The organism is Mycobacterium sp. NGS57, assembly GCF_059812405.1.
Window position 1 is genome coordinate 1 of sequence record NZ_JCALCP010000001.1, and the last position, 114,089, is coordinate 114,089.

Sequence of the window (114,089 nt, forward strand, 5' to 3'; positions counted from 1 at the left end):
CCTCGCGACCGTCACTAGGTCGGATGGTGACGGCCCGCAGCGCCCGGCTTCGCCGCGCTCGCGACCGTCACTAGGCTCAAACGAATGCGCCTCGGTCGAATCGCCAGCCCGGACGGTGTCGCCTTCGTCAGCATCGAGGGCGAACTCGACGAACCCGCCGCGCTGATCGCCAGGGAGATCGCCGAGCACCCGTTCGGCACCCCGACGTTCACCGGTCGCTCCTGGCCGCTCGCCGATGTCCGGTTGCTGGCGCCGATGCTGGCCGGCAAGGTGGTCTGCGTCGGCAAGAACTACGCCGACCACATCGCGGAAATGGGCGCGACGACCGGGCCCGCACCGGCTGATCCGGTGATATTCCTCAAACCCAACACCGCGATCATCGGGCCGAACGTACCGATCCGGTTGCCGGCCAACGCATCACCGGTGCACTTCGAAGGCGAGCTGGCGGTCGTCATCGGCCGCGCCTGCAAGGACGTCCCCGCCGCCTGCGTCGCCGAGAACATCCTCGGCTACACGATCGGCAACGACGTCTCGGCGCGCGACCAGCAACAGGCCGACGGTCAATGGACCCGCGCCAAAGGCCACGACAGCTTCTGCCCGGTGGGGCCGTGGATCGTCACCGATGTCGACCCGGCCGATCTCGAACTGCGCACCGAGGTCAACGGCGAGGTGAAGCAGCACAGCCGCACCTCGCTGATGATCCACGACGTCGGCGCCATCGTGGAGTGGATCTCGGCCGTGATGACCCTGCTGCCCGGCGATCTCATCCTCACCGGCACACCGGCGGGCGTCGGCCCCATCGAGGACGGGGACACCGTCTCCATCACCGTCGAGGGAATCGGCAGCCTCACCAACCCCGTTGTCCGCAAAGGAAATTCGTGACCGCAACAACCCCTGTCCGGGTCCGGTTCTGTCCGTCGCCCACCGGCACCCCGCACGTCGGGATGGTTCGCACCGCCCTGTTCAATTGGGCCTACGCCCGACACACCGGCGGCACCTTCGTCTTTCGCATCGAGGACACCGACGCCCAGCGCGACACCGAGGAAAGCTATCTGGCACTGCTCGACGCGCTGCGCTGGCTCGGCCTCGACTGGGACGAGGGACCCGAGGTCGGCGGGCCCTGCGGCCCGTACCGCCAGTCGAAGCGCGGCGAGATCTACGCCGACGTGGTCGCCAAGCTGCTCGAGGCCGGGGAGGCCTACTACGCGTTCTCGACGCCGGAGGAGGTCGAGGCGCGCCACGTCGCCGCCGGCCGCAATCCCAAGCTGGGCTACGACAACTTCGACCGGCAGCTGACCGATTCCCAGCGCGCGGCGTTCCTGGCCGAGGGCCGCAACCCCGTCGTGCGGCTGCGCATGCCCGACGAGGACCTCGGCTGGGACGACCTGGTGCGCGGGACCACCACCTTCGCGGCGGGCAGCGTGCCCGATTTCGCGCTGACCCGCGCGAGCGGAGATCCGTTGTACACCTTGGTGAACCCGGTCGACGACGCGCTGATGAGAATCACCCACGTGCTGCGCGGCGAGGACCTGCTGCCGTCGACCCCGCGCCAGCTCGCGCTGTATCAGTCGCTGATCCGGATCGGGGTCGCCGAGCGCACGCCGCAATTCGCCCACCTCCCAACGGTGTTGGGGGAGGGAACCAAGAAGCTCTCCAAGCGCGATCCGCAGTCGAACCTGTTCGCCCACCGCGACCGGGGCTTCATCCCCGAGGGATTGCTGAATTACCTTGCGTTGCTGGGCTGGGCGATCGCCGACGATCGCGACCTGTTCAGCCTTGACGAAATGGTGGCCGCGTTCGACGTCGCCGACGTCAATTCCAACCCCGCGCGCTTCGACCAGAAGAAGGCCGACGCGCTCAACGCCGAGCACATCCGGATGCTGGACGCCGACGACTTCACCGCGCGGCTGCGTGACTATTTCGGCGCGCACGGGCATCAGCCCGGACTGGACGATGCCGCGTTCGCCGTCGCCGCGGAGCTCGTGCAGACCCGCATCGTGGTTCTCGGCGACGCGTGGGAGCTGCTGAAGTTCCTCGACGACGGCGCCTACGCGATCGATCCCAAGGCCGCGGCCAAGGAGCTCGGACCCGACGGTATCGCGGTCGTCGACGCGGCGCTGGCCGCGCTGGAGTCGGTCACGGACTGGACCGCCGAGCCGATCGAGGCCGCGCTCAAGTCCGCGCTCATCGACGGCCTGGGGCTCAAACCACGCAAGGCGTTCGGCCCGATCCGCGTCGCCGCGACGGGAACGACCGTCAGCCCGCCGCTGTTCGAATCGCTGGAGCTGCTGGGCCGCGAGCGCAGCCTGGGGCGGTTGCGGGCCGCGCGCGACGGCACCTGACCGACGCCGCCCGAATCTTTGGTAGTCTGCACTGCGGTTTTCACAACGGCCCACAACGGCCGGCGGCGTCGTTCGCGGAACGCGCTGACCAGCGGTTTTAGGCAGCCAATGGGGTATGGTGTAATTGGCAACACAGCTGATTCTGGTTCAGCCATTCTAGGTTCGAGTCCTGGTACCCCAGCAAAGTCGCAGCACCGCTTGCGATTAGGAGCGTCATCGCCGGTGAGCTATGCTGGCAGCTCGGATCGGTTCTGGCCCCGTCGTCTAGCGGCCTAGGACGCCGCCCTCTCACGGCGGTAGCGTGGGTTCGAATCCCATCGGGGCTACACAATTTACTGGCCGGTCCCCAGCACGGCCGGTGCGGTCGACCCGCCGACCGGCATGGGCGGCATCCCCAGCTTGCGGTGATCCCACGAACGCGTGCGCCGCGCCACGATGCGCACGCAGACCCGCTTGTTCATCATCTGCTCGACGAACGGCTTCATGTCGTCGCTGTAGGGCCCGGTGTAGCGCTCCCACACGCTGACCCCGACGCGATGCGCGACGTCGGGATCGTCGACGATTTCGGCGACGCCCTCGAAGGACACCCCGCGCAACGTGTCGTAGGTGTGGCCGCCCTCGATCAAGAACGTCACCCGCGGATCCCGGTTGAGGTTGACGGCCTTCTGCGACTTCGCCTTGGTCTCCAGCCAGATCTCGTCATCGACCACCGCGTACCACATCGCCGTCAGGTGCGGTTGCCCGTCGGCCCCGACGGTGGCCAGCGTGCCGGTGCGGCTGGCGGTGACGAAGTCGGCGATTTCGGCTTCCGACATGACGATGTCGGCGCGTTGATTGGTTCCCATGGCGGTCAGTGTGTCAGGTCTGGTGCAGCGTCCCGCGAGCAGACGCAGAAGTTAGAGCCGGCGGGACAACGCATCGGCGGCCGAAAGCAGATCGGCGGCCCAGCGCACCCCCGGGCGCCGGCCGATTCGGTCGACGGGCCCGGACACCGAGATTGCCGCCACGACGGCCCCCCGGCCGTCACGCACCGGCGCCGACACGCTGGCCACTCCGGCCTCGCGCTCGGCCACGCTCTGCGCCCAGCCGCGGCGGCGAACGTCGGCCAGCGCGCGGTCGGTGAACTTCGCCGACGGCAGCACGGCTTTCTGGACCGCGGCGTCGGCGTAGGCGAGAAGCACCTTGGCGCCCGAGCCCGCCGTCATCGGCAGCCGCGCCCCGACCGGGACCGTATCGCGAAGACCCGCAGCCGGTTCCACGGCGGCCACGCAGACCCGCGACGTGCCCTCGCGGCGATACAACTGCACGCTCTCGCCGGTGGTCTCACGCAGCGCCGGCAGCACAGCCGCGCTCGCCGCCAGCAGCGGATCGTTGACACGCGCGGACAGTTCGGTGATCGCCGGGCCCAGCCGCCAGCGCCCTTCGTCGTCGCGGGCCGCCAGCCGATGAACTTCGAGGGCGGCCGCCAGCCGGTACGCGGTGGCCCTGGGCAACTCGGTTCGATCGCACAGTTCGGCCAGGCCGCACGGGGATTCCGCGATCGTGCGCAACACCACCACCGCTTTGTCGAGGACGCCGATGCCGCTATGCTGTCTCATATCAAGATACTAACGTCTCATAATGTGAGATCAAGCCGAACGAGAGAAGCACATGTCCAACCCGCGCACGCTGGCCGAAAAGGTCTGGGACGATCACGTTGTGGCATCCGGGGGTTCCGACGCGCCGGACCTGATCTACATCGACCTGCACCTGGTGCACGAGGTCACCAGCCCGCAGGCCTTCGACGGCCTGCGCCTGGCCGGCCGGCCGGTGCGGCGGCCCGACCTGACGCTGGCCACCGAGGATCACAACGTGCCCACCATCGACATCGACAAGCCGATCGCCGACCCGGTGTCGCGCACGCAGGTCGAAACACTGCGGCGCAACTGCGAGGAATTCGGCGTCCGGCTTTATCCGATGGGCAACATCGAGCAGGGCATCGTGCACGTCGTCGGCCCCCAATTGGGGCTCACCCAACCGGGAATGACGATCGTCTGTGGTGACAGTCACACGTCCACGCACGGTGCGTTCGGCGCGCTGGCGATGGGGATCGGCACCTCGGAGGTCGAGCACGTGCTGGCCACCCAGACCTTGCCGCTGCGACCGTTCAAGACGATGGCGGTCAATGTCGACGGGCCACTGCCCGCCGGCGTGACGGCCAAGGACATCATCCTCGCGCTGATCGCCAAGATCGGCACCGGCGGCGGGCAGGGGCATGTCATCGAATACCGCGGCAGCGCCATCGAATCGCTGTCGATGGAAGGCCGGATGACGGTCTGCAACATGAGCATCGAGGCCGGCGCGCGCGCGGGCATGGTGGCGCCCGACGAGACGACGTATGAGTTTCTGCGTGCCCGCCCGCACGCGCCGACGGGCGGGCAATGGGACGCGGCGGTGTCCTACTGGCAGCAGTTGCGCACCGATCCCGGCGCGGTCTTCGACACCGAGGTCTATCTCGATGCGGCCTCGCTGAGCCCGTTCGTCACCTGGGGGACCAATCCCGGCCAGGGCGTTCCGCTGGGCGCCGCCGTCCCGGACCCCGAACTGATCCCCGACGACGGCGAGCGCCAGGCCGCCGAGAAAGCATTGGCGTACATGGACCTTCGGCCGGGAACGCCGATGCGCGACGTCCGCGTCGACGCGGTGTTCGTCGGCTCCTGCACCAACGGGCGCATCGAAGACCTGCGCGTCGTGGCCGACGTGTTGCGTGGCCGCAAGGTCGCCGACGGGGTCCGCATGCTCGTCGTGCCGGGCTCCATGCGGGTGCGCGCGCAGGCCGAAGCCGAAGGGCTGGGCGAGGTTTTCACCGCCGCTGGCGCCGAATGGCGCCAGGCCGGATGCTCGATGTGCCTGGGCATGAACCCCGATCAGCTCGCGCCGGGGGAGCGGTGCGCGGCGACGTCCAACCGGAACTTCGAAGGGCGGCAGGGCAAAGGCGGGCGCACCCATCTGGTGTCGCCGGCCGTCGCCGCGGCAACGGCGGTGCGGGGCACGCTGTCCGCGCCGGCCGACTTGAACTCCAACTGAGTTGAAACGAGGACGAAAATGCAAGCCTTTCGCATCCACACCGGCATCGGGGTGCCGTTGCGCCGATCAAATGTCGACACCGACCAGATCATTCCCGCGGTGTTTTTGAAGCGAGTCACCCGAACCGGTTTCGAGGACGGCCTGTTCGCCACGTGGCGCTCGGATCCCTCATTCGTGCTCAATCTCAGTCCCTTTGACCGCGGCTCGGTTCTGGTGGCGGGGCCCGATTTCGGCACCGGCTCGTCGCGCGAGCACGCGGTGTGGGCGCTCATGGACTACGGCTTCCGGGTGGTCATCTCATCTCGATTCGGTGACATTTTCCGGGGCAACGCCGGGAAGGCGGGGCTGTTGGCGGCCGAAGTTTCGCAAGACGGCGTCGAACTACTTTGGAAGCTGATCGAGCAGAACCCGGGCTTGGAAATCACTGCCAATCTTCAAGATCGAAATATCACCGCGGGAACGACGGTGCTGCCGTTCAAGATTGACGACCACACGGCCTACCGGCTTCTCGAAGGTCTCGACGACATAGCCCTTACGCTGCGGAAACTCGACGAGATTGAGGCATTCGAAGGCGCGCGTCCCCAGTGGAAGCCGCGCACGCTGCCCACCTCCTGATGGGCCCGAGGAGCGGATTTTCTTCTCGCTGAGCTAAGTAAACCCGGCCGATTTCCACTTCCGCCACCGGTCAAGGGCGGCAACCGGATTGCGAAAAACCTCGTTCGACCGGTCCTGAAATTGCGCGTGGCTCTTGGAAATTTGTCGGGTGAGGGTTTACCGTGTCCACTAGTCGGTTCCCAAAACGAGGACCACTAGCTTCGGAGGGTTTGGATGAACAAAGCAGAGCTCATTGACGTGCTCACACAGAAATTGGGCTCGGACCGTCGGCAGGCGACTGCTGCCGTCGAGAATGTCGTCGACACCATTGTGCGCGCGGTGCACAAGGGCGACAGTGTCACCATTACCGGGTTCGGCGTGTTCGAACAGCGCAAGCGCGCGGCGCGGGTTGCCCGCAATCCGCGCACTGGCGAAACGGTGAAGGTGAGGCCGACATCGGTCCCCGCGTTCCGGCCCGGTGCCCAATTTAAAGCGGTTGTCTCTGGCGCACAGCGCCTCCCGTCGGAAGGACCAGCAGTGAAACGTGGTGTTGTATCGGGCGGTGCGGCCAAGAAGGCGGCGAAGAAGGCACCGGCCAAGAAGGCGGCGGCCAAGAAGACCGCGGCCAAGAAGGCGGCGAAGAAGGCTCCGGCTAAGAAAGCCGCGGCCAAGAAGACCGCCACCAAGAGGGCGCCGGCCAAGAAGGCTGCGGCCAAGAAGTCGCCGGCCAAGAAGGCCGCGACCAAGAGGGCTACGAAGTCAGTGGCCAAGAAGGCTGCGGCCAAGAAGTCGCCGGCAAAGAAGGCCGCGACCAAGCGGGCGCCGGCCAAGAAGGCGGCATCAAAGAGCCCGGCCCGCAAGGCTCCTGCCAAGAAGGCGGCCTCGCGGCGCGGCCGCCGGTAAGAGGTTCCACGCGCGAATGCCCTTCGGGGTGGCAGCGATGCCACCCCGGGGGCATTCGCCGTTAGGCCCGCACGTTGGCGGCCAGTGCGCCGCCGATGTGGTCGGCCGCCACGAGTCGGCCCGCTGACAACGACAGCACCCACGTGCTGCCTTTGTGGTTGCGGGACTTGTCGGGACGCACCCCGTCGCGTTCGGACCACCAGGTGATGAGGTCCGGAATCACCTTGCCCTGTGTGCAAATCACCGGGGTGCCGTCCTCCTCGGCGATGGCCAGCATGCGGCGGCGCGCGCGTTTGGGGTTCTTCGCGTAGGACTCCTCGGTCAGGGTGGGCTCGTTGTGCACGGCGACACCGAGTGCGTCGGCGAGCGGTTCGACGGTCTGGTGGCAGCGCAGCCGGTCCGCCGCATACACGTCGGAGGCGCCGAATGCCAGCAGCTGCGGAACGAGCGCCTGCGCCTGGGCGCGGCCCCGCTTGTCCAGCGGTCGTTTGGTGTCGTCGCCGGAGAACCGCGACTTGCGGCCCGCGGTGGCGTGCCGCACCACCAGTACGGTGTGTGTGTTCGCTGGCCGCTTTCCGAAGCGGCGCAACGTCTTTCGATCCTGTGTGTAGTCGAGTCGCTTCATCGCGTCGGCGACCGGTAGCCAGACGAGGTGGTCGACCTCGTCGTTGGGCGTGAATTCGCCGTCGGCGCAGCGCGCCGCCCAGTACTGGACTTTCTTGATGCCCTGGTCGATCGGGTAACTCACGTTGTTCAGCCGCCTGCCCAAAACGGCGTGGTGACCGGTCTCCTCGAAGATTTCCCGCACGGCCGCTGCCGGCGCTGTTTCGCCGGGATCCACTTTGCCCTTCGGCAGCGACCAGTCGTCGTAGCGCGGCCGGTGGATCACCGCGACCTCGAGTGCCGCCGCGTCGGGGCCGGCCGTTCGCCACAGCACCGCACCCGCGGCGTACACGACCCGGCTCCCCGAGGAGCTCTCGTTCGACACCTAAACTCCTGCAGGTCAATTCGGCAAGGGGCGCGCGAGCTGGAAAGCTACCACACGGTGGTTACGGGCTGCGGTGGCGCTCCATCAGGGACACCTGATGGTCGCGCACGGTGTGGCCCTCCTGGGGCGACGCGGTCCACTGCCCGTCGGAACCCAGCTCCCAGCACCGGGTCGACGGGTCGAGCGCGGATTCGAACAACTCGTCGAGCTGCGCGGTCAGCTTGGGGTCCTTGACCTGAACCAGTACCTCGATGCGGCGGTCGAGATTGCGGTGCATCATGTCGGCGCTGCCGATCCAGAATTCGTTGATGGCGTGGAAGTGCATGATGCGCGAGTGCTCCAGGAAACGGCCCAGAATCGAGCGGACCGAGATGTTTTCGGAGAAGCCTTCGGTGCCGGGGCGCAGCGCGCAGATGCCGCGCACCACGACCTCGACGCGCACCCCGGCCTGCGACGCGTGGTAGAGCGCATCGATGACCTGCTCGTCGACCAGGGCGTTCATCTTGAGCCGGATCCGCCCGTCACCGCGTTCGCGGTGCGCGGCGACCTCGCGCTCGACGCGTTCGATGATCCCCGCGCGGATGCCCTGCGGGGCGACCAACAGGTTGCGGTAGGAGACCTTGCGGGAGTACCCGGTAAGCGAATTGAACAAGTCGGTGAGGTCGGCGCCGATGTCGGGGGCGGCGGTGAGCAGCCCGACGTCCTCGTACAGCCGCGCCGTCTTGCTGTTGTAGTTGCCGGTCCCGATGTGGCAGTAGCGCCGGATCGTCGAGCCTTCGCGGCGCACCACCAAGCAGGTCTTGCAGTGTGTCTTCAGCCCGACGAGCCCGTACACCACGTGCACGCCCGCTTGCTCGAGCGCGCGCGCCCACTGGATGTTGGCCTGCTCGTCGAAGCGCGCCTTGATCTCGACGAGTGCGACCGCCTGCTTGCCCGCCTCGGCGGCTTCGATGAGCGCGCGGACGATCGGCGAATCACCGGAGGTGCGGTACAGCGTCTGCTTGATCGCCAGCACGTTGGGGTCGGCGGCGGCCTGCTGGATGAATCGCTGCACGCTGGTGGAGAACGAGTCGTACGGATGGTGCACCAGCACATCGCCTTCGCGCAGGGTCGCGAAGATGCTCTTGGGTGTTTCGCGGTCGGCGAAGGCGGGGTGGGTGTCGGGAACGAACGCCGGGTCTTTGAGCGCCGGCCGGTCCAGCCCGTAGATCTGCCACAGCGACGCGAGGTCGAGCAGTCCGGGCACCTCGATGACGTCGCCGGGATCCACGTCGAGTTCGCGCAGCAGCAACTCCAGCATGCCTTCGGTCATGTCGTCGGCGATCTCAAGGCGCACCGGCGGCCCGAAGCGCCGCCGCGCCAATTCCCGTTCCAGCGCCTGCAACAGGTCCTCGTCGCGGTCTTCCTCGACCTCCATGTCGGCGTTGCGGGTGATCCGGAACGCGTGATGCTCGACGATCTCCATGCCCGGGAAGAGCACCGGAAGGAAGGCCGCGATCAGTTCTTCCATCGGCAGGTACCGGATGCCCTGACCCTCACCCGTCTCGCCGCCGCCGCGGTCGGCCAATTCGACGAAGCGGTCGACGTTGTTGGGCACCTTCACGCGGGCGAAGTGCTGGCCGCCGTCCTCGGGTTGGCGCACGGTGACCGCCAGGTTCAGGCTCAGGCTGCTGACGAACGGGAACGGGTGCGCGGGGTCCACCGCCAACGGCGTGAGGACGGGGAAGACCTGCTCGTTGAAATAGGTCGACAGTTGGTCGCGCTCAGCCTGATCCAGATCGGCCCACGTGACGATGTGGATGCCTTCCTCGGCGAGCGCGGGCCGCACCGAGTCGAGGAACACCCGCGCGTGCCTGGTGGCGATCCGCTGGGTCTGCTCGCCGATGCGTGCCAGCTGCTCGCGCGGGGTCAGGCCGTCGGCGGAGCGGACCGAGAGCCCCATCTCGTCGCGGCGCTTGAGGCCGGCCACCCGCACCATGTAGAACTCGTCGAGGTTGGAGGCGAAGATGGCCAGGAATTTCGCTCGCTCCAGCAGCGGCAGCGAGTTGTCGGCGGCCAGGGCCAGCACGCGGGCGTTGAAGTCCAGCCAGCTCAGTTCCCGGTTGAGGTAACGGTCCTCGGGCAGCTCGTCGGCGATCGCGGCGGGGGTGGCCGCCGGCGGTGCCGTCACGCCGGATCCACCCGACTTCCACACCGTCTGGTCGGGCCGGGCCTCGGCTTCGGTTTCGGTCACTAAACGATCATTGCTCATCACCGGCCGCCGCTGCCACCGCTGAGTCCCCGGCGTTGAGTGTGAATTCTTGGCGTCGAGTGTGCGTCCCGGGCGGGAGATCCGCCCTCAGGGCCGCCCTGGGTTCACTGCCGGAGCCATGAGTTCACACCGGAAGCCCTGGGTTCACACCGCAACGGCTAGCGCTGCGCGACGGCCCGGGCCGTCGCCGCTCCGACCCCGAGCCGGCGGGCGGCCGTCAGGTCGGCGGGCGTGTCGACGTCGCAGCGCAGCCCGGGCCAAGCGCCGGTCAGCTCGATCGCGCCCGAACGGCGGTGCCGCGCGCACGAATCCGGCCCGAACTGCGGATCCAGTGCGGCGCCGAACGCGCAGAGCGCGGCGGTTCCCGTCGCCATCCGGTCGGCGACGAAGCTGCGCCGGTGCTGGCGCGCGGCCGAAATCGCCTCGGCCAGTTCCTGGGTCTGCAACGCCGGCAGATCACCTTGCAGCACAACGATATTCGAGAACGCACCGGATACCGCCCGCTCCGCGGCGGCGATCGCGTTGTTGAGCGGGTCGCCGTCGCCCTCGGGCGTCGGATCGGCCAGCACACCCGCCCCCAGCTCGGACGCGGCGGACGCGGCGGCGTCGTCGGGGGTGACGACGGTGATCGAGCCCAGCGCGGCCACGCCCGCGGCCGCGGTCAGGGTGTCGACCAGCATGGCCAGCACCACCTTTTCCCGGGTGCGTGCCGAGAACACCGGGGCCAGCCTGGTCTTGGCGGCGGCCAGCCGCTTGACGGCGATGATCAGCCCGACATCGCCGGCGCCGTCACTCGCGCCGTCGCCCCGCGTGCCGCTCATGGCTGCCATCCTGCCAGCGGCGCTACTGTGTAGCCGCCGCGGATTGCGCGGCGACGACGCGGATATCACGGACGGGGGTGTGGATGGCCGGCACGGAGGACGCCGTTGCGGTGATGGGCGCCGGCGCGTGGGGCACGGCGCTGGCCAAGGTGCTCGCCGAGGCCGGGGGACCCGACACCGAGGTGCGATTGTGGGCCCGGCGATCCGATGTCGCCGAGGAGATCAACGCCACCCGGTACAACTCCGGCTATCTGCCCGGCACGTTGCTGCCGGCGGGTGTGCGCGCCACCGTCGACGCCGGTGAGGCGCTGGCCGGAGTGACGACGGTGTTGCTGGCGGTGCCGGCGCAGACGATGCGCGGCAACCTCGAGCGGTGGGCGCCGCTGGTGGCCGGCGGCGCGACCCTGGTCAGCCTGGCCAAGGGCATCGAGTTGGGCAGCCTGATGCGGATGAGTCAGGTCATCGTGGCGGTGGCCGGCGTGGATCCGACGCAGGTCGCGGTGATCTCCGGGCCGAACCTGGCCAGCGAGATCGCCGAATCCCAGCCCGCCGCGACGGTCGTCGCGTGCAGCGATTCCGGGCGAGCCGTGGCCGTGCAGCGCATGCTGAACACCGGATACTTCCGCCCCTACACCAACAGCGACGTGGTCGGCACCGAGATCGGCGGGGCCTGTAAGAACGTCATCGCGCTCGCGTGCGGCATGGCGGTGGGCGTCGGGCTGGGCGAGAACACGGCGGCGGCGATCATCACCCGGGGTTTGGCGGAGATCATGCGGTTGGGAATTTCCCTGGGCGCCAAGGGCGCGACGCTGGCCGGGCTGGCCGGGGTGGGCGATCTGGTGGCCACCTGCACCTCGCCGGACTCGCGCAACCGTTCGTTCGGCGAACGTCTGGGCCGCGGCGGGTCCCTGGAGTCGGCGATGCAGGCCAGCGGCGGGCACGTCGTCGAGGGCGTGACGTCGTGCGAGGCGGTACTCGCGCTCGCGTCCAGCTACGACGTCGAAATGCCGCTGACCGACGCCGTGCACCGGGTGTGCCACAAGGGCCTGTCGGTGGACGAGGCGGTGGCGCTGCTGCTGGGCCGCAGCACCAAGCCCGAATGAGCCGTCCGGCCAACAAGGCCTTTTCACCCGGTAGCCTCTTTAGGTTGTGAGTGCCAGCGAGCGCGTGCGCGTCGCCGTCGTCTTCGGCGGGCGCAGCAACGAGCACGCCATCTCCTGCGTGTCGGCGGGCAGCATTCTGCGCAATCTCGACCCGCAACGCTTCGAGGTGATCGCGATCGGCATCACGCCGGGGGGGTCGTGGGTGCTCACCGACGGCGACCCGGACGCGCTGGCGATCACCAACCGGCAGCTACCGGAGGTGACCGCCGAATCGGGCACCGCGCTGGCGCTGCCGGCCGACCCGCAGCGCAGCGGCCAGTTGGTGTCGCTGCAGCACGGCGCGAGCGACATCCTGGCCTCGGTCGACGTGGTGTTCCCCGTGCTGCACGGCCCCTACGGCGAGGACGGCACGATCCAGGGGCTGCTCGAACTGGCCGGGGTGCCCTACGTCGGGGCCGGAGTGCTGGCCAGCGCCGCCGGCATGGACAAGGAGTTCACCAAGAAGCTCCTTGTCGCCGAAGGAATTCCGGTCGGCCCGCACGCGGTGCTGCGGCCGTCGCGTGCGGCGCTGGGCCTCGAGGAGTGCCGACGACTGGGTCTGCCGGTGTTCGTCAAGCCCGCTCGGGGTGGCTCCTCGATCGGCGTCAGCCGGGTGTCGAGCTGGGACGAGCTGCCCGCCGCCGTCGCCAACGCCCGCCGGCACGATCCCAAGGTGATCGTCGAGGCGGCGATCAGCGGGCGCGAGCTCGAGTGCGGCGTGCTCGAAATGCCCGACGGCACAGTGCAAGCCAGCACGCTGGGCGAGATCCGGGTGGCCGGGGTGCGCGGCCGCGAGGACTCCTTCTACGACTTCGCGACGAAATACCTCGACGACGCCGCCGAATTGGACGTGCCCGCGAAGGTGGACGACGAAATCGCCGACACGGTACGCCAATTGGCGGTGCGGGCGTTTCGGGCCATCGACTGCCAGGGGCTGGCCCGCGTCGACTTCTTCCTCACCGAGGACGGCCCGATCGTCAACGAGATCAACACGATGCCCGGGTTCACCACGATCTCGATGTACCCGAGGATGTGGGCCGCCAGCGGCGTCGATTACCCCACCCTGCTGGCCACGATGGTGGAGACGGCGCTGGCCCGCGGCGTGGGCCTGCGCTAGCTACCGCGCGGGCGCCGGGTCGATCGGCACGGCCGCCATGGAGTGGTCGATCACGTCGGAGAGTTGCTGGATGGGTGTCGGGCCCGTTCCCGCGGGCAGCGTCAGTGCCACGTACACCGGCCGGTCCACCGCGTACCAGGTGGAGCGGCCGGCGTCACCGGCGGATTGGCGGTCACCCGTGACCTGGAACCACTGCACGCGGTCGACGACCTGCAGCGGGGACCCGACCACGAATTCGCCGGGCCGGTCCAGCCCGCAGCGCAACACCACCGGCTCCCGGTCGGACCCGGCGCGCCAGGCCGCCGCCCCCTCGGGCGCCGGGTTGACCAACTGCGCACGTTGATAGTCGCCGAGGCGCTGCGGCAGCGCGCCGGTCAGCGCCCGGCACGCGGCGTCGGCCGCGTGGGGGGCCGGCGCGGCGGGCAGGGCGACGGGCGGCGGCGGCGCGTGGCGGGTGGCCGCGACGGCCAGGATCACACCGATGGCGACGACGGCAAGCGCGACCGCGGTGATCAGTACGGCGCGCGGCGGTCCGGCGTCCGGGGCGGTCGTCACCGCGCGCACCTCCTGTGTCCTAGACGGGCGCGGTCTGTCTCCTAGACTGGCGCGGTCCGAACTTACCGCAGGTCGAGCGCCGGAGGAGGTGGCGTGGTCGACGAAACGTCCGGGACGGGTGAACGCCCCACGCTGCAAGCGTTGGGCGAGTTCGCGGTCATCGACCGATTGGTGCGCGGCCGCCGGCAGCCCGACGCGGTCCTGCTCGGGCCCGGCGACGACGCGGCGCTGGTGTCGACGAGCGACGGCCGCACCGTGGTCTCCACCGATGTGCTGGTGCAGGGCCGGCACTTTCGGCTGGACTGGTCGTCACCGCACGACGTCGGCCGCAAGGCCATTGCCCAGAACGCCGCCGACATCGAGGCGATGGGCGCGCGACCCACGGCCTTCGTCGTCGGTTTCGGGGCGCCCGGTGACACGCCCGCGGCGCAGGCCGACGCGCTGGTCGACGGCCTGTGGGACGAGGCGACGCGGATCGGCGCCGGCATCGCCGGCGGCGATCTGGTCAGCTGCCCGCAGTGGGTGGTGTCGGTGACCGTGCTGGGCGACCTCGCCGGGCGCGCGCCGGTGTTGCGGTGCGGGGCTAAGGCGGGCGCCGTCGTCGCCGTCGCCGGCGAGTTGGGCCGCTCGGGCGCCGGATATGCGTTGTGGCACAACGGCATTAGCGGCTTCGACGACCTACGGCTGCGGCACCTGGTGCCGCAGCCGCCGTATGGCCGGGGAGCGGCGGCCGCGGCCGCGGACGCGCAGGCGATGATCGACGTCTCCGACGGGCTGGTCGCCGACCTGCGGCACGTCGCCGAGGCGTCCGGTGTCGGCATCGACCTGTCCACCGCGGCGCTGGGCGCCGACCGCGACGCGCTGGCCGAGGCCGCCGCCGCCGTCGGCGGCGATCCCTGGGCGTGGGTGCTGGGCGGCGGCGAGGACCACGCCCTGGTGGCGTGTTTCGCCGGCACGGTGCCGCCCGGGTGGCGCGTCATCGGCCGCGTGCTCGACGGCCCGGCGCGCGTGCTGGTCGAGGGCGCGGAGTGGGACGGTCATGCGGGCTGGACGTCGTACTAGTTATTGGGGTGGCTTAAATAGAAGCGTGACCGCGCGCCCGCTGAGCGAACTCGTCGATCCGGGCTGGGCGACCGCGCTGCAGCCGGTCACCGACCAGGTTGCCGCGATGGGGCAATTCCTGCGGGCCGAGATCGCGGCCGGCCGCAGGTACCTGCCCGCGGGGCCGAACGTGTTGCGCGCCTTCAGCTATCCATTCGACGACGTGCGGGTGCTCATCGTCGGCCAGGATCCCTACCCGACGCCCGGGCACGCCGTCGGCCTGAGCTTTTCGGTGGCCCCCGACGTGCGGCCGCTGCCCCGCAGCCTGGCCAACATCTTCGACGAGTACGCCAAGGACCTGGGCCATCCCGAACCGACGTGCGGCGATTTGACGCCGTGGGCGCAACGCGGCGTGCTGCTGCTCAACAGGGTGCTCACCGTGCGGCCCAACAACCCGGCGTCGCACCGTGGCAAGGGGTGGGAGGCGGTGACGGAGTGCGCGATACGCGCGCTGGCCGCACGGCGGCGACCGCTGGTGGCCATCCTGTGGGGCCGCGACGCGTCGACGCTCAAACCCGTTCTGGCCGAGGGTGACTGCGTGGCGATCGAATCGCCGCACCCCTCGCCGCTGTCGGCGTCTCGCGGGTTTTTCGGCTCGCGACCGTTCAGCCGCGCCAACGAGCTGCTGGCCGGCATGGGCGCCGAGCCGATCGACTGGCGGCTGCCCTGAGCGCTTAGGAGCCCGGGAAGTTGACGTCCTTCGTCACGCGCTCCCACTCGTCGATCGACGCCGACGTCGCGGCGAGCTTGTCCCGCATCGCCCTGAGCACGTCGCGGCCCAGCAGCAGCCGCAGGGGAGGCTCGTCGAGCTCGGTCACCATCAGCACCGCCTCGGCGACCTTGCGCGGGTCGCCGGGCAGGTGATCGGCGAATTGCTTGATCAGGTCCTTGCGCGCCGCGACGTCGGCGTAGTCGGCGATCGGGCCCGCCGACTCCTTCATCGACCGCGTCGCCCAGTCGGTGCGGAACGCGCCGGGCTGGATGGCGGTCACCTTGATCCCCAGCGGGCGCACCTCGGTGGCGAGCGCCTCGGTCACCGCCTCGAGCGCGAACTTGGTCGACGAGTAGTAGGCGTTGGGCGGGTTGGCCACCAGCCCGGTCATCGAGGAGATGTTGATGATGTGGCCCGAGCGGCGGGCGCGCATCGCCGGCAGCACCGCCTTGATCATGTCGACGGCGCCGAAGTAGTTGACGTCGAACAGCTTTCGGACCTCGGCGTCCTCACCTTCCTCGACGGCGGACAGGTAGCCGTGGCCGGCGTTGTTGACCAGTACGTCGATCCCGCCGAACGCCTCGTCGGCCGCGGCCAGTGCCGCCGCGATCTGGCCGGTGTCGGTCACGTCGAGCGCGACCGCCAGCGCCCGATCGCCGAACTCGTCGGCGAAGTCCCGCACGGCCTCGGCCCGCCGCGCGGTGACCACCACGCTGTGGCCGGCCGCCAAAGCGGCGCGCGCGATCTCGCGGCCGAAGCCGGTGGAGCATCCCGTGACCAGCCAGCGTCCCATGTCAGGCCGTCCCCTCCGGCAGCCGGCGCAGATAGGCCGCGCGGCGGTCGGCGAGTTGGGCGGCGCGCTGCTGCGGGCTCACCCGGGGTAGGTGGGCGAGCTCGGAGTCGAGCCGGTCGAGGCCGACGACCCGCCCGCGGGCGCCGAGGTTTTCGCGCGGGCCCGCCTCGCCGAACTCCGCCATCCGCAGCGTCAGGATGCCCTCGCGCAGTCCGTCGGAGTCGATCCAGTTCGCCATGCCGGGATCGGTCGGCGAGATCACGTAGGTGTAGCCGCCGTCGTCGTTGGGCAGCGACTGCGCCTTGTTGAGGCTGCCGGTGCGGTCGACGATGTCGAGCGTGGTGCCCCACATGTTGCTCAGCGGCACCGTGAAGTATTCGGCGCCACCGTCGTTGACGTCGACGACGAACGCCTCGTCGGGGGCCAGGTCGAAGCGGCCCATCACGTACACCTGGTTGCGCATCGCCCCGACCTTGTCGGCCGACCACGCCAGGTTGAACTGGTTGGGCGGCATCTTGTAGACGCCGTGGGCGAGCTTGCCGGAGAAGCCGGCGAAGTACGCCATCATGTCTGCGGTGGCCTCGGCCTGCTCGTCGAGGGTGCGCGCCGGCGTCACCGGCGCCCCGCCGAGCCGTCGCACCTCGAAGTGATTGGGGTCGTCGCGCCCCCAGTCCAGCAGGACGTCGCGGATGTAGAACTCGTGCGCCTCGGGGGTGGACCGCACGTGGTTGGGCCGCCCGCCCGCGGGTTGGGCGTCCACGGTGATGGTGAAGCTGCCGTCGGAGTCGACCTGCATGGTGCGCCCGTTGAGCACGTCGACGGTGCCCATGTGGGCGTCCCACAGCGTGAAGTAGTTCTCGGTCATCCGGTGCTCGCCGACGCGGCCGTGGATCTCGTAACGTTCGTCGCCGGAGATCGGGATGACCCGGTACACGCTGTCGGGATTATCGATGCCCCAACGTGACCCGGGGATGCGGCGACCGTCGACGGGGTGCGCGAGCCGGGTGATGCAGCAGACCTTCGGCCGCAGCTTGTCCTGATTGGACGACCACACCGCCGCGGAGAACATCACCTCGCTGAAGGCGTCGTCGAACCGTGCGCGCATCGCCTCGGATGGCTTGGCGCGGCCCAGCCAGGTCTCCGCCACGTTTTGGTAGGCGGCCTTGACGGCGGGGTGCTCGATCAGCTCGAGCGCCGCCAGCTCCTGTTCGTGCTGGGATGGCGTCGCGACGGGGTCGTCAGGCATGCGCTGGTCCTCCAATGTATTCTCGAAAACGTTTGTTGTACAACGTGAATCGTTCGTCGACCTGCTCGGGAAGCAAGCCGTAGTTCTCCAGCCCGTAGGGCGGGCGCGGGACCTCTCGGGGCCGGTGCGCCAGCCAGCGCCGCATGGCGTGCTCGGCAGCGGCGGTCAGCGGCACCCCGACCGCGTCGTAGACGCGGGCCACCTCGCCGATCGGGTCGGCCACGGCGTCGTCGAAGCCGATGTCGGTGACCCGATCGTCGGACCAGCCGTCGCGGGTGGCCATCGCCCGATCGTTGGTCCAGCCCATCCGCTCCAGCCACTGCGCGCCCACCCGGTGCGCATCGACGGTGTCGGCGTGCATCGCATGCAGGGTCGCGTTCAGGCTGGCCCCCGAGGCGATCGTGGTGCGCGGGTCGCGGTGCATGTGCACGACGTGCAGGTCCCCGAACTGCGCGCGCAGCAAGTCCAGATATCCCAGGTGCGCAGGGGATTTGAGCACCCAGCGCTCGTGCGGCAGGCTCCGCTCAGGAAAACTCTGCCGTTTCTGCCACTGCAAGAACTGCAGCATCCGGTGCAGGTAGGCGTAGGCGGGGGTGAAGTCCTGCTCGTCGAGCCAGGCGCGGTAGCGCGGCAGGTGCGCGCCCGACTCGGGCACGTGCGACAAGAACGCGTCGGCCAGAAAGACGATCTCCTCTTCGGCCTCCCGCGCGTACATCGGGTGGATCGCGAACAGCTCCGGCGCCAGTTCGCGCGACTTCGCTTCCCGCGCTTCGCTGATGGCGATCCGGGGGTCGACACCGTCGAACCGATAGTCCAGCCGCGGAGCGACCTCGACGACCTCCCAGCCGTAGGCGCAGACGAACCGCGGGTCGGCGGCCAGCAGCCGCTGCAACAGCGTGGTCCCGCTGCGCATCATCCCGACGACCACGATCGGCGCGGCTACCCGCTCGTCGAGGACCTCGGGGTGGCGGCGCATCCACTCCTGCGCGCGCAGCCGCATGCGCAGGCTGTGCACGAGGCCCGACCGCAAGACGTGCGTGCCGATCGCGTTGAGGTCGGCGCGCGCGTAGTCGTCCAGCAAAACCCGCAGCGGACGCTCGAATTCGCCGGGCCCCCAGTCGGAAAGCGCCTCCTTGCGCTGCGCGTCGGCCAGCACGCCGGCCGGGTCAAAGGGGTCCACGCGTCAGAACTTCAGATGGTGGCTGACGTCGCCGACCTGGTCGACGAACATGGTGCGGCTGTCGAAGCGCCAGACGCCGTCGAGCCGGTGGAAGGTGTCCTTGTAGTGGCCGGTGACGATCACCTGCAGCGGCAACTCGTCGGTGGCCTGGGTGACGCAGTAGTACGACGTGCTGAGCGCCGTGCCCGCGGCCTCGTCGATGTGCAGTTGCACGTTGGACGTGTTGTGTTTGGTCTTGGGGGTGCCGTCGTCGTAGATGCGGGTGGCCATCTCGTACATCTCCCGCACCCGGGCGGTGCCCTCGAACACCGTCTCGGGCGGGCCGTTCTCCACCCCGCAGATGCGGCCATGCTGGAACAGCCCGGCCACCGCGTCCAGGTCGCCGCCGTCGAGGAGCTCCGCGTAGCGGTAGATCAGGTTGGTGATTTCCGTTGCGCTGTCGCCCACGCCGATCATGTTGGCAGACCGGCGACCGTTTACATAGAACCCCCCACTATTCTTGGTCGCCGTGACATCACCGTGGACGCCGGACCGACTCGGCAACCTGACCGGCAAACGAGTCGTCGTGACCGGCGCGACCAACGGCGTCGGGCTGGGCACCGCCCGCGCGCTCGCCAAAGCCGGCGCCGACGTGATCCTGGCCGTGCGCAACACCGAACTCGGCAAGCAACGCGCCGCCGAAATTTCCGCGATCGGTGGCCCCGTCCCGTCGGTGGCCAGGCTCGACCTCTCCGACCTGGCGTCGGTGCGCGCGTTCCCGGGCCTGATCGACGGCGACATCGACATCCTGATCAACAACGCCGGCACCCTCACCGACCGCCGCACCGACACCGTCGACGGCTTCGAGGCGACGCTGGGCACCAACCTGCTCGGGCCGTTCGCGCTGACCAACCTGCTGCTGCCGCGGGTGCGCTCGCAGGTCATCAACGTCGGCTCCGACGCGCACCGCTCGGCCACGCTGCACCTCGACGACCTGCACCTGCGCCACCACAAGTGGACGCGGCTGGGCGCGTACGCGCAGTCGAAGCTCGCCGTCATGCTGTGGGGCCTGGAACTGGATCGCCGGCTGCGGGCCGGCGGGTCCGCGGTCGTCACCCAGCTCACCCACCCGGGCTGGGTGGCCTCGAACCTGTCGCAGATCGGCGACTCCCGGCTGATGGCGCTGGCCCACAAGGGGGTTCTGGCGGTGGCCCAACGGTTGGCCAACGACATCGACGAGGGCGCCGCGCCGACCCTGTACTGCATCAGCGAACCGATACCGCCGGGCAGCTACGTCGGGGTCAGCGGCCGCTTCGGCCTGCGCGGCGGCCCGGTGCTCATCGGCCGGACGCCGCTGGCCTGCGATTATCAGGCCGCGGCGCGGCTCGTGGCATTCGCCGAGCAGGAGACCGGCACCAGGCTGGAGGTCTAGCGATGGGCGAATTCGACGACAAGGTCGCGGTCATCACGGGCGCGGCGCGCGGGCAGGGCCGCAGCCACGCCCTCGCGCTGGCCGGGCAGGGCGCCGACGTCATCGCCGTCGACATCTGCGCCGACATCGACGCGATCCCGTACGCGCTGGGTACCGAAGCCGACCTCGCCGAGACCGTCAAGCTGGTCCGCGCCGCGGGCCGCAAGGCCGTGCCCGTCGTCGCCGACGTGCGCGACCTGGCGCAGCTGCAGGCCGGGGTGCGGACGGGGATCGACGAGCTCGGCGAGATCGACATCGTCATCGCCAACGCCGGGGTGGTCGCCATCGGCGACCCGGACACCGGCTCCCAACCGGTGTTCAACACCATCGTCGACACCAACCTCAAGGGCGTGTGGCACACGCTGCTGGCCACGGTGGATTCGATCGTCCGCAAGGGCCGCGGCGGCTCGGTGGTCCTGGTCAGCTCGTCGCAGGGGCTGACCGGCCGCGGCGGTGACGGCAGCGCCGCGATGTTCGCCTACGCCGCGTCCAAGCACGGGGTGGTGGGGCTGATGCGCTCGGCGGCCAATGCCTATGCGCCACACCAGATTCGGGTCAACTCGGTACATCCCAGCGGGGTGGCGACGCCGATGATCCTCAACGACTTCGTGGTGAACCGGATGATCGAGAACCCGAACCCGGCCATCTCACAGATGCTGCTGCCCGGGGTGCCGTTGGTCGAGGCGCAGGACGTCACCGAGGCGGTGTTGTGGCTGGCCGGTCCGCGGTCGCGCTACGTGACCGGCGTGTCGATACCCGTCGACGCCGGCCACACCGTGATGTAGGCGATCAGCCCCGGACGACCTTGCCGGCCTTGATGCAGGACGTGCAGACGTTCAGCCGCTGCTTGTTGCCGCCGGGACGGGCGACGACGTGCACGGTCTGGATGTTGGGGTCCCACCGGCGGCTGGTGCGGCGGTGGGAGTGCGACACCGACTTACCGAAGCCGGGGCCTTTCCCGCAGATATCGCACACAGCGGCCATGGTTCAAGCTCCTCAAATGTTCGGGGGTCCGGCACGCAGGACAGGCCTGGCGACTCGGGCCAGCCCAGGATACCGACTGACGTGGGCAACCACCAAAACGATCAACACCCGCCCGGCGGCATAGACCCGGCGCTGTCGCCCCGGGTGGTTAGGCTCAATGGGCGGGTTCATCCAGGCCAGCCGGGAGGCTTTCAGGAGAGGTGGGTCGCTTGGGCACGCCGGAGGGCACCATTCGAACGTCGCAGGGCGCGCTGCTGGACGCGGTGACCCTGCGCGACTGGGCGCACACCGCCGTCAGCGACCTGATCACCCACATCGACGAGATCAACCGGCTCAACGTCTTCCCCGTCGCCGACTCCGACACCGGCGCCAACATGCTGTTCACCATGCGCTCGGCGCTGGCCGAAGCCAACGCCGGCGCCAGTACCGATGGCTGTGTGGCCCGGGTGGCGGCGGCCCTGTCGGCCGGCGCGCTGAACGGTGCCCGCGGCAATTCCGGGGTGATCCTGTCGCAGATCCTGCGCGGCATCGCCGACGTCACCGGGACCGCGGCCGCGGACGCCGGCGGCGAGCTCTCCCACCTGGACGCCGCCCTGTTCGGGGCCTCCCTGAGGCGCGCCGTCGAACTGGTCATCGCGTCGATGGGCGGCGACGAGGTCCCGGGGACCATCGTGTCGGTGTTGCGGGCCGCCGCCGAAGCCGTCGAACAGTGCGCCGACGACGGGCTGGCCGCGGCGGTCAGCGCCGCCGGCGACGCGGCGGTGGTCGCGCTGGAAAAGACCCCCCAGCAGCTCGACGTGCTTGCCGACGCCGGCGCGGTGGACGCCGGCGGGCGTGGCCTGCTGGTGCTGCTGGACGCGCTGCGGCACACCATCACCGGGCAGGCGCCACCGCGCGCGGTGTACGAGCTGTCCCCGCGTGCGGCGCCGCCCGCAGCGGCCGCCGCGCCCCCCGCGCCGCAGTTCGAGGTGATGTACCGGCTGGACGGCTGCGATTCCGCGGCCGCCGACGCGCTGCGCGACCGGCTGCAGGAGCTGGGAGATTCGGTGGGCATCGCGCCGTCGACCGCCGGGGGCACCTACTCCGTGCACGTGCACACCGACGACGCCGGCGCCGCCATTCAAGCGGGAATAGCGGCCGGACAACTGAGCCGGATCGTCATCTCGGCGCTGAGCTCCGGCGCCGCCGGGTTGCCCGCGGGTGGCTGGACGCGGGAACGCGCGGTGCTGGCCGTCGTCGACGGCGACGGCGCCGCAAAGCTGTTCGCCGGCGAGGGCGCCTCCGTGCTGCGGCCCGACCGTGATACGGCGGGGGACATCAGCGCCCATCGGCTGGTGCGGGCCGTCGTGGACACCGGCGCCGCCCAGGTGATGGTGCTGCCCAACGGCTATGTGGCCGCGGAGGAACTGGTGGCCGGGTGCACCGCGGCTATCGGCTGGGGGATCGACGTGGTGCCGATCCCGACCGGGTCGATGGTGCAGGGGCTGGCCGCTCTGGCCGTGCACGAGGCCGACCGCCAAGCGGTCGACGACGGCTACACCATGGCCCGCGCCGCCGGCGCCGCGCGGCACGGGTCGGTGCGCATCGCGACCGAGAGCGCGCTGACCTGGGCCGGTCGCTGCCAGCCGGGTGACGGCCTGGGCATCGCGGGCGACGAGGTGCTGATCGTGGCCCCCGACCCGGCCGGCGCGGCGATCGGCCTGCTCGATCTGCTGCTGGCCTCCGGGGGCGACCTGGTGACCGTGCTGATCGGCGCCGGCATCGAGGACACGGCTGTGGGCAACGTCCTGAAGGACCACGTGCACGACCACCATCCGGGCACCGAGCTGATGAGCTACCGCACCGGCCACCGCGGCGACGTCCTGCTGATCGGGGTCGAGTAGCCGTGGCGACGCTGTCCGACCGGCTGGACTACGTCGTGGGCGGCAAGGCGGTGCCCCTCCTCGACGAGGTGTTCGGCATTCGCACCGTCGACGACCTGCTGCGCCACTACCCGCGCAGCTACACCGAGGGCGCGGCCCGCTGGGGGGCCGGCGGTGCTGATCAGGAACGGCCGGAAGAGGGCCAGCACATCACCATCGTCGACACGATCACCGACGCGGTGACGAAGTCGATGAACAGGGAGCCGAGGAAGAAGTACCACCGCATCACCGTCGGCTCCGGGCGCAACAAGCTCACCGCCACGTTTTTCAATGCGGGATGGATCAGTAAGGAGCTCACCAAAGACACCACCGTCATGCTGTCCGGCGAAGTCGGCTTCTACAAAGGCGCCATGCAGCTCACCCATCCCGCGTTTCTCATCCTCGATGGACGCAACCGTGGCACCAGGTCGCTGAAGAAGATCGCCGACGCTTCACACGCCGTCAGCAGCGAAGAGGTGACCTCGGCGTTCGAGGGCCGCTTCTTCCCGATCTATCCGGCCAGCGCGAAGCTGCAGAGCTGGGACATCTTCGCCTGCGTGCGCCAGGTGCTCGACGTCCTCGACCCGGTGCCCGACCCGCTGCCCGCGGGACTGCGCAGCGAGCTGGGGCTGATCTCCGAGGACGAGGCGCTGCGCGCGATCCATCTTTCCGAGGATGAGCGCGAACGACAAAGGGCCCGTGAACGATTGACGTTCGACGAGGCGGTCGGACTGCAATGGGCGCTGGTCGCCCGCCGCCACGGCGAGTTGTCCGAGTCGGGGCCGTCGGCACCGTCGCGGCCGGACGGTCTGAAAGCGGAGTTGTTGCGGCGGTTGCCCTTCGAGCTGACGGGGGGACAGCGCGAGGTGCTCGACGTGCTGGCCGACGGATTGGCGGCGACCCGCCCGATGAACCGCCTGCTGCAGGGTGAGGTCGGTTCGGGCAAGACGATCGTCGCGGTGCTGGCAATGCTGCAGATGGTCGACGCGGGCTACCAGTGCGCGTTGCTCGCCCCGACGGAAGTGCTTGCGGCGCAACATCTTCGCTCGATCACCGACGTGCTCGGCGAGTTGGCGATGGCGGGCCGGCTGGGCGGGGCGGAAAACGCGACCCGGGTGGCGCTGCTGACCGGCTCCATGAGCGCCGCCCAGAAAAAGCAGATCCGCGACGAGGTCGCCGGCGGTCAGGCCGGCATCGTCGTCGGCACCCACGCACTGTTGCAGGACGCGGTGGAGTTTCACAACCTCGGCATGGTGGTGGTCGACGAACAGCATCGATTCGGCGTCGAACAGCGAGATCAATTGCGCGCCAAGGCCCGCGCCGGTATCACGCCGCACCTGCTGGTGATGACCGCGACGCCGATACCGCGCACCGTCGCGCTCACCGTGTACGGCGACCTGGAGACCTCGACGCTGCGCGAACTTCCGCGGGGGCGCCAGCCGATCGCCAGCAACGTCATCTTCGTCGGCGACAAACCCACTTGGCTCGACCGCGCCTGGCACCGCATCATCGAGGAGGTCTCCGCGGGCCGCCAGGTTTATGTGGTGGCACCCCGCATCGACGAGACCGACGACACCGAAACAGATGAGGAGGGCCGCAGGCCTTCGACGACCGCGGTGGGACTCTTCGATCGATTGCGTTCCAGGGAGCTGGCGGACCTGCGGCTGGCGCTGATGCACGGCCGGTTGTCGGCCGACGAGAAGGACGAGGCGATGGCCGCCTTTCGCGCGGGCTCCGTCGACGTGCTGGTGTGCACCACGGTCATCGAGGTAGGCGTCGACGTCCCCAACGCCACCATCATGCTGGTGATGGACGCGGACCGGTTCGGGATCAGCCAGCTGCACCAGCTGCGCGGGCGCATCGGCCGCGGCCAGCATCCGAGCCTGTGCCTGCTGGTCAGCTGGGTCTCCCCGGCCTCGCAGGCCGGCCGGCGGCTGAAGGCCGTCGCCGGCACCTTGGACGGGTTCGCCCTGGCCGACCTGGACCTCAAGGAGCGGCGCGAGGGAGACGTGCTGGGCCGCAACCAATCCGGTCGGGCGGTGACCCTGCGGCTGCTGTCGCTGGCCGAGCACGCAACTTATATCGAGGCCGCCCGCGACTTCTGCGTTCAGACCTACGAACGGGACCCGTCGAGCGCCGAATTGGCTTTGCTTGCCGCGCGTTTCACCGACACCGATCGAATCGAGTACCTGGACAAAGCGTGAACCGGAAACTTCTGCTGTGGTTGGCGGCGGCCGCCGTGCTCGCCGTGCTGGTCGCCTACCAGACCCTGGGATCGACGGCCGCCAGGCATGCCGAGGTCGCCGCGCGCGCCGACGTGCCCACCGTGCAGCCCGGCACCGACGTCCTCGGCGGCGTTGCGCTGGTGCCGGAGCGCCTGCACCGCTACGACTACCGCCGCCCGGCCTTCGGCGACGCCTGGGACGACGACAACGACGCGCCCCTGGGGCACAACGGGTGTGACACCCGCGACGACATCCTCAACCGTGATCTCGTCGACAAGACGTACGTGTCGACCAAGCGCTGCCCGGACGCGGTGGCCACCGGCACCCTGCACGATCCGTACACCAACGTCACCATCGCGTTTCAGCGCGGCGCCAAGGTCGGCGAGGCGGTGCAGATCGACCACATCGTCCCGCTGGCCTACGCCTGGGACATGGGCGCCTACAACTGGCCGTTCCCGGAGCGGCTGCGTTTCGCCAACGATCCGGCCAACCTGCTGGCCGTGCAGGGGCAGGCCAATCAGGACAAGGGGGACTCGCCGCCGGGGCGGTGGATGCCGCCCAACGCCGCGTTCGCATGCCAATACGCCATGCAGTTCATCACCGTGCTGCGCGGCTATCAGCTATCGGTCGACGCGGCCTCGGCGGGCGTGCTGCGCCAGGCCGCCGAGACCTGTCCCAAAGGCTGAACGAGGCCGTCCTCTCGTTGACTCCGCGGCTATGGCGGGGGGCTCTCGCACTTTTGCGCCCTGGCCGGCTAGGCCCGGCCCGTCACGAACCTTCGTAGGTATTCGGGTCGGGGCGCAGCCGGGTGCCGTCGTTGAGACCGTTGATCGCGTCCATGTGCTCGCCGGCCAGCTCGAAATCGAAGATATCCAGGTTGCTGGCGATGTGCTCGGGCGTGCTCGACCGGAAAACGACCGAGTTGCCCAGTTGCACGTTCCACCGCAGCAGCACCTGCGCGGGCGTCTTGCCGTATTCGGCAGCGACCGAGCTCACCGTCGGGTTGTCCATCAACTTGCCCAGGACCAGCGGCGTGTAGGACTGCGTGACGACGTTGTGCTCCGCGTTCGCCTTGCGCAGATCGCCCTGGCTGAGCAGCGGGTGCAGCTCGATCTGGTTGACCGCGGGCGTGACGAACGTCAGGTCGATGACCATCGACAGGTGATCGTCGGTGAAGTTGGACACGCCGATCGAGCGGGCGTGGCCCTCACCGCGCGATTGGATCATGCCGCCGAAGGCGTCGACGTACTTGCCCTGCGCGGGGGCGGGCCAATGAATCAGATACAGGTCGACGTAGTCGAGTCCCAGCCGCTCCAGGCTCTGGATGCAGGCCGCCGGCGACTTGCTGAAACCGTGCTCCTCGGTGGCCAGCTTGGTGGTGACGAACAGCTCGGCACGGGGAATGCCCGACGCCGCGATCGCGCGGCCGACGCCGGCCTCGTTGCCATAGGCGGCGGCGGTGTCGATGAGCCGGCAGCCGATCTCCAGCGCGGCCGACACCGCGCGCTCGGCCTCGTCATCCGATAGGTCGGCGACGCCCAGGCCAAGCACCGGCATGGTGTTTTCGTCATTGAGAGCTATGGAGGGTATGGCGGCGCCCGACTCGCCAGTCAACGTTGTTCACCTACCTGTGCAATCGATAATTCGTGGATGCGGACCGGGCCGGCCCTCGCAATCCGTAAGGGGTGCACCGACTTGGGGAACGATCTTACCCAGCGGGATGTGCCTGGTAGCCAACACCTGCGTGCGCGTCGCCGCGGCACCGTATCGCCGCCGGCGCATCCAGCCCGGACGGCCGGCCCGATGTTCGCCGGGTGACCACGTAGAGTTTTGGTCGATCGGCGCCCGAATGCGGGTATCCCGTTTCCGTCGTTCACCGTGGGGCGGCATTTTTCGGGGATCAGGGGACCAGGGGAGCAGGAACAACGATGACCAGAAGCCTGCCGGGCGTGTCGGACGTCGACCTCGTGACCAAGCACGCGCCGATGCGCTGGATCAGCCGCGTGCAGGGCGCGGTCACCACCGTCGGCGCCAAGGTCATTCCGTGGATCCCGACGGCGGCCAAGCGGGTGCTGTTCCGTGGCCGGGCCGTCATCATCGACGGCAACACGCTCGATCCGACGCTGCAGCTGATGCTGTCGGGCCTGCACGCCGTGGGCATCGACGGGCTGGTCGTCGACGACGACCCGGCCGCCTCCCGCGCTCAGATGCGTGAGTCGGTGGTGAGCCTGCCCGGCCCGCAGATTCACGTCGAGGTCGACGAGCTCGCGATTCCCGGCCCGGCCGGGGACATCCCGGCACGCCACTACCGCCCCGCCAGCGAGGGCGCCGCGGCGCCGCTGCTGGTCTTCTACCACGGCGGCGGTTGGTCGATCGGCGACCTGGACACCTACGACGCGCTGTGCCGGCTGACGTGCCGCGACGCCGGAATCCACGTGTTGTCGATCGACTATCGGCTGGCCCCCGAGCATCCGGCCCCGGCCGCCATCGAGGACGCCCGCGCCGCCTTCAGGTGGGCGCACGAGCAGGCCGCCGAGCTGGGCGCGGCACCCGGGCGGGTGGCGGTCGGCGGGGACAGCGCGGGCGGCAATCTGGCCGCGGTCGTCTCTCAACTGGCCCGCGACGACGGGGGCCCCGCCCCGGTGCTGCAGTGGCTGATCTACCCGCGCACCGACTTCACCGCGCAAACCCGCTCGCTGAGCCTGTTCGCCCGCGGCTTTTTGCTGACCAAGCGCGACATGGACTGGTTCCACGCGCAGTACCTGAGGGACTCCGGGATCGATCCGGCCGATCCGCGGGTGTCGCCGCTGCTGGCCGAGTCGCTGGCGGGGCTGGCGCCCGCGCTGATCGCCGTCGGCGGCTTCGACCCGCTGCGCGACGAGGGCGAGGCCTACGCGGCGGCGCTGCAGGCCGCCGGGACCCCGGTGGACCTGCGCTATCTGGGTTCGCTGACGCACGGGTTCGTCAACCTGTTCCCGCTGGGCGGCGACAGCGCCGTCGCCACCAGCGAACTGATCTCGGCGCTGCGCGCCCACCTGAGCCGGGCCTGATTCGCCGCGGGGCGCCGGTACGCTAGAGGCGCCCGCACCCAAGTCCACCAAGCCAGCACGCGAAGGATCAGCGAACCCGTGGCCGACAAACCCAAACCCCCGCGATTCGACGTGAAGTCGGCCACCGGCAAATCCGGTCGACTCGTCCAGATCGGTGGCACCGCCTTCATCGTGATCTTCGCGGTTGCGCTCGTCTTCTATATCGTGACGTCGCACCACAAGAAGGGCGGCGTCACCGGCCAGGGCGACACGGTGCGGGTCGCGTCCAGCAAGGTCATCACCCAGCCCGGGACCAACAATCCCAAGGCCGTCATGACGTTCTACGAGGACTTCCTGTGCCCCGCCTGCGGCAACTTCGAGCGCACCTTCGGCCCGACGGTGTCCAAGCTCATCGACAGCGGCGCCATCGCGGCCGACTACAACATGGTGGCGATCCTCGACAGCCAGCGAAATCAGAACTATTCGTCGCGGGCGGGCGCGGCGGCGCTGTGCGTGGCCGACGAATCCACCGACGCGTTCCGCCGCTTCCACACCGCGCTGTTCACCCCCGGCATCCAGCCCGACGAACGCGGCACCAGCTTTCCCGACAACGCGCGGCTGATCGAGCTCGCCCGGCAGGCCGGCGTCGTCGGCAAGGTCCCCGACTGCATCAACAGCGGCAAGTACCTGTCCAAGGTCACCGGCGAGGCCGCCGCCGGGAAGATCACCGCGACCCCGACGATCAAGATCAACGACCAGGACTACGAGTACTCGACGCCCGACGCCCTGGTCGACAAGATCAAGTCCATCGTGGGCGACGTGCCCGGCCTCGACACCGCCGTCGCCCCCGCGGCGTGACGTCGGATCGGCCGGTCCGGGCGGGCGTATCCGCGCCCAGCGCGTGGTGGGTGCTGATCGCCGGCGTGATCGGCCTGGTCGCCTCGCTGACGCTGACGGTAGAGAAGATCGAGATCCTGCTCAACCCGTCGTACGTGCCGTCGTGCAACATCAACCCGATCGTGTCGTGCGGCTCGGTGATGATCACGCCGCAGGCGTCGCTGCTGGGCTTCCCGAACCCGCTGCTCGGCCTGGTCGCCTTCGCCGTGGTGATCGTGACCGGCGTGCTGGCTGTGGCGAAAGTGGCTCTGCCCCAATGGTATTGGGTTGGTCTGACGGTGGGGGTGCTGGTCGGCTCGGTGTTCGTGCACTGGCTGATCTTCCAGAGCCTGTACCGCATCGGGGCGTTGTGCCCCTATTGCATGGTGGTCTGGGTGGTCACCATCGCGCTGCTGGTGGTGGTCGCGTCGATCGCGTTCGCTCCGGCGGCCCAGGCCCGATCCGGGATCGCGGGATTGCTGTACCAATGGCGGTGGTCGCTCGCCGTGTTGTGGTTCACGGCGGTGTTTTTGCTGATCATGGCGCGGTTCTGGGACTACTGGTCGACGCTGTTGTGAACGCGTGACCCGGATCATCGGGGGAATCGCGGGCGGGCGGCGCATCGCCGTCCCGCCGAAGGGAACCAGGCCCACCACCGATCGCGTGCGCGAAGCGCTGTTCAGCGTCGTGACCGCGCGCCGGGACCTGACCGGCTCGGCGGTGCTCGACCTCTACGCCGGGTCCGGCGCGCTGGGGCTGGAGGCGCTCTCGCGCGGGGCCGCGTCCGCGCTCTTCGTCGAGTCCGACCCGCGCGCCGCGGCCGTCATCGCGCGCAACATCGAGGCCCTCGGTTTGCCCGGCGCGGGCCTGCGCCGGGGCGCGGTCGCCACGGTCCTGGCGGCCGGGGCCGCCGCCGCGGTGGACCTGGTGCTGGCCGACCCGCCCTACGACGTCGGCGCCGCGGACGTCGGCGCCGTGCTGGCCGCGCTGGGCGCGCACGGCTGGGTGCGCGCGGGAACCGTTGTGGCAGTGGAACGCGCGGCCGCTGGCGACCCGCTGGCCTGGCCCGAGGGCTGGTCACCATGGCCGCAGCGGGTTTACGGCGACACCCGTTTGGAGCTCGCCGAAAGGCTGTGAGCCGCCGTGTACCGTCGTGGCTTATGGCGGGCGCCGTGTGTCCGGGGTCGTTCGACCCGGTGACGTTGGGCCACATCGACGTCTTCGAACGCGCCGCCGCCCAGTTCGACGAGGTGGTGGTGGCGATCCTGACCAACCCCGCCAAAAAGGGCATGTTCGACCTCGACGAGCGCATCGCGATGATCGAGGAGTCGACGGCGCACCTGCCCAACTTGCGGGTCGAGGCCGGCCGGGGTTTGGTGGTCGACTTCGTCAGGGCCCGGGGGATGACCGCCATCGTCAAGGGCCTGCGCACCGGCACCGACTTCGAGTACGAGCTGCAAATGGCGCAGATGAACAAGCACGTCGCCGGGGTCGACACCTTTTTCGTGGCGACCGCCCCGCGCTATTCGTTTGTGTCGTCGTCGCTGGCCAAAGAGGTCGCGATGTTCGGCGGTGACGTGTCCGAGCTGCTGCCCGAACCGGTGAATCGCCGGCTGCGCGAAAGGCTGGGAAACGAGCGCTGAGCGGAGTGTTGGCCCGCGCGGCGAGGGTTCGTGAGAAACTCATGCTGACTTTCGTCTAATTAGACATTCGGCTACCGAATCGCAGTACGCGTCAACCCCGGTCAATGAAGGGAATTCGCAGTGAACGAGCTACCCGCCGCCGTATTGGAGCCGCGCGCCGCGGCCACCGGGAGCCCGGCTCTGGGCGGGTGGCGCCCGACCACTGCGTCGCCGGCATTCGCGCCGCAAGACATCGCCCACGTCCTGGAATACCTGCGCCACCCGGTGCACGTGGTCCGCGAGCGGGCCACCGGGCAGCTGGGCCTTGCCCTGGGCGGTGAGGCCGTCGGCGCCGGCGAGTCCGAGATATCGCTGGTGGGGACGCTGCCGCCGATCTACCCCGAATGGCTGGGCGACCGCGAGTTCTGCGAGGCCCACGGGACCCGGTTTCCCTACGTCACCGGCGCGATGGCCAACGGCATCGCGACACCCGAGCTGGTGGTGGCGATCGCGAAGGCCGGCATGCTGGGCTTCTTCGGCGCGGGCGGCCTCTCGTACGCCAACGTGCAGCGGGGGCTGGCCGACATCCAGGCGAGGCTGGCCGGCAGGACGGGGTTGGCCTGGGGCGCAAACCTGATTCATTCGCCCAACGAGCTCGCGCTCGAGGCGCGCGTCGCCGAGCTGTTCATCGCCCAAGACGTCCGCGTCGTCGAGGCATCGGCGTTCATGAAACTCACGCCCTCGGTCGTGCACTACGCGCTGTCGGGGCTGTCGACCGACCCGGGCGGCGCCATCGTGCGCAAGAACCATGTGGTGGCAAAGATTTCGCGTCCCGAGGTCGCCCGCATGTTCATGGAGCCCGCGCCGGCGGCATTGGTGTCGGCGCTCGAGGCGGCCGGCAAGCTCACCGCGCGCGAGGCCGAGCTGTCGCGACTCGTGCCGGTGGCCGAGGACATCACGGTCGAGGCCGACAGCGGGGGGCACACCGACAACCGGCCGTTGCCGGCGCTCTTCTCCGAGATCGTGCTGCTGCGCGACAAGCTGGCCCAGGAACACCCGCTGGAGGGCCGCGTGCGCGTCGGCGCCGGCGGCGGCATGTGCACGCCACGCTCGGTGGCCGGCGCATTCGCGATGGGGGCCGCGTACGTGGTGACCGGTTCGGTCAACCAGTCGTGCGTGGAGTCGGGGCTGTCCCCCCTGGCGCGCGGAATGCTGGCCAAGGCCGGAGTGGCCGACGTGATCATGGCCCCCGCGTCCGACATGTTCGAGATGGGCGTGAATCTGCAGGTGCTCAAGCGTGGCTCGATGTTCGGGCCCCGGGCCAAGAAGCTCTACGAGTGGTACGCCAAGAACCCGGACCTGGGCACCGTGGTCTCGGCGCACCGCACGGAGCTGGAGAAGATCCTCGGGAAGAGCGTCGATGAGGTCTGGGCCGAGACCGAGCAGTACTGGCAACAGCGGGAGCCGGCCGTGCTCGAACTTGCGGCGCGCGACCCGAAGTATCAGATGGCGCTGGTTTTCCGCTGGTACCTCGGCAAGTCGAGCCGGTGGGCGATCGAGGGCGAACCCGATCGCGTCCTGGACTACCAGATCTGGTGTGGTCCCTCCATGGGGGCGTTCAACAGCTGGGTCGCGGGCAGCTACCTCGAGCAGAGCGAACACCGCAACGTCGACCAGGTGGCGCTCAACCTGCTCGAAGGCGCCGCCCGGATCAACCGGGCCCAACAGGCGCGCACGTGCGGGGTGCCCGTCCCGGCGAGCGCCTTCCGTTACATTCCCCGCCGGTTGTCGTTGTAAAGCGTTAGTTCGCTCCCGGTCCCGAATTCGGGCGTTGTCGTCCGCGTTCGGGCGCGACCACGAATTTTGCGCTTTGCCGTATCTTCGGCGCGAGCCGATCGCGCAAATAGCGGGCCCGGGTTAATGGCGCGGGGTGGTGCGGGCCGACGGCGGCGCAATTTGTCCGGGTGGCGACCGACTGCTGACACTTTGCGCAATGCGTTCCGGCGCTTAATGGCCGGCGCGCGCAGCCGGGCCGGGCGGCCCGGTGTGCGATTACCGCACGACCACCGGTCACCCTGACGGCCGCCGGCCGGGGTGCCGCACAAACGCCCAACCGTTGAAACCGGCCGCTAGCAGCGCATCCGAGGGCCGGACGGCTAACCTACTGGACCGAAGGGCGACGAAACCGCCCGCAAACCAATCCACGGGTATTGACAATTCGTCAGTAAGCAAGTTCGCTGCTCTGATAAGGTCCCGGCGAGCGTAAGACGTCTCGGCTGGTCAAGAAAGCAAGACCTCGGTAAGTCAGTCGTGACGTGACGCAGGTTAACGCACGTTGCTGTCCGTCTAACCCCGCAGAGGAGACCCGTGGTGTCGCCCAAGCACCCTCCTGTTGCCGTTGTCGGCGTAAGCGCCCTGTTCCCGGGGTCGCCCGAGGCCGAGCGCTTCTGGCGCAATATCGTCGACGGCGTCGACCTATTCTCCGAGGTGCCCGAGTCGCACTGGAGCCTTGACGACTACTACGACCCCTCTCCGCGCACACCGGACAAGGTTTATGCGCGCCGTGGCGGATTCTTGCCAGAAATCGACTTCTCGCCGATGGATTTCGGAATTCCGCCAAACGTCGTGCCCGCGACGGACACCGCGCAATTGCTCGCACTGCGGGTCGCGCAGCAAGTATTGGAGGACGCAGCCGGCGGCGACTTTTCTCATATTGATCGCGAGCGCATCAGCGTGGTGCTCGGCGCGTCCGGCGGCACCGAGATGACCAACTATATGGGCGGCAGCCTGCACCGGCCGGTCTGGGAGCGCGGGCTGCGCGCCGCCGGGCTGTCCGAAGGCGAGCTCGCGGCGTTCAGTGACCGCATCGCGTCCGGCTACACGCCGTGGCAGGAAAACACCTTCCCCGGACTCCTCGGCAACGTCATCGCCGGGCGCATCGCCAACCGCTTCGATCTCGGCGGTACCAACTGCGTCATCGACGCGGCGTGCGCCAGCTCGCTGGCCGCGCTCGAGGTCGGGCTCAACGAGCTGTACCTCGGCAAGTCGGACATGGTGATCGCCGGCGGCGTCGACGCCTTCAACGACATCCTGATGTTCATGTGCTTCGCCAGGGTTACCGCGCTGTCGCCCAGCGGAGACTGCCGCCCATTCTCCGACCAGTCCGACGGCACCATGCTCGGCGAAGGCCTGGCGATGCTGGCGCTCAAGCGTCTCGACGACGCCGAGCGCGACGGCGACCGGATCTACGCGGTGATCCGCGGCATCGGTACGTCGTCGGACGGCCGGGCCAAGAGCATCTACGCGCCGAGCCCGCCCGGACAGGCCAAGGCTCTGCGCCGCGCCTACGAGGCCGCCGGCTACGGCCCGGAAACGGTCGGGCTCGTCGAGGCGCACGGCACCGGTACCAAGGCCGGCGACGCCGCCGAGTTCACGGCGCTGCGAGAGGTCTTCGAGGGCTCCGGGCGCCCGGACAAGCAGTGGTGTGCGCTGGGCTCCGTCAAGTCCCAGGTCGGGCACACCAAGGGCGCCGCGGGTGCCTGCGGCCTGTTCAAGACCGTGATGGCGCTGCACCACAAGACGCTGCCGCCGACCATCAAGATCGAGCGGCCCAACCCCGCCCTCGAAATCGAGCAGACGCCGTTCTACCTCTCGGCGCAGGCCAAGCCGTGGATCGCCGACACCGGCGTCCCGAGGCGCGCGTCCGTCAGCTCCTTCGGCTTCGGTGGCACCAACTTCCACGTCACCGTCGAGGAGTACACCGGGCCGGGCAAGCGTGCGTGGCGGTACCGGTCCTGGGATTCCGAACTGATCGTGCTCGGCGCGCCGTCCGCGGCGGCGCTGTCCGATCAGGCCGCCCAGCTGTCCACCTCACTGGTCGACAGCCCCGACATGCTCAGCTACATCGCACGCAGCACCCAAGCCGCGTACAACGCCGCGCAGCCGCACCGCGCCGCCGTCGTCGCCGACAGCGTCGCGAACTTGCGGACGATGCTCGACGATCTCGCGGCGAAACTCCGCGCGGCGGATGTCCCCGCGTCGTTCAACTCGCCCAAGGGCTACTACTACTCGGCGCAACGGCCCGGACCGGTCGCGCTGCTGTTCCCCGGCCAGGGCAGCCAGTACGTCGGCATGGGCGCCGACGTGCCGCACCTCTACGAGCCGGCGTTGTCGCCCTGGGAACTCGCCCGCGCCGGGCTGCTCAACGCCGACCGCGACCTGCACCAGGTGGCATGGCCGAAGACGGCCTTCAGCGGCGACGAGCGGGCGCAGCAGGACGCCGAGCTGACCCGCACCGAGTGGGCGCAACCCGCGATCGGGGCGCACAGCCTGAGCCTGCTGTCGGTGATCCGCACCCTGGGCATCGCGCCCGCCGCCGTGGGCGGGCACAGCTTCGGCGAGGTCAGCGCGTTGTGCGCCGCCGGCGTCTTCGACGAAGAGGTCGCGCTTCTCATCGCGCGCGCTCGCGGCGCGCTGATGGCCGAGGCGGCGACCAACAGCGACGGGGCGATGTGCGCGGTGACCGCCCCGGTCGAGCAGGTCCGCCAGCTGATCGCGGAGTGGGGCCTGCCCGTCGTCATCGCCAACCACAACGCGCCCAGCCAGGTGGTGCTGTCGGGCGACAGCACGGCGATCAACCACGCCGCGCAGCGCTTCAGCGCGGTCGGCATCAACGCGCGACGCCTTCAGGTCGCCACCGCCTTCCACTCCGACATCGTGAGCCCGGCGGCCGTTCCGTTCGGCGCGTTCCTCGCCGACATCCCGTTCGACATGCCGAAGGTGCCGGTCTACGCCAACGCGACGGCGCAGCCCTACGCGGGCGACGCTCACCAGATGCGGAGCACGCTGGCCAACCAGATCGCTCAGCCGGTGCGATTCGCCGAACAGATCCAGGCGATGTGGCAGGCCGGCGCGCGCACGTTCGTCGAGGTCGGTCCCGGCAGCGTGCTGACCAATCTCGTCGGCAAGTGCCTCGCCGGCGAGGAGCACACCGCGGTGGCCCTGGATGCCAAGGGCAGGAACGGGATTCGGTCGCTGTGGATGGGACTTGGCCAGCTCGCGGCCGCCGGCGTCCCGATGAACTTCGACGGTCTGTGGGCCGACTACCGGCCCGGTGACGATCCTCGTGCCCGCAAGCAGCCGAAGCTGACGATCAAGCTCAACGGAAGCAACTACGGCAGACCGCAAATCAGCGACGAGCCGGTGCAACGTCCGGCCGATACCGCAACCACGACCGACCGCAGTAACCACAACAACGGACACAGAGCCGAATCGGAGACCAAATTGGTGCCCTCGGAACCCTTCACATCCGCGAACCTCAACGCGACGCCGACGCCCGCCGGGCCGGTCTCGATAGGGACGGCCCCAGCGACGACGGCGACGTCCCTGGGCTCTGGTCCCGTCGCGCTGAACGGCAACGGCTCGCACGCGAGCGCATCCGCCACCGCGATCATGCCCGCCGCGCCAGCCGCCGTGACGGCGGCGGCTCCGCCGCCGTCCGCGCCGTCCGCGCCCGTGGTCCACATCGGTGCCGACGCGGTGGCCGAGATGATCGCCGCCGTGGGGACATTGCAGCAAGGCATCGACCAACTGCAACGTGTCCTACAGGGCCTCGCGTCCGGAAGCACCGCGGCGACGGTGGCCCCGGCCGCCACCAACGGCGCGTCGGCGATGCCGGTGGCGCCGGTGGCCCCGGCCGTCACCAACGGCGCGTCGACGATGCCGGCCCCGCCGGTGGCTCCAGTGGTCCCGCCGGCCACCAACGGCGCGCGCCCGATGCCCGTGCCGCCGGTGGTCCCGGCCGCCACCAACGGCGCGTCGGCGATGCCGGTGGCGCCGGTAACGCCGGTGGTGCCTTCTGCGCCGGCTCCTGTTCCGGGGTTGGGTGCGGATTTGGTGGCGCCGATGTTGGAGGTGGTGGCCGACAAGACGGGTTATCCGGTGGAGATGCTGGAGCTGTCGATGGCGTTGGAGGCCGATCTGGGGATCGACTCGATCAAGCGGGTGGAGATTTTGTCGGCGGTGCAGGAGCGGGTTCCGGCGTTGCCTGATGTGGAGACGTCGGTGATGGCGACGTTGGTGACGTTGCAGGAGATCGTCGATTATCTGCAGGGCCTGATGGGTCCGGTTGCGCCCAACGGGGTGGCCCCGGCGGCGGCGCCGGTGGCTCCGGTGGCTCCGGTGGCGCCGGTGGTGCCTTCTGCGCCGGCTCCTGTTCCGGGGTTGGGTGCGGATTTGGTGGCGCCGATGTTGGAGGTGGTGGCCGACAAGACGGGTTATCCGGTGGAGATGCTGGAGCTGTCGATGGCGTTGGAGGCCGATCTGGGGATCGACTCGATCAAGCGGGTGGAGATTTTGTCGGCGGTGCAGGAGCGGGTTCCGGCGTTGCCTGATGTGGAGACGTCGGTGATGGCGACGTTGGTGACGTTGCAGGAGATCGTCGATTATCTGCAGGGCCTGATGGGTCCGGTTGCGCCCAACGGGGTGGCCCCGGCGGCGGCGCCGGTGGCTCCGGTGGCTCCGGTGGCGCCGGTGGTGCCTTCTGCGCCGGCTCCTGTTCCGGGGTTGGGTGCGGATTTGGTGGCGCCGATGTTGGAGGTGGTGGCCGACAAGACGGGTTATCCGGTGGAGATGCTGGAGCTGTCGATGGCGTTGGAGGCCGATCTGGGGATCGACTCGATCAAGCGGGTGGAGATTTTGTCGGCGGTGCAGGAGCGGGTTCCGGCGTTGCCTGATGTGGAGACGTCGGTGATGGCGACGTTGGTGACGTTGCAGGAGATCGTCGATTATCTGCAGGGCCTGATGGGCCCGGCCGCGCATAACGGCGCACCGCCGATGGCCGCGCCACCGCCGACCCCCGACGAAGTGACGGTGGGTGATCGCGTCCCTTTTGAGTTAGCCGGAGCAGCGATCGCCCGCCACGCGGTGCGAGCGGTCGCTGCTCCGGCTAGCGGGATGGGCATGCCCGGCCTGTACAGCGCCGTCAACGTCGAGATCGTCGTGGCCCCCGGCACCCAGGACGCCGGGCACGTCATGGCCGACGCCCTGGCGGCAATCCTGCGCACGCACGGCATCGGCGCCGCGGTGGTCACCGAACCGAGCGCCGACGCCGAGGCGGTGATCCACCTTGGCGGCCTGCAGCGCACCGCCACCCTGGCCGAGACGCTGGCGCTGAACCGGGCGGTGTTTGCCGACGCGCAGCGCGTGGCCGCCAGGTTCGCCGAACGCGGCGGCGTCTTCATCACCGTTCAGGACACCGGCGGCAGCTTCGGCCTGCTCACCGAGCCGGGCCCACGCGCCTGGGCCGGCGGCATCGCCGCCCTGGCCAAGACCGCAGCGCAGGAGTGGCCCAAGGCGCAGGTCAAAGCGATCGACTTCGCGGTCGGCCTGCAGCCGCCGATCGCCGCCGCCGAGCAGCTGGCCGAGGAGATCCTGGCCGGCGGGGCCGAACTCGAGGTCGGCCTGAGCGCCGCGCACGGCCGCGTCACGGTCGTCGCGGACGCAAAGCAGGTGACCACCCATACCCCGCGCATCGACCAGCGCGACGTGATCGTCGTATCGGGGGGAGCCCGCGGCGTCACCGCGGCGTCGGTGATCGCGCTGGCCAAGGCGACCCGGGCCGGCTTCGTCCTGCTCGGGCGCACCGAACTCGCCGACGAACCCGCCGAGCTACGCGGGCTGGCCACCGACGCCGAGCTCAAGCGGGCGCTGCTCACCGCCGCCGCGGCGCAAGGGCACAAGCCCACCCCCAAGGAGCTGGAACAGCGGGTCGGGCGCGTCCTGGCCGACCGCGAGGTCCGCGCCACGCTCGCCGCCCTGACCGCGGCCGGCTCCCGGGTCCGCTACGCGGCGGCCGACGTGCGCGACGCATCCCAGCTCGGCGCCCTCCTCGAGAGCGTGCGAGCCGACTTCGGGCCGATCACGGGGCTGGTGCACGGTGCCGGCGTGCTGGCCGACGCGCCCCTGCACAAGAAGACCCTCGACGGCTTCGATCGCGTCTTCGAGACGAAGGTCGGCGGCCTCTGCGCCCTGCTGGACGCCACGGCCACCGACGCGCTGAAGCTGGTCTGCCTCTTCTCGTCGGTGGCGGCGCGCAGCGGCAACGTCGGCCAGAGCGACTACGCCATGGCCAACGAGATACTCAACAAGGTCGCCCTGGCCGAGCAGGCCCGCCGCGGCCCGGGCTGCCTGGTCCGCGCACTGGGCTGGGGTCCTTGGGATTCCGGCATGGTGACACCCGGTCTCAAGGCGATGTTCGAATCCCGGGGCATCTCGTTGATCCCACTCGCCGACGGCGCGCGGGCATTCGTCTCCGACGTCCTGGACGCGCATACCGACACCCCGGAGGTGACCCTCGGGGAGGGCGTATTGGCCGGCGTGGCAACGCATCCGATGCCGGCCGAGGGCCGCATCGCGCGCGTGGTGGCCCACGTGACACGCCAGCCCCATCTTCTCGACCACCGCGTCCAGGGCAACGTCGTGTTGCCCGTCGTGCAGACCCTGGAGTGGTTCGTGCGGATGGCCGAGGCCTGTCAGCCCGGGCAGCGCGTCGACCGCGTTCACGACCTCAGGGTGTTGCGCGGCCTGACGCTGCACGAGTTCGACCAACACGGCGTGCCGCTGCTGGTACGCTGCGCGCCGGTCGACGACCGCCCGGATCGACTGGCGTGCACCTTGTCCGACATCTCGGAAGAGGTCACCTACTACTCCGCGACGGTCGAAATGGGTTGCGGCGCAACGACGGCGGTACCGGGTCCGTTGGTGCCGCTCGGCGGCCGCCAGCTCGACCGTGACGCCTGCTACCACAGCGGTGCGCTCTTCCATGGCCCGGCGTTCCAGGTCCTGGCAGGCATGGACTGCCAGGCCACCAGCGCCACTGCGTCGCTGTCCGGCCTGACGGCCGCGGGCTGGCTGGGCGACGGCTGGGCCACGGACCCCGCGGCCCTCGACGGCTGCCTGCAGGCGGCGTTGGTGTGGAGCTCCGAACAACTCGGCCGCACGGTGCTGCCGCTGCGGGTCGGCGAGGTCGCCCGTTACCGGGCCGGCGCGCTCGGCGACGGGCTGCGCTGCGTGCTGTCCAACGGTGACGCGAAGAGCAGCCGGGCGATCTGCGACCTAGACCTAATCGACGCCGACAACCTCGTGGTTGCCAGCCTGAAGCGACTCGAGTTGTACCCCTACGGCAGCTGATTCAACGATGCCGCGGAGTCATCGTGACCTTTGAGCCCATTGCGATCGTCGGGCAGGGCTGCATCCTGCCCGGCGGCCTGAGCCCCGACGAGTTGTGGCAGACCGTCCTCGAGGGCCGCGACGCGCTCGGCTCGGCGCAGCCGGGCTATTGGGGGCTACCGGCGTCGCACATCCTGCGAGACCCGCAGAACGCGCCCGACTTCGACCACGCGTGCTCTGATCGCGGCGGTTACGTGCGCGGCTTTGACGGGGTCTTCGATCCCCGCGGATTCCTGCTCGACCCCGGCGCGTTCGACGGCCTCGATCCGCTGTACCTCTGGGCCGCCGAGGCGGCGCGGCAGGCCGTCGCCAGCGCCGGCTGGCGCCCCGGCGAACTGCCCGGCCCGGCCGGGCTCGTTCTGGGCAACTTGAGCTATCCGACCAAGACGATGACCGACCTCGCGGAAAAGGTCTGGCGCGGAGCAAAACACGGCCCCGACTGGCGCAACCGGTTCATGTCCGGGCTGCCGGCCCACCTGATCGGCACCGCGCTGGGCCTGACCGCGGGGGCCACGGCGCTGGACGCCGCGTGCGCCTCCTCCCTGTATGCGATCAAGCTGGCGTGCGATCGGCTGCACGACCACACCGCGGACGTGATGCTGGCGGGAGGGGTCAACGGCGCCAGCGACCTGCTGCTGCACGTCGGTTTCAGCGCGCTGCAGGCCCTGAGCCGCTCCGGCCGGTCACGCCCATTCCACCAGGGCGCCGACGGGTTGGTCCCCGCCGAAGGCGCGGCCGTCCTGGCGCTGCGGAGACTGGACGACGCGATCGCCGACGGCGACACCATCCTGGGTGTCATCCGGGCCGTCGGCCTCAGCAACGACGGCCGCGGGCGCGGCCTGCTGGTGCCCTCACAGGAGGGCCAGGAGCGCGCGATGCGGCTCGCGTACGACATGGCCGAACTGGAACCGCGGGACATCTCGCTGGTCGAGTGCCACGCCACGGGCACCTCGCGCGGCGACCTTACCGAACTGATGAGCATGGCGCGCATCTTCGAAGGCATGACGGACATACCCATCGGATCACTGAAATCCAATCTGGGGCACTCGATCACGGCGTCCGGCGCGGCCGGCGCCATCAAGGTTCTCGCCGCGATGCGGGCGGGCGTGCGTCCCCCGACGCTGCACGCCGACGATCCGCTGCCCTTCATCGCCGATTCCCCGTTCCGCCTCCTCACGGCACCCGAGCCCTGGGAATGCAGCGGGCCACGTCGCGCCGCGGTCAACAACTTCGGTTTCGGCGGCAACAACGCCCACCTGCTGCTCGAAGAGTGGGTTGCGCCCACCGGTACGCACAGCGCCGGGCCGAGCGCGCCGGTCACCGGGCGCCGGGCCGGCGACGAGGACGTCGCGATCGTCGGGCTGGGCATGCTGGTGGGCGACGGACACCAAACCGCATCAGTCGCAGATCATCTGCGCAGCCGCCGGTCGATCACCGGCAGCGTCGGCGCCCGGATGGCCGAGGTCAGCCTCGACCTGACCCAAACCCGTTTTCCCCCAAGCGACCTCAAACAGACCCAGCCCCAGCAGCTGGCTCTGCTCGGTGCGGCGCTGGACATCGGCGAGGTCATCAAGGGCCTGCCGCCGGACAGGACGAGCGTCGTCGTCGGGATGGGCTGCGACGCCGAGGTGACCCGATTCGGGGTGCGTTGGCGGTTGGCCGCCGAGATCGACGACGCCGACGAGCTTGCGGCGGCGCGGGATCGCGTCGTGCAGGGATGGACCGCCGCCGGCGTGGTCGGCGCCATGCCGAACATCGTGGCCAACCGGTTGAACAGTCAATTCGACCTGCGGGGGCCGAGTTTCACGGTCTCGAGAGAGGAACTGTCGGGCACCACGGCGCTGGAGTTGGCCGCGCGCGAGTTGCGTCGGGGTGAAATCGACGCGGCCGTCGTCGGCGCGGTGGACCTCAGCTGCGAACCGGTACACGCGGCCGCGGCGCGGGCCCTTCTCGGATCCGACGAGCAGATACCGGGCGACGCCGCCGTCGTGCTGGTCCTCAAGCGCGCCGACGACGCGCGCCGCGCCGGCGACACGGTGCTGGCCACCCTGCCCGCGGATCAGGAGCCGCGCGGTGAGTGCCTGCACCTGGGCACCGCGCCGGGCGCGGTGAGCCTTTCGCCGCTGCTCGGCCACGCCCACGCCGCCTCGGGGCTGCTGCACGTCGCCGCCGGCGCGCTCTACGGCGTACTCGGCGTGGGGCCCGACGGCGCGCCGTGGACATCCGGGGACCGTTCGGTCGTCGTCACGCTCACCGCGCTGGCCGGCCAGGAGCAACGCATCGTGCTGGTGCCGGACGGGCTCGGCGTCGCGCTGTCCCCGGCGCACCAACCCGACACGGGAAAGCCCACGCGCCTACGCTTTCCGGCGCACCTGCCCGATGTTCGGCTACCGGCCACCCACCATCACACGTCCACCCGACTGGAGCAGCCCATGACGAAACACCTGCCCGTTCCGCCGGCCCTGCCCAAGGCCGCCGAGGCGTTGGAGCGGGTGCCGCTGGGCGCGGACCTGGTTGGGCTGACGCCGGCCGAGCCGCCGTCGCTCGGCTACGGCCTCGGCCTGCAAACGGCTCCGAACGGCGCGGGCCTGGCCGAAGAGCCGCACGTGTCGACCAACGGCCGGAAAGCGTTGCCCCCCAAGCGGGTCGACTACTTGCCCGAGGGCGGCGCCTACCGGGCGACCCAGCCCGCCCGGCCGGCCGACAAGGCGGTGCCGGCGCCGACCGTCAAGCGTGCCCCGGTCGGCCTCACCCTGGACAAGGACGGGCTGCGCGTGCACGCCTCGGGCCGGATTTCCGACATCTACGGCCCGGCCTTCGCCGCGCAGGACGGCTACGCGCGGCAGGTGCGGATGCCCGAACCCCCACTGCTGCTGGCGGATCGGCTGCTGGGCATCGACGCCGAGCCGGGCAAGCCCGGCAGGGGAACGCTGTGGACGGAAACCGACGTCACCGCCGACGCGTGGTGGCTGCACCAGGGCCGGATGCCGGCCGGCATCATGATCGAATCCGGGCAGGCCGACCTCATGCTGATCTCCTGGATGGGCGCCGACTTCGCCAACAAGGGCGAGCGCGTCTACCGGCTGCTGGGTTGCGAGGTGACCTACCTGGGCGGCCTGCCCGAGATCGGCGACACCCTGCGCTTCGACATCCACGTGGACGGCCACGCCCGCCAGGGCGACATCCGCATGTTCTTCTTCCACTACGACTGCACGATCGACGGTGTCGAGCGGATGTCCATGCGCAACGGGCAGGCCGGCTTCTTCTCCGACGAAGAGCTGGCGGCGTCGGGCGGGATCCTGTGGCGCCCGGAGGATGAGACCGTCAACGGCCCGATGGAACCCACACCGGCGCGAACCGCGCGCACCTCGCTGCAGCGCGCCGACCTGGAGGCGCTCGCGGCGGGCGACATCTGGCACACGTTCGGTTCCGGCTTCGAACGCGCGGCCAGCCACACCCGCCCGCCGGTCATCGCGGGCGGCGACATGCTGTTCGTCGACGAGGTGACCCAGTTGGACCTCTCCGGCGGGCCCTGGGGCCGCGGATACCTGCGCGCCGTTTCGCACGTGACCCCCGAAACCTGGTATTTCGACGGTCATTTCAAGAACGATCCCTGCATGCCCGGCACGCTGATGTTCGAGGGCACGATGCAGACGATGGCGATCTACATGACCGCCCTCGGCATGACCATGGGATGCGACGGGTGGCGCTTCGAGCCCGTGCCGTTCGAAACGTACAAATTGGTCTGCCGCGGACAGGTCACGCCGCAGTCACGTGAGGTGGTCTACGAGGTCTTCGTGCGCGAGGTCATCGCCGGACCCGAGCCCACGCTGTTCGCCGACCTGCTCGTGACCGTCGACGGATTGCCGGCTTTCCATTGCGGCAGAATGGGATTGCGGCTCTCGCCGGGGTGTCCCATGGATATGGGTCTCGAGGAGCTGGACGGCTACGTCGAGCCCAAGCCCGTCGCCGAGGGCCATGGCGTCAAGTTCGACTACAAGGCGATGCTGGCGTGCGCCGTCGCCAAGCCGTCCCTGGCGGTCGGGCCCCTCTACGAGAAGTTCGATACCGACCGCAGGGTGGCGAGACTGCCGGGACCGCCCTACCACTTCATGTCCCGGGTCACCGAGGTCGTCGGCGAGCTCGGCGTTCCCAAGGCCGGCACGTCCGTCGTCGCGGAATACGACGTCCCCAGCGACGCCTGGTATTTCGTCGAGAACAAGGGCGCGAACGGGAAACTGACGATGCCCAACGCCGTCCTCATGGAGATCGCGCTGCAGCCGTGCGGCTGGGTCGGCGCCTACGCCGGTTGCCCACTGGACTTCGACGTGGACCTGTTCTTCCGCAATCTCGACGGGACCGGGGTACAGCACCGGGAGGTCACGCCTTCGATCGGGACATTGCGGATCAGGTCCACGCTGAAGAGCATCGCCCAGGCCGGTGGAACCATCATCGCGACCTTCGACGGTGAGATCTCCGCGGACGACGGGCCCGTCTACACCTTCGACACCGTGTTCGGGTACTTCCGCCTCGAGGCGTTGCAGCAGCAGGTGGGGCTCCCCGTCAGCGATGACCAGCGTTCCTGGCTGGAGCTGCCCAGCGAGGCGCCGCTGGTCGACCTGCAGACCCGCCCAGAGCAGTTCTTCGGTCCGGGCGCCCGGCTGGCCGACCCGATGCTGCTGATGATCGACCGGGTGACGGGCCGCTGGCCCGCCGCCGGCGGCGCCGGTCTGGGCCGGTGGCGCGGGGTCAAGGACATCAATCCCGCCGAGTGGTACTTCAAGGCGCACTTCTACCGCGACCCGGTGCAGCCCGGGTCGTTGGGCATCGAAATGATGTTGCAACTCATCCAATTCGCGATGCTCGACCTCGGGCTGGGTGAGGAGATGGGACCGTCGGCGCGCTTCGAGCCGGTCGCGGTCCACGAAGCGATCACGTGGCGATACCGCGGCCAGATCGTGCCGACGAACAAGCAGATCACGGCGGAGATCGAACTCACCCGCATCGAGCGCGACGAGAATGGCATCCTGGCGGCGGCCGACGCGTCCCTGTGGTGCGACGGGATACGGATCTACAGCGCAACGAATTTGGCCATGCGCATCTCACCCGATATGGCGGACCCGCAATCCTCGGCCCATACCGGTTCGGCCACAGTGCTTTCCGCGACTTCCGTGCCCCCCGCGTCCCCGGCGTCCCCCGCGTCCGTCGTATCCGACGCCGCCGCGGCGACCACCATGGAGACGACGATCGATCCCGCCCGCGATACCTGGGTCACCGATCATTGCCCGTCGTTCGTGATCCCGTCGCTGCCGATGATGTCGGTGCTGGACCTCTTCGCGCAGGCGACCGGCCGCGCGGCGGGCACGGACAAGGTGGTCGAAATCGCCGACCTGCAACTGGTCCGGTGGGTGATCGTCGATTCGCCGACACGGCTGCGGGTGGTGGTCGAGCCGGTCGGGGCGGGGCGCTACGCGGGCCGCCTGGAGGTGTGGCGCGACGCCCCGCGAGCCGAGCTGTCGCGCTGGGAGACGCACGCGCAGGCCGTGATCGTCACCGCGGACCGCTACGCGGGCGAACCCGCGACGCCCGCGCCGCTGACGGAGGTGGTCCCGTTCGTCAGCCCGTACGACGGCATGGTGTTTCATGGGCCCGCGTTTGCGACGCTGATGGACGGCGCGCGGATCGGGCGCAACGGCTCGTCCGGCACGCTCGCGGTCGAGCTCTGCCAGGTGCCCGCCGGCGCGCAACAGCCCGGGCTGCTCGACGGCGCGCTGCACATCGTTCCGCACAACGCGATGAACGTCTGGACCGCGCCGGGTTCGGAGGTCGCGGCGTATGTGGATGCCACGGATCCGCTCGTCGGCTTTCCGCGCCGCGTGATCTGGGCGCGGTTCTACAGCGCCCCCCCGGCGGCGGGGACGGTGGACGTCGAGGCCCGCTTCGTCGGGTTTGACGACGGCGACGATCGCATGCCGATCGTCGACCTGTGGCTCAGCGTCGCCGGCAAACCCTGGGCGCAGGTGCGCCTCGTCGAATTCCTGTTGGCCAAGGGACCTCTGGCCCAGGCCGCCGGCCCCAAGCGGCGTGCATTTTTGACCCACCGGCGCGCGGTGCCGGAGATGTCGTTGAGCGATCGGCTGGGCCACGGGGTGGTGCAGCTCGACTCGGTGCAGGCGGCGGCGCAGGACTGGCTCAAAGGCACCCTGCGCGTGGTGTACGACACCGAAGGCCAAGGCGATTCGCTGATCGCCGACATCGCGATCAAGGAAGCCGTCGCCGACGCCGCGCACAGCGCGATCCACCCCATGCGGGTGCGCGTCGCCGACGGGCAGGCGAGCTGCCCGGCGCTGCCACTGGAGCGAATCTCCGTCGAACTCGAACGGACCGAGCAGGGCGCCTACCGGGCCAGCGCGTCGCTGCAGACCGACTGGCAGCCGGTGCGCGACTGGTCGAACGCCAGCCTCGGAACCCGCCCGGGCGGGTTCGCCGACCTGGTGCACTGGGCCCTGCTGGCGCGCTACGTCAGGCACGTCGTCGTCGCCGATCCCGTTGCGATGGAGACGGTTCGGGGCCGCCCCGTGCTGCTGCTGGCCAACCACCAGGTGCAGGTCGAGTCGCTGCTGGGCACGTCGGTCGCGTCGTGGCTGACCGGCACCCGGGTCGCGACGATCGCGCACGCCAAGCACGAAACCCGTTGGATCGGTGAACTTTTGCGGCTGGTGGAGTCCCTGGAGAACGGGACGATGGGCACGATCCGCTACTTCGACCAGCGCAACCCGCTGCAGTTCCTCGGCCTGGTCGACGAGATCAAGGCCGATGTGGCCGCCCACGCGGTGTCGACCATGGTGCATGCGGACGGGACCCGCTACGTGCGCTCCGGTCAGCGCGTCGAGCGGCTCACGTCCACCCTGCTGGATTTGGCGATCGACGTGTCGCTGCCCATCGTGCCGCTGTATTTCGCGGGAGGGCTGCCCGAGGAGCCGATGGAGCACAAGCTCGAGGTGCCCTATCGCCAGACCGCGCAGGACTACATCTTCGGCCGGCCGATCATGCCCGAAGAGCTGGCCGCGCTGCCCTACGCGCACCGCCGGCGCCACGTCATGGACGCCATCAACGCGCTGGCCCCGTTCAGCGATGCGCCGCACGAGCCGAACTGCGCCGTGGAGAGCCGGATTGACGCGGCCGCCCCGGGCGCGTCCCCGCTGGAGTCGATCTGGGACTGCATCGAGGACGCGCTGGATGGGCTCCCGGTGGACTGGCGAACCACGATCGGTGCCGACGAATGGTCGGCGGCCCGGTCGACCGGCACCGCGCCCAGCGGCCGGCACAGCAAAATCGGTGCCGAACATTGAAGCTCGAGTTGATGTCAGTGGTGGTGACCGTCGGCGGGGGAGCCGCCCATCATGCGCGCCATGGGAATTCCGCCGGTGGTGACGAACCTGGCGATCAGTATCGCGGCGAGGGCGAGGAAGGCGATGTTGAGCCAGGTGGTGTAGTTCCATGAGATCGCGGCCTGCATGACCGTGGCGTTGCGCTGGGTGGGAATGAGCCCCGTTGTGCCGAAAAGTAATTCGATCAGGTAGCCGGCGGCGGCCATCGCGGCGTAGAAGGTGCCCAGCAGCGTCAGCATCATCCGCGTGCCGTAGTACTTGCGGTAGATGTTGAGGATCGGCAGGATCACCAGGTCTGCGTAGATGAACGCGATGACGCCGCCGAAGCTGATGCCCCCGTTCCACAGCACCGCGGCCAGCGGCACGTTGCCGATCGAGCAGACGAACGAGACGATCGCCACGACCGGCCCCACGATGGGGCCCCACAGGGCCGACCAGCCGGGGTGATCGGCCAAAAAGAAGCTCTGCCAGAACTTTTCGGGCACCCACGCGGCGATGGCGCCGGCGATCAGCAGCCCCAGGATCAGGTCGCGCAGGATCGCCAGCCACTCCATGACGAACACGTGCGAAACCGACGTCAGGCCCTGCGGGGAAAACAACCGCCGCCAGAACGAGGCCTCGCCTTTGATGGACATGTCCATCGCGGCGTGGCCCTCCATCGAGCCGGCGATTCCACGCTCGGCCTGAGCGCGGGCGGCGTCGACGAGCCGGGGCCGCACGAACAGCCGGAACAACATCGCAAGGGCCACGATCATCACCGGGCCGCCGACGAACTCGGCGGCCGTGAACTGCCAGCCCATCAGCAGGGCCAGGATGATGCCCAACTCCACGACGAGGTTGGTCGAGCCGATCTCGAACGCCATGGCCGCGGTGAAGTTCGCGCCTTTGCGAAAAAGCGACCGGGCCAGGGCCACCGCGGCGTACGAGCACGACGACGACGCTGCCCCCAGCCCGGCAGCCACCGCCAGGGTGCGCGGGCGGTCGTCGCTCAGCAGCGCCACGACCGTCGAGCGGCGCACGACGGCCTGCACCACCGCCGACAGGGCGAAGCCCAGGATCAGCGCCCACAGGATCTCCCACGTCATCGACCCCGCCAGGGCCAAGGCGTGACCGACCGCTGCCAGCACCCTCATCGGGCGATTATCGCCTGCCCTTCGCCCCGAGCCGGCGACTCGGACCGCGCCGGTCCCTAGAATGGCGGCATAGGCGGTGCGGTGGCCGGCAAAAATATGGACACAATGGCCCCGCGGCGGTCGGGCCCGCGGCAGGAGCGTGAACGGGCAAAACTATGGATTTCACCCGCGACATGCGGATTCGGCGGGCAAATGCCCGACACACCGGCGTCGCCACCGCTGTCACAGACGTAACAGCAGGCACACTGGTAACAACAGGTTTTTCTTGCAGGACGCCAGGAGGGTATGGCCGTGTACCGAGTTTTTGAAGCGCTGGACGAATTGGGCGCCATCGTCGAAGAGGCGCGCGGCGTCCCGATGACGGCCGGCTGCGTCGTGCCCCGCGGTGACGTGCTCGAGCTGATCGACGACATCAAGGACGCGATCCCCGGCGAGCTGGACGACGCCCAGGACGTGCTCGACGCGCGCGATTCGATGCTGCAGGACGCCAAGACGCACGCCGAGTCCATGGTCTCCTCGGCGACCACGGAGTCGGAGTCGATGCTCAACCACGCCCGCGCGGAGGCCGACCGGCTGCTGTCGGACGCGAAAGCGCAGGCCGACCGGATGGTCGGCGAGGCGCGCCAGCACAGCGAGCGGATGGTCGGCGAGGCCCGCGAGGAGGCGGTCCGCATCGCCACCGCGGCCAAACGCGAGTACGAGGCCAGCGTCGGCCGCGCCCAGGCCGAAGCCGACCGCCTGATCGAAAACGGCAACCTGTCCTACGAGAAGGCCGTGCAGGAGGGCATCAAGGAGCAGCAGCGCCTGGTGTCGCAGAACAGCGTGGTGGAGGCGGCCAACTCCGAGGCCACCCGCCTCATCGACACCGCGCACGCCGAGGCCGACCGGCTGCGCGGCGAGTGCGACATCTACGTCGACAACAAGCTCGCCGAGTTCGAGGAGTTCCTCAACGGCACGCTGCGGTCCGTGGGCCGGGGCCGCCACCAGCTGCGCACGGCCGCCGGAACGCACGACTACGCGACGCGCTAGCAGCTCCTCGGGGCGGTCAGCGCCCTGGCTTTATGCGGCGCGCGCCGTAGGATTCCTTCTATGACGCGGCAGCACACCAGCACGGCGCAGCGCCATTCCACCTCGCCCTTGCGGCTCGACATCACCCGGCTGGGGCGGCGTCCCGGCGCGATGGTCACCCTGCGCGAGACCGTGCCCAGCCCGTCGCGCATGGGGGTGGACATGATCGCGATCGAGCGAGGCGCCCCGCTGGAACTGGACCTGCGGGTGGAGTCGGTGTCCGAGGGCGTGCTGGTGACCGGGACGGTCGCCGCGCCCACCGCCGGCGAATGTTCCCGCTGCCTGACCCCGGTCACCGGGCGCGTGCAGGTCGGGCTGACCGAGCTGTTCGCCTATCCGGACAGCACGACGGAGGCGACCACCGAGGAGGACGAGGTCGGCCACATCGTCAACGACACCATCGACCTGGAGCAGCCCGTCATCGACGCCGTCGTGCTGGAGCTGCCGTTCTCGCCGGTGTGTACGCCCGATTGCCCGGGGTTGTGCCCCGAATGCGGTGTCGCGCTGGCCGCCGAGCCCGGCCATGGCCACGACCGCATCGACCCGCGGTGGTCCAAGCTGGCCGGCATGGTGCCCAACCCCGATGAAGCCGAAGCTCCGCGGGACGAGCCGTGACGTCGAGGCAGGACCTGCTCGACGCGCTCGGGGTCGAGCTGGGCGACGAGTTGCTGTCGCTGGCGTTGACGCACCGCAGCTACGCCTACGAGCACGGCGGGCTGCCCACCAACGAGCGCCTGGAGTTCCTCGGCGACGCCGTGTTGGGCCTGACCGTCACCGACGAGCTCTACCACCGACACCCGGACCGGTCCGAGGGCGACCTGGCCAAGCTGCGGGCCAGCGTGGTCAACACCCAGGCGCTGGCCGACGTCGCGCGCAACCTGTCCGACGAGGGCCTGGGCGTTCACCTGTTCCTGGGCCGCGGCGAGGCCAACACCGGCGGGGCCGACAAGTCCAGCATCCTGGCCGACGGGATGGAGTCGCTGCTGGGCGCCATCTACCTGCAGCACGGGATCGACACGGCGCGCGAGGTGATCCTGCGGTTGTTCGGCGCGCTGCTGGACGCCGCCCCCACCCTGGGCGCCGGGCTGGACTGGAAGACCAGCCTGCAGGAGCTGACCGCGGCGCGCGGCATGGGCGCGCCGTCGTACCTGGTCACCTCGACCGGCCCCGACCATGACAAGGAATTCACCGCGGTCGTCGTCGTGATGGACACCGAATACGGGTCGGGTGTGGGCCGCTCGAAGAAGGAGGCCGAGCAGAAGGCCGCCGCCGCCACCTGGAAAGCGCTGGAAACGCTGGACACCGCGGGGAAAACCACCGTTTAGATGCCCGAGCTGCCCGAAGTCGAGGTGGTGCGCCGCGGCTTGCAGGCCCACGTGGTGGGCAAGACGATCACCGCGGTGCGGGTGCACCACCCCCGCGCGGTGCGCCGTCACGAGGCCGGGCCGGCCGACCTCACCGCCCGGCTGCTCGACGCCCGGATCACCGGCACCGACCGCCGCGGCAAGTACCTGTGGCTGCTGCTCGACGGCGACACCGCGCTCGTCGTGCACCTCGGCATGAGCGGCCAGATGCTGCTGGGTGCGGTGCCGCGCGCCGACCACGTGCGCATCTCGGCGCTGCTCGACGACGGCACCGTGCTGAGCTTCGCCGACCAGCGCACCTTCGGCGGGTGGATGCTCGCGGACCTGGTCAGCGTCGACGGCAGCGTGGTGCCGACGCCCGTCGCCCACCTGGCGCGAGACCCGCTGGACCCCCGGTTCGACGCCGGCGCGGTGGTGAAAGTGTTGCGCCGCAAGCATTCCGAGCTCAAGCGTCAGCTGCTCGACCAGCAGGTGGTGTCGGGGATCGGCAACATCTACGCCGACGAGGCGCTGTGGCGGGCCAAGGTGCACGGCGCGCGGATCGCCGCCACGCTCAGCCGCCCCCGGTTGATCGCGGTCCTCGACGCCGCCGCCGACGTCATGCGCGAGGCGCTGGCCCAGGGCGGGACGTCGTTCGACTCGCTGTACGTCAACGTCAACGGCCAATCCGGGTACTTCGACCGGTCGCTGGACGCCTACGGCCGCGACGGCCAAAGCTGCCGCCGCTGTGGGGCGGTGATGCGGCGGGAGAAGTTCATGAACCGCTCGTCGTTCTACTGCCCGCGCTGCCAGCCGCGCCCTCGATCCTTTCCCCGCGAAAGTGCAACTACCGACGCCGCTTCTCGCGAAACGCGTCGCCAGCCGCACTTTCGCGGGAATTGAAGATGTCGCGGCGCACCGACCCGGGCGGCAGGGCCGGATCGACGAACCACTCGAACGGAAACAACAGGCCCGACGCCTGGGGCGGCAGCCGCTGCAGCATCCCCAACGCGCGCGCCCCCGGGCCCGAGTCGCCGACCTGCGAGCGGTGGGCGGCGACGGCGTCGCGCTTCTGGCGCGCGAAACGAAACACGTTGATGCGGTGAGTGATTGCCGCCCGCGGCGCGTAGGCGGCGCGGGCGACGTCCGGCTCGTAGGGCGCGGGCAGGTGCAGCGCGCGGGCGAGACGGCCGATGCGCACCAGCGTTTCGCGCGGCATGGTGGCCTCGAGCACCCGCGGGGTGCCCGCCAACTCCGCGGCCCGCCTGCCGACGTGGTGCACCTGCACGTGATCCCGGTGGCCGTAGCCGCCGTTGGGCTGGTAGCCGAGCAGCAGATCCGCGCCCTCGTCGCGCAGTATGCCGGCGAGCCGCCGCGCCGCCTCGTCGACATCGGCCCGCCCGAACCGCACCCGCTGCGGCGGATCCGGGTAGAAGGCGGGGCCGTAGCCGCTGTCGGCGTAGCCGAGGCACTCCAGCCGATGCACCCCGAGAATGTCTGCGCTGCACCGCAATTCGGTAAGCCGGACATGGTCGTCCTCGTCGTGCATGCGGCCGTCGGTGGCGGTGACGAGAACCACGCGATGCCCGGCCGCCGCCGCCCGCGCGAGCGTGCCGCCGGTAAGGATCACCTCGTCGTCGGGATGGGCGTGGAACGCGACGACGGTGGCCATTCAAGGCAGTATGCCCGCCCGGCCGCGATGGCGGCCCGGTAGAAAGAAACGATGACGCAACCGACGCAACTGTGGGTCGAGCGCACCGGATCGCGCCGCTACACCGGATACAGCTCGCGCGGAGCGCAGGTGCTCGTCGGCTCCGAGGACGTCGAGGGCGTGTTCACCCCCGGCGAGCTGCTCAAGATCGCGCTGGCCGCCTGCAGCGGCATGTCCACCGACGAGCCGCTGGCCCGCCGGCTCGGCGACGACTACAAAGCGGTGGTGCGCGTGTCCGGCGCCGCCGACCGCGAGCAGGAGCGCTACCCGCTGCTCGAGGAGAGCCTCGAGCTCGACCTGTCGGGGCTGTCCGAGCAGGAAAAGGAGCGCCTGCTGGTGGTGGCCCAGCGGGCCGTGGACCTGGTCTGCACCGTCGGGCGCACGCTGAAGTCCGGCACCACGGTCAACTTCGAGATCGCCGATGGGTCCTGACGTCCGGCTGACCGCCTGGGTGCACGGCCGCGTCCAAGGCGTCGGTTTTCGCTGGTGGACGCGCTGCCGCGCGCTGGAGCTCGGCCTGACGGGCTACGCGGCCAACCAGGCCGACGGCCGCGTGCTGGTGATCGCCCAGGGACCGCGGGAGGCGGGCGAGAAACTGCTGCGGTTGCTCGACGGCGGCGACACCCCGGGCCGCGTCGACAACGTCGTCGCCGCCTGGTCGGACGCGCAGGAGAGTTTCAGCGGCTTCGTCGAGCGCTGAAACACCTCCGCACGGTGACTGATGTGACCAGTGTGACCAGTGCGCCGACCGGTAAGCCGCGGGCACATTTCGGGCCTGGCGACACCCCTCGGTGACGGCGACCCGGCCGATTTGAGCGGTAGTCTGGCACGCCGTGTACCTCAAGAGCCTGACGCTGAAGGGCTTCAAGTCCTTCGCCTCGCCGACGACTCTGCGCTTCGAGCCGGGCATCACCGCGGTGGTCGGGCCCAACGGCTCCGGCAAGTCCAACGTCGTCGACGCCCTGGCCTGGGTGATGGGGGAGCAGGGGGCCAAGACGCTGCGCGGCGGGAAGATGGAGGACGTCATCTTCGCGGGCACCTCCTCGCGCGCCCCGCTGGGCCGCGCCGAGGTCACCGTCACCATCGACAACTCCGACAACGCGCTGCCCATCGAGTACTCCGAGGTGTCGATCACGCGGCGGATGTTCCGCGACGGCGCCAGCGAGTACGAAATCAACGGCAGCAGTTGCCGTTTGATGGATGTGCAGGAGCTGCTGAGCGACTCCGGGATCGGCCGGGAGATGCACGTCATCGTCGGGCAGGGCAAGCTCGACGAGATCCTGCAGTCGCGCCCGGAGGATCGCCGCGCGTTCATCGAGGAAGCGGCCGGCGTGCTCAAGCACCGCAAGCGCAAGGAAAAGGCGCTGCGCAAGCTCGACGCGATGCAGGCCAACCTGGCCCGGCTGTCCGACCTGACCACCGAACTGCGCCGCCAGCTCAAGCCACTCGGGCGTCAAGCCGAAATGGCACAACGGGCCGCGCGAATCCAGGCCGACCTGCGCGACGCCCGGTTGCGGCTGGCCGCCGACGACCTGGTCAGCCGCCAGACCGAGCGCGACGCGATCTTCGAGGCCGAGGCGATCATGCGCCGCGACCACGACGAGGCCGCCGCCCGCCTGGCGGTGGCGTCGGAGGAGCTGACCGCGCACGAGACGGCGCTCGGCGAGCTGTCGGGTCGGGCCGAGTCCGTCCAGCACACCTGGTTCGGGCTGTCGGCACTGGCCGAGCGGGTGGCCGCCACGGTGCGCATCGCCAGCGAACGCGCCCAGCACCTGGACGTGGAGCCCGCGACGACCAGCGACACCGATCCCGACGCGCTGGAGGCGGAGGCCCAGCAGGTGGAGGTGGCCGAGCAGCGGCTGCTGGCCGAGCTGGCCGGCGCGCGCACCCGCCTGGACGCCGCGCGCACGGAGCTGGCCGAGCGTGAGCGCGAGGCCGCGGAGGCGGATCGGGCGCATCTGGCGGCGGTGCGCGCCGAGGCGGACCGTCGCGAGGGCCTGGCGCGGTTGGCCGGTCAGGTGGAGACCATGCGGGCGCGCGTCGAATCGATCGACGACGGCGTCGCGCGGCTGTCCGAGCGCATCGAGCAGGCCGCCGCGCGCGCCCAGCAGACGCGCGCGGAGTTCGAAACCGTGCAGGCGCGCGTCGGCGAGCTGGATCAGGGCGAGGTTGGCCTCGACGAGCACCACGACCGCACCGTCGCCGCGCTGCGCAGCGCCGACCAACGCGTCGCCGAACTGCAGGCCGCCGAGCGGGCCGCCGAACGGGAGGTGGCCTCGCTGCGGGCCCGCATCGACGCGCTGTCGGTGGGGCTGGAACGCAAGGACGGCGCGGCCTGGCTCACCCAAAACCTTGCTGGCACAGGGCTTTTCGGGCCGATCGCCAAGCTGGTCAAGGTGCGCTCAGGCTACGAGGCGGCGCTGGCGGCGGTGCTCGGTTCGGCCGCCGACGCGTTGGCCGCCGACGGCTTCGGCGCGGCCCGTTCCGCGGTCGTCGCCCTCAAGCAGGCCGACGGCGGCCGCGCCGCGCTGGTGTTACACGACTGGCCGGCCGAGCAACCCGCGCCCGCCGCCGCGCTGCCCGGCGGCGCCCTGTGGGCGCTCGACCTCATCGAGGCGCCCGATCGGCTGCGTGGGGCGATGATCGCCATGCTCTCGGGCGTCGCGGTGGTCGACGACCTCGGCGAGGCGCTGGACCTGGTGACCGCGCGGCCCCGGTTGCGCGCGGTCACCCTCGACGGCGACCTGGTGGGCGCCGGCTGGGTGAGTGGCGGTTCCGACCGCAAGCTCTCCACGCTGGAGCTCACCTCGGAAATCGACAAGGCGCACAGCGAGCTGGTCGCTGCCGAAGCGCAGGTGGACCAGCTGAGCGCGGCGCTGTCCGGCGCGCTCACCGAGCAGACCGCCCGCCAGGATTCGGCCGAGCAGGCGTTGGCCGCGCTCAACGAGTCCGACACCGCGATCTCGGCGATGTACGAGCAGCTGGGCCGGCTCGGGCAGGAGGCGCGCGCCGCCAGCGAGGAGTGGGGCGGGTTGCTGCGCCAGCGCGAGGAGCTCGAGGCGGGGCGCGCGCAGACCGTCGACGAGGTCACCGCGCTGGAAACCCGGCTGCGCAACGCCCAGGAGACCCGGCAGGTGCAGGCGGCCGAGCCCGCTGACCGCCAGCAGATCGCCGCCGCCGCGGAGAGCGCGCGCGGGGTGGAGGTGGAGGCCCGGCTGGCGGTGCGGACCGCCGAGGAGCGCGCCAATGCCGTTCGCGGGCGGGCGGATTCGTTGCGCCGCGCGGCCGCCGCCGAACGCGAGGCGCGGCTGCGGGCGCAGCAGGCGCGGGCGGCGCGGCTGCGCGCGGCCGCGGTGGCCGCGGCGGTGGCCGACGCCGGGCGGGCGCTGGCCGGGCGGCTGGACGGGGTCGTCACCGCCACCACCAAGATCCGCGACGCGCTGGCCGCCGAGCGTCAGGAGCGTTCGGCGGCGATGGCGGCGGTGCGCGACGAGGTGCACGCGCTGAACGCCCGCGTGGCCGCCCTCACCGATTCGCTGCACCGCGACGAGGTGGCCAACGCCCAGGCCGCGATGCGCATCGAGCAGCTCGAGCAGATGGTGCTCGAGCAGTTCGGGATGGCGCCGTCCGACCTGATCGCCGAGTACGGGCCCGAGGTTCCGCTGCCGCCGACCGAGCTGGAGATGGCCGAGTTCGAGCAGGCCCGCGAGCGCGGCGAGCAGGTCGTCGCGCCCGCGCCGCTGCCCTACGACCGGCCCACTCAGGAGCGGCGGGCCAAACGCGCCGAGCGCGAGCTGGCCGAACTGGGCCGGGTCAACCCCTTGGCGCTGGAGGAGTTCGCCGCCCTGGAGGAGCGTTACAACTTCCTGTCCACCCAGCTCGAGGACGTCAAGGCCGCCCGCAAGGATCTGCTCGACGTCATCGCCGACGTCGACGCCCGCATCCTGCAGGTGTTCAGCGACGCCTTCACCGACGTCGAACGCGAATTCACCGAAGTCTTCACGGTGCTGTTCCCCGGCGGGGAGGGGCGGCTGCGGCTGACCGACCCCAACGACATGCTCACCACGGGCATCGAGGTGGAGGCCCGTCCGCCGGGCAAGAAGATCACCCGGCTGTCGCTGCTGTCCGGCGGCGAGAAGGCGCTGACCGCGGTGGCGATGCTGGTGGCGATCTTTCGGGCCCGCCCGTCGCCGTTCTACATCATGGACGAGGTCGAGGCCGCCCTCGACGACACCAACCTGCGCCGCCTGATCAGCCTGTTCGAGCTGCTGCGGGCCCGCTCGCAGATCATCATCATCACCCACCAGAAGCCCACGATGGAGGTCGCCGACGCGCTGTACGGCGTGACCATGCAGGGCGACGGCATCACGGCGGTGATCTCCCAGCGAATGCGCGGTCAACAGGTGGAGCAGCTGGTCTCCACCTAGTTCGCGTTGCCCCCGGGGTCGCGGGCGAGAGGCCCCTGGAAGGATTGTCGGCGTGTCACAAGGTCTTTGGATCGCGATCGCCGTCATCGCCGCCCTGGTCGTCATCGCCGTGCTGGTCACCGGCCTCGCCCTGTACCGCCGGCGACGGATCAGCCTGGCCCGGCCGGAGCCGCAGGCGCTGGATCGCTCCGGCGGCTACACCGCCTCGTCGGGCATCACGTTCAGCCAGGGCGTCGACACCACGGGCCTGCCCGCGGTGGGCGACGATGCGACAATTCCCCGCGACGCGCCCAAACGCACCATCTCCGACGTCGAACTGCCCGAACCGGAGTCCGAGTCCGAGCCCGAACCCGTGCCCGAAGCCCCGCAAGTCGAGGCGATCGAACCGCCCGAGGGCCGGCTGGAGCGCCTGCGGGGGCGGCTCGCCCGCTCGCAGAACGCGCTGGGTCGCAGCGTGCTGGGCCTGATCGGCGGCGGCGACCTGGACGAAGACTCCTGGCAGGAAGTCGAGGACACCCTGCTGGTCGCCGACCTGGGCCCGGTGGTCACCGAGTCGGTGGTCTCCCAGCTGCGCAGCCGGCTGGCCGGCGGCAACGTGCGCACCGAGGCCGACGCCAAGGCCGTCCTGCGCGACGTCCTGATCACCGAGCTGCACCCCGAGATGGACCGCTCGATCCGCGCGCTGCCGCACGCCGACCACCCGTCGGTGCTGCTGATCGTCGGCGTCAACGGCACCGGCAAGACCACCACCGTCGGCAAGCTGGCGCGGGTGCTGGTGGCCGACGGGCGCCGCGTCGTGCTGGGCGCGGCCGACACCTTCCGCGCCGCGGCCGCCGATCAGCTGGAGACCTGGGCCGCGCGGGTCGGCGCGGAGGTGGTGCGCGGCCCCGAGGGCGCCGACCCGGCGTCGGTGGCGTTCGACGCCGTCGACAAGGGCATCGCCGCCGGCGCCGACGTCGTGGCCATCGACACCGCCGGGCGGCTGCACACCAAGGTCGGGCTGATGGACGAGCTCGACAAGGTCAAGCGCGTGGTGACCCGGCGCGCGGCGGTGGACGAGGTGCTGCTGGTGCTCGACGCCACCATCGGGCAGAACGGGCTGGCCCAGGCCCGGGTGTTCGCCGACGTCGTCGACATCACCGGCGCGGTGCTGACCAAGCTGGACGGAACGGCGAAGGGCGGCATCGTTTTCCGCGTCCAGCAAGAGCTCGGGGTGCCGGTGAAGCTGGTCGGGCTCGGCGAGGGCCCCGACGACCTGGCGCCCTTCGAGCCGGCGGCCTTCGTCGACGCGCTGCTCGGCTGACTCGCGCGCCCCCACCGGGGGACGTTAATGACGCCGAAACACGGCGGTCCCTTTGCCGAAACAACCATTGCGCATGGTTCTGGTCAGGCAGACCGGAGGAGACCGCGAGTGACATATCCGATACTGGGCCAGCCCAATACCGGCGATACCGCCTGGATGCTGGCGAGTTCCGCGTTGGTGCTGTTGATGACGCCGGGCCTGGCGTTCTTCTACGGCGGCATGGTGCGCGCCCGGAGCGTGCTGAACATGCTCATGATGAGCATCAGCGCGATGGGCGTCGTCACCGTGCTGTGGGTCCTGTACGGCTACTCGATCGCCTTCGGCGACGACGCCGGCGGTGTCGTGGGAAAGCCGAGTTCGTTCTGGGGCCTGAAGGGACTGATCGGCGTCAACGCCGCGGCCGCCGATCCCACCAAGGGCACCGCGGCGATCGACATCCCGCTGGCCGGCACCCTGCCCGCCACCGTGTTCGTGGCCTTCCAGCTGATGTTCGCGATCATCACCGTCGCGCTGATCTCGGGCGCGGTGTCCGACCGGCTGCGCTTCGGCGCCTGGCTGGTGTTCGCCGGCCTGTGGGCGACGTTCGTGTATTTCCCGGTCGCGCACTGGGTCTTCGCGTTCGACGGGTTCGCGTCCGAGCACGGTGGCTGGATCGCCAACAAGCTGCACGCGATCGACTTCGCGGGCGGCACCGCGGTGCACATCAACGCCGGTGTGGCCGGCCTGATGCTGGCGATCGTGCTGGGCAAGCGTCGCGGCTGGCCCACGACGCTGTTCCGTCCGCACAACCTGCCGTTCGTGATGCTGGGGGCCGGGCTGCTGTGGTTCGGCTGGTACGGCTTCAACGCCGGCTCGGCGACCAGCTCCAACGGCGTGGCCGGGACGACGTTCATGACCACCACGGTCGCGACGGCCACCGCGATGCTCGGCTGGATGCTCACCGAACGCATCCGCGACGGCAAGGCCACCACGCTGGGGGCGGCGTCGGGCATCGTCGCCGGGCTGGTGGCCATCACCCCGTCGTGCTCGTCGGTCAACGTGCTGGGCGCCCTGGTGGTCGGCCTGGTGGCCGGCGTGGTGTGCGCGCTGGCGGTTGGGCTGAAGTTCCGGTTCGGCTTCGACGACTCGCTCGACGTGGTCGGCGTGCACCTGGTCGGCGGCCTGGCGGGCACGCTGCTGGTGGGCCTGCTGGCCGCACCGGAGAGCCCGGCCATCAACGGCGTCGTCGGGGTGTCCAAGGGGCTCTTCTACGGCGGCGGCTGGGCGCAGCTGGAGCGCCAGGCGATCGGCGCGTTCAGCGTCCTGATCTACTCGGGCGTCGTCACGCTTATCCTGGCGTTGATCCTGAAATACACCATCGGGCTGCGGCTGGATCCCGAGGCGGAAGCCTCCGGCATCGATGAGGCCGAGCACGCCGAAAGCGGTTACGATTTCGCAGTCGTCACGGGGTCGGTCCTGCCTCCCCGGGTCGCCGTGGAGGACACCCGTTACGGCCGTGAGGAGGAGCGAGTGGGCCACAGAGTGGAGGCGGAGCAGTCATGAAGCTGATCACCGCGATCGTCAAGCCGTTCACCCTCGACGACGTCAAGACCAGCCTCGAGGAGACGGGCGTTCTGGGGATGACCGTCAGCGAAGTCCAGGGCTACGGGCGGCAGAAGGGCCACACCGAGGTCTACCGGGGCGCCGAATATTCGGTCGACTTCGTGCCGAAGGTTCGCATCGAGGTCGTCGTCGACGACTCGATCGTCGACAAGGTCGTGGACAGCATCGTTCGCGCGGCCCGCACCGGCAAGATCGGCGACGGCAAGGTCTGGGTCACCCCCGTGGAAACCATCGTGCGGGTCCGCACCGGTGAACGCGGGACCGAAGCGCTATGACACCAGTCGCACCTTGCTGATCCGGCCCGGACGCCCCGGGAGGGTATGAACTTGGGAAACACCGGCGGCGCAGGCGATTTGGCCGCCTCGCGGCGCCGACTGATCTCGGATGGTTCCGGGCTGCACGCGGCCGAGTTGCGGCACGCGTGGCTGGACCTGCACGAGTCGTGGCTGGGCGCCAAGGCCGACGAGGTGGGGATCACCGACGCCAGCGGCTTCGCGATCGTGGGGATCGGTGGCCTGGGCCGCCACGAGCTGCTGCCGCATTCCGACCTGGATCTGATGTTGTTGCACGCCAACGCCTCCAGCGAGGTGCTGCAGCGCGTGGCCGACGCGCTGTGGTATCCGTTGTGGGACGCCAACGTTCGGCTGGATCACAGCGTGCGAACGGTCTCCGGGGCGCTCGGCGTCGCCAACACCGACATGATCGCGGCCCTGGGCATGCTGGACGCCCGCCACATCGCGGGCGACGCCACGTTGTCCGAAGAATTGATCGCGGGGGCAAGGCGCCAGTGGCGCAGCGCGATTCGCTCGCGGATGGGCGAGCTCGTCGACGTCACCGACGGCCGCTGGGAGCGTTGCGGCCGGATCGCGCAGCGCGCCGAGCCGGACCTGAAGTCGGGTCGCGGCGGCCTGCGCGACGTGCAGCTGCTCGACGCGCTCGGGGTCGCCCAGCTCATCGACCGCCACGGCATGGCCCGCCCCGAGGCGCCGGGCGGTTCCCTCGACGACGCCTACCTGACGCTGCTCGACGTGCGCACCGAGCTGCACCGGGTGTCCGGGCGCGGGCGCGATCAACTGCTGGCCCAGTACGCCGACGAGATCAGCGCCGCCCTGCACATCGGTGACCGATTCGACTTGGCGCGCAAGCTTTCCGACGCCAGCCGCACCATCGCCTACCACGCCGAAACGGGGCTGCGCACCGCCGAGAACGCGTTGCCGCGCCGCGGGGTGTCGGCGCTGGTGCGCCGGCCGAAGCGGCGACCGCTGGACGACGGCGTCGTCGAGTACGCCGGGGAGATCCTGCTGGCCCGCGACGCCGCACCCGACGCCGACGCCGGGCTGGTGCTGCGCGTGGCCGCGGCGTCGGCCGACAGCGGGCTGCCGATCGGCGCGGCCACGCTGACGCGCCTGGCCGCCGCCGCGCCCGAGATGCCGATCCCTTGGCCCAGAGAGGCTTTGGACGATTTCCTGGTCGTGCTGTCCGCCGGGCCCACCGCTGTGGCGACGGTCGAGGCGCTCGACCGCACCGGGCTGTGGGAGCGGTTGCTGCCGGAATGGGCGGCGATCCGCGACCTGCCGCCGCGCGACATCGCGCACAAGTGGACCGTGGACCGCCACGTCGTCGAGACCGCCGTCAACGCCGCGCCGCTGGCCACCCGCGTGGCGCGGCCCGACCTGCTGGCGCTGGGCGCGCTGCTGCACGACATCGGCAAGGGCCGCGCGGTCGACCACAGCGCGCTCGGGGCCGAGATGGCCCTCGAGATCGGCCCGCGGATCGGGGTCGCGCCCAAGGACGCCGAGTTCCTGTCGAAGCTGGTCCGCCACCACCTGCTGCTGCCGGTGGTGGCCACCCGCAGCGACCTCAACGACCCCAAGACCATCGAGGGTGTGTCGGAGGCGATGGGCGGGGACCCGCAGCTGCTGGAGGTGTTGCACGCGCTGACCGAGGCGGACTCCAAGGCGACCGGTCCCGGGGTGTGGAGCGAGTGGAAGGCGTCGCTGATCGAGGACCTGGTGCGCCGCTGCCGGCTGGTGATGGCCGGCGAGCCGCTGCCGCAGGCCGATCCCGCTGCGCCGCATTATCTTTCGCTGGCCGCCGACCGAGGCGTGCACGTCGAGATCACGCCGGGCGACAGCGCGCGCATGTACCAGGCCGTCATGGTCGCCCCCGACCAGCGCGGCCTGGTGTCCAAGGCCGCCGCGGTGCTGGCGCTGAACTCGCTGCGCGTGCATTCGGCGACGGTCAACAGTTACCGAGGCGTGGCGATCACCGAGTTCGTGGTGTCCCCGCACTTCGGCTCGCCGCCGGCGGCGGAGCTGCTGCGCCAGCAGTTCGTCGGCGCGCTCGCCGGCGACATCGACGTGTTGGCCATGGTGGAGAGGCGCGACAGCGAGGCCGCGGGTTCGCGGGCGGGGGAGGTGCAGGCCGGGGTGCCCGTGACGCGCTCGACGGCGCCGCCCCGCATTCTGTGGGTCGACACCGGCGCCGACGGCCAGCTCGTCCTGGAGGTGCGGGCCGCGGACCGCCCGGGCCTGCTGGCGCTGTTGACCCGGGCGCTGGAGCGCGCGCAGGTCGACATCGCGTGGGCGAAGGTCAACACGTTCGGGTCGACGGCCGCCGACGTTTTCTGCGTGCAGGCGCCCGGCGACGGGCGGGCGGCCGTGGAAAAGCAGCTGCTGGCCGTGCTCGGCGGCCCGGACTCCGAGGCCTCCGGGGACCCCGGCTAGCGCTCGGAGTTCAGCTGGCGCAGGGCTTCGATGCGGGCCTGGATCTGTTCGCGGGTCGCCGCGGCGATGGGCGGGCCCCCGCAGCGGCGGCGGAGCTCGTTGTGGATCCAGCCGTGGGGTTTGCCGGTGCGGTGGTGGGTCGCCGAGACGAGGGTGTTGAGCTCGCGGCGCAACTCGCGCAGCTGACCGTGCATCGACGGCGGGGCCGCGACGGACCCGGAGCCCGCGGCGGCGCGCTTGGCGAGCTGCTCGTCCTGGCGCCGGTGCAGCAGCGCGCGCATCTGCTCGGCGTCGAGCAGCCCGGGGATGCCGAGGTAGTCGGCCTCCTCGTCGCTGCCGGCGGGCGCGGCGGTGCCGAACGAGGACCCGTCGAAGATGACCTGGTCCAGCTCGGCGTCGGCGCCCAGCGACGTGAAACCCGGTTCGGCTTCGGTCTTTTCGGTGTGCGTCCGGACCGCGGGGTCGCCGTCGAGCGGATCCTCGCTCTCGCGGTGCGGCTGACCGAGCACGTGGTTGCGCTGGGCCTCCAGTTCGCTGGCCAGCTGCAGCAGGCTGGGCACCGACGGCACGAAAATGCTCGCGGTCTCCCCGGCCCGCCGCGAGCGCACGAACCGGCCGATGGCCTGGGCGAAGAACAGCGGCGTCGAGGCGCTGGTGGCGTAGATCCCGACCGACAGCCGGGGCACGTCGACGCCCTCGGAGACCATCCGCACCGCGACCAGCCACCGCCCGGTGCCCTCGGCGAATTCGGTGATGCGGGCCGACGATTTGGGATCGTCGGAGAGCACCACCGTCGGCGCCTCCGAGGTCAGTTTGCTCAGCAGGGCGGCGTACGCGCGGGCGGCGGTGCGGTCGGAGGCGATGATCATGCCGCCGGCGTCGGGCACGTGGGCGCGCTTCTGACGCAGCCTCTCGTCGGCGGCCGCGATCACGGCGGGCATCCACTCGCCGGCGGGGTCCAGCGCCGTGCGCCACGCCCGCGCGGTGTGCTCGGCGGTCAGCGGCTCGCCCAGCCGCGCTGCGTGCTCCTCGCCGGCGCTGTCGCGCCAGCGGGCCTGCCCCGAGTAGGCGAGGAACACCACCGGGCGGACCACGCCGTCGGCCAGGGCCTCGGCGTAGCCGTAGGTGTGGTCGGCCTGCGAGCGCAGCACACCGTCGGCGCCGGATTCGTACGTGACGAACGGGATGGGGCTGTCGTCGCTGCGAAAGGGTGTGCCGGTCAGGGCCAGTCGGCGGGTGGCGTCGCCGAAGGCCTCGCGGATGGCCTCGCCCCAGGTCTTGGCGTCGCCGCCGTGGTGGATCTCGTCGAAGATGACCAACGTCTTGCGCTGCTCGGTGCGCACCCGGTGCAGCGTCGGGTGCGCGGCGACCTGGGCGTAGGTCACCAGCACGCCGTGATACTCCGGCGAGGTCTGCGGGCTGGTGTTGGAGAACCTCGGATCCAGGGCGATGCCGTGCCGCTGCGCGGCCAGCGCCCACTGGACTTTGAGGTGCTCGGTGGGCACCACGACGGTGATCTGCTCGACGGCGCGCTGGCCGAGCAGTTCGGCCACCACCCGCAGCGCGAACGTCGTCTTCCCGGAGCCGGGCGTGGCGACCGCCAGGAAATCGCGCGGCTGGCCGGCGAGGTAGCGCACCAGCGCCCGGCGCTGCCAGCCGCGCAGCGCCAAGCCCGTGTCGCTGGCCGGTTGCATCGAAACAGCTCCCCCCGAAGTTGCGTCGTCGACGCGGCCGGCTCGGTTTGGTAACGGCTGTGAAATGTAGCATGCCAACGCTTTTCGGCGCGGCAGCGACGCGAGTCGAGTCAGATCGACCGCGTTTGCAGCCACCCGTCGATGCGTTTGGCGACGTCGGGCCAGCCCGGTTCGAGCATCATGTTGTGCCCCATGTCGAAGAACTCGGGCTCGGTCCGGTAGGCGCGCGCGGTCGCGCGCACCGAGCGCACGCTGACGAAGCCGTCGTGCACGGCGCCGAGCACCAGGATCGGGGTGGTCACCGCCCGGGTGTTGACGCGGCGGAACATCGGGTCGGTCATGGCCGCGCGGATGCTCTCGGGCCCGACGCGCGCGTAGCAGGTTTCGACGATGGCCTCGGGCGTGTCGGCACAGAACAGGTAGCCGCGGGCGAGCGCCGGGGTGCGCAGGAACTTGACCAGCGTGGGGTCGTTGAACGAGTGCACGGTCATCCACGGGCGGCGGCGCCAGACGCGCAGCGCGGCCGCGAGCACGCCGTGCGGCGGCAGGGAGCCCACCAGCACCGCGGCCGGGGCGGCCCGCTCCTCGAGGTAGCGCTGGATCACGTAGCCGCCCAGCGAGTGGCCGATGAGCACCGGCGCGCCGCCCAGGTCGTCGGCGACCGAGCGGACGTCGTCGAGGTAGTCGGCGACGGACACCTTGTGCAGGGGGATGGGCGTGGGGCTGGTGCCGTGCCCGCGCAGGCTCATCGCCACCGCGCGGTAGCCGGCGTCGGCGAAGAAGTCCAGGAAGTGTTCCCAGCACCATGCAGCGTGCCAGCCGCCGTGCACGAACAGCAGCGGCACCGGATGCGCGTCGGTGCAGGACCCCGTGTCGATCACCTCGAGCATGAGCTGACTTTTCTTCGCTCGGGTCGCGCCGTCAAGCCCCTCCTGCCCGCGAGTGTGCGGCCGGCCGCACGCTCGGCGCCGAATGTGCGTCCAGCCGCACGCTCGGCATTCACTCCACAACCACTAGGCTGGCGGGCGTGTTTGAATCGCTGTCCGACCGGTTGACGGGTGCCCTGCAGGGGCTGCGGGGCAAGGGCCGGCTCACCGACGCCGACATCGAGGCCACCACCCGCGAGATCCGGCTGGCGCTGCTGGAGGCCGACGTCTCGCTGCCGGTGGTGCGGGCGTTCGTGGGCCGCATCAAGGACCGGGCGCGTGGCGCCGAGGTCTCCGGCGCGCTCAACCCGGCCCAGCAGGTCGTCAAGATCGTCAACGAGGAACTGATCGGCATCCTGGGCGGACAGACCCGCCAGCTGGCGTTCGCCAAGACGCCGCCGACCGTGGTGATGCTCGCCGGGCTGCAGGGTTCCGGCAAGACCACGCTGGCCGGCAAGCTGGCCGCCTGGCTGCGCGGCCAGGGCCACACGCCGCTGCTGGTGGCCTGCGACCTGCAGCGCCCCGCCGCGGTGAACCAGCTGCAGGTCGTCGGGGAGCGCGCCGGGATTCCGGTGTTCGCGCCGCACCCCGGCGCGGGTGCCCCGGGCCCGGATATCGGGCCCCCCGACCCGGTCGCCGTCGCGGCCGCGGGTCTGGAAGAGGCCCGCGCCAAGCACTTCGACGTCGTCATCGTCGACACCGCCGGGCGCCTGGGCATCGACGACGAGCTCATGGCGCAGGCCGCGGCCATCCGCGACGCCGTCGACCCCGACGAGGTGCTGTTCGTCCTGGACGCGATGATCGGCCAGGACGCCGTCACCACCGCCGAGGCGTTCGGCCAGGGCGTCGGCTTCACCGGCGTGGTGCTGACCAAGCTCGACGGCGACGCCCGCGGCGGCGCCGCGCTTTCGGTGCGCGAGGTGACCGGCGTGCCAATCCTTTTCGCCTCCAGCGGCGAGAAGCTGGAGGACTTCGACGTCTTCCACCCCGACCGGATGGCCAGCCGCATCCTCGGGATGGGCGACGTGCTGACCCTGATCGAACAGGCCGAGCAGGTCTTCGACGCGCAGCGCGCCGAGGAAGCCGCCGCCAAGATCGGCAGCGGCGAGCTGACGCTGGAGGACTTCCTCGAGCAGATGCTGGCCATCCGCAAGATGGGCCCGATCGGCAACCTGCTGGGCATGCTGCCCGGCGCCGCCCAGATGAAGGACGTGCTGGCCCAGGTCGACGACAGCCAGCTCGACCGGCTGCAGGCCATCATCCGCGGCATGACGCCGCAGGAGCGCGCCGACCCGAAGATCATCAACGCCTCGCGGCGGCTGCGCATCGCCAACGGCTCCGGGGTGACGGTGTCGGAGGTCAACCAGCTCGTCGACCGCTTCTTCGAGGCCCGCAAGATGATGTCGTCGATGCTCGGCGGCATGGGCATCCCGGGGATGGGCCGCAAATCGGCGACCCGAAAATCCAAGGGCGGCAAGGGGTCCAAGGGCAAGAAGGGCAAGAAGGGCGCGCGCGGCCCCACGCCGCCGAAGGTCAGAAACCCGCTCGGCGCCGGAATGCCCGGCATGCCGGCCGGGTTCCCCGACCTGTCGCAGATGCCCGAGGGCCTCAACGAGCTGCCGCCCGGGCTGGCCGACTTCGACCTGTCCAAGCTCAAGTTCCCGGGCAAGAACTAGCCGCGCCGTGCGCATGCACGTGCGGGGTCTGGGGCTGCCCGACGGGACCGAGATCCAGCGGTGGATCGTCGACGGCCGCCTCAGCACCGAACCGGTCGCCGGCGCCGACACCGTCTTCGGGAAAGGCTGGATCCTGCCCGGGCTGGTCGACGCGCACTGCCACGTCGGCTTGGGCGACCACGGCGAGATCCCGCTCGAGGAGGCCATCGCCCAGGCCGAGATCGAACGCGACGTCGGCGCGCTGCTGCTGCGCGACTGCGGCTCGCCCACCGACACCCGCAGCCTCGACGACCACGAAGACCTGCCTCGCATCATCCGCGCCGGAAAACATCTGGCCAGACCCAAGCGGTATGCCGCGGGCTTCTCGCGGGAGCTCGACGACGAGTGGCAACTGCCCGGGGCGGTGGCCGAGGAGGCGCGCCGCGGCGACGGCTGGATCAAGCTCGTCGGCGACTGGATCGATCGCGGCGTCGGCGACCTCGCGCCGCTGTGGTCCGACGACGTGCTCAAGGCCGCGATCGACACCGCCCACGCGCACGGCGCCCGGGTCACCGCGCACGTGTTCAGCGAGGACGCGCTGCCCGGCCTGATCAACGCCGGCATCGACTGCATCGAGCACGGCACCGGCCTAAACGACGACATCATCGAGCTGATGGTCGAGCGCGGCACCGTGCTGGTCCCCACGCTGGTCAACATCGTCGAGAATTTCCCGGGCATCGCCGAGGCCGCTGCGAAATATCCGGCCTACGCCTCCCACATGCGCGACCTGCACGCGCGCGGCCCCGCGCGGATCGCCGCGGCCAGGGAGGCGGGCGTGCCGATCTACGCCGGCAGCGACGCCGGCACCATGGTCGCGCCCGGCCGCATCGCCGACGAGGTCGAGGCGCTCAAGGGCATCGGGATGAGCCCGACCGAGGCCCTGGGCGTGGCGTGCTGGGATGCGCGGACCTGGCTGGGCCGGCCCGGCCTCGATCACGGGGCGTCGGCGGACCTGCTGTGCTACGCCGAGGACCCGCGGTCGGGCCCGGACGTGCTGCGCCGGCCCGACCTGGTGATCCTGCGCGGCAAGGCCTTTCGCCCGCCTCGGTAGGATCGCGGAATGGCGTTGGCCAGCGGCGCGACCTTCGCCGGTTACCTGGTCGCGCGGAGGCTGGGTGCTGGAGCGACCGGTGCGGTCTACCTCGTCCAGGACCCCCGATCGGCGCGCTGGCAGGCGCTGAAGGTCCTGTCGCCGGCGCTGTCCGCGGATGAGGAGTTCCGCCGGCGATTCCGTGCCGAGACGCCCCTCGCGCGCAGTCTCTACCACCCCAACATCGTCGAGGTCCACGACCGCGGCGAGTTCGAGGGGCAGCTCTACGCCGTCACGGACTACGTCGAGGGGACCAACGCCGCGCGGCTGGCGGCCGACCGATTCCCGGCCGTCGCACCGGCGGGCGAGGCGCTCGCGCTGGTGACCGCCATCGCCGGCGCCCTCGACTACGCCCATGCGTACGGGCTGCTGCATCGCGACGTCAAACCGGCCAACGTCCTGGTGACGGGCCGCGGCGGAGGCCAACAACGCATCCTGCTGACCGATTTCGGCATAGCCCGCCAACCCGGCACTGCCGGCTACGCCGCGCCCGAACAGCTGGCGGGCGCGGCCATCGACGGGCGCGCCGACCAGTACGCGTTGGCGGCCACCGCGTTTTACCTGCTGACCGGCTCGCCGCCGGCGCCCGACGCCCGACTCAGCGACCAGCGTCCAGAACTCGCGCGCCTCGACGGCGCGTTTGCCCGGGCGCTCGGCGCAAGTCCCGCCGACCGGTTCGGCACCTGCCGCGAGTTCGCCGACGCGGCAAACGAACACGCGGGCATCGCACCAGTCGGGGATCGCCGTCCCGCGGCCGCCCCGGTGGTCGACTATCCCGCCTACGCCTGGCCCGAAAACCACGACGTTTCCGGACCGTTCGCGCCCGACGCGTGGCGGCCCGCGCCGGTCGCGTCGGGGAGGCGCCGAACCCGCAAGGTCGTGGTGGGCGCCGCCGCGGTGGTGCTCGCCGTCGGGCTGCTCGCGGCCGGCTTCGTCGTCGGCCGCAAGACCGACACCACCGCGGCACCGGCCGCGCTCCCCGCCACCAGCACGAGCGCCGCGCCGGCGCCCGGCCCCCCGCCCGCCGCGCCGGCCCCGCTCGACGGCTCCTACCGCCTCGAGGTTCGGCGCACCAAGCAGACGTTCAACGGCCGGCCCAATCCCCAACGGCCCGAGGTACTGACGTGGTGGGCCTTCCGCTCGACCTGCGGGCCCGGCCCGTGCACGGCCGTCGGGACGCTGCTCGACGACGCCGACCTCACGCGCGCCAAATCGCCCGACGGCCAACCCATCGTGCTGGACTTCCGCGACGGCCGTTGGCTGTCCCGCACGGAGACGGCGGCGTTCCCGTGCGTCGGGCCCAACGGAGCGGTGGCGACACAGGCCACGACACAAAGCCTGTCGCTGCAGCCGCTACGGGAGGGCGAGTTGGCGGGCGAGATCACGGTCACCGTGCGTAGCAGCGAGTGCCACCAGCTCGGGGCCGTCCTGCGCGCCCCCGTCGCGGCGGCCCGTACGGGCGAGGTGCCGCCGGGCGTGACTGTGCCGCCCCCGCCCTGATCCTGACGCCTTTTGACAAAGGTGCAGAAAAGAATGCGAGTGCTTGCTATCTATGTTACGGTTCGTGGCACCCGACGACCTGGAGGCAGACGGTGACCTACGACGTGATCATTCGCGACGGGCTGTGGTTCGACGGCACCGGCGCCGCGCCGCAGACCCGCACGCTCGGCATCCGCGACGGCGTGGTGGCCACCGTCTCGGCCGGGCCCCTGGACGAGACCGGTTGTCCCGAGGTGATCGACGCAGCCGGCAAGTGGGTGCTGCCCGGCCTCATCGACGTGCACACCCACTACGACGCCGAGGTGCTGCTGGACCCGGGGCTGCGCGAGTCGGTGCGCCACGGCGTGACGACCGTCCTGCTGGGCAACTGCTCGCTGTCGACGGTCTACGCCAGCTCCGCGGACGCCGCCGACCTGTTCAGCCGGGTCGAGGCGGTACCGCGCGAATACGTCTACGGCGCTTTGGATTCCACCAAATCGTGGTCGACGGCCGCGGGCTACGTCGAGGCGATCGACGCGCTGCCGCTGGGCCCGAATGTCGGCTCCCTGCTTGGTCACTCGGACCTGCGGGCGGCGGTGCTGGGCCTCGACCGCGCCACCGACGCCACCGTGCGGCCCACCGGCGCCGAGCTGGAGAGGATGGCGGCGCTGCTGGACGAGGCGCTCGACGCCGGGATGCTGGGGATGTCCGGAATGGACGCGGCCATCGACAAACTCGACGGCGACCGCTTCCGGTCGCGGGCGCTGCCGTCGACCTTCGCGACGTGGCGGGAACGGCGCCGGCTGATCAAGGTGCTGCGCAAGCACCGCCGTATCCTGCAGAGCGCACCCGACGTCGACGACCCGAAGTCCGGGCTGCTGTTCTTTTTGGCCAGCAGCGCAATGCTGGGCCGGCGCAACGGGGTTCGGATGAGCCTGCTGGTGTCCGCGGACGCCAAGTCGATGCCGTTCGCCGTGCACACGTTCGGGCTGGGCACCCGTCTGCTGAACAAGTTCCTGGGCTCGCAGGTGCGATTCCAGCACCTGCCGGTCCCGTTCGAGCTGTACTCCGACGGGATCGACCTGCCGGTCTTCGAGGAGTTCGGCGCGGGCACCGCGGCCCTGCACCTGCGCGACCAGCTGCAGCGCAACGAGCTGCTGGCCGACGAGTCCTACCGCCGCAAGTTCCGGCGCGAGTTCGACCGCATCAAGCTCGGCCCGACGCTGTGGCACCGCGACTTCCACGACGCCGTCATCGTCGAGTGCCCCGACAAGTCGTTGCTGGGCAAGAGCTTTGGTGCCCTCGCCGACGAGCGCGGGCTGCACCCGCTGGACGCGTTCCTCGACGTGCTCGTCGAAAACGGCGAGCGCAACGTGCGGTGGACGACCGTGGTGGCCAACCACCGGCCCAGGCAGCTCGACAAGCTCGCCGCCGAGCCCAGCGTCCACATGGGCTTCTCCGACGCCGGTGCGCACCTGCGCAACATGGCGTTCTACAACTTCGGATTGCGGATGCTCAAGCGCGCCCGCGACGCGCAGCGCGCGGGCGCGCCGTTTCTGTCCATGCAGCGGGCCGTGCACCGGTTGACCGGCGAACTGGCGGACTGGTTCGGCATCGACGCCGGGACGCTGCGCGAAGGCGACCGCGCGGACTTCGTCGTGATCGACCCGGCCGGGCTCAACGAGGCGGTGGACGGTTATCACGAGGAAGCGGTGCCGTTCTACGGCGGGCTGCGGCGCATGGTCAACCGCAACGACGACGCCGTCGTCGCCACCGGCGTGGGCGGCGCGGTGGTATTCGGCAACGGCGAATTCCGGGCCGGCTACGGGCAAACGGTGAAGTCGGGCCGCTACCTGCGGGCCGGCCAGCGGCATGCCGGCGCGCTGAAAGTCGGTGTCTGACATGGCCAGAACCCAGCAGCAGCGCCGCGAGGAGACCGTCGCGCGCCTCCTCGAAGCCGCCATCGCCACGATCATCGAGGTCGGCTACGCGCGGGCCTCGGCGGCGGTGATCACCAAGCGGGCGGGGGTCTCGGTCGGCGCCCTGTTCCGCCACTTCGACACCATGGGCGACTTCATGGCGGCCACGGCGTCGGAGGTGTTGCGCCGCCAGGTGGAGTCGTTCACCAAGCGGGTCACTGAAATTCCAGCCGACCGGCCGGTGCTGGAAGCGGCGCTGCCGATCCTGCGCGACATCACCGCCGACCCGACCAACGCCGTCTTCTACGAGCTGACGATCGCCGCACGCACCGACGAAAAGCTCCGGGCCACAATGCAACACGAGCTCGCGCAGTACGCCGCGAAGATTCACGACGCGGCCCGGGCACTGCCCGGCGCCGAGGACCTTCCGGCCGAAACCTTCCCGGTCCTGGTGACACTGATGCGCAACGTGTTCGACGGCGCCGCCGTGGTGGAGGGGGTGCTGCCGCACCCGGAGATCGCCGAGCAGCGCATTCCGTTGCTGACCGCGCTGCTGGCCGCCGCCCTGCGCGGTGACTAGAGCGAGCCGATGCCGGTTTCGGGGTTGAGCGCGAATCCCCAGTCGAACAGGGTGGCGGCCTGATCCCAGTACGACGGGCCGCCCGGTTTCACCAGCCCGTACATCATCGCGATCACCAGCCGGCGGCCTCCGCGGGTGGCGGCGCCGACGAAGGTCTTGCGCGCGGCATTGGTGAAGCCCGTCTTGCCACCGATCGCGCCCGGGTAGCGCTGCAGCAGCTCGTCCTGGTTGGTGATCGGCTCGTCGCCGCGATCGCCGGGGAACATCGCCGACGGCTCGGCGGTGATCCGCGCGAACACCGGGTTGGCCATCGCGGCGCGGAAGATTACGGCCAGGTCATGCGCCGTCGACGCCCCCGAGCCGCCGGGCCCGTCGAGCCCGGACGGGGTCGACGCATGCGTGCTCGTCGCGCCCAGGGAGGCGGCCTTGGCGTTCATCTTGGCGACCGTCGCATCGGCGCCGCCCAGCAGGTGCGCCAGCGTGTTGGCGGCGTCATTGCCCGACACCAGCAGCAGCGCGTCGAGCAGTTGGCGCGCGGTGTAGGTGCGACCGGGCTTGATGCCGACGCAGTTGCACTCGACCTCGGTGTCGGCGACGTCGGCGACGACGGTGGAGTCCAGGCTCACCTGGTCCAGCGCGACGAGCGCCAGCAGCACCTTGATGGTGCTCGCGGGCGGATGGGCGACGTTCTGGTCGCGGCCGGCCAGCACCTGGCCACTGTCCAGGTCGGCCACGATCCAGGTCTGGGCCGGGCCGTCGGGGATGGGCACCGAGCCGATCGGCTGCGTGTTGTCGGCACGTGCGGTGCCTGCGCCGATGATCACCGCGAGCAGCGCCGCGAGCGTGGCCAGGAGCTTGCGCATGGGCGAAAAGTTTAACTTCCCGGCCGCCGTGATGCCCATTTCGCCACCATCCGGTGTTGAATCGACGCATGTGCAGTGAGCGAATCGACTACGAACAGGTGGCCCCACGGGGTATGAAAGCCCTTGGCGGCGTTCATCTTTACGTCAGCCAGTCGGGCCTGTCCAAGGTGCTTCTGACCATCGTGTACCTGCGGGTATCGCTGATCAACGGGTGCGCCTATTGCATCGACATGCACTCGCGGGAATTGCGCGAACTGGGCGTCTCGAACGAAAAGATTGCCCTGGTTCCGGTGTGGGAGGAAGCCGGTGAGCTGTTCGACAGCCGCGAGCGGGCCGCGTTGTCATGGGCCGAAACCGTCACCCGGATATCGACCACGGGCGCGCCCGACGGCGCATACGCAGCGGTATCGGCACATTTCGACAATAAGGAACTGGTCGACCTGACGATCGCTATCGGCCTGATGAACGCGTACAACCGGATGGCGATCAGCTTCCGGAATCCGCCGGCCGCGGTCAACGCGAAACACGCTGAAACGCAGGGGGACTGACGCGCTCAGCCTGCGTCAATGCCAGGGCATGTCGCGCCAGGAGTAGAACTTCCCGTCGCCGACGTCGTGCACGCCGTAGTAATCCCAGAAATAGTCGTGGCAGACGCCACCGTCCCACGGCACCGGGCGGCCGGCCGGAAGGACGTCGTCCGGGCACCAGTGCTGGCAGGACTTTCCGGCCGGGCAAGGGGCGGCCCCGGCCGAAGGCGCCGAGCCGATCGAGAGCAACAGCGTCGTGGCCACTACCGCGATCGCAATCTTCGAAGGGGTCATCCGGCAAGTCGACACCGCCCGCGCCGCTACCGATCCCAATCGGGGTGTTGAATCGACGCATGTTGAGCCTGGAAGAGATCTCCGACCGCCTCGAGATTCAGCAGCTGCTGGTGGACTACTCCACCGCCATCGACAACCGCCGCTTCGACGACCTGGACAAGGTGTTCACGCCCGACGCCTACATCGACTACACGGCCCTGGGCGGCATCGAGGGCCATTTCCCCGAGGTCAAGAAGTGGCTGGCGGAGGTCCTGCCGACCTTCCCGGTGTACGCGCACATGCTCGGCAACTTCTCGGTGCGCGTCGACGGGGACAGCGCCTCGTCGCGGGTGATCTGCTTCAACCCGATGGTGCTCCCGGGGGACAAGGAGCAGATCCTGTTCTGCGGGCTGTGGTACGACGACGAATTCGTGCGCACGCCCGAGGGCTGGCGGATGAGCCGCCGGGTCGAGACCAAGACCTTCCAGAAGGTCATGTGACGATTTCGGCCTGAGGCCCCTGGTCTGGCACAATGGGCGGCTGTCCGCCCCGCGATCACTGATTCTTTCGGAGCGAGGCGGTCGCGACACGCGAGGCAAAACCGGGCCCCGGCATCCCGCCGGCGTCGCTGAATTGCAGCGTGACACCCACAGGAGACATCGCTTAACCATGGCTGTGAAGATCAAGCTCACCCGGCTCGGCAAAATCCGCAACCCCCAGTACCGCATCGCCGTCGCCGACGCCCGCACCCGCCGCGACGGCCGCTCCATCGAGGTCATCGGCCGGTATCACCCGAAGGAAGACCCGAGCCTCATCGAGATCAACTCCGAGCGCGCCCAGTACTGGCTGTCGGTGGGGGCCCAGCCCACCGAGCCCGTCCTCAAGCTGCTGAAGATCACCGGTGACTGGCAGAAGTTCAAGGGCCTGCCGGGCGCCGAGGGCCGGTTGAAGGTCAAGCCCGCCAAGCCCAGCAAGCTGGAGCTGTTCAGCGCCGCGCTGGCCGAGGCCGACGGCGCGCCCACCACCGAGGCCGCCAAGCCGAAGAAGAAGGCGCCCGCGAAGAAGGCCGCGAAGGCCGCCGCAGAAACCCCCGGGACCGCCGAAGAGACGCCGACCGCCGAAGAGACGCCGGCCGCTGCCGAGACGCCGGCCGCCGAGGCGACCCCGGCCGAGGCGCCGGCCGAACCGGCCCAGGAAGGCTGACCGGCGTGAGCACCGTCGTCGTTGACGCAGTCGAGCACCTGGTCCGCGGGATCGTCGACAACCCCGACGACGTCCGGGTGGACATGGTGACCAGCCGGCGCGGGCGCACCGTGGAGGTGCACGTCCACCCCGACGACCTGGGCAAGGTCATCGGCCGCGGGGGACGCACCGCGACCGCGCTGCGCACGCTGGTCGCCGGGATCGGTGGCCGCGGCATCCGCGTCGACGTGGTGGACACCGACCAGTAGCGGGCGCTCCCGTGGAGTTGACGGTCGGGCGGGTGGTCAAGGCGCACGGCATCAGCGGTGAGGTGGTCGTGGAGATCCGCACCGATGACCCAGCCGCCCGCTTCGCGGCGGGTAACACGTTGCGCGCCAAGGATTCTCGTAGCGGCACCGAACGCGACGTCGTCATCGACCAGGCGCGCGAGCACGGTGGGCGGCTCTTGGTGCGACTGGCCGGGGTCAACGACCGCGACACCGCCGACACGTTGCGCGGCAACGTGTTCGTGGTGGACTCCGCAGACCTGCCGCCGATCGACGAGCCCGACACCTACTACGACCATCAGCTCGAGGGTCTGGCGGTCCGCACGACGACGGGACACGACGTCGGGGTGGTCGCCGAGGTGCTGCACACCGCGGCCGGCGAGCTGCTGGCGGTGCGGCGCGAGTCCGGTGAAGTGCTGGTGCCTTTCGTCGGCGCCATCGTCACGTCGGTGTCCCTGGACGATCGCCTGATCGAGATCGATCCGCCCGAGGGCCTGCTGGATTTGGGTTGAGCCGTGCGCATCGACGTCATCACGATCTTCCCGGCCTACCTGGATCCGCTGCGACAATCGTTGCCGGGCAAGGCGGTCGCGTCGGGACTGGTCGCCCTGCGGGTGCACGACCTGCGCCGCTGGACGCACGACGTGCACCATTCCGTGGACGACGCGCCCTACGGCGGCGGTCCCGGCATGGTGATGAAGGCGCCGGTCTGGGGCGACGCGCTGGACGAGACCTGTTCGAGCGAAACGCTTTTGGTGGTCCCTACCCCGGCCGGCACGCCGTTCACCCAGGCGACGGCCCGGCGCTGGACCGGCGAGGCGCACCTGGTGTTCGCCTGCGGGCGCTACGAAGGAATCGACCAGCGCGTCGTCGAGGACGCCGCGCGGCGGATGCGGGTCGAGGAGGTCTCCATCGGCGACTACGTGTTGCCGGGCGGGGAGGCGGCGGCGGTGGTGATGATCGAGGCGGTGGTCCGGCTGCTGCCCGCGGTGATCGGCAATCCGCAGTCGCACCAAGACGATTCACACTCCAACGGCCTGTTGGAGGGCCCGTCGTACACCCGGCCGCCCAGCTGGCGCGGGCTCGACGTCCCCGACGTTCTGCTGTCCGGTGATCACGCGCGCATCGCCGCCTGGCGCCGGGAGGTTTCGCTGCAGCGCACCCGGGAGCGCCGCCCCGATCTATTGCGCGGCGAAGAGTGATGATTGCGCCGAGCGTGCGGCTGGCCGCACCTTCGGAAGCGAGTGTGCGGCGTGCCGCACAGTCGCGCTGAGAAGCCGCGTCCGCGTCAGATGCGGCCGTTGGGAAATATCGTCCTGACGGCCTGGGTGATCGTCTGGCGCGCGGTGGCGTCGTCGGTGGTCTGCAGCGACTGGACCACCATGACGTAGCGGTGGTCGGCGCCGATCACGCCGGTCGACAGGTGCATCCAGTCGCTGCCGATGCAGCACATCCAGCCCTGCTTGACCGCCACCGGCTCGGCGAACAGCCCCTCGGGGATGCCGAACCGCTGCGGGTACCCGTCGACCCCGGTTGGCGTCGACTGGGCCAGGTCGTTGACGATGACCGCGGCCCGCTCGGGCGGCAGCCCGCCCGACCCGTCGAGCAGCATGTCGTAGTAGCGAACCAGGTCGGTCAGCGTGCTCATCGTGTTCCACCAGCGCCCGTCGCCGGGCGGGGTGGTCGACGACAGCCCGTAGCGGGCGGTGACCGCGGTGACGATGGCGTCGCCGCCGCCCTGGGCCCAGAACTTCTCGGCCGCGCCGTCGTCGGAGGACTGCAGCATGACGTCGAGGGCCTGGCGGTCCTCCGGCGACAAGACGGTCCGGCCCTGCGACTCGGCCAGCAGCAGGTCGTCGGCGATGAACAGCTTGGCCACCGAGGCGGTCCCGATGACCTGGCCGTTGCCGTTGGCGACGAGTTCGTGGGTCTTGCGGTCCAGCACGGCCACCGAGAGGGCCGCGCCGGTGGCGGCCGCCTCGTCGATGGCCCGCTGGATGCGCGCCGGCAGGCCGCCGAACACCGTGCCCGCGAGCGCCTGCGGCGGCCCGTGCATCGGCACGCTGTCCAGCAGCAGTTGAACCGTCTCCGGCTGGGTCAGGGCCTGGCGGGCGGGCGCGCTGTGGCCCGGGTCGCCCGACGCCGCCGGCTGGGCCTGTGACTCCACCAGCGCCTCGTCGCAGCCGGCCAGCACCAGCGTCACCGCCGCCACGGCGGCGAGCACGGTGAGCGGGCGGGCGCGCATCCCGGATCTCCTCGACGAAAAACCGACAGGTGGGCGGGCACAATGGCCCCAGTCATATGTACCACTCGCAGCGCCCTCGGCTGGTGCCGAACCGCGACGTTCACCTGTGATTTTCACTGCGCGCGGGGTGTCTGGCACAATTGTGCAGTTGTCTCGAACCCGTCACCGGGGCGGGCCGCTTCCCGGCCGCTGCGAGATACACGCACAAAGCCCGAAACCCATCGGCTTGTTGACCGCCCCTGTGTGGGCCGCGGTCGCGGGCCGCGAGCGCAAGGAAGTTCTCACAATGAACAGGCTGGACTTCGTCGACCAGGCGTCGCTGCGCGACGACATCCCGGCCTTCAGCCCGGGCGACACCATCAACGTGCACGTCAAGGTCATCGAGGGCGCCAAGGAGCGCATCCAGGTGTTCAAGGGCGTGGTGATCCGCCGGCAGGGCGGGGGCATCCGCGAGACGTTCACCGTGCGCAAGGAGAGCTATGGCGTCGGCGTCGAGCGCACGTTCCCGGTGCATTCGCCGAACATCGACCACATCGAGGTGGTGACCCGTGGCGACGTGCGCCGCGCCAAGCTGTACTACCTGCGTGAACTGCGCGGCAAGAAGGCCAAGATCAAGGAAAAGCGCTGACGCCCCTACGCTGATCTCGTGACGGATACCCCGGACTCACCCGAGCCCCAGTCCGACGCCGGTCAGACAGAGCCGAAGGTCTCGACCCGCGATCCCGATACCCCAGCCGAGGGTGGTCAGTCCCCGGAGCCGGCCGAGCGCCCGGAACCGGAGCCCAAGAAGAAGTCCACGCTGCGCGAGCTCGCGCTGCTCGCGGTGATCGCGGTGGTGCTCTATTACGTCATGCTGACGTTCATCGCGCGGCCGTATTTGATTCCGTCGGAATCCATGGAGCCCACGCTGCACGGCTGCACGGGCTGCGTCGGCGACCGGATCATGGTCGACAAGCTGACCTACCGGTTCGGCCACCCCCACCCCGGTGACGTGGTCGTGTTCAAGGGACCTCCGTCGTGGAACGCCGGGTACAAGTCGATCCGTTCGAACAACACCGCGCTGCGGGCGGTGCAGGACGGGCTGTCGTTCATCGGCTTCGTGCCGCCCGACGAGAACGACCTCGTCAAGCGGGTCATCGCGGTCGGCGGACAGACGGTTGCGTGCCGCGCCGAAACCGGGCTGACCGTCGACGGCAAACCGCTCAAGGAGCCCTACCTGGATCCGGGCACCATGATGGCCGACCCGGCGAAGTACCCCTGCCTGGGCAGCGAGTTCGGCCCGGTCGCCGTGCCGGCGGGACGGCTGTGGGTGATGGGCGACAACCGGACGCACTCGGCGGACTCGCGCGCCCACTGCACAAGCGTCCCCGCCGACGCGCTCAAGGGCGTGTTGTGCACCGGCGACCCGAACTCCGGGACGGTGCCGGTGTCCAATGTCATCGGCAAGGCCCGATTCATCGTGTGGCCGCCGTCGCGCTGGGGCGGTGTCGGATCGGTGAATCCCCAGCAGAGCCGGTAGCCGTGGCCACCACGTGGCCGCCGCGGACGGTGATCCGCAAGTCCGGGGGATTGCGCACCCTCGAGTCCGCGCTGTACCGCAGCGGCCTGGGGCCGGTCGCAGGCGTCGACGAGGTGGGCCGCGGCGCGTGCGCGGGCCCGCTCGTCGTGGCGGCCTGCGTGCTCGGGCCGGGACGGCTGGAAAGCCTTGCCGTACTTGATGACTCGAAGAAGCTGACCGAGAAGGCGCGGGAAAAGCTGTTCCCGTTGATCCGCCGCTACGCCCTGGCCTACCACGTGGTGTTCATCCCGTCGACCGAGGTCGACCGCCGCGGGGTGCACGTGGCCAACATCGAGGGCATGCGGCGGGCGGTGGCCGGGCTGGTCGTTCGCCCCGGCTACGTGCTCAGCGACGGCTTCCGCGTGCCCGGCCTGCCGATGCCGTCGCTACCGGTGATCGGCGGCGACGCGGTGGCCGCCTGCATCGCCGCGGCCAGCGTGCTGGCCAAAGTCAGTCGCGACCGGCTGATGGTCGCCATGGACGCCGAGCACCCCGGCTACGGCTTCGCCGAGCACAAGGGCTACGCCACGCCCGCGCATTCGACGGCGCTGACCCGGCTGGGCCCGTGCGCCGAGCATCGCTATTCATTCATCAACGTCCGGCGCGTGGCCATAGGGTCAGACGGGTCGGGCACTCGGCTGGTGGCTGAGTGCAAACCGGACACTCCGGCCGAGCGACAGGGATGCCGGTGAGGAAAGATGGCCACGGTAATGGTCGTGGAGAAGGACGTCTGAGCAGATGAGTGCAGAAGATCTCGAAAAGTACGAAACCGAGATGGAGCTCTCGCTGTACCGCGAATACAAGGACATCGTCGGTCAGTTCAGCTACGTCGTGGAAACCGAGCGACGCTTCTACCTGGCCAACAGCGTGGAGATGACGCCGCGCAACGCCGACGGTGAGGTGTACTTCGAGCTGCGGCTGTCCGACGCGTGGGTGTGGGACATGTATCGCCCGGCCCGGTTCGTCAAGCAGGTGCGGGTGGTGACGTTCAAGGACGTCAACATCGAAGAGGTCGAGAAGCCCGAGCTGCGGCTGCCGGAGTAGCGGTTACTGCGCGGTGGGCGGACTTTCGGCGTCGGACGGCAGCTGACCGCGATTGTCGATGATGGCACGGGCCACCTCGGCCAGCTTGATGTTCAGGGCCTGGGAGTGGCGCCGCAACAGGTCGAACGCCTGGTCCTCGGACATGTCGTGCAGCAACATCAGCATGCCGACGGCCTTGCCGATCTCGCGGTTGGACAGCAGCCCCTTGCGCAGGGTGGCGGCGTCCTCGCCCTTGGCGACCGCGTTGATGGCCACGCTGGCGAACGCCGCCAGCACCGCCGCGCGCCCCGCCGACTCGGCGTTGAACATGTTGGGGGTGTCGCTGAACAGGTTGAGCGCGGCCCCCTTGCGCTTGTCGACCAGCAGCCGAAAGCCCATCGCCCCGCGCACCGGCGTCTCCTCGACCAGCACGGCGGCCAGCTTGGGCCACAGCGACGGCGACGTCAGATCCGGGTCGATCTGGGGGGTTTCCTCCTCGATCGCGTCGATGCAGGGGCCGTCCCCGGCGCGCCGCTCCAGCTCGTCGATGTGGTGGGCGATCCCGTCGCTCGCGCCGACGGTGACATAGCGGTCGTTCTCCCGCACCAACAGGCTGGCATGGTCACAGCCGCGGATGGCCAGGGTGGCGGCCACACAGATGGCCGCGTACATCTCGGTGACGTCCGAACCGCGATAGATGATCTCGGCGAGCGCGGCGAAGACGGTCGCCGGGTCGGCCTTCTCGCCCCCCGGCATGGCGCCGTCCGCGCCCGCATCCGGTTCGTCTGCCACGTCCTGCCTCGTTCCCGCGTTGTCGGTGTTTGACCCGCGCGCAATCGCCGTAGATTATCGACCGCCGCAACGGGCCGCGCACGCAATCCGTCTTACGGGGCCGTCGGCTGCTCGGCCCCGCCGTCGAGAATATCGACTCGCGACTTTTGTCACCGGTGGTTTCAGCCCGGCGGGGAGGGGAAGGAGAGGTGGAATGGGGCTTACCGTGGCGGTGACCGGACCGACCGGCGAGATCGGGATCTCGGCGGTGACGGCGCTGGAGCGCGAGCCCACGGTGGACAAGATCGTCGGCATGGCCCGGCGGCCGTTCGACCCGTCGGCCAGCGGTTGGGTCAAGACCGGCTACCAGCAGGGCGACATTTTGGACCGCGAGGCCGTCGACGCCCTGGTGGCGCAGGCCGACGTGGTGATCCACCTGGCGTTCATCATCCTGGGCTCGCGCGAAGAGAGCGAACGCATCAACCTGCAGGGCACCCGCAACGTGTTCGAGGCGACCGTCGCCGCCGAACGCCCGCGGCGCCTGGTCTACACGTCGTCGGTGGCGGCCTACGGCTACCACTCCGACAACCCGGTCCCGCTCACCGAGGACGTGCCGGCGCGCGGGTCCGCCGAGCACTACTACTCCGCGCAGAAGGCCTCCTGCGAGGCGCTGCTCGCCGACGTCACCAGGGGCTCGTCGCTCGAGGTGTTCGTGCTGCGGCCCTGCATCGTCGCCGGGCCCCGGGCGACCGCGCTGGCCGACGCGATGCCGTGGAAGCAGCTGCCCGGGCCGGTGCGGGCGCTGGCCAGGGTGGTGCCGATGCTCAAGCCGGTGGTGCCCGATCCGGGCTTTCCGCTGCAGCTGGTCCACCACGACGACGTCGCCGAGGCCATCGCGCTGGCGGCGACGGCCCCGGCCCCGCCGGGCGCCTACAACATCGCCGGCGACGGCGTGGTGACGGTGTCCGAGGTGGCCAAGGCGCTGGGCGGCCGGCCGGTGCGGGTCCCCGCCGCGGCGGCCACGGCGGCGTCGGCGGCGATTTCGCGCGTGCCGTTCGTCCCGTCCATGCTCGAATGGCTGCACAGCGCGCGGACGTCGGTGGTGATGGACACCACCAAGGCGAGGATCGAACTCGGCTGGCGGCCGGTGCACTCCTCGGAGGACACCCTCGCGGCGCTGGCAGGGGCGGTCTGACGCCGCGCCGGGTGGCCGCCAGGCGGTAATTTGATCCTGTGAGATTGCACCGCCGCGGCGGCATTGCCGATATCCCCGCCGACTACGACGAACACGCGGTGAGCGTCGCGCCCCGCAAGCACGAGGCGGCCGGCGTGCGGGCGGTGCTGGTCTCGCTGCAGCGGGGGTTCGAGCAGATGGGCGCGGTGCGCACCGCCGCGGTGCTAGCCCGGCTCAACCAGCGCCACGGCTTCGACTGCCCCGGTTGCGCGTGGCCGGAGGAGCACGGCGGCCGCAAGCTGGCCGAGTTCTGCGAGAACGGCGCCAAGGCCGTCGCCGAGGAGGCCACCAAGCGCACCGTCACGCCGGAGTTCTTCGCGCGGCACTCGGTGGCCGAGCTGTCGGCCAAGCCGGAGTACTGGCTGTCGCAGCAGGGCCGGCTCACCCAGCCGATGGTGTTGCGCCCTGGGGACGACCACTACCGGCCGCTCGGCTGGGACGACGCCTACCGGGTGATCGCCGAGCACCTGGGCGCCCTGGCCAGCCCCGACGAGGCGGTGTTCTACACGTCGGGCCGCACCAGCAACGAGGCCGCGTTCTGCTACCAGCTGCTGGTCCGCAGCTTCGGCACCAACAACCTGCCCGACTGCTCGAACATGTGCCACGAGTCGTCGGGGTCGGCGCTGACCGAGTCGATCGGCATCGGAAAGGGATCGGTCACCGTCGACGACGTCGAGCGGGCCGACCTGATCGTCATCGCCGGGCAGAACCCCGGCACCAACCACCCGCGGATGCTCTCGGTGCTGGAGAAGGCAAAAGCCAACGGCGCCAAAATCATTGCGGTGAACCCGCTGCCCGAGGCCGGGTTGATCCGGTTCAAGGACCCGCAGAAGGTACACGGGGTTGTCGGCCACGGCGTTTCGATGGCCGACGAGTTCGTGCAGATTCGCCTGGGCGGCGACATGGCGCTGTTCGCCGGGCTGGGCCGGTTGCTGCTCGAGGCCGACGACCGCGCCCCGGGCACCGTCGTCGACCGGGCGTTCGTCGACGCGCACTGCGCCGGCTTCGACGACTACCGGCGCCGCACGCTCGGCGTCGACCTCGACACGGTGTTCGCCGCCACCGGCGTCGAGCGGGGCCAGCTCGAGCGCGTCGCCGGCATGCTGAGGGCGTCGCACCGCACCGTCGTGTGCTGGGCGATGGGCCTGACCCAGCACACCCACGCCGTGGACACCATCGGCGAGATCACCAACGTGCTGTTGCTGCGCGGCATGATCGGCAAGCCGGGCGCCGGCGTGTGCCCGGTGCGCGGGCACTCCAACGTGCAGGGCGACCGCACCATGGGCATCTGGGAGCAGATGCCCGAGGAGTTCCTGGCCGCCCTGGACCGCGAGTTCGGCATCACCAGCCCGCGCAAGCACGGCTACGACACGGTGGACGCGATCCGCGCGATGCGCGACGGGCGGGCCCGCGTCTTCGTGGGCATGGGGGGCAACTTCGCGTCGGCCACCCCCGACACCGCGGTCACCGAGGCCGCGCTGCGCAATTGCGCGCTGACCGTGCAGATTTCGACCAAGCTCAACCGCAGCCACCTGGTGCACGGGGCAACGGCCCTGATCCTGCCGACGCTCGGCCGCACCGACCGCGACATCCGGGGCGGTCGCAAACAGGTGGTGTCGGTGGAGGATTCGATGTCGATGGTGCACCTGTCGCGCGGCAGCCTGCACCCGCCCGGCGACCTGGTGCGCAGCGAGGTGGGGATCGTCTGCCAGCTGGCGCGCACGCTGCTGGGCGCGGCGCACCCGGTGCCGTGGGAGCGCTTCGCCGCCGACTACGACACCATCCGCGACGCGATCGCCGCGGTGGTCCCCGGCTGTGATGACTACAACCGCAGGGTGCGCGCACCCGACGGCTTCCAGCTGCCGCACCCGCCGCGCGACGCCCGCGAATTCCACACCAGCACAGGCAAAGCCAACTTCGCGGTCAACCCGCTGCGGTGGGTGCCGGTGCCGCCGGGCCGGCTGGTGCTGCAGACGCTGCGCAGCCACGACCAGTACAACACCACCATCTACGGGCTCGACGACCGCTATCGCGGGGTCAAGGGCGGCCGGCGGGTGGTGTTCGTCAACCCGGCCGACATCGAGGAGCTGGGCCTGACCGCGGGCCAGCGCGTCGATCTGGTGTCGGAGTTCGGCGACGCCGAGGGCCGGCTGCAGGAGCGCCGCGCGAAAGACTTTCTGGTGGTGGCCTATTCGACGCCGGTCGGCAACGCCGCGGCCTACTATCCCGAGACCAATGCGCTGGTTGCGTTGGATCACACCGCGGACAAATCGAACACCCCGGTGTCGAAGGCGATCACGATCCGGCTGGAGCCGGCGGCTTAGTGCGACGCGTCACCGCGCGCCGCAGCGCACACCATCTCACCGCCGAGCGGGCCGTCACGCGACCGGAAACCCTGGCCGTCGAGGAGCCGCTGGAGATCCGCGTCAACGGTGCGCCGGTCACGGTGACCATGCGCACGCCCGGATCGGATTTCGAACTCGCGCAAGGGTTCCTGCTCACCGAAGGTGTGATCTTTGGCCGCGACGACGTTGCGAGCATCCGCTACTGCGGCGGGCGCGGCGAGGACGGGGCCAACACCTACAACGTGCTGGACGTGACCCTGGCGCCCGGGGTCGCCCCGCCCGATCTCGACGTCACCCGCAACTTCTACACCACGTCGTCCTGCGGGGTCTGCGGCAAGGCGTCGCTGGACGCGGTGCGGCTGCACGGCCGCTTCTCGCCCGGCTCGGACCCTATGCTGATCACCGCGGCCGCGTTGCAGGCGATGCCCGGCCAATTGCGCGCCGCGCAAAAGGTTTTCGACACCACCGGTGGGCTGCACGCGGCGGCGCTGTTCGGGGTGGACGGCACCGCGTTGGTCGTGCGCGAGGACATCGGCCGGCACAACGCGGTCGACAAGGTCGTGGGGTGGGCGCTGGAGCACCGGCCGCTGCCGCTGGCGGGTTGCGTGCTGCTGGTCAGCGGGCGGGCCTCGTTCGAGTTGACGCAGAAGGCGGTGATGGCGGGGATTCCCGTGCTGGCCGCGGTGTCGGCGCCGTCGTCGCTGGCGGTCTCGCTCGCCGAGGACGCCGGGGTGACGCTGGTGGCGTTCCTGCGGGAGGACTCGATGAACGTCTACACCCGGGCCGACCGGGTCACCTAAGCCACGCCTGGGGATGGATCCCCGACTGGGGATAACCGGTCGCTCCCGGCGCCATTCGGCGTTTCGGAGGCACGGCCCTGTCGGCCGGGCACGGCAGGTTGACCGCCATGACGACCGAACAGGCGATGACCCGCATCCAGCTGGGCGCGATGGGTGAGGCGCTCGCCGTTGATCACCTGATGCGGATGGGGCTGCGGATCGTGGCCCGCAACTGGCGCTGCCGCTACGGCGAGCTGGACGTGATCGCCGTCGACGACGCCTCCCGCACCGTGGTGTTCGTGGAGGTCAAGACCCGCACCGGGGACGGCTACGGCGGGCTGGCGCACGCGGTCACGCCACGCAAGCTCGCGCGGCTGCGCCGGCTGGCCGGGCTGTGGCTGGCCGGCCAGGACCGGCGCTGGGCGGCGCTGCGCATCGACATGATCGGCGTGCGGGTCGGGCGCCGGCGCACCCCGGAACTCACCCACCTGCGGGGGATCGGCTGATGGCGCTGGGACGGGCGTTCTCGGTCGCGGTGCGGGGGCTGGACGGCGCGATCGTCGAGATCGAGGCCGACATCACCTCCGGGCTGCCCGGCGTGCACCTGGTGGGCCTGCCCGACGCCGCCCTGCAGGAGTCGCGCGACCGCGTCCGCGCGGCGGTCACCAACTGCGGCAACGACTGGCCCCAGGCCCGGCTCACGCTGGCGCTGTCGCCGGCGACGCTGCCGAAGATGGGATCGGTCTACGACATCGCGCTGGCCGCGGCCGTGTTGTCGGCGCAGCGCAAGCACCCCTGGGAACGCCTGGAGAAGACGGTGCTGCTGGGGGAGCTGTCCCTGGACGGGCGGGTCCGGGCCGTGCGCGGGGTGCTGCCCGCCGTGCTGGCCGCCAAACGCGACGGCTGGCCGGCCGTCGTCGTCCCCGTGGACAACCTGGCCGAGGCCAGCCTCGTCGACGGGATCGACGTCTTCGGCGTGCGCACCCTGCGACAACTGCAGCGCTGGCTGGGCGGCTCCGGCGGGCTGGACCACCGGATCAACGCGGGGACGCCGGCCCCGGAGCCGTCCGCCGACCTGGCCGACGTGGTGGGACAGTCACAAGCGCGGTTCGCCGTGGAAGTGGCCGCCGCGGGCGCGCACCACCTCATGCTGACCGGGCCGCCGGGCGTGGGCAAAACGATGCTGGCCCAACGCCTTCCGGGGCTGCTGCCCCCGCTGGCCGACGGCGAGTCCCTCGAGGTCACCGCGATCCACTCGGTGGCCGGGCTGCTGTCGTCGGACACCCCGCTGATCACCGCGCCGCCGTTCGTGGCGCCGCACCACAGTTCCACCGTCGCCGCGCTCGTCGGCGGGGGTTCGGGGATGGCCCGCCCGGGCGCGGTCAGCCGCGCGCATCGCGGTGTGCTGTTCCTCGACGAATGCGCCGAGATCAGCGTCAGCGCGCTGGAAGCCCTGCGAACACCGTTGGAGGACGGCGAGATTCGCCTCGCCCGCCGCGACGGGGTGGCATGCTACCCGGCCCGCTTCCAGCTGGTGCTCGCCGCCAACCCGTGCCCGTGCGCGCCGGCCGATCCGCGGGACTGCGTGTGCGCGGCCGCGGCCAAACGCCGCTACCTGGGCAAGCTGTCCGGGCCCCTGATGGACCGGGTCGACCTGCGCGTGCAGATGAACGCGGTGCGGGCCGGGGCGATCGCGATCACCGGCGGCGAATCGACCGCGCAGGTCCGCCAACGGGTCGCGGCGGCGCGCGACGCCGCCGCAGAGCGCTGGCGGCCCTACGGATTTCGCACCAACGCCGAAGTCAGCGGCACGCTGCTGCGGCGCAAGTTCCGCCCTGGCAACGACGCGATGGAACCGCTCAAGCGGGCGCTGGACGGCGGGCTGCTCAGCATCCGCGGCCTGGATCGCACCCTGCGCGTCGCGTGGAGCCTGGCCGACCTGGCCGGCCGCACCGCGCCCGGACTCGGGGAGGTCGCCACCGCGCTCAGCTTCCGGCAACCCGGGGCGCAGCGATGAACGATCCGGTGTCGCGCGCGTGGGCCTACCTGTCCCGGGTGGCCGAGCCGCCCTGCGCGGAACTCGCCGCGCTGGTGCGCCAGGTGGGGCCGCAGGAGGCAGCCGAGCGGGTCCGGCGCGGGGCGGTCGACGACGCGGTGGCCCGGCACACCGAGGCCCGCCGCGAAATAGACCGGGCCGCGGCCGATCTGGAACTGCTCGCCACCCGCGGCGGCCGGTTGATCACCCCCGACGGCGACGAGTGGCCGCTGCTCGCATTCGCCGCGTTCGGCGCCGCCGGGCCCAAGGCCGGCGGCGGGCCGCCGATGGTGCTGTGGGCGGTGGGTCCCGAGCGCCTCGACGAGGTGGCCCGGCGCGCGGCCGCCCTCGTCGGCACCCGCGCGTCGACGATGTACGGCGAGCACGTGGCCGCCGACCTGGCCACCGGTCTGGCCGAGCGCGACGTCGCGGTGGTCTCCGGCGGCGCCTACGGCATCGACGGCGCGGCGCACCGCGCGACGCTGGACTGCGAGGGAATCACGGTGGCCGTGCTGGCCGGCGGGATCGACATCCCTTATCCGGCGGGGCATTCCGCGCTGCTGCATCGCATCGGTCAGAGCGGGCTGGTGTTCACCGAGTACCCGCCTGGTGTCCGCCCGGCCCGGTACCGGTTTTTGACCCGCAACCGCCTGGTCGCCGCCGTCGCGGGCGCGGCGGTGGTGGTGGAGGCGGGCCTGCGCAGCGGCGCGGCGAACACCGCCGGCTGGGCGCGGGCGCTGGGCCGCGTGGTGGCCGCGGTGCCCGGGCCGGTGACGTCGTCGGCGTCGGCGGGATGCCACGCGCTGCTGCGCAACGGCGCCGAGCTGGTCACCCGGGCCGACGACGTGGTCGAGCTGGTCGGCCGCATCGGCGAGCTGGCGCCCGAGGAGCCCCACCCCGTCACGGCGCTCGACGGGCTCGGCGACGCCGAGCGGCGGGTGTACGAGGCACTGCCCGGGCGCGGGGCCGCCGCGGTCGAGGAGATCGCCGTCGCGGCGGGCCTGCCGCCCGAGCGGGTGCTGGGGCCGCTGGCGATCCTCGAGGTCGCGGGGCTGGCGCGGCGCGAGGACGGGCGGTGGCGAATCGTGCGCGCCGCGCGGACCCGGCCTTCGACAACGCGGCTCGTATAGTCGACGGAGGTCGGGCACGAATACGAGGAGGCAGCAGGACTAGTGGCAGGTCGACCTCTGCAAAGCTTCGAAGTTGCCCGCACCGAACAGCTCACCCGGCACATGGTCCGGGTCGTGCTCGGCAGCGCACATTTCGACAAATTCGTGCCGAGCAAGTTCACCGACTCCTACGTGAAGCTGGTTTTTTTGCCCGGCGACGTCGACGTGTCCGGGCTGCCGCACCCGCTGACCCTGGACAGCTTCGCCGAGCTGCCGCGGGAGAAGAAGCCCTCCGTTCGCACGCTGACGGTCCGCCGCGTCGACCCCGACGCCCACGAGATCACCCTGGACGTCGTCGTGCACGGCGTCGCGGGCGCGTGGGCGGCGTCGGCCCAGCCCGGCCAGCCGATCTATCTGATGGGCCCCGGCGGGGCCTACACCCCCGACCCGGCCGCCGATTGGCACCTGCTGGCCGGCGACGAGTCCGCGCTGCCGGCCATCGCCGCGGCGCTGGAAGCCCTGCCCCCCGACGCGGTCGGCCAGGCGTTCATCGAAGTCGCCGGCCAGGAGGACGAGATCCCGCTGAGCGCACCGGAATCCGTCGACGTGAGCTGGGTCTACCGCGGCGGCCGCGCCGACCTGGTGCCCGAGGACCGCGCCGGGGACTTCGCGCCGCTGATCGAGGCGGTCACCACCGCCCGGTGGCTGCCGGGGCAGGTGCAGGTGTTCATCCACGGCGAGGCGCAAACCGTCATGCACAACCTGCGGCCCTACATCCGCAAGGAGCGCGGGGTGGACGCGAAGTGGGCGTCGTCGATCTCGGGTTACTGGCGGCGGGGCCGCACCGAGGAAACCTTCCGGCAATGGAAGAAGGAACTGGCCGAGGCGGAAGCCACCGCCTGACCGCGGGCTGGCATGCTCGTCGCATGGCGTTCGGCGACTACCAATTCGAGATTTACCTGCAGGGCCTGGCCGGAACGGTGCCGTCGCTGCCGGTGGCCTACGCCGAATTGGAAGCCAAGGCGCGGGCCGCGATGTCGGCGTCGGTCTGGTCGTACGTCGCCGGCGGCGCCGGCGACGAGCGCACGCAACGGGCCAACTGCGAGGCCTTCGAGCGCTGGGGCCTGATGCCGCGGATGTTCGTCGGCGCCGACCGGCGCGAGCTGTCGGTGGAGCTCTTCGGCATGAGCCTGCCGTCGCCGATCTTCATGGCGCCCATCGGGGTCATCGGCATCTGCGCCCAGGACGGCCACGGCGACCTGGCCACCGCCCGCGCGGCCGCGGCCACCGGCGTGCCGATGGTGGTGTCGACGCTGACCGCCGACCCGCTGGAAGACGTCGCCGCCGAATTCGGCGACACCCCAGGCTTTTTCCAGCTGTACACCCCCAAAGACCGCGAACTGGCGGCCAGCCTCGTGCAACGTGCGGAGGCCGCCGGTTACCGCGGGATCGTCGTCACCCTCGACACCTGGGTGCCCGGCTGGCGCCCGCGCGACCTGAGCACGGCCAACTTCCCGCAGCTGCGCGGACATTGCCTGAGCAATTACACCAGCGACCCGGTGTTTTGCGCCGGCCTGCAACAGCCGCCCGAAGCCGATCCGCGCGGCGTCGTACTGCGCTGGGCGCAGCTGTTCGGCAATCCCCTCACCTGGGAGGACCTGCCGTGGCTGCGCTCGCTGACCGACCTGCCGCTGCTCGTCAAGGGGATCTGCCATCCCGACGACGCCCGGCGCGCCAAAGACGGCGGCGTCGACGGCATCTACTGCTCCAACCACGGCGGGCGCCAGGCCAACGGCGGCCTGCCGGCGATCGACTGCCTGCCCGGGGTGGTGGAGGCCGCCGACGGACTGCCCGTGCTCTTCGACTCGGGCGTGCGCAGCGGCGCCGACGTCATCAAGGCACTGGCACTGGGAGCCACCGCGGTGGGCATCGGGCGCCCCTACGCCTACGGCCTGGCCCTGGGCGGCGTCGACGGCATCGTGCACGTCCTGCGGTCGATGCTGGCCGAGGCCGACCTGATCATGGCCGTCGACGGCTATCCGACGCGCAAAGATCTCACCCCGGACACGCTGCGGCGCGTCACCTGAGCGCGGCGCCCCGCGCCTGCGAACGTTGACGGCGTGGAGGCGATCCTCGACGAGTTCGACGAGTACCTGGACCTGCAGTGCGGCCGTTCGGCGCACACCCGCCGGGCGTACCTGGGCGACGTGCGGTCGCTGCTGGCGTTCCTCGACGGGCCGACAAACGGACAGAGCCTGGACGCGCTGAGCCTGCCGATCCTGCGGGCGTGGCTGGCCGCTGGCGCCGGCGCCGGGGCGGCCCGCACGACGCTGGCCCGCCGCACTTCGGCGGTCAAGGCGTTTACCGCGTGGGCGGAGCGGCGCGGCCTGCTCGCGGCCGATCCGGCCGCGCGTCTGCAGGTGCCCAAGGCGCACCGCACCCTGCCGTCGGTACTGCGTCAGGATCAGGCACTGCAAGCCATGGCGGCCGCGGAATCCGGTGCGCAACAAGGTGATCCGCTGGCTCTGCGGGACCGGCTGATCGTCGAGCTGCTGTATGCCACCGGCATCCGGGTGAGCGAGCTGTGCGGCCTGGACCTCGACGACGTGGACACCCGCCACCGGCTGGTGCGGGTGCTCGGCAAGGGCGACAAGCAGCGCAGCGCGCCGTTCGGGGCGCCCGCCGCCGACGCGCTGGCGGCCTGGCTGGCCGACGGGCGCCCCGCGCTGGTCACCGCGGAGTCCGGGCCGGCGCTGCTGCTGGGCGCGCGTGGCCGCCGGCTCGACGTCCGCCAGGCCCGCACCGTCGTGCATCAGACCGTCGCGGCCGTGGACGGCGCGCCCGACATGGGCCCGCACGGGCTGCGCCACAGCGCGGCAACGCACCTGCTCGAGGGCGGGGCCGACCTGCGCGTCGTCCAGGAGCTGCTCGGCCATTCCAGCTTGGCGACCACCCAGCTCTACACCCACGTCGCGGTCTCCCGGCTGCGCGCGGTGCACGACCGGGCCCACCCGCGGGCCTGAGTTCTTTGCCGCGAGACTGTAACTACCGACGGCGCTACTCGCGACTGTGTCGAAATCGCCTCTGCGGACACCGATTTCCTGCGGTTTCCCGGCGTCCGCTGGACCAACCCGCTTGAGCACGCGTGAAGCGCCCTACCCACCCAGCGGTTTGAGCCGGATCGGCGTGGACTTCAGCAGGTCCAACGGGTCGACGTAGCGGGCGCCCGACGCCGGGCCCCACATCGCGCCCCAGTGCAGACACGCCGATGCCGCACACCCCGGATGCCCGGCCACCAGCTCGCCGAGAACCGCCGAAGCGTTCACGGCCTGGCCGGCCCGCACCCGCGCGCGGACCGGCTCGTAGCTGGTCCGCAGCCCGCCGGCATGCGCCAGCGACACCACCGGGCGTCCGGCCAGCGTCCCGGCGAACACCACGGTCGCCGCGCCGGCCGCGTACACGGGCTGACCGGGTGCACCCGGCAAGTCCACGCCCCGGTGGCCGGGGTTCCAGTCGGGCGCGGGGGCGTCGAATCCCCGGGCGACGGCCGGGGGCGGGCGCAGCGGCCAGTCCAGCCGCCCGTCGTCCGCGCCCGCCGACCCCGCTCCGGCCAGCATCACAGCCAGCATCAACGCCACCCACCGCACCCGCACAGTGTCAGCGCAGTGCCGCTGGTCAGGCCACTCAGCGCTGTGGACAGAGCACCCCGCGAATCGGTGTAAACTTCATCCCGCGGTCCGTGTAAGCGGGCTGACTTCGCGTGTCTGCACCAAAGAAGATGCCGAGCGGTCCCTGACACAGGGTTGGGCATCTCGACAGACACCAGGGCCCGGCCTCACCCGATGCCGGGCAACAACCGACAACAAAGGAATAGCGGCCAATGGCTGTCGTAACCATGAAGCAGCTGCTTGACAGCGGCACCCACTTCGGGCACCAGACCCGACGCTGGAATCCCAAGATGAAGCGGTTCATCTTCACCGACCGCAACGGCATCTACATCATCGACCTACAGCAGACCCTGACGTTCATCGACAAGGCGTACGAGTTCGTCAAGGAGACCGTCGCCCACGGCGGCACGGTGCTGTTCGTCGGCACCAAGAAGCAGGCGCAGGAGTCCGTCGCCGCCGAGGCGACCCGCGTCGGCATGCCGTACGTCAACCAGCGCTGGCTGGGCGGCATGCTGACCAACTTCTCCACCGTGCACAAGCGGCTGCAGCGCCTCAAGGAACTCGAGGCCATGGAGCAGACCGGCGGCTTCGAGGGTCGCACCAAGAAAGAGATCCTGGGCCTGACCCGCGAGAAGAACAAGCTCGAGCGCAGCCTCGGCGGTATCCGCGACATGAACAAGGTGCCGTCGGCGGTCTGGGTCGTCGACACCAACAAGGAGCACATCGCCGTCGGCGAGGCCCGCAAGCTGGGCATCCCCGTCATCGCGATCCTGGACACCAACTGCGACCCCGACGAGGTCGACTACCCGATCCCGGGCAACGACGACGCGATCCGCTCGGCCGCGCTGCTGACCAAGGTGATCGCCTCCGCGGTCGCCGAGGGCCTGCAGGCCCGCGCCGGGCTGGGCCGCGGCGACGGCAAGCCCGAGGCCTCGGACTCGCTGGCCGCCGAGCCGCTGGCCGAATGGGAGCAGGAGCTGCTGGCTTCGGCCACCGCCACGGCCGACGCGGCCCCCGCCGCAACCGAATCCACCACACCTACGGAAGGCTGAGCATTGGCGAATTTCACCGCTGCCGACGTCAAGCGGCTCCGGGAACTCACCGGCGCCGGCATGCTCGACTGCAAGAACGCGCTGGCCGAAACCGACGGCGACTTCGACAAGGCCGTTGAGGCGCTGCGGATCAAGGGCGCCAAGGACGTCGGCAAGCGCGCCGAGCGGGCCACGGCCGAGGGCCTGGTCGCCGCCAAGGGCGGGGCGCTCATCGAGCTCAACAGCGAGACCGACTTCGTCGCCAAGAACGCCGAGTTCCAGCAGCTGGCCGACCAGATCGTCGAGGCGGCCGTCTCGTCGAAGGCCGCCGACGTCGACGAACTCAAAGCCGCCAGCCTCGGTGACAAGACCGTCGAGCAGGCGATCGCCGAGCTGTCGGCCAAGATCGGCGAGAAGCTGGAGCTGCGCCGCGTCGCGAACTTCGGCGGCACCGTCGAGACCTACCTGCACAAGCGCGCGGCCGACCTGCCGCCGGCCGTGGGTGTGCTGGTCGAGTACACCGGCTCGAACGGAGACGCCGCCCACGCCGTCGCCCTACAGATCGCCGCGCTCAAGGCGCGCTACCTGTCCCGCGACGACGTGCCCGAGGACGTGGTGGCCAGCGAACGGCGCATCGCCGAGGAGACCGCCAAGGCCGAGGGCAAGCCGGAGCAGGCGCTGCCCAAGATCGTCGAGGGCAGGCTGAACGGCTTCTTCAAGGACGCGGTGCTGCTCGAGCAGCCGTCGGTGTCCGACAACAAGAAGACCGTCAAGGCCCTGCTCGACGAGGCCGGCGTCACGGTGACCCGCTTCGTCCGCTTCGAGGTGGGCCAAACCTAACGGCCCCCGCCGCCGACTAGCGTCACTGTCATGCGACACGTGCACGCTTTCGGCGACGACGCCCTCGGTGACCTCGACGCGGTCGGCCTGGCCGATGCCATCAGGGCCGGCTCGGTGAGCAGCGCCGAGGTTGTCGAGGCCGCCATCGCCCGCACCGAGGCCGTCAACGCGGCCCTCAACGGCCTGGCGTACAACGGGTTCGAGCAGGCCCGCACAGCCGTCCCGCCCGCGGGCGTGTTCTCCGGCGTCCCGACGTTCGTCAAGGACAACGTCGACGTCGCCGGCCAGCCGACGATGCGCGGCACCGACGCGTGGACGCCGAAAAACGCCGCCGCCGACGGGGACTTCACTCGCGTGCTCCTGGGGACGGGCCTGACGTCGCTGGGCAAGACGCAAATGTCGGAGTTCGGGTTCAGCGCGGCGGCCGAACACCCGCGGCTGGGCCCGGTCCGCAACCCGTGGGACACCGACTACACCGCGGGCGCCTCGTCCTCGGGCTCCGGGGCGTTCGTCGCCGCCGGCGTGGTGCCCATCGCCCACGCCAACGACGGCGGCGGCTCGATCCGCATCCCGGCCGCCTGCAACGGTCTCGTCGGCCTCAAGCCGTCGCGAGGCCGGCTGCCGCTGGATGCGGAGCTGCGCCGGATGCCCGTGGGCATCGTCGCCAACGGTGTGCTGACCCGCTCGGTGCGCGACACCGCCGCCTTCTACGCCGAGGCCGAGCGACTGTGGCCGACCCCCAAGCTGAAGCCGGTGGGCCACGTGACCGGGCCCGGCACGCGGCGGCTGACGATCGCCGTGCTGACCCGCTCGGTGCTGCGCGAGTCCAGCCCCCAGGTGCGCGAGCTGACCCTGAAGTCGGCGGCGCTGCTCGAGGAACTCGGTCACCGCGTCGAACACATCGACCCGCCGGTGCCGGCCAGCTTCGTCGACGATTTCGTGCTGTATTGGGGCTTTCTGGCGATGACGCAGGTGCGTGCCGGGCGACGGCTGTTCGGCGTCACCTTCGACCGCACCAGGCTCGACGCGCTGACGCTCGGCCTGGATCGGCACGCCGCCCGCAACCTGCACCGGATCCCGCTGGCGATCATGCGGCTGCGCCGGCTACGGCGCCGCACCGCGCGACTGTTCCGCAGCTACGACGCGGTGCTCACCCCGACCCTGGCCGACGAGACGCCGCGGGTCGGCTACCTGGCGCCCACCGACTACCGGCAGGTGATGGACCGACTCATCGACTGGGTCGCGTTCACCCCGCTGCAGAACGTCACGGGCGAGCCGGCGATCTCGCTGCCGCTGACCCAATCCGCCGACGGCATGCCGGTGGGCATGATGCTGACGGCCGACCTCGGGCACGAGGCGCTGCTGCTCGAACTGGCCTACGAGCTCGAAGCGGCCCGCCCGTGGGCCCGGATCCACACCGGCTGAGTCAATCGGAGCCGAGCTTTTCGAGCATGCGCTTGAACTCGCGCTGCTGCGCGTCGGTCAGCTTGCTCAGGATCCGCGCGTCGGCGACCCGGACTGCGGCCTCCGCGCGCTTGAGCAGCGCGCGGCCCTGGCCGGTCAGCGTGGCCGGCAGCGCGCGGCCGGAGGACACCGACGCCGGGCGTTCCACCGCGCCGATCTTCTCCAGCCCACGCAGCACCGTGTTCATCGCCTGCGGTGTCACATTCGTGTGCCGGGACAATTCGGCGCTGGACATGCCCGGATAGTGCGAAAGGATGCGCAGGCAAACGAATTCGGGCAGCGTCAGGTCCAGCGGGCCGAGCACCGCGGAAACCTCCGGTCGCAGAACGGCTCCCACCCGGTAGAGCAGGTAACCCAGCGGCGCGTCTTCGGCCTGACCCATGTCAGTGATCTTGACATATCTCGGATCGCCGCGGGCCGTTCGCCCAAGATCGTGATTTTTGGCCGCTCAACGGGGTAACCCAGAGGGACCCGAACCCGAAGGAGCGCCCATGGGCGAAGCACCCGAGATCAACGTGGCCGAGCGCGCGCGGCGGGAGGCCGACGCGTACCGCGGGGACAACGCCCGACCGCTGGAGGGCTACACGGTGGTCCTGGCCGTCTACGGGCTGCTGGTCACCCTGACCGCCGTCATCGCGGCGGCCACCGGCCGCAAGCTGCCCGAGCGCTGGGGCGTCCAGGATCTCCTCACCGTCACCGTCGGCACCCACAAGCTGTCGCGCACGCTGTCCAAGGACGCCGTGACCAGCCCGTTGCGGGCGCCGTTCGCCCACTACGCGGGGTCGGGTGGCCCCGCCGAGGTGATGGAGGAAACCCGGCACGGCAGCGCGCTGCGCCACAGCCTGGGGGAGCTGTTGACCTGTCCCTTCTGCCTCGACATGTGGGTGGCCACCGTATTCGTCATCGGGCTGATCTTTGCGCCGCGATTGACCCGGCTGACCGCGGGCACCTTTACCGCCCTGGCCGGCGCCGACTTCCTGCAGCTGGCCTACGCCAAGGCCCAGCAGCTGACCGAGGCGTAGATCATGCCCAAGACGACGAAAAAGGGCCAGGCGAAACAGAGCGAGCTGCCCAGCACCCTGCGGCGCTCTGACGACAAAGCCCAACGCACGTTCGCCAAGGCGCACGACTCGGCGGCCGAAGAGTACGGCAGCGAGGAGCGCGCCCACCGGGTGGCCTACGCCGCGGTCAAGCACAGTTTCGAAAAGGTCGGCGACCACTGGGAGCCCAAGGAGCAGCGGGGCCCGTCCGACGAGCGGGCCGAGCGCGGCGGGCTGCGCAACACCGGCCGATCGGCCGAGGGCGTCGACGCCAACGCCAGCAAAAAGCACCTGCTCGAGGTGGCGCGCCGCCTCGACGTGCGCGGCCGGTCGACGATGACCAAGCCGGAGTTGGTCGAGGCGATCATGAAGGAGAACCGCCGGCGGCGCGGGCGCTGACCCTCAGCGCTCGAAGTTGGTGATGTCGTCGAACTCGGCCCGCACGATGCCGTAGCAGTCGCATGCCAATTCTTCGAGTCGGTTCCGGTCGGTGATCGTGATGACGCCGCGGCTGTAGCGGATCAATCCCTGCGCCTGGATTCGCTGGGCGGTGTCGGAAACGGTGGGCCGGTGGACCCCGAGCATCTGGGCGAGGAACTCCTGGGTCAGCGGGAACTCGTCGCTCCTGACTCGGTCGTGCGTCGTCAAAAGCCAACGCGCCATTCGCATTTCGGCGGGATGGGTGCGGTTGCACACGACATTCTGCGCGATCTGCACCATGGTCGCCTGGGTATATCGGTTCAGGAGCGCACGCAGCGCCAAATTGCGGTTCAGGGACCGGCGAAACCCGTCGGCATCGAGGCTGGCCGCATCGCCGGGGATCTGGCAAAACGCCGTCTGCGGACTGGTCGCCGCGCCGAGGTACACCGGAAGTCCGACGAAGCCTTCGTGGCCGATCGTCGCCACCTCGACGCCGAGCTGCCCGTCGGTGGTGGCCACCAGGGAATACACCGCCGAGAGCGGAAAGTACACCCGCGTGATCGGCTCGTGCGGTTGGTATGCGGTCTGCTTCATCTCCGCGTGCTCCAGCCGCAGGTGGGGCCGCAGCCCCGCGTATTCGTCCTCGGGTAGCTGCGCCAATATCGCGTTGCGCCGGAACGGATCTTCACTCACCTGGTGGGCTTACCCACGATTCGCGCGGCTATGTCGGCAACCTGACACAAGGATTACGCTGGGTCTTATGTTCGCGACCCGACGCAACGGCGCCGCGTTCGGGCGCGTGGTTTTCGTGGCGTCGCTTGGCGGCATGAACGCGCTCACCGCCGTGCTCGCGGACCTGCCGATGGGTTTTCCGGTGCCGATCGTGGCCGCGCAGCACCGCAGACACCTGCGCAACAGCGGTGACGCGCTCGCCGAAATCTTGGCCCGCCGAACCCGCCTGCCGGTTCGGCTTGCTGTGCCCGGGGAACCGGCGGACAAACAAGGCGTCACGATCGTGCCCGCCGGCATGACGGCCACGGTCGACCCGAACGGGGCCTGGTCGTTGACTCAAGAAACATCGAACGTCTTTGTCGGGAACGCCATCCTGACCAGTTCCGCGGCGCAGGTCCCGACTCTCGCGGTCATCATGACCGGGCGGATGGCCGACGGGGCCGACGGCTGCCGCGCCGCCAAACGCCACGGCGGACGCGTGCTGGTGCAGGATCCCTCGACGGCTCAGGCGTCCAGCATGCCGGCGCATGCGATCGCCACCGGATGCGCCGATTTCGTGCTGCCGCTGAACCGCCTCGCGGCCGCGGTCGTGGCGCTGACCACCGCGCCGGGGGGAGCCGAGCTGCTGGCGGTCCCGTTGCCGCCGTGGGCGCGCCTGAACGCCTGAAGGTTTAGCCGGCGCCGCCCTGGGCATCCCGAAGGCCATGGTCACCACTACCACCCGAAGCCAGCTTCGCAAATGCCTCACCGACGTTGACTTTCCGGCGAACAAGCAGGACCTGCTCGACGCCGCGGACCGCAACGGCTGCGACGCCGACACCGTCCACGCGCTGCGCGCGATTCCCCCGGAGACCTACAACAACGTCGCCCAGATCGCCGCCTCGGTCACCATTGCCGACGACACAACGGACGACAACCCCTCGGGCAGCGCGATCGTCGACGAGTTGGGCGAAAACCGCGGATCCTGAACGCGTTCAGATCATTTCGCTTTTGATATAGCGAATGACTGCCGGCGCCTCGCGCCAGGCGAAGGCCAGCACGCCCAGGCCGAACGCGCCGAGCACCGCGTAGACGACGGTCATCGGAATGGAGATGTGGACTGCGTCGGTTGCGTTCATGGTGATCATCCGGGCGGCAGGTTGGGCATGATGGGCAGCAGCGCGTTGTGCTTCTTTGGGTGAACCCCGGTGGAGCGGCGTGCGTCGGCGGTGCCGTCCTTGTTGTGGCCGACGTTCCTGGTGTACGGACCCTGGTTGCCCTGCTGGACCCGCCAGGAGTGCGAGCCCGTCGTGGGCTTGGCCCGCGACTTACCCACTCGGATCTTGCTCATACCAATTCCCTTCTGTTGTGCGGCGTTTCGCTCAACTCGTCGAAGAAGCGGTCGATCGCCGGCCATACCCGGCTACCGCCGGACAGGCCGCGCCATTCGCGGCGGATCACCGCCACCAGGCGATAGCAGTCGTCGACCGGCACGATCCAGTGCTCGGCGGCGTCGCGCGTGGTGTTGACCAGCACCGCCTCGACGGCCGTCGCGAGATCGAAGATCTCGGGGCGTTCCTCGACAACCGCCTGCCACGCGGCCGAGTCCACCTCCCACTGGGTGACGCCCGCCGGGCTGGGGTAGTGCGCGACGACGGTACCGTCCGGCTGGCGGACGAAGAACGCCAGGCCGACCGGCACGCCCAGGCCCGCGGTGTCGAACGGCGCCAGCCGGCGCCGGCTATCCGGGATGAGCCGGTAGTGCCCGCGCCCGGCCGCCTCGCGCTGGAAAAGCAGCTGACACCCGCGGCACACGCACAGCACGTTCCCGTCGTGCTCGTCGAGCATGTGCCGGTGCCCGTCGCCGATCGGGGCGTCGCACAGCTGGCAGTGCTCGGTCGGCCCCACCGATTGCGCTGGTCGGTTAATGGTGCGGCGCAAGGCATCCAGCGTCATGCGTGCACCCCGTGTGGCCGGGTCATCAGGCTGTCCAGCGGGATGAACGCGGCCTCCGCGGCGCGGCGCTCAGCGGCACCCGACACCACCTCGACACCGCAAAGTTCCGGCGCCAGCGCCAGCACCTCCTCGCGCACGACCTCGTCGAGGCCGGCGATCGACGACCCGCATCCGCGCTTGCTCAGCCGCACGGTGGCGACACCGTCCTCGATGCCCACCAACTCGACTGTGCCGCCGCGGTCTTCGACCGCCCCCGATATCCCGCGCAGGGCCCGCGCGACGCGATCGGCGACCGGCTCGGGGTGCAGGTCGTGCAACACCAGCAGGTGTCCCAGCAGTTCGTCGCCCAGAAAGGCGGCGCGCGCCCGGGGTGTGGCGGCCGCGTACCCCAGGGCGCGCGCCAGCGCTTCGCCGTAGACCCTGGCCAGCGCCGAAAGGGCGTCCCGTGCAAGGGCTCCCGCCGGGCCCGGGACCTCCTCGAGTTTGCCGAGCAGCTCGTCGAGTCGGGTCAGTTCACCGCGCACCTGCTCGTCGGGTTGCGTCATGATCCCAGGTACTGCGTCGGCGAATGGGTCTTCTTGATGGTGCGCCCGCCGCCGACGTACATGTGCACACCGCACGGCAGGCACGGATCGAAGCTGCGCACCGCGCGCATGATGTCGACGCCGCGGAAGTCGTCCGGGCCGTTCTCCTCGAAGATCGGCATGTCCTGCACGGCGTCCTCATACGGACCCGGCGTGCCGAACGAGTCACGCGGGCTGCCATTCCACGGCGTCGGTGGGTACGGGTGATAGTTGGCGATCACGCCCTTGTCGATCACCATGTGGTGGGAGAGCACACCGCGCACCGCCTCGTGGAACCCGCAGCCGATCGCCTTGTCGTGCGGCACCTCGAAGTTGTTGAAGATCTTGGTTTCTCCGGCCCGCACCATTTCCATCGCCCGCTCGGCGAAGAAGAACGCCATCGCCGCGGAATAGGCGATGAAGTAGGCCCGGGCGCGGTCGCGCTCGATCGCGTTGGACCACTGCGGGATCTTCCATTCCAGCGTGGCCTCGGGCAGGTTGCGGCTTCTCGGCAGCGAGATCCGCACGCTGTGCCCGGTGGACTGCACGTAGGGGGTGTTGACCAGGCCGGACAGCGCGGTGGAATACAGCCGCGCGAACGGCCCGCCGCCGGTGTCCAGCGCCAGGTGCTCGCCGCTGTTCTTGTCGAACCAGCGGGGGCTCATCACCCAGCTGTACTTGCCGTTGAAATCGCGCTTCTGCGGGTCGGGCAGGGTCGTCTGGTTCCAGGGGTGTCGGATGTCCACCGGGTTGCCCAGCGGATCGTGCGTGACGAACGGCTCCTCGTTGACCCAATCCTCGTAATACGAACTGCCCAAAAGGATCCGGATCCCCAGGTTGATGTCCACCAGGTCGTTGGTGACCAGCTGGCCGTCGACCACCACGCCCGGGGTGACGAACATCTTGCGGCCCCACTCGGACATGTGCTCGTAGCGGTAGTCGACCGAAAACGCATCCTGCCAGGCGCCCCAACACCCGAGCAGCACCCGCCGGCGTCCCACCTCCTCGTAGCCGGGCAGCGCCTCGTAGAAGAAGTCGAAGACGTCGTCGTTCATCGCGACGGCCTGTTTGACGAAGTCGAGGATGTCGATCAGCCGGCTCAGGTAGTCGGTGAACGTGGTGGGCGACGGCATGGTGCCGACGCCGCCGGGATACAGCGTCGACGGGTGCACGTGGCGGCCCTCCATGATGCAGAACATCTCGCGGGTGGTCCGGCTGACCCGCAACGCCTCCTTGTACACCTCGCCCTCGAAGGGGTTGAACGCGCGCATGATGTCGGCGATGGTGCGGTAGCCGTGGATCTGCGCGTTGCGGGCCTCGGTCTGCTCGGCTTTCGCCAGGACGCTGGGGTTGGTGTCCTTGACCATCGCCTCGCAGAAGTCGACGAACACCAGGTTGTCCTGAAAGATGGTGTGGTCGAACAGGTATTCGGCGGCCTCGCCGAGGTTGATGATCGTTTCGGCCAGCGGTGGATTGTCGATGCCGTAGGCCATGTTCTGGCAGTAGATCGAACACGTGGTGTGGTTGTCCCCGCAGATGCCGCAGATGCGGCTGGTGATGAAGCCGGCGTCGCGGGGGTCCTTGCCCTTCATGAACACCGAGTAGCCTCGGAACAGCGACGAGGTGCTGTGACACTGCTCGACGGTCTTGGTGCCGAAGTTGATCTTGGTGTAGATGCCGAGATTGCCGATGATCCGGGTGATCGGGTCCCAGGCCATCTCGATGGTTTGCGACGATCCCTTGGCCCCCGTTTGTGCCGGCTCGGTGACGGTCATGCTGGTCTCCTCCTCTGGGTTCGGCTAAGTCGTGTTCACGGACGCCAGCGCGGGTCGTACCCGGTGGTCAGCGCGTCCTTGTTGTGCCGCCACTTGGGTTCGCGGTTGGCGCCGAGGTTGGTGATGCCGCGCATCCGGCGGATCAGCGCGCCGTAGGGCTTGACGACCATCGACGAGAAGCTGCCGCCGGGCGGGGCGTCCATGAACGGCATGAACTTGTCCGGGAAGCCGGGCATGGTGCACCCGATGCAGATGCCGCCGACGTTCGGGCAACCCCCGACCCCGGACATCCAGCCGCGCTTGGGCACGTTGCAGTTGACCACCGGCCCCCAACAGCCAATGTGCACTTGGCATTTCGGCGAGTTGTAGTCGTGGGCGAAGTCGCCCTGCTCGTAGTAGCCGGCGCGGTCGCAGCCCTCGTGCACCGTCTTGCCGAAGATCCACTGCGGCCGCAGCATGTGGTCCAGCGGCGGCGGCGGCGCCGACCCGGCCGCGTGGTAGAGCACCCACGTCAGCGTCTCCATGAAGTTCTCCGGCTGCACCGGGCACCCGGGGATGTTGACGATCGGAAGCGCGCCAGTGGATTTGAAGTCCCAGCCGAGGTAGTCGCACAAGCCCATGGACCCGGTGGGGTTGCCGGCCATGGCGTGGATGCCGCCGTAGGCGGCGCAGGTCCCGATCGCGACGACGGCCCACGCCTTGGGTGCCAGGTTGTCGATCCACCAGTTCAGCGTCAGCGGCTCACCGGTTTCCAGGTCGTTGCCGAACGACGTCCAGTAGCCCTCCTCGAGCACGTTCTGGTTGGGTATCGAGCCCTCGATCACCAGGATGAAGGGCTCGAGCTCGCCGCGGGCGGCGGCCCGGAACGGCTTGAGGAACTCCTCGCCACCCAGGGTGGGGGACAGGACTTTGTTGTGCAGGTTGACTTTTGGCAGGCCCGGGATCAAACCGGTCACCACGTCCTCGATCGGTGGCTGCGCCGACGCGGTGATCGAGACGGTGTCCCCGTCGCAGCTCATGCCCTCGGATATCCACAGGATGTGGACCTCGTCGAAGCCGTGCGGCTTGGGCTGGGTGGCTTCCTTCGGCAGCGTCATCGGTCCGTCCCTTCTAGGTTTGGGGTCGCTTCTGGAACCGGTCGCGGAGCCGGTCGTAGAGCGCGGCGACGGGCGCGGCCAGCGCCAGCGCGGGCGGCTCGGTCGGCGCGTTGGGGTGGGGCCGGGTGGGGGCGACCTGTTTGGCTTGGTCGAGGACCTCGCCGAGTTGCACCAGCGCGTCCTCGTCGACCGCCTCGCGCAGCTTGGGCCACAGCTGGCCCTCCTCGTCCTGGACGTGTTCCTCGATGTCCTTCTGCAGGGAGGCGATCAGCTCCTGAGTTTCGTCGCGGCTGGCGCCCGCCTCGTCCAGCGCCATGAGCGTCTTCTTGACGCTCATGTGCTCGTCGAGGTGGTGGTCGATTTCCTCGTCGCCGTCGGACAGCGCCTGTTTGGCCAGCGGGTAGACCATCAGCTCTTCCAGCGCGGCGTGTTTGGACAGTTCCCGGATGAGGATGTCGACCACGCCGCGGCGCTGTTCGTCGGTCTTCGCGGTCTCGTAGTCGCGGAATAGTTGCTCGACCATGCGGTGGTCGTGGTTCAACAGCTCCAGCGCGTCCATCTTTCCTCCTGCCGTGATCAGGCCCGATCCGCCGGTGTGACTTCGTCGGGAGCGAAGTAGTAGAAACGCCGGCGCCACTCGTGCAGGTCGGCGCCGGGGTCGTCGGACAAGGTCACCGCGATCTGGTACTGGTCCTCCATGTCGAGAAGTACGTCCTCGACGACGGCGAGCCGATCCACCAGGAAGATGTCGTGGGCGTCGGTGCCGTGCGGGCGCGGACGAAGCCGCACCCGGCTGCCCTTGGCGATCCGGACGCCGGCGACGGTCACCGAGTCCGACTCGGGCGCAGCGTGGGGCCGCATCGTACGAATGGCGCCGTGCAGGCGCTCCATCATTTCGCGCGGCATCTCGTCGACGCGGTCGATGATCGCCGCGGCGCGCGGGTCGGTGGCCCGGGCCTCCAGCTTCTCCTCGGCCGTGAGGGTCCCGGTGCGCAGCGACAGGATTTCGTCGATCTCGGCTGCGTCGAACAGGTCGCCGGGGCTCTCCGGGCTGACCGCGGGGTGGTCGTAGAGCAGAATCGGCGACGACAGCATCACCTGACGGTTGCCCGGTGCACCGCCGAGCACCGGATAGGTGTGGATGTTGCGGCACCCCTTGGCGGCCGGCGTGGCCCATTCGGGCGGGTCCAGTAGCGACAGGAACGCGCCGGCGTCGACGCCGAGCAACGTGTGCGTGCCAATCATGGACGCCCGCAACGCCTCTGGGCGCGATGCCGCCGCCGGGGTGCTCGTGTCACGGTTCTCGGTGCGCACCGAAAGCTTCGCCAACCCGAACGGCGCGCCGGCGTCGGTGATCGACAGCGCGACGGTCGCCGATATCGGCCCGCAGCTGCGCACGATGCGCCCCGACCCGTCGCCGACGAGCTCGACATCCTCCCCGGCCGGGATCCGCACCTCGACGACACGGGATGCTGCGCGCAGCTCGGCCACGGTGGCGGTCACGTCGTGCTCGCGCGGCACGGCGTCGTCGAAGGTGAGGAACCGCTGATCTCCGACGGTCAACGCGTCGACGGGCTCGAAGCCTCCGCCCGGGCGGGCCCGCTGGACCGAGCGATGGTGCACATGGAGGAATCGGAGCCGGACCTGCACGACGGCCGTCTCGGGCGCCTCCAGCAGGCATTCGGTCTGTTGGTACCAGGCATCCGACGAGCCGGCGACGCCGGCGTGGGCCGCGACGTCGGCCGGCAGCCAGCTCCGTGGCGTCAGCACGCCAAACTGCCAGCGCACCTTGTTCTTTGGCGACGAGCGCCGATATGGGTAGAGCAGGTATCCCTCGTACAGGATCGCGTCGGCGACATCGGCCAGTTCGCCGAAGCGCGAGGGGGTGTTCACGGTAGAAGCCGCTCGACCATGACAGTCACCCCGCTGCCGGAAGTGTCCGGTGATACCGGCCGGATCAGAGCCGCGTACCCCGTCGACGGCGACCCAAACAGGCGATTATCGCCTCGCCCGGCGCAGCTCCTCGGCCAGCTTCGAGACTTCCCTGCGAAGCTCCTCGACGCCGGCGGCCGGGGCCGCGCGGCCCGCGCTCTGGGTATCGGCGACGGCCTGCACTATCCACGACGCCAGTGATCCGGTGACCACACCGATCAGGCTGATACCGCCCACCATGAGCGCCGCCGCGATCAGCCGCCCCGCAACGGTGATCGGATACACGTCGCCGTAGCCAACGGTGGTCACCGTGGAGATGGCCCACCACAGGGCCGCTCCGAAGGAGGTGATGCTGGCGCCCGGGTGATCGCGCTCCTGGGCGAGGATCGCCAGCGACCCGACGTAGACCAACAGGGCGGCGCCGGTGAACGTATACATCAGGATGCGGCCGCGCACCGCGTTGCCGACTGCCTTCTGCAGTGCTCCGAGCGCGACCACCGCCCGCAGCAGTCGCAGCGGTCCCATCAGTGGAAGGGCGACGATGACCGCGTCGAACAGGTGGTGAACGAACCAGTGCAGCCGATCCGGCGAAAGAGTCAGGCGCACAAGGTAATCGGCAACGAACAGCCCCCACGTGCACCAAGTCGCCGCCCACACGATGCGCGGCTCGACGCCGTGCGGCCGGGCGAGCACATGGACCGAATACATGGCGAGGTAGGCGATCGCGACCAGCGCCAGCAACCAGCCGGTGCGTTGCTCCCAGACCTCTTCCCTGGTCGGTTCGGCCTCGAGGCTCACCTCCGGAACCTTCCCCAGAACGCGTCGGGTTATGCGCCCCGAAGCGCGGTCGATCGTTTGCCGCCAAACGGTGGGGGTACGCGATCGCCTATGAGCGACCCCGAAACCGTCATCAAAAGCCTCCGCGGCGCCCTCGACAAAGAGCAGGGCCTTTCCGATCGGCTACAGCAGTCGTTGGTCAAGGCCCGCGAATGGGCCGAGGCCGAGCTGAATCCGGACCTCCACGCGGCGCTCGAGTGGCCGCGCGACATCGACGAATACGAGGCCTACCTGGCGCGCTTCGTCAGGTGGGTGCCCCATGAGTCGTCCGCCGACGCGTGGCAGAACGACAAGCGGCAGGCCCAAGAGGTCAGCGACCGCATGTCGCACTTCTACTTTCTGGTCGACCAGGGCGACGAGCCGCCGCAGGGCTCGGACGTCTTTCGGGAGTGGATGACCGGGTTCGCCAAGGAGTGGGGAGGTTTCCTGGACTCGCCCGAGTCGTTCAGCCCGGAAGTGCTGCAGTCGTTCATCGACAATGCGCCGGAGTACCGCATCCAGGAATCCCTGGTCGACGGGGCGCCGAACGCGCCCAGCGGCTGGCTGACGGCCAACCAGTTCATCGCGCGTGAGATCAACGGCGGTCTGCGCCCGATCGCCGAACCGGCCAGCAACCTGGTGGTGACCTCACCGGCCGACTGCCACTACCAGCACGCCTACGACATCGACGCCGACTCGAACATCCCGGCCACCACCGTCAAGAGCGAAAAGTACGGCAACATCAAGCAACTCATCGAGGGCAGCCGGTACGCCGAGGGCTTTGCCCGCGGCACGTTCGTCCATTACATGCTGCCGGTGCACGCCTACCACCGCTATCACGTCCCGGTGGGAGGTCTGGTCAAGGAGTCGTTCCGGATCAACGGGAAAGTCTTCATGCAGGTCGGGCTGCAAGACCACGAGTTCACCGCCAGCGACAGCGCCAGCAGCGGCTACGAGTTCTCCCAGACCCGCGGAGTGGTCACCATCGACACGTCGGCGTCGGATTGCGGCGACATCGGCGTCGTCGCGGTCATCCCCGTGGGCATGGCACACGTTTCGTCGGTGGTCCTCACCGCGACATCCGGGCGCCACATGGCCAAGGGAGAAGAGTTCGGCTACTTCCAGTTCGGCGGCTCGGACATCATCATCCTGTTCCAGGACGGGGTCGACCCCCAGCTGGACACCAGCGAGGAATTCCGTCTGGTGGGTACGCCGGTGGCCCGCTGCCGTCCCCGGCCGGGCTGATCCCGTCCCATCGTTTAGACCCCCCTGCCGTCGGGAAGCCTTCGCACGGGTTGATCCACCACGCCCTGTCCTAGCCCTGTTCTGGGGCGCCCACCCGCGTTAAACCAGCAGCGCCGAGTTTGGGGCGACACGCCATGCGTGGGCGCGATTCGGGCGCCGTCGCATGCCGCGGCGCCGGCGCGGGTCACCCTGAAGCAAAACGACAATGGGGGAGAGATGGGCGATCCGCTCGGCTTGTCGATCGGTACGGCAAACCTGGTGGCCGCGCGCACGGGCACCGCGCCGGTGACCCGCAGCACGGTGGTGACGCTGTTCGGCCACCGGCCCCCCGAGGTCGGTGCGCCGGAGGAAAATCCCGGTCTGGACGAGCCCGGCCTGTCGCTGAGCGGATTCGTCGAGCGGGTCGGCGACCCCGACCCGGTGGTGGCCTCCGACGGCTCGGCGCACCCGGGCGAGGCGCTGACCGCCGCCGCGCTCGACGGGATGGCCCGCGCGGTCGGCCCGGCGGCGCCGGTCGCCGTCGCCGTGCCGGGCCATTGGACCGAGTGCCAGGTCGGCGCCCTGCGCACGGCGGTACGCGGCTGCCCCAACCTGGCGCCCGACGGCGCGCCGCCCGCGTTCATCTGCGACGGCACCGCCGCGCTGGCGGCCCTGTACGCCCAACCCGGCTTTCCCGACGACGGCGTCGTGGTGCTGTGCGATTTCGGTGCCAGCGGCAGCAGCATCACCCTGACCGACGCGGCCGCCAACTTCCGCCAGATCGCGCCGACCCTGCGCTGCACCGGGTTCTCCGGCAACCAGCTCGACCAGGTGATCCTGCGACACATCGCGTCGGACGCCGGCGCAGACACCGCCGGCACCGCGCCGCTGACCCCGCTGGGCCGTCGGGTGGCCCAATGCCGCAGCGCCAAGGAACAACTGTCGTCGGCGACGGTCACCGTCATCCCGGCCGACCTGCCCGGCATCGGAGCGGACGTCCGGCTGGCGCGCGACGAGTTCGAGGCGCTCATCTCCGAACCGTTGCAACGGTTCACCGACTGCGTGGCAGAGCTGTTGCGGCGCAACCGGATTCCGGGGGACAGCCTGGCCGCGATCGCGACGGTCGGCGGGGGCGCGTGCATCCCGCTGGTCACCAGCCGGCTGTCGGAGCGGCTAGGGGCGCCGGTCGTCACCACGTCGCAGCCGGCGCTGAGCGCGGCCATCGGCGCCGCGGTGCTCGCTCAACTGCGTTCGTCGGCCGCGCCGCCGACCGCCGTCGGCCGGCCGCCGGTCGCGCTGACCGAAGGCGTCGCCGCCACGGAAATGGCTCCGGCGGCATGGGCCGCGGGGGCCGCGCGCGGCGCGGCGGAGGAGTCGGTCGCCGACGGCGACCGGTCGGCCACCTATCGCGCGCTGGCCTGGTCGCAGGAAGCCTCGTCCGCCGAGCTGCCGCTCCTCGGGGGGGACGAATTCGTCGGCGACGACCGCGACGGCGCCGGCGCCGGCGCGGCGCCCCCTCCCGTGGCGCCGCGACCACCGCGGCCGCGCTGGTACCGGCGCTCGGCGGTGCTCGTCAGCACGACCGGCGCGGCCGCCCTGGTGCTGTTGGTGGCCGCGGGTTTGGCGGTGCGGCTGAGCGGCCACGAGGGCAAACCCATCGACAACACGCATAACGTGACCCCACCGGTCGAGTCGGCCCGGCTGTTACCGCCTGCGCCGCCGCCGACCACCACCGCGGCCGAGTCGCCGAATTCCGGGCCGACCGAGTCGCCCCAGCCGGTGACGACGACGACCGTGGTCACCACGCGGGTGCCGGCGACTTCGACCGCGCCGACGACCCCGTCGACGACCCCGCCGACCAGGGCCCCGCTCACCACGACCCCGCCGACCACCACCTTCTACCCGACCAACGCCTATCCGACGTCTCCGTACCCGGTGACCCCCTATCCGAACGCCCCGTATCCCGGGGTCCCGTCGGCGGGCACGAGCGCCGGGCCGACCCTGCCGTCGTATCCCAGGCCGGGGGCGCCATCGTGACGGATCGACGGGGCGGCACCAGATCCCTTGGCTTGCTTGCCAACACGTGGCGAGCTGTTGAAGCGCTGACGGCTTGGCAAGTGCCCGTTTGTGGGCTGGTACGGCGGGGTATGTAGCTGCGGTGGCCGGGCTTCTTGTGCGACTGTCGCATAAAGCGTGGCAGAGGATCTTCTCCTCGCCGCTGCTGACTCTCAACGGCTACGTCGCATTCGACGTGCCCCGCGTGGTGACCGGGCTGGGCGCGTCGCTGCTGATGGGCGTCGTCGCGGTGCACGTCTACCTGCTGGCCACGGAACCGGCGTTGCCGGCGTATTTCCTGATCTACGCCGCCGTGCTGATCGCCGCCTGCGTGGCCGCGGTGGTCGCCATGGCTTTTGCGGTCAGACCCGTTGTGCCGCAACGTGGTTGGTATTTCGGCAGTTTGGTCTGCACGGTATTCCTCGTCATCTACCTGGTGACCCGGTTTGTCAGCCTGCCCCAGCTGGTGGCGTTGACCGGCCGGTGGGACCTGGCGCCGGGGAGCATGGCGATGGCGCTGGCGGGCGGTTTCCTGGCCGTGCACACCACCGTGCTCTCGGGCATCAACGTCGCTTACCCGCAGCGCCAGAACTGGCATGACTGAACGGGGCAGGGATCTATGACAGTGCTCGATTACCCGGTGTGGTTGCGGATCGACCACTGGCTCAACGTGCTGTTTCTGACGTTGGTGATCCGCAGCGGCGTCGAGATCCTGTCCACCCATCCCAAGCTGTACTGGCACGACGACAGCAAGCCGGGCAGCGAGTGGGCGCGCTTCACCACCAAAAAGATGCCGACCAACAAGCTCTACGACACCCTCGACGAGGAGGAGGACTACAGCTCGCTGTTCTCGCTGCCCGGCCACAAAAAACTCGGCATGGGCCGCCACTGGCACTTCTTCTCGGTGATCGGCTGGATCCTGGTCGGGCTGTCGTACTACATCCTGCTGTTCTCCACCGGCCAGTGGCACCGGTACTGGCCGTATTCGTGGTCCATCTTTCCCGAGGCGTGGAACGACATCGTCACCTACCTGAGCTTCAACCTGCCGCCGCTGTTGCCCGGCGAGCCGCTGGACGCCATCCAGAAGCTGACCTACGCCGCCGTCGTCTTTTTACTGGCGCCGTTCCAGATCCTGACCGGCGCGGCCCAGTCCCCGGCCATCGAGGCGGCGTTCCCCTGGTACGTGCGCATGTGGGGCGGTCGCCAATGGGCGCGCAGCCTGCACTTCTTGGGCCTGGTGGCGTTTTTGGTCTTCATCGTCATCCACCTGTCGATGGTGTTCTTCTGGAGCTGGGGCCAGCTCACCGCGTCGATGATCTTCGGTTCGGTCCGCAACCTCGGGTGGGCCACCTTCTGGTCGCTGGTGATCATCGCCGCGATCGTCGCCGTGCACATCGCGGCGACGGTGTGGAGCCTGCGCCGGCCCGTGCAGGTGCGACGCGTGCTGGGCGCCGTCGTCACCCGCGTCCGCAAAATCGTTCTGCGGCCACTGAATTCGCGGCAGAACTATCCCGAGCGGATGATCTCCAAAGAGCATCGCATCAACGGCAAGCCGCCGGCCAGCGCCGAGTACAAGGTGATGGCGGTGCACAACTTCGTCGACTGGCGCCTGCGGGTGGGCGGGCTGGTGGAAAACCCGGTGACCCTGGACCTGGAGGGCCTGCGGGCGCTGGCCGACCGGCAGTCACAACGCGTCATGCACAACTGCGTGCAGGGCTGGACGAGCATCGGCGAATGGAGCGGGCTGCCGCTGGCCCAGCTCGCCGACCACGTGCGGCCCCTGCCGCAGGCGAAGTACATCTGCTTTTTGACCATGCAGGACAACGGCCGCGACGAGCCGAGCTCGGAGGGCGAAGGGCAGTTCTACGAGGTGATGGACCTCGAGCTCGCCTACAAGCCGCAGACGCTGCTGGCCTACGAGATGAACGGCAAGCCCCTGCCCATCAAGCACGGCGCCCCGCTGCGCCTGCGGGTCGAGACCCAGGTGGGCTTCAAGATGGCCAAGTGGATCAACCAGATCGAGTTCGTCGAGGACTACTCGGGCATCGGCCACGGGCTGGGGGGCTGGCGGGAGGACAACGTCCACTACGACAAGGACGTGGAGATATGACGACCGACGGGGTGCGGCCCGAGCTGATCGACCTGAAAAGCGCTGAGTGCGAAAAGGTCCTGGAGTTGGTGGCCGTCAAGGGCGGGCAGTGCGCCGGCTGCGGCGCGACCGAGTTCGCGGTCGGTCACGCTCTCTACCTCGGGTTCCTGTTTCTGAACGAGGACGACGACGCCTTCATGGTCGCGTTGACCTGCCGCAATCCCGACTGCCCCGCGCCACGAACCGGAATCGTGTTGCCCGCCAAAGACTTCCTGACCGAGTACGAAGGCGTCGCGGATGTTGCCGACATCGCTTACCGCGCCCGCGCGGAACAGGCTAGCGCAACCTGGGGTGGCTCGGGGTGTCGCTGAACCGGGGACGGGCGATGTCGAACCGCTCGACCAAATCCGACACCGAACGCAACTCCGCGCACAGCGACTGAAAGCGGCCTTCGCCCGCCTCATCGAGCACGCCGAGGCAGCTGTAGTGCACCAACCGCCGCAGTCGCCCGGAAAGCGCCGTCCCCCAACGGATGCTGAAGTCGTAGACCTCGCTTTCGCTCACGTCGTCGAGCCGGCCGAGCTCTCGGAGCGCCTCGATCTGCTCGGTCAACAACTCCACGTCGTCGTCGATCCCGATCGGCTCGGGTTTCTGCTGCACCGCCGCGCTCATCTTGCCTCCCATCACAGGTGTGGCTTCGCCGCACTCACCACATCACAGGTGTGGCTTCGCCACACTCACCACATCACAGGTGTGGCTTCGCCACACTCACCACGTAGGGCTGATCGCGCAGTGTCAGGTACACGCGGTCGGGCCCGATCGCCATTCCCGACAGCGGCGCCGACGCGACCGGGCCGCCGGGCAGCCCCGCCCGGTAGTCGATCGTGCGGATCACCGGGATGCTTCCGCTCGGGTAGCCGGTGAAGCTGGCGGTCTCGAGCACCGTCACGTCGCGGTCGGTGGCGGCGTACACGCGGGTGTCATCGGTGCCCAGATAGCGGATCGGCGACGAAAGCCGCGCGCGGGCAAGCACTTCCAGCCCCTTGCCGCCGCGCCGCGAGTCGACGGCGTACAGCACGTTGTCGTCGCGGGTGGCCACGTAGCTGCGCGCCACCGACGTCGAGTCGCCGGCCCACGCGGCGACGTCCATCGGCAGCGAGCCGCGCTCCTCGGGAGGCGACGAGGGGCCTTTGAAGTAGCGGATCCCCGAGGGCCCATACAGGTGGTACTCGATCCCGCGGCCGCGGTTGGCGCCGTCGATGGTGTCCGCGGGCTGCGCGGCGAACGTCGCCGTGGGCAGTTTGCGAAAACCGTACTGGTCCACCGGCGTCACCGACGAGCCGTCGGCGGACAGGGCGAGCAGGATGCGCATGCCGGCGTCCTCGGCGAGATACGCCGGGGCGGGCCCGGCGTCGAACGCGGCGACCGGCCGCAGGGTGGCGATGTCGACGACGGCCACCCGGCCGCGCTCCGGTTGCGGCACGAAGACGTGCCGATCGTCCTTCTGGCTGATCTGCAGGTTGCGCCCGGAGCCCAGGGGCGCCGACTGCCGCGTGTGCGCGGTGCCCGGACCGGTATATGTCACCGCCGCGAGCTTGTGGTCCTCGGTCACGCCCAGCAACGCCTTGTCGTGATACGACCACACGGGGTCATGCAACGCGGTGTCGACCGCCGCCAGCGACACGTCGGGTGTGCTCTCCAGCCTGGCGCCGGGAGCCGAACAGCCCGCCACTAGCACGATCCCGGCGCCCACCGCGCCGGCGCAGCGCCGCCACCGTCGCCGCCGATGGTTCGTCGCTATGGCCACGATCGGGGCAGTACCCCGCCGAGTGGCGGGTTACACCCCGGGGGTTCAGAGAACCGGCCGCCCGCCCGTGACGGCGACCCGCGCCCCGGAGATGTAGCTGGCGTCGTCGGACGCCAACAGCACGTAGATCGGCGCCAGCTCGGCGGGCTGACCGGCCCGCCCCAACGGCACGTTGTCCCCGAACGATGCCACGCTGTCCGGCGGCATCGTCGACGGGATGAGCGGTGTCCAGATCGGGCCGGGGGCCACGCTGTTGACGCGGATTCCCTTGTCGCCCAACAGCTGGGCGAGGCTGGCCGAGAAGTTGGCGATGGCCGCCTTGGTCGCTGCGTACGGCGCCAGGGTGGGGTTGGGGGTGTCGGAGTTGACCGAGGAGCTGCCGATGATCGATGAGCCGGGTCCCATGTGCGGCAGCGCGGCCTTGGCGAGGTGGAAGTAGGCGCCCACGTTGAGCCGGAACGTGTAGTCCCACTCCTCGTCGCTGATCTCGTCGAGGCTCTTGTGCATCATCTGGTAGGCGGCATTGTTGACCAGGATGTCGACGCCGCCGAATTCCTCGACCGCGCGGTCGACCACGGCGCGGCAGTGTGCGGCGTCGGAGAGGTCGCCGCGGACCACCACGCATTTGCGCCCGGCGTCTTCGACGAGGCGGGCGACGTCACTCGCGTCGTCGTCCTCGTTGAGGTAGGAGATGAGCACGTCGGCGCCTTCGCGGGCGAAGGCGATGGCGACCGCGCGGCCGATCCCGCTGTCGCCGCCGGTGACGATCGCCCGCTTGCCGGTGAGTTTTCCCGAGCCGCGGTAGCTGTTCTCACCGCAGTCGGGGACGGGGTCCATTCGCGACTGCACGCCCGGAACTGGTTGTTGCTGCGCCGCAAAACTCATGAGTGGCGGCCCTTTCGTGATGGTTGTACGCCCTTCGTCGGCGGGCTTGTCCGTACGGCTGCGGCTACCCTCCACCGCCGGAATTAATCGCCGGTTGGTCGATCGCGCATAAGGGATGTCGCCAAAACTAATGGTGCCAATGTTAATTCTGTGGCGTGAAAAGCGCTGCGCCGCAAATCAACAACGCCGCTGTTTACGCAGGTGAACGGCTCGCCGCCGGCGACACCGGTTATCGGTGTTTAGCTCCGCTGC

103 protein-coding genes, 2 tRNA genes and 2 pseudogenes (1 of these 107 running past the window's edge) are annotated in these 114,089 nt (G+C 70.1%); 72 read left to right on the forward strand and 35 right to left on the reverse strand.

The window, feature by feature from the left end:
• The first annotated feature begins 84 nt into the window (after positions 1 to 84).
• From AC5Y43_RS00005 to AC5Y43_RS00020, 4 genes are all read left to right on the forward strand, one after another.
• A complete protein-coding gene (locus AC5Y43_RS00005) occupies positions 85 to 882 on the forward strand; it encodes a fumarylacetoacetate hydrolase family protein (protein ID WP_499968026.1) in 798 nt (265 codons plus the stop codon).
• Positions 879 to 2,342 carry a glutamate--tRNA ligase gene (gene gltX / locus AC5Y43_RS00010; RefSeq protein ID WP_499968028.1) on the forward strand — a complete coding sequence of 488 codons (1,464 nt, stop codon included), beginning with the start codon at positions 879 to 881 and terminating at the stop codon, positions 2,340 to 2,342. The genes AC5Y43_RS00005 and gltX overlap by 4 nt, the downstream gene beginning before the upstream one ends.
• Before the next feature lie 109 nt (positions 2,343 to 2,451).
• A tRNA-Gln gene (locus AC5Y43_RS00015) sits at positions 2,452 to 2,523 on the forward strand.
• A gap of 72 nt (positions 2,524 to 2,595) precedes the next feature.
• A tRNA-Glu gene (locus AC5Y43_RS00020) sits at positions 2,596 to 2,668 on the forward strand.
• A 6-nt stretch (positions 2,669 to 2,674) separates the two neighbouring features.
• Here the strand turns inward: AC5Y43_RS00020 and AC5Y43_RS00025 are convergent.
• The gene (locus AC5Y43_RS00025) at positions 2,675 to 3,187 is read right to left on the reverse strand and encodes a PPOX class F420-dependent oxidoreductase (RefSeq protein WP_499968030.1); all 513 of its coding nucleotides are present in this window, start codon (positions 3,185 to 3,187) and stop codon (positions 2,675 to 2,677) included.
• 51 nt (positions 3,188 to 3,238) lie between these two features.
• On the reverse strand, positions 3,239 to 3,940 hold the full coding sequence (locus AC5Y43_RS00030) for an IclR family transcriptional regulator (protein WP_499968032.1): 702 nt from the start codon (positions 3,938 to 3,940) through the stop codon (positions 3,239 to 3,241).
• Positions 3,941 to 3,992: 52 nt separating this feature from the next.
• On the opposite strand from AC5Y43_RS00030, the gene leuC reads away from it, so the two are divergent.
• The 3 genes from leuC (at position 3,993) to AC5Y43_RS00045 (ending at position 6,905) form a co-directional block, all read left to right on the forward strand.
• A complete protein-coding gene (leuC, locus tag AC5Y43_RS00035) occupies positions 3,993 to 5,408 on the forward strand; it encodes a 3-isopropylmalate dehydratase large subunit (protein WP_499968034.1) in 1,416 nt (471 codons plus the stop codon).
• An 18-nt stretch (positions 5,409 to 5,426) separates the two neighbouring features.
• Entirely contained in the window at positions 5,427 to 6,023 is a 597-nt protein-coding gene (leuD, locus tag AC5Y43_RS00040; RefSeq protein WP_499968036.1) for a 3-isopropylmalate dehydratase small subunit, read from the forward strand.
• Positions 6,024 to 6,236: 213 nt separating this feature from the next.
• Complete coding sequence (locus AC5Y43_RS00045; RefSeq protein WP_499968038.1) at positions 6,237 to 6,905, forward strand: HU family DNA-binding protein; 669 nt, start codon at positions 6,237 to 6,239, stop codon at positions 6,903 to 6,905.
• A gap of 61 nt (positions 6,906 to 6,966) precedes the next feature.
• Here AC5Y43_RS00045 and mutT1 read toward each other — a convergent pair whose 3' ends face one another.
• The 3 genes from mutT1 to cofC all read right to left on the reverse strand — a co-directional run bounded on the left by mutT1 (position 6,967) and on the right by cofC (position 10,965).
• Positions 6,967 to 7,893 (reverse strand): 8-oxo-(d)GTP phosphatase MutT1, encoded by a 927-nt coding sequence (gene mutT1 / locus AC5Y43_RS00050; RefSeq protein WP_499968040.1) that lies wholly within the window; start codon positions 7,891 to 7,893, stop codon positions 6,967 to 6,969.
• A gap of 61 nt (positions 7,894 to 7,954) precedes the next feature.
• Complete coding sequence (locus AC5Y43_RS00055) at positions 7,955 to 10,147, reverse strand: RNA degradosome polyphosphate kinase (RefSeq protein WP_499968042.1); 2,193 nt, start codon at positions 10,145 to 10,147, stop codon at positions 7,955 to 7,957.
• A 155-nt stretch (positions 10,148 to 10,302) separates the two neighbouring features.
• On the reverse strand, positions 10,303 to 10,965 hold the full coding sequence (gene cofC / locus AC5Y43_RS00060) for a 2-phospho-L-lactate guanylyltransferase (RefSeq protein ID WP_499968044.1): 663 nt from the start codon (positions 10,963 to 10,965) through the stop codon (positions 10,303 to 10,305).
• Positions 10,966 to 11,048: 83 nt separating this feature from the next.
• Between cofC and AC5Y43_RS00065 the strand changes: the two genes are divergently transcribed.
• Both AC5Y43_RS00065 and AC5Y43_RS00070 read left to right on the forward strand, forming a co-directional pair.
• Positions 11,049 to 12,068 carry an NAD(P)H-dependent glycerol-3-phosphate dehydrogenase gene (locus AC5Y43_RS00065; protein WP_499968046.1) on the forward strand — a complete coding sequence of 340 codons (1,020 nt, stop codon included), beginning with the start codon at positions 11,049 to 11,051 and terminating at the stop codon, positions 12,066 to 12,068.
• 46 nt (positions 12,069 to 12,114) lie between these two features.
• Positions 12,115 to 13,224: a D-alanine--D-alanine ligase family protein gene (locus AC5Y43_RS00070; protein ID WP_499968048.1), complete on the forward strand. Its 1,110-nt coding sequence runs from the start codon at positions 12,115 to 12,117 to the stop codon at positions 13,222 to 13,224.
• Here AC5Y43_RS00070 and AC5Y43_RS00075 read toward each other — a convergent pair whose 3' ends face one another.
• A complete protein-coding gene (locus tag AC5Y43_RS00075) occupies positions 13,225 to 13,779 on the reverse strand; it encodes a DUF3515 domain-containing protein (RefSeq protein ID WP_499968050.1) in 555 nt (184 codons plus the stop codon).
• Between the two features lie 93 nt (positions 13,780 to 13,872).
• Between AC5Y43_RS00075 and AC5Y43_RS00080 the strand changes: the two genes are divergently transcribed.
• Together AC5Y43_RS00080 and AC5Y43_RS00085 are read left to right on the forward strand one after the other, a co-directional pair.
• Positions 13,873 to 14,841: a thiamine-phosphate kinase gene (locus AC5Y43_RS00080; protein ID WP_499968052.1), complete on the forward strand. Its 969-nt coding sequence runs from the start codon at positions 13,873 to 13,875 to the stop codon at positions 14,839 to 14,841.
• A gap of 25 nt (positions 14,842 to 14,866) precedes the next feature.
• Entirely contained in the window at positions 14,867 to 15,550 is a 684-nt protein-coding gene (locus tag AC5Y43_RS00085; protein ID WP_499968054.1) for a uracil-DNA glycosylase, read from the forward strand.
• A gap of 4 nt (positions 15,551 to 15,554) precedes the next feature.
• On the opposite strand, the gene AC5Y43_RS00090 is transcribed toward AC5Y43_RS00085, so the two are convergent.
• From AC5Y43_RS00090 to AC5Y43_RS00105, 4 genes are read right to left on the reverse strand one after another with little or no spacing between them, the layout of a single operon-like run.
• Positions 15,555 to 16,385, reverse strand: coding sequence for an oxidoreductase (locus AC5Y43_RS00090; RefSeq protein ID WP_499968056.1), 831 nt, complete (start codon positions 16,383 to 16,385; stop codon positions 15,555 to 15,557).
• 1 nt (position 16,386) lies between these two features.
• Positions 16,387 to 17,631 (reverse strand): hypothetical protein, encoded by a 1,245-nt coding sequence (locus AC5Y43_RS00095; protein ID WP_499968058.1) that lies wholly within the window; start codon positions 17,629 to 17,631, stop codon positions 16,387 to 16,389.
• Entirely contained in the window at positions 17,624 to 18,811 is a 1,188-nt protein-coding gene (locus AC5Y43_RS00100; RefSeq protein WP_499968060.1) for a sulfotransferase family protein, read from the reverse strand. The genes AC5Y43_RS00095 and AC5Y43_RS00100 overlap by 8 nt, the downstream gene beginning before the upstream one ends.
• A gap of 3 nt (positions 18,812 to 18,814) precedes the next feature.
• On the reverse strand, positions 18,815 to 19,258 hold the full coding sequence (locus AC5Y43_RS00105; RefSeq protein WP_499968061.1) for a nuclear transport factor 2 family protein: 444 nt from the start codon (positions 19,256 to 19,258) through the stop codon (positions 18,815 to 18,817).
• Between the two features lie 61 nt (positions 19,259 to 19,319).
• On the opposite strand from AC5Y43_RS00105, the gene AC5Y43_RS00110 reads away from it, so the two are divergent.
• Both AC5Y43_RS00110 and AC5Y43_RS00115 read left to right on the forward strand, forming a co-directional pair.
• On the forward strand, positions 19,320 to 20,222 hold the full coding sequence (locus tag AC5Y43_RS00110; RefSeq protein WP_499968063.1) for an SDR family NAD(P)-dependent oxidoreductase: 903 nt from the start codon (positions 19,320 to 19,322) through the stop codon (positions 20,220 to 20,222).
• A 2-nt stretch (positions 20,223 to 20,224) separates the two neighbouring features.
• On the forward strand, positions 20,225 to 21,046 hold the full coding sequence (locus tag AC5Y43_RS00115) for a mycofactocin-coupled SDR family oxidoreductase (protein ID WP_499968065.1): 822 nt from the start codon (positions 20,225 to 20,227) through the stop codon (positions 21,044 to 21,046).
• A 4-nt stretch (positions 21,047 to 21,050) separates the two neighbouring features.
• Here AC5Y43_RS00115 and rpmB read toward each other — a convergent pair whose 3' ends face one another.
• Complete coding sequence (gene rpmB, locus AC5Y43_RS00120) at positions 21,051 to 21,245, reverse strand: 50S ribosomal protein L28 (RefSeq protein ID WP_499964225.1); 195 nt, start codon at positions 21,243 to 21,245, stop codon at positions 21,051 to 21,053.
• Between the two features lie 254 nt (positions 21,246 to 21,499).
• On the opposite strand from rpmB, the gene AC5Y43_RS00125 reads away from it, so the two are divergent.
• The 3 genes from AC5Y43_RS00125 to AC5Y43_RS00135 are packed head-to-tail and all read left to right on the forward strand — an operon-like array spanning position 21,500 to position 26,057.
• A complete protein-coding gene (locus tag AC5Y43_RS00125) occupies positions 21,500 to 23,128 on the forward strand; it encodes a DAK2 domain-containing protein (protein ID WP_499969331.1) in 1,629 nt (542 codons plus the stop codon).
• 2 nt (positions 23,129 to 23,130) lie between these two features.
• Positions 23,131 to 25,350, forward strand: coding sequence for an ATP-dependent DNA helicase RecG (gene recG, locus AC5Y43_RS00130; protein WP_499968067.1), 2,220 nt, complete (start codon positions 23,131 to 23,133; stop codon positions 25,348 to 25,350).
• Positions 25,347 to 26,057 carry an HNH endonuclease family protein gene (locus AC5Y43_RS00135; protein ID WP_499968069.1) on the forward strand — a complete coding sequence of 237 codons (711 nt, stop codon included), beginning with the start codon at positions 25,347 to 25,349 and terminating at the stop codon, positions 26,055 to 26,057. Before recG ends, AC5Y43_RS00135 begins: the two co-directional genes overlap by 4 nt.
• An 82-nt stretch (positions 26,058 to 26,139) precedes the next feature.
• Here the strand turns inward: AC5Y43_RS00135 and AC5Y43_RS00140 are convergent, their stop codons facing one another.
• Entirely contained in the window at positions 26,140 to 26,985 is an 846-nt protein-coding gene (locus AC5Y43_RS00140) for an aldo/keto reductase (RefSeq protein WP_499968071.1), read from the reverse strand.
• 314 nt (positions 26,986 to 27,299) lie between these two features.
• On the opposite strand from AC5Y43_RS00140, the gene AC5Y43_RS00145 reads away from it, so the two are divergent.
• The 8 genes from AC5Y43_RS00145 (at position 27,300) to AC5Y43_RS00180 (ending at position 47,478) form a co-directional block, all read left to right on the forward strand.
• Complete coding sequence (locus AC5Y43_RS00145) at positions 27,300 to 28,421, forward strand: alpha/beta hydrolase (RefSeq protein ID WP_499968073.1); 1,122 nt, start codon at positions 27,300 to 27,302, stop codon at positions 28,419 to 28,421.
• Between the two features lie 78 nt (positions 28,422 to 28,499).
• Complete coding sequence (locus AC5Y43_RS00150; RefSeq protein WP_499968075.1) at positions 28,500 to 29,258, forward strand: DsbA family protein; 759 nt, start codon at positions 28,500 to 28,502, stop codon at positions 29,256 to 29,258.
• Positions 29,255 to 29,854 carry a vitamin K epoxide reductase family protein gene (locus AC5Y43_RS00155; RefSeq protein ID WP_499968077.1) on the forward strand — a complete coding sequence of 200 codons (600 nt, stop codon included), beginning with the start codon at positions 29,255 to 29,257 and terminating at the stop codon, positions 29,852 to 29,854. The genes AC5Y43_RS00150 and AC5Y43_RS00155 overlap by 4 nt, the downstream gene beginning before the upstream one ends.
• 4 nt (positions 29,855 to 29,858) lie before the next feature.
• The gene (rsmD, locus tag AC5Y43_RS00160; protein WP_499968079.1) at positions 29,859 to 30,413 is read left to right on the forward strand and encodes a 16S rRNA (guanine(966)-N(2))-methyltransferase RsmD; all 555 of its coding nucleotides are present in this window, start codon (positions 29,859 to 29,861) and stop codon (positions 30,411 to 30,413) included.
• A gap of 23 nt (positions 30,414 to 30,436) precedes the next feature.
• Positions 30,437 to 30,919: a pantetheine-phosphate adenylyltransferase gene (gene coaD, locus AC5Y43_RS00165; RefSeq protein ID WP_499968081.1), complete on the forward strand. Its 483-nt coding sequence runs from the start codon at positions 30,437 to 30,439 to the stop codon at positions 30,917 to 30,919.
• A gap of 120 nt (positions 30,920 to 31,039) precedes the next feature.
• Positions 31,040 to 32,695, forward strand: a complete 1,656-nt coding sequence (locus AC5Y43_RS00170) for a PfaD family polyunsaturated fatty acid/polyketide biosynthesis protein (protein WP_499968083.1) — start codon at positions 31,040 to 31,042, stop codon at positions 32,693 to 32,695.
• 573 nt (positions 32,696 to 33,268) lie between these two features.
• A complete protein-coding gene (locus AC5Y43_RS00175; protein WP_499968085.1) occupies positions 33,269 to 40,087 on the forward strand; it encodes an SDR family NAD(P)-dependent oxidoreductase in 6,819 nt (2,272 codons plus the stop codon).
• Between the two features lie 23 nt (positions 40,088 to 40,110).
• On the forward strand, positions 40,111 to 47,478 hold the full coding sequence (locus AC5Y43_RS00180; RefSeq protein WP_499968087.1) for a beta-ketoacyl synthase N-terminal-like domain-containing protein: 7,368 nt from the start codon (positions 40,111 to 40,113) through the stop codon (positions 47,476 to 47,478).
• Positions 47,479 to 47,492: 14 nt separating this feature from the next.
• On the opposite strand, the gene AC5Y43_RS00185 is transcribed toward AC5Y43_RS00180, so the two are convergent.
• Positions 47,493 to 48,650: a permease gene (locus tag AC5Y43_RS00185; RefSeq protein WP_499968089.1), complete on the reverse strand. Its 1,158-nt coding sequence runs from the start codon at positions 48,648 to 48,650 to the stop codon at positions 47,493 to 47,495.
• A gap of 291 nt (positions 48,651 to 48,941) precedes the next feature.
• Between AC5Y43_RS00185 and sepIVA the strand changes: the two genes are divergently transcribed.
• From sepIVA to mutM, 4 genes and pseudogenes are all read left to right on the forward strand, one after another.
• The gene (gene sepIVA / locus AC5Y43_RS00190) at positions 48,942 to 49,679 is read left to right on the forward strand and encodes a cell division protein SepIVA (protein ID WP_499968090.1); all 738 of its coding nucleotides are present in this window, start codon (positions 48,942 to 48,944) and stop codon (positions 49,677 to 49,679) included.
• A 60-nt stretch (positions 49,680 to 49,739) separates the two neighbouring features.
• The gene (locus AC5Y43_RS00195; RefSeq protein WP_499968092.1) at positions 49,740 to 50,333 is read left to right on the forward strand and encodes a YceD family protein; all 594 of its coding nucleotides are present in this window, start codon (positions 49,740 to 49,742) and stop codon (positions 50,331 to 50,333) included.
• Positions 50,330 to 51,043, forward strand: coding sequence for a ribonuclease III (gene rnc / locus AC5Y43_RS00200; protein WP_499968094.1), 714 nt, complete (start codon positions 50,330 to 50,332; stop codon positions 51,041 to 51,043). The genes AC5Y43_RS00195 and rnc overlap by 4 nt, the downstream gene beginning before the upstream one ends.
• Positions 51,044 to 51,886, forward strand: a pseudogene (mutM, locus tag AC5Y43_RS00205) (DNA-formamidopyrimidine glycosylase); the annotation flags it as partial.
• A 22-nt stretch (positions 51,887 to 51,908) separates the two neighbouring features.
• On the opposite strand, the gene AC5Y43_RS00210 reads toward mutM, so the two are convergent.
• Complete coding sequence (locus AC5Y43_RS00210) at positions 51,909 to 52,733, reverse strand: PIG-L deacetylase family protein (RefSeq protein WP_499968096.1); 825 nt, start codon at positions 52,731 to 52,733, stop codon at positions 51,909 to 51,911.
• A gap of 51 nt (positions 52,734 to 52,784) precedes the next feature.
• Here AC5Y43_RS00210 and AC5Y43_RS00215 point away from each other — a divergent pair, with 51 nt between their 5' ends.
• From AC5Y43_RS00215 to AC5Y43_RS00245, 7 genes are all read left to right on the forward strand, one after another.
• Positions 52,785 to 53,204 carry an OsmC family protein gene (locus AC5Y43_RS00215; RefSeq protein ID WP_499968097.1) on the forward strand — a complete coding sequence of 140 codons (420 nt, stop codon included), beginning with the start codon at positions 52,785 to 52,787 and terminating at the stop codon, positions 53,202 to 53,204.
• Positions 53,194 to 53,472, forward strand: a complete 279-nt coding sequence (locus AC5Y43_RS00220; RefSeq protein WP_499968099.1) for an acylphosphatase — start codon at positions 53,194 to 53,196, stop codon at positions 53,470 to 53,472. The genes AC5Y43_RS00215 and AC5Y43_RS00220 overlap by 11 nt, the downstream gene beginning before the upstream one ends.
• Positions 53,473 to 53,605: 133 nt before the next feature.
• Positions 53,606 to 57,199 carry a chromosome segregation protein SMC gene (smc, locus tag AC5Y43_RS00225; protein WP_499968101.1) on the forward strand — a complete coding sequence of 1,198 codons (3,594 nt, stop codon included), beginning with the start codon at positions 53,606 to 53,608 and terminating at the stop codon, positions 57,197 to 57,199.
• Positions 57,200 to 57,251: 52 nt separating this feature from the next.
• Positions 57,252 to 58,502 (forward strand): signal recognition particle-docking protein FtsY, encoded by a 1,251-nt coding sequence (ftsY, locus tag AC5Y43_RS00230; protein ID WP_499968103.1) that lies wholly within the window; start codon positions 57,252 to 57,254, stop codon positions 58,500 to 58,502.
• Between the two features lie 156 nt (positions 58,503 to 58,658).
• Entirely contained in the window at positions 58,659 to 60,044 is a 1,386-nt protein-coding gene (locus AC5Y43_RS00235) for an ammonium transporter (RefSeq protein WP_499969334.1), read from the forward strand.
• Positions 60,041 to 60,379 carry a P-II family nitrogen regulator gene (locus tag AC5Y43_RS00240; protein ID WP_499968105.1) on the forward strand — a complete coding sequence of 113 codons (339 nt, stop codon included), beginning with the start codon at positions 60,041 to 60,043 and terminating at the stop codon, positions 60,377 to 60,379. The genes AC5Y43_RS00235 and AC5Y43_RS00240 overlap by 4 nt, the downstream gene beginning before the upstream one ends.
• A 45-nt stretch (positions 60,380 to 60,424) precedes the next feature.
• Positions 60,425 to 62,830, forward strand: coding sequence for a [protein-PII] uridylyltransferase (locus tag AC5Y43_RS00245; protein ID WP_499968107.1), 2,406 nt, complete (start codon positions 60,425 to 60,427; stop codon positions 62,828 to 62,830).
• Here AC5Y43_RS00245 and AC5Y43_RS00250 read toward each other — a convergent pair.
• Both AC5Y43_RS00250 and AC5Y43_RS00255 read right to left on the reverse strand, forming a co-directional pair.
• Positions 62,827 to 64,524: a DEAD/DEAH box helicase gene (locus AC5Y43_RS00250; protein WP_499968108.1), complete on the reverse strand. Its 1,698-nt coding sequence runs from the start codon at positions 64,522 to 64,524 to the stop codon at positions 62,827 to 62,829. The genes AC5Y43_RS00245 and AC5Y43_RS00250 overlap by 4 nt on opposite strands.
• Positions 64,525 to 64,634: 110 nt before the next feature.
• The gene (locus AC5Y43_RS00255; RefSeq protein ID WP_499968109.1) at positions 64,635 to 65,414 is read right to left on the reverse strand and encodes an alpha/beta hydrolase; all 780 of its coding nucleotides are present in this window, start codon (positions 65,412 to 65,414) and stop codon (positions 64,635 to 64,637) included.
• A 137-nt stretch (positions 65,415 to 65,551) separates the two neighbouring features.
• Here AC5Y43_RS00255 and ffh point away from each other — a divergent pair, with 137 nt between their 5' ends.
• From ffh to AC5Y43_RS00280, 5 genes are all read left to right on the forward strand, one after another.
• Positions 65,552 to 67,126: a signal recognition particle protein gene (gene ffh / locus AC5Y43_RS00260; RefSeq protein WP_499968111.1), complete on the forward strand. Its 1,575-nt coding sequence runs from the start codon at positions 65,552 to 65,554 to the stop codon at positions 67,124 to 67,126.
• 13 nt (positions 67,127 to 67,139) lie between these two features.
• The gene (locus AC5Y43_RS00265) at positions 67,140 to 68,216 is read left to right on the forward strand and encodes a metal-dependent hydrolase family protein (RefSeq protein ID WP_499969336.1); all 1,077 of its coding nucleotides are present in this window, start codon (positions 67,140 to 67,142) and stop codon (positions 68,214 to 68,216) included.
• Between the two features lie 9 nt (positions 68,217 to 68,225).
• Positions 68,226 to 69,755, forward strand: coding sequence for a serine/threonine-protein kinase (locus tag AC5Y43_RS00270; RefSeq protein WP_499968113.1), 1,530 nt, complete (start codon positions 68,226 to 68,228; stop codon positions 69,753 to 69,755).
• Between the two features lie 92 nt (positions 69,756 to 69,847).
• Entirely contained in the window at positions 69,848 to 71,635 is a 1,788-nt protein-coding gene (locus tag AC5Y43_RS00275) for an N-acyl-D-amino-acid deacylase family protein (RefSeq protein WP_499968115.1), read from the forward strand.
• Position 71,636: 1 nt separating this feature from the next.
• Positions 71,637 to 72,233, forward strand: a complete 597-nt coding sequence (locus AC5Y43_RS00280; RefSeq protein WP_499968117.1) for a TetR/AcrR family transcriptional regulator — start codon at positions 71,637 to 71,639, stop codon at positions 72,231 to 72,233.
• Here the strand turns inward: AC5Y43_RS00280 and AC5Y43_RS00285 are convergent.
• Positions 72,230 to 73,096, reverse strand: a complete 867-nt coding sequence (locus AC5Y43_RS00285; protein ID WP_499968119.1) for a D-alanyl-D-alanine carboxypeptidase family protein — start codon at positions 73,094 to 73,096, stop codon at positions 72,230 to 72,232. The genes AC5Y43_RS00280 and AC5Y43_RS00285 overlap by 4 nt on opposite strands.
• Before the next feature lie 56 nt (positions 73,097 to 73,152).
• On the opposite strand from AC5Y43_RS00285, the gene AC5Y43_RS00290 reads away from it, so the two are divergent.
• Positions 73,153 to 73,644 carry a carboxymuconolactone decarboxylase family protein gene (locus tag AC5Y43_RS00290; protein WP_499968121.1) on the forward strand — a complete coding sequence of 164 codons (492 nt, stop codon included), beginning with the start codon at positions 73,153 to 73,155 and terminating at the stop codon, positions 73,642 to 73,644.
• A gap of 15 nt (positions 73,645 to 73,659) precedes the next feature.
• On the opposite strand, the gene AC5Y43_RS00295 is transcribed toward AC5Y43_RS00290, so the two are convergent.
• Entirely contained in the window at positions 73,660 to 73,917 is a 258-nt protein-coding gene (locus AC5Y43_RS00295) for a hypothetical protein (protein WP_499968123.1), read from the reverse strand.
• A gap of 59 nt (positions 73,918 to 73,976) precedes the next feature.
• Between AC5Y43_RS00295 and AC5Y43_RS00300 the strand changes: the two genes are divergently transcribed.
• From AC5Y43_RS00300 to trmD, 5 genes are all read left to right on the forward strand, one after another.
• Positions 73,977 to 74,396: a nuclear transport factor 2 family protein gene (locus AC5Y43_RS00300; protein ID WP_499968125.1), complete on the forward strand. Its 420-nt coding sequence runs from the start codon at positions 73,977 to 73,979 to the stop codon at positions 74,394 to 74,396.
• 169 nt (positions 74,397 to 74,565) lie between these two features.
• Positions 74,566 to 75,099: a 30S ribosomal protein S16 gene (gene rpsP / locus AC5Y43_RS00305; protein WP_499968127.1), complete on the forward strand. Its 534-nt coding sequence runs from the start codon at positions 74,566 to 74,568 to the stop codon at positions 75,097 to 75,099.
• 5 nt (positions 75,100 to 75,104) lie between these two features.
• Positions 75,105 to 75,347 (forward strand): RNA-binding protein, encoded by a 243-nt coding sequence (locus AC5Y43_RS00310; RefSeq protein WP_003878715.1) that lies wholly within the window; start codon positions 75,105 to 75,107, stop codon positions 75,345 to 75,347.
• Between the two features lie 11 nt (positions 75,348 to 75,358).
• Positions 75,359 to 75,877, forward strand: coding sequence for a ribosome maturation factor RimM (rimM, locus tag AC5Y43_RS00315; RefSeq protein WP_499968129.1), 519 nt, complete (start codon positions 75,359 to 75,361; stop codon positions 75,875 to 75,877).
• A gap of 3 nt (positions 75,878 to 75,880) precedes the next feature.
• Positions 75,881 to 76,567 (forward strand): tRNA (guanosine(37)-N1)-methyltransferase TrmD, encoded by a 687-nt coding sequence (trmD, locus tag AC5Y43_RS00320; protein WP_499968131.1) that lies wholly within the window; start codon positions 75,881 to 75,883, stop codon positions 76,565 to 76,567.
• Positions 76,568 to 76,653: 86 nt separating this feature from the next.
• Here the strand turns inward: trmD and AC5Y43_RS00325 are convergent, their stop codons facing one another.
• Positions 76,654 to 77,610, reverse strand: a complete 957-nt coding sequence (locus AC5Y43_RS00325) for a serine hydrolase (RefSeq protein ID WP_499968133.1) — start codon at positions 77,608 to 77,610, stop codon at positions 76,654 to 76,656.
• A 286-nt stretch (positions 77,611 to 77,896) separates the two neighbouring features.
• On the opposite strand from AC5Y43_RS00325, the gene rplS reads away from it, so the two are divergent.
• The 4 genes and pseudogenes from rplS (at position 77,897) to AC5Y43_RS00345 (ending at position 80,212) form a co-directional block, all read left to right on the forward strand.
• Complete coding sequence (gene rplS / locus AC5Y43_RS00330) at positions 77,897 to 78,238, forward strand: 50S ribosomal protein L19 (RefSeq protein ID WP_012393605.1); 342 nt, start codon at positions 77,897 to 77,899, stop codon at positions 78,236 to 78,238.
• A gap of 18 nt (positions 78,239 to 78,256) precedes the next feature.
• Positions 78,257 to 79,129 (forward strand): signal peptidase I, encoded by an 873-nt coding sequence (gene lepB / locus AC5Y43_RS00335; RefSeq protein ID WP_499968135.1) that lies wholly within the window; start codon positions 78,257 to 78,259, stop codon positions 79,127 to 79,129.
• A gap of 2 nt (positions 79,130 to 79,131) precedes the next feature.
• Positions 79,132 to 79,879: pseudogene (locus AC5Y43_RS00340) on the forward strand (ribonuclease HII).
• Positions 79,880 to 79,906: 27 nt separating this feature from the next.
• The gene (locus AC5Y43_RS00345) at positions 79,907 to 80,212 is read left to right on the forward strand and encodes a DUF2469 domain-containing protein (protein ID WP_003875077.1); all 306 of its coding nucleotides are present in this window, start codon (positions 79,907 to 79,909) and stop codon (positions 80,210 to 80,212) included.
• A gap of 3 nt (positions 80,213 to 80,215) precedes the next feature.
• Here AC5Y43_RS00345 and AC5Y43_RS00350 read toward each other — a convergent pair whose 3' ends face one another.
• Positions 80,216 to 80,947, reverse strand: a complete 732-nt coding sequence (locus tag AC5Y43_RS00350; RefSeq protein ID WP_499969339.1) for a GAF and ANTAR domain-containing protein — start codon at positions 80,945 to 80,947, stop codon at positions 80,216 to 80,218.
• A 229-nt stretch (positions 80,948 to 81,176) separates the two neighbouring features.
• Between AC5Y43_RS00350 and AC5Y43_RS00355 the strand changes: the two genes are divergently transcribed.
• From AC5Y43_RS00355 to AC5Y43_RS00395, 9 genes are all read left to right on the forward strand, one after another.
• Entirely contained in the window at positions 81,177 to 82,157 is a 981-nt protein-coding gene (locus tag AC5Y43_RS00355; protein ID WP_499968137.1) for an NAD-dependent epimerase/dehydratase family protein, read from the forward strand.
• A 38-nt stretch (positions 82,158 to 82,195) separates the two neighbouring features.
• Entirely contained in the window at positions 82,196 to 84,520 is a 2,325-nt protein-coding gene (locus AC5Y43_RS00360) for an FdhF/YdeP family oxidoreductase (RefSeq protein ID WP_499968140.1), read from the forward strand.
• Positions 84,520 to 85,341, forward strand: a complete 822-nt coding sequence (fdhD, locus tag AC5Y43_RS00365; RefSeq protein ID WP_499968142.1) for a formate dehydrogenase accessory sulfurtransferase FdhD — start codon at positions 84,520 to 84,522, stop codon at positions 85,339 to 85,341. The genes AC5Y43_RS00360 and fdhD overlap by 1 nt, the downstream gene beginning before the upstream one ends.
• Before the next feature lie 107 nt (positions 85,342 to 85,448).
• Positions 85,449 to 85,826 (forward strand): YraN family protein, encoded by a 378-nt coding sequence (locus AC5Y43_RS00370; protein WP_499968144.1) that lies wholly within the window; start codon positions 85,449 to 85,451, stop codon positions 85,824 to 85,826.
• On the forward strand, positions 85,826 to 87,337 hold the full coding sequence (locus AC5Y43_RS00375; RefSeq protein ID WP_499968146.1) for a YifB family Mg chelatase-like AAA ATPase: 1,512 nt from the start codon (positions 85,826 to 85,828) through the stop codon (positions 87,335 to 87,337). Before AC5Y43_RS00370 ends, AC5Y43_RS00375 begins: the two co-directional genes overlap by 1 nt.
• Entirely contained in the window at positions 87,334 to 88,485 is a 1,152-nt protein-coding gene (gene dprA, locus AC5Y43_RS00380) for a DNA-processing protein DprA (protein ID WP_499968148.1), read from the forward strand. Before AC5Y43_RS00375 ends, dprA begins: the two co-directional genes overlap by 4 nt.
• A gap of 42 nt (positions 88,486 to 88,527) precedes the next feature.
• Positions 88,528 to 89,367, forward strand: coding sequence for a siderophore-interacting protein (locus AC5Y43_RS00385; protein WP_499968150.1), 840 nt, complete (start codon positions 88,528 to 88,530; stop codon positions 89,365 to 89,367).
• 23 nt (positions 89,368 to 89,390) lie between these two features.
• A complete protein-coding gene (locus AC5Y43_RS00390; RefSeq protein WP_499968152.1) occupies positions 89,391 to 90,551 on the forward strand; it encodes an alpha-hydroxy-acid oxidizing protein in 1,161 nt (386 codons plus the stop codon).
• A gap of 33 nt (positions 90,552 to 90,584) precedes the next feature.
• The gene (locus AC5Y43_RS00395; RefSeq protein ID WP_499968154.1) at positions 90,585 to 91,487 is read left to right on the forward strand and encodes a tyrosine recombinase XerC; all 903 of its coding nucleotides are present in this window, start codon (positions 90,585 to 90,587) and stop codon (positions 91,485 to 91,487) included.
• A 132-nt stretch (positions 91,488 to 91,619) separates the two neighbouring features.
• Here the strand turns inward: AC5Y43_RS00395 and AC5Y43_RS00400 are convergent, their stop codons facing one another.
• Positions 91,620 to 92,111 carry a M23 family metallopeptidase gene (locus tag AC5Y43_RS00400; RefSeq protein WP_499968156.1) on the reverse strand — a complete coding sequence of 164 codons (492 nt, stop codon included), beginning with the start codon at positions 92,109 to 92,111 and terminating at the stop codon, positions 91,620 to 91,622.
• A 233-nt stretch (positions 92,112 to 92,344) separates the two neighbouring features.
• Between AC5Y43_RS00400 and rpsB the strand changes: the two genes are divergently transcribed.
• The 3 genes from rpsB to AC5Y43_RS00415 are packed head-to-tail and all read left to right on the forward strand — an operon-like array spanning position 92,345 to position 95,428.
• Positions 92,345 to 93,184 carry a 30S ribosomal protein S2 gene (rpsB, locus tag AC5Y43_RS00405; protein WP_499968158.1) on the forward strand — a complete coding sequence of 280 codons (840 nt, stop codon included), beginning with the start codon at positions 92,345 to 92,347 and terminating at the stop codon, positions 93,182 to 93,184.
• 3 nt (positions 93,185 to 93,187) lie between these two features.
• Positions 93,188 to 94,003 (forward strand): translation elongation factor Ts, encoded by an 816-nt coding sequence (gene tsf, locus AC5Y43_RS00410; RefSeq protein ID WP_499968160.1) that lies wholly within the window; start codon positions 93,188 to 93,190, stop codon positions 94,001 to 94,003.
• 30 nt (positions 94,004 to 94,033) lie between these two features.
• Positions 94,034 to 95,428 (forward strand): amidase, encoded by a 1,395-nt coding sequence (locus AC5Y43_RS00415; protein ID WP_499968162.1) that lies wholly within the window; start codon positions 94,034 to 94,036, stop codon positions 95,426 to 95,428.
• Position 95,429: 1 nt separating this feature from the next.
• Here AC5Y43_RS00415 and AC5Y43_RS00420 read toward each other — a convergent pair whose 3' ends face one another.
• Entirely contained in the window at positions 95,430 to 95,849 is a 420-nt protein-coding gene (locus AC5Y43_RS00420; protein ID WP_499968164.1) for a MarR family winged helix-turn-helix transcriptional regulator, read from the reverse strand.
• Between the two features lie 109 nt (positions 95,850 to 95,958).
• Between AC5Y43_RS00420 and AC5Y43_RS00425 the strand changes: the two genes are divergently transcribed.
• Positions 95,959 to 96,489 carry a DUF1360 domain-containing protein gene (locus tag AC5Y43_RS00425; protein ID WP_499968166.1) on the forward strand — a complete coding sequence of 177 codons (531 nt, stop codon included), beginning with the start codon at positions 95,959 to 95,961 and terminating at the stop codon, positions 96,487 to 96,489.
• Between the two features lie 3 nt (positions 96,490 to 96,492).
• Positions 96,493 to 96,906: a ChaB family protein gene (locus AC5Y43_RS00430; protein WP_499968168.1), complete on the forward strand. Its 414-nt coding sequence runs from the start codon at positions 96,493 to 96,495 to the stop codon at positions 96,904 to 96,906.
• Positions 96,907 to 96,909: 3 nt separating this feature from the next.
• Here AC5Y43_RS00430 and AC5Y43_RS00435 read toward each other — a convergent pair whose 3' ends face one another.
• A complete protein-coding gene (locus AC5Y43_RS00435) occupies positions 96,910 to 97,620 on the reverse strand; it encodes a Crp/Fnr family transcriptional regulator (RefSeq protein WP_499968170.1) in 711 nt (236 codons plus the stop codon).
• A 67-nt stretch (positions 97,621 to 97,687) separates the two neighbouring features.
• Here AC5Y43_RS00435 and AC5Y43_RS00440 point away from each other — a divergent pair, with 67 nt between their 5' ends.
• Together AC5Y43_RS00440 and AC5Y43_RS00445 are read left to right on the forward strand one after the other, a co-directional pair.
• A complete protein-coding gene (locus tag AC5Y43_RS00440; RefSeq protein ID WP_499968172.1) occupies positions 97,688 to 98,326 on the forward strand; it encodes a chemotaxis protein CheB in 639 nt (212 codons plus the stop codon).
• 37 nt (positions 98,327 to 98,363) lie between these two features.
• Complete coding sequence (locus AC5Y43_RS00445; protein WP_499968174.1) at positions 98,364 to 98,627, forward strand: DUF2795 domain-containing protein; 264 nt, start codon at positions 98,364 to 98,366, stop codon at positions 98,625 to 98,627.
• 6 nt (positions 98,628 to 98,633) lie between these two features.
• Here AC5Y43_RS00445 and AC5Y43_RS00450 read toward each other — a convergent pair whose 3' ends face one another.
• From AC5Y43_RS00450 to AC5Y43_RS00490, 9 genes are all read right to left on the reverse strand, one after another.
• Positions 98,634 to 98,786 (reverse strand): hypothetical protein, encoded by a 153-nt coding sequence (locus tag AC5Y43_RS00450; protein WP_499968176.1) that lies wholly within the window; start codon positions 98,784 to 98,786, stop codon positions 98,634 to 98,636.
• On the reverse strand, positions 98,783 to 98,989 hold the full coding sequence (locus tag AC5Y43_RS00455; RefSeq protein ID WP_499968178.1) for a hypothetical protein: 207 nt from the start codon (positions 98,987 to 98,989) through the stop codon (positions 98,783 to 98,785). Before AC5Y43_RS00455 ends, AC5Y43_RS00450 begins: the two co-directional genes overlap by 4 nt.
• Complete coding sequence (locus tag AC5Y43_RS00460) at positions 98,986 to 99,594, reverse strand: DUF5947 family protein (protein WP_499968180.1); 609 nt, start codon at positions 99,592 to 99,594, stop codon at positions 98,986 to 98,988. Before AC5Y43_RS00460 ends, AC5Y43_RS00455 begins: the two co-directional genes overlap by 4 nt.
• Positions 99,591 to 100,139 carry a NifU-related iron-sulfur-binding protein gene (locus tag AC5Y43_RS00465; RefSeq protein WP_499968181.1) on the reverse strand — a complete coding sequence of 183 codons (549 nt, stop codon included), beginning with the start codon at positions 100,137 to 100,139 and terminating at the stop codon, positions 99,591 to 99,593. Before AC5Y43_RS00465 ends, AC5Y43_RS00460 begins: the two co-directional genes overlap by 4 nt.
• Positions 100,136 to 101,932, reverse strand: a complete 1,797-nt coding sequence (locus AC5Y43_RS00470; protein ID WP_499968183.1) for a nickel-dependent hydrogenase large subunit — start codon at positions 101,930 to 101,932, stop codon at positions 100,136 to 100,138. Before AC5Y43_RS00470 ends, AC5Y43_RS00465 begins: the two co-directional genes overlap by 4 nt.
• Before the next feature lie 35 nt (positions 101,933 to 101,967).
• Complete coding sequence (locus AC5Y43_RS00475) at positions 101,968 to 103,029, reverse strand: NADH-quinone oxidoreductase subunit B family protein (RefSeq protein WP_499968185.1); 1,062 nt, start codon at positions 103,027 to 103,029, stop codon at positions 101,968 to 101,970.
• Positions 103,030 to 103,042: 13 nt separating this feature from the next.
• Complete coding sequence (locus tag AC5Y43_RS00480; RefSeq protein ID WP_499968187.1) at positions 103,043 to 103,588, reverse strand: hemerythrin domain-containing protein; 546 nt, start codon at positions 103,586 to 103,588, stop codon at positions 103,043 to 103,045.
• Positions 103,589 to 103,605: 17 nt separating this feature from the next.
• Positions 103,606 to 104,922 carry a hypothetical protein gene (locus tag AC5Y43_RS00485; protein ID WP_499968189.1) on the reverse strand — a complete coding sequence of 439 codons (1,317 nt, stop codon included), beginning with the start codon at positions 104,920 to 104,922 and terminating at the stop codon, positions 103,606 to 103,608.
• 105 nt (positions 104,923 to 105,027) lie between these two features.
• Positions 105,028 to 105,759 (reverse strand): potassium channel family protein, encoded by a 732-nt coding sequence (locus AC5Y43_RS00490; protein ID WP_499968191.1) that lies wholly within the window; start codon positions 105,757 to 105,759, stop codon positions 105,028 to 105,030.
• 90 nt (positions 105,760 to 105,849) lie between these two features.
• Here AC5Y43_RS00490 and AC5Y43_RS00495 point away from each other — a divergent pair, with 90 nt between their 5' ends.
• The 5 genes from AC5Y43_RS00495 (at position 105,850) to AC5Y43_RS00515 (ending at position 111,516) form a co-directional block, all read left to right on the forward strand.
• Positions 105,850 to 107,022, forward strand: a complete 1,173-nt coding sequence (locus tag AC5Y43_RS00495; RefSeq protein ID WP_499968193.1) for a phosphatidylserine decarboxylase — start codon at positions 105,850 to 105,852, stop codon at positions 107,020 to 107,022.
• Positions 107,023 to 107,238: 216 nt separating this feature from the next.
• Positions 107,239 to 109,038: an Hsp70 family protein gene (locus AC5Y43_RS00500; protein WP_499968195.1), complete on the forward strand. Its 1,800-nt coding sequence runs from the start codon at positions 107,239 to 107,241 to the stop codon at positions 109,036 to 109,038.
• A gap of 121 nt (positions 109,039 to 109,159) precedes the next feature.
• Complete coding sequence (locus AC5Y43_RS00505) at positions 109,160 to 109,660, forward strand: oxidoreductase (protein WP_499968197.1); 501 nt, start codon at positions 109,160 to 109,162, stop codon at positions 109,658 to 109,660.
• Positions 109,661 to 109,675: 15 nt separating this feature from the next.
• A complete protein-coding gene (locus AC5Y43_RS00510; protein WP_499968199.1) occupies positions 109,676 to 111,166 on the forward strand; it encodes a molybdopterin-dependent oxidoreductase in 1,491 nt (496 codons plus the stop codon).
• Entirely contained in the window at positions 111,163 to 111,516 is a 354-nt protein-coding gene (locus AC5Y43_RS00515) for a hypothetical protein (RefSeq protein WP_499968201.1), read from the forward strand. The genes AC5Y43_RS00510 and AC5Y43_RS00515 overlap by 4 nt, the downstream gene beginning before the upstream one ends.
• Here the strand turns inward: AC5Y43_RS00515 and AC5Y43_RS00520 are convergent.
• The 3 genes from AC5Y43_RS00520 to AC5Y43_RS00530 form a co-directional block, all read right to left on the reverse strand.
• Positions 111,482 to 111,817: a hypothetical protein gene (locus tag AC5Y43_RS00520; RefSeq protein WP_499968203.1), complete on the reverse strand. Its 336-nt coding sequence runs from the start codon at positions 111,815 to 111,817 to the stop codon at positions 111,482 to 111,484. The genes AC5Y43_RS00515 and AC5Y43_RS00520 overlap by 35 nt on opposite strands.
• Before the next feature lie 73 nt (positions 111,818 to 111,890).
• On the reverse strand, positions 111,891 to 112,952 hold the full coding sequence (locus tag AC5Y43_RS00525) for a YncE family protein (protein WP_499968205.1): 1,062 nt from the start codon (positions 112,950 to 112,952) through the stop codon (positions 111,891 to 111,893).
• A 45-nt stretch (positions 112,953 to 112,997) separates the two neighbouring features.
• The gene (locus AC5Y43_RS00530; protein ID WP_499968207.1) at positions 112,998 to 113,837 is read right to left on the reverse strand and encodes a glucose 1-dehydrogenase; all 840 of its coding nucleotides are present in this window, start codon (positions 113,835 to 113,837) and stop codon (positions 112,998 to 113,000) included.
• Between the two features lie 155 nt (positions 113,838 to 113,992).
• On the opposite strand from AC5Y43_RS00530, the gene AC5Y43_RS00535 reads away from it, so the two are divergent.
• Positions 113,993 to 114,089, forward strand: partial view of a hypothetical protein gene (locus tag AC5Y43_RS00535; protein WP_499968209.1) — the 5' portion only. 77 nt of this gene lie beyond the right edge of the window; 97 of the gene's 174 nt are visible here — the first part of the coding sequence; it begins with the start codon at positions 113,993 to 113,995; its stop codon lies off the right edge, out of view.

Coding starts and splice junctions, on each gene's coding strand:
- AC5Y43_RS00005 (WP_499968026.1), top strand. CDS start 85: ATGCGCCTCGGTCGAATCGCCAGCCCGGACGGTGTCGCCTTCGTCAGC.
- AC5Y43_RS00210 (WP_499968096.1), bottom strand. CDS start 52,733: ATGGCCACCGTCGTCGCGTTCCACGCCCATCCCGACGACGAGGTGATC.
- AC5Y43_RS00375 (WP_499968146.1), top strand. CDS start 85,826: ATGGCGCTGGGACGGGCGTTCTCGGTCGCGGTGCGGGGGCTGGACGGC.
- leuC (WP_499968034.1), top strand. CDS start 3,993: ATGTCCAACCCGCGCACGCTGGCCGAAAAGGTCTGGGACGATCACGTT.
- AC5Y43_RS00445 (WP_499968174.1), top strand. CDS start 98,364: ATGGTCACCACTACCACCCGAAGCCAGCTTCGCAAATGCCTCACCGAC.
- AC5Y43_RS00495 (WP_499968193.1), top strand. CDS start 105,850: ATGAGCGACCCCGAAACCGTCATCAAAAGCCTCCGCGGCGCCCTCGAC.
- AC5Y43_RS00520 (WP_499968203.1), bottom strand. CDS start 111,817: ATGAGCGCGGCGGTGCAGCAGAAACCCGAGCCGATCGGGATCGACGAC.
- AC5Y43_RS00045 (WP_499968038.1), top strand. CDS start 6,237: ATGAACAAAGCAGAGCTCATTGACGTGCTCACACAGAAATTGGGCTCG.
- AC5Y43_RS00245 (WP_499968107.1), top strand. CDS start 60,425: ATGAACTTGGGAAACACCGGCGGCGCAGGCGATTTGGCCGCCTCGCGG.
- AC5Y43_RS00090 (WP_499968056.1), bottom strand. CDS start 16,385: ATGGGACGCTGGCTGGTCACGGGATGCTCCACCGGCTTCGGCCGCGAG.
- leuD (WP_499968036.1), top strand. CDS start 5,427: ATGCAAGCCTTTCGCATCCACACCGGCATCGGGGTGCCGTTGCGCCGA.
- AC5Y43_RS00390 (WP_499968152.1), top strand. CDS start 89,391: ATGGCGTTCGGCGACTACCAATTCGAGATTTACCTGCAGGGCCTGGCC.
- AC5Y43_RS00415 (WP_499968162.1), top strand. CDS start 94,034: ATGCGACACGTGCACGCTTTCGGCGACGACGCCCTCGGTGACCTCGAC.
- AC5Y43_RS00420 (WP_499968164.1), bottom strand. CDS start 95,849: ATGGGTCAGGCCGAAGACGCGCCGCTGGGTTACCTGCTCTACCGGGTG.
- AC5Y43_RS00455 (WP_499968178.1), bottom strand. CDS start 98,989: ATGAGCAAGATCCGAGTGGGTAAGTCGCGGGCCAAGCCCACGACGGGC.
- AC5Y43_RS00515 (WP_499968201.1), top strand. CDS start 111,163: ATGACGACCGACGGGGTGCGGCCCGAGCTGATCGACCTGAAAAGCGCT.
- AC5Y43_RS00350 (WP_499969339.1), bottom strand. CDS start 80,947: ATGCCGGGGGGCGAGAAGGCCGACCCGGCGACCGTCTTCGCCGCGCTC.
- AC5Y43_RS00065 (WP_499968046.1), top strand. CDS start 11,049: ATGGCCGGCACGGAGGACGCCGTTGCGGTGATGGGCGCCGGCGCGTGG.
- AC5Y43_RS00325 (WP_499968133.1), bottom strand. CDS start 77,610: ATGCGCGCCCGCCCGCTCACCGTGCTCGCCGCCGTGGCGGCGGTGACG.
- AC5Y43_RS00465 (WP_499968181.1), bottom strand. CDS start 100,139: ATGACGCAACCCGACGAGCAGGTGCGCGGTGAACTGACCCGACTCGAC.
- AC5Y43_RS00185 (WP_499968089.1), bottom strand. CDS start 48,650: ATGAGGGTGCTGGCAGCGGTCGGTCACGCCTTGGCCCTGGCGGGGTCG.
- AC5Y43_RS00265 (WP_499969336.1), top strand. CDS start 67,140: ATGCACGTGCGGGGTCTGGGGCTGCCCGACGGGACCGAGATCCAGCGG.
- AC5Y43_RS00215 (WP_499968097.1), top strand. CDS start 52,785: ATGACGCAACCGACGCAACTGTGGGTCGAGCGCACCGGATCGCGCCGC.
- AC5Y43_RS00285 (WP_499968119.1), bottom strand. CDS start 73,096: ATGCGCAAGCTCCTGGCCACGCTCGCGGCGCTGCTCGCGGTGATCATC.
- rpsB (WP_499968158.1), top strand. CDS start 92,345: ATGGCTGTCGTAACCATGAAGCAGCTGCTTGACAGCGGCACCCACTTC.
- AC5Y43_RS00220 (WP_499968099.1), top strand. CDS start 53,194: ATGGGTCCTGACGTCCGGCTGACCGCCTGGGTGCACGGCCGCGTCCAA.
- AC5Y43_RS00255 (WP_499968109.1), bottom strand. CDS start 65,414: ATGCTCGAGGTGATCGACACGGGGTCCTGCACCGACGCGCATCCGGTG.
- AC5Y43_RS00510 (WP_499968199.1), top strand. CDS start 109,676: ATGACAGTGCTCGATTACCCGGTGTGGTTGCGGATCGACCACTGGCTC.
- AC5Y43_RS00500 (WP_499968195.1), top strand. CDS start 107,239: ATGGGCGATCCGCTCGGCTTGTCGATCGGTACGGCAAACCTGGTGGCC.
- AC5Y43_RS00450 (WP_499968176.1), bottom strand. CDS start 98,786: ATGATCACCATGAACGCAACCGACGCAGTCCACATCTCCATTCCGATG.
- rplS (WP_012393605.1), top strand. CDS start 77,897: ATGAACAGGCTGGACTTCGTCGACCAGGCGTCGCTGCGCGACGACATC.
- dprA (WP_499968148.1), top strand. CDS start 87,334: ATGAACGATCCGGTGTCGCGCGCGTGGGCCTACCTGTCCCGGGTGGCC.
- AC5Y43_RS00250 (WP_499968108.1), bottom strand. CDS start 64,524: ATGCAACCGGCCAGCGACACGGGCTTGGCGCTGCGCGGCTGGCAGCGC.
- AC5Y43_RS00145 (WP_499968073.1), top strand. CDS start 27,300: ATGACCAGAAGCCTGCCGGGCGTGTCGGACGTCGACCTCGTGACCAAG.
- cofC (WP_499968044.1), bottom strand. CDS start 10,965: ATGAGCGGCACGCGGGGCGACGGCGCGAGTGACGGCGCCGGCGATGTC.
- rpmB (WP_499964225.1), bottom strand. CDS start 21,245: ATGGCCGCTGTGTGCGATATCTGCGGGAAAGGCCCCGGCTTCGGTAAG.
- AC5Y43_RS00030 (WP_499968032.1), bottom strand. CDS start 3,940: ATGAGACAGCATAGCGGCATCGGCGTCCTCGACAAAGCGGTGGTGGTG.
- AC5Y43_RS00195 (WP_499968092.1), top strand. CDS start 49,740: ATGACGCGGCAGCACACCAGCACGGCGCAGCGCCATTCCACCTCGCCC.
- AC5Y43_RS00440 (WP_499968172.1), top strand. CDS start 97,688: ATGTTCGCGACCCGACGCAACGGCGCCGCGTTCGGGCGCGTGGTTTTC.
- AC5Y43_RS00295 (WP_499968123.1), bottom strand. CDS start 73,917: ATGACCCCTTCGAAGATTGCGATCGCGGTAGTGGCCACGACGCTGTTG.
- AC5Y43_RS00270 (WP_499968113.1), top strand. CDS start 68,226: ATGGCGTTGGCCAGCGGCGCGACCTTCGCCGGTTACCTGGTCGCGCGG.
- AC5Y43_RS00460 (WP_499968180.1), bottom strand. CDS start 99,594: ATGACGCTGGATGCCTTGCGCCGCACCATTAACCGACCAGCGCAATCG.
- AC5Y43_RS00095 (WP_499968058.1), bottom strand. CDS start 17,631: ATGCCTGACGACCCCGTCGCGACGCCATCCCAGCACGAACAGGAGCTG.
- rpsP (WP_499968127.1), top strand. CDS start 74,566: ATGGCTGTGAAGATCAAGCTCACCCGGCTCGGCAAAATCCGCAACCCC.
- AC5Y43_RS00025 (WP_499968030.1), bottom strand. CDS start 3,187: ATGGGAACCAATCAACGCGCCGACATCGTCATGTCGGAAGCCGAAATC.
- AC5Y43_RS00240 (WP_499968105.1), top strand. CDS start 60,041: ATGAAGCTGATCACCGCGATCGTCAAGCCGTTCACCCTCGACGACGTC.
- AC5Y43_RS00355 (WP_499968137.1), top strand. CDS start 81,177: ATGGGGCTTACCGTGGCGGTGACCGGACCGACCGGCGAGATCGGGATC.
- AC5Y43_RS00425 (WP_499968166.1), top strand. CDS start 95,959: ATGGGCGAAGCACCCGAGATCAACGTGGCCGAGCGCGCGCGGCGGGAG.
- AC5Y43_RS00370 (WP_499968144.1), top strand. CDS start 85,449: ATGACGACCGAACAGGCGATGACCCGCATCCAGCTGGGCGCGATGGGT.
- AC5Y43_RS00430 (WP_499968168.1), top strand. CDS start 96,493: ATGCCCAAGACGACGAAAAAGGGCCAGGCGAAACAGAGCGAGCTGCCC.
- AC5Y43_RS00475 (WP_499968185.1), bottom strand. CDS start 103,029: ATGACGCTGCCGAAGGAAGCCACCCAGCCCAAGCCGCACGGCTTCGAC.
- AC5Y43_RS00345 (WP_003875077.1), top strand. CDS start 79,907: ATGAGTGCAGAAGATCTCGAAAAGTACGAAACCGAGATGGAGCTCTCG.
- AC5Y43_RS00300 (WP_499968125.1), top strand. CDS start 73,977: ATGTTGAGCCTGGAAGAGATCTCCGACCGCCTCGAGATTCAGCAGCTG.
- AC5Y43_RS00530 (WP_499968207.1), bottom strand. CDS start 113,837: ATGAGTTTTGCGGCGCAGCAACAACCAGTTCCGGGCGTGCAGTCGCGA.
- coaD (WP_499968081.1), top strand. CDS start 30,437: ATGGCGGGCGCCGTGTGTCCGGGGTCGTTCGACCCGGTGACGTTGGGC.
- AC5Y43_RS00470 (WP_499968183.1), bottom strand. CDS start 101,932: ATGACCGTCACCGAGCCGGCACAAACGGGGGCCAAGGGATCGTCGCAA.
- AC5Y43_RS00280 (WP_499968117.1), top strand. CDS start 71,637: ATGGCCAGAACCCAGCAGCAGCGCCGCGAGGAGACCGTCGCGCGCCTC.
- AC5Y43_RS00480 (WP_499968187.1), bottom strand. CDS start 103,588: ATGGACGCGCTGGAGCTGTTGAACCACGACCACCGCATGGTCGAGCAA.
- AC5Y43_RS00235 (WP_499969334.1), top strand. CDS start 58,659: ATGCTGGCGAGTTCCGCGTTGGTGCTGTTGATGACGCCGGGCCTGGCG.
- AC5Y43_RS00115 (WP_499968065.1), top strand. CDS start 20,225: ATGGGCGAATTCGACGACAAGGTCGCGGTCATCACGGGCGCGGCGCGC.